99 protein-coding genes and 6 tRNA genes (2 of these 105 running past the window's edge) are annotated in these 112995 nt (G+C 62.0%); 52 read left to right on the top strand and 53 right to left on the bottom strand.

Annotation, left to right across the window (positions count from 1 at the left end; translation table 11 throughout):
- Positions 1 to 1536 carry the 5' portion of a bifunctional aconitate hydratase 2/2-methylisocitrate dehydratase gene (gene acnB / locus AC07VG_RS20090; RefSeq protein ID WP_495002735.1) on the bottom strand. Its footprint begins 1065 nt before the window's first position, so only the first 1536 of its 2601 coding nucleotides appear in the window; the start codon lies at positions 1534 to 1536; its stop codon lies off the left edge, out of view.
- 456 nt (positions 1537 to 1992) lie between these two features.
- On the opposite strand from acnB, the gene AC07VG_RS20085 reads away from it, so the two are divergent.
- A complete protein-coding gene (locus tag AC07VG_RS20085) occupies positions 1993 to 2463 on the top strand; it encodes a DUF1289 domain-containing protein (protein ID WP_495002709.1) in 471 nt (156 codons plus the stop codon).
- Positions 2464 to 2621: 158 nt separating this feature from the next.
- Here the strand turns inward: AC07VG_RS20085 and AC07VG_RS20080 are convergent, their stop codons facing one another.
- Positions 2622 to 3485 carry a universal stress protein gene (locus AC07VG_RS20080; protein ID WP_495021747.1) on the bottom strand — a complete coding sequence of 288 codons (864 nt, stop codon included), beginning with the start codon at positions 3483 to 3485 and terminating at the stop codon, positions 2622 to 2624.
- 224 nt (positions 3486 to 3709) lie between these two features.
- On the opposite strand from AC07VG_RS20080, the gene AC07VG_RS20075 reads away from it, so the two are divergent.
- The gene (locus tag AC07VG_RS20075; protein ID WP_495021746.1) at positions 3710 to 4324 is read left to right on the top strand and encodes a MiaE family protein; all 615 of its coding nucleotides are present in this window, start codon (positions 3710 to 3712) and stop codon (positions 4322 to 4324) included.
- Here AC07VG_RS20075 and AC07VG_RS20070 read toward each other — a convergent pair.
- The gene (locus tag AC07VG_RS20070; RefSeq protein WP_103499481.1) at positions 4321 to 4725 is read right to left on the bottom strand and encodes a type II toxin-antitoxin system HicB family antitoxin; all 405 of its coding nucleotides are present in this window, start codon (positions 4723 to 4725) and stop codon (positions 4321 to 4323) included. The genes AC07VG_RS20075 and AC07VG_RS20070 overlap by 4 nt on opposite strands.
- A 23-nt stretch (positions 4726 to 4748) precedes the next feature.
- The gene (locus AC07VG_RS20065) at positions 4749 to 4904 is read right to left on the bottom strand and encodes a type II toxin-antitoxin system HicA family toxin (protein WP_495021771.1); all 156 of its coding nucleotides are present in this window, start codon (positions 4902 to 4904) and stop codon (positions 4749 to 4751) included.
- 229 nt (positions 4905 to 5133) lie between these two features.
- Between AC07VG_RS20065 and AC07VG_RS20060 the strand changes: the two genes are divergently transcribed.
- Genes AC07VG_RS20060 through AC07VG_RS20045 form a run of 4 tightly spaced genes read left to right on the top strand, consistent with a single transcriptional unit; the run spans position 5134 to position 9877 of the window.
- Entirely contained in the window at positions 5134 to 5616 is a 483-nt protein-coding gene (locus AC07VG_RS20060) for a MarR family winged helix-turn-helix transcriptional regulator (RefSeq protein WP_495002706.1), read from the top strand.
- The gene (locus tag AC07VG_RS20055) at positions 5606 to 7075 is read left to right on the top strand and encodes an efflux transporter outer membrane subunit (RefSeq protein ID WP_495021745.1); all 1470 of its coding nucleotides are present in this window, start codon (positions 5606 to 5608) and stop codon (positions 7073 to 7075) included. Before AC07VG_RS20060 ends, AC07VG_RS20055 begins: the two co-directional genes overlap by 11 nt.
- 15 nt (positions 7076 to 7090) lie before the next feature.
- Entirely contained in the window at positions 7091 to 8287 is a 1197-nt protein-coding gene (locus tag AC07VG_RS20050) for an HlyD family secretion protein (protein ID WP_495021744.1), read from the top strand.
- Between the two features lie 60 nt (positions 8288 to 8347).
- Complete coding sequence (locus AC07VG_RS20045; RefSeq protein WP_495021743.1) at positions 8348 to 9877, top strand: DHA2 family efflux MFS transporter permease subunit; 1530 nt, start codon at positions 8348 to 8350, stop codon at positions 9875 to 9877.
- A 55-nt stretch (positions 9878 to 9932) separates the two neighbouring features.
- On the opposite strand, the gene AC07VG_RS20040 is transcribed toward AC07VG_RS20045, so the two are convergent.
- Positions 9933 to 10664 carry a UDP-2,3-diacylglucosamine diphosphatase gene (locus AC07VG_RS20040; protein ID WP_495002702.1) on the bottom strand — a complete coding sequence of 244 codons (732 nt, stop codon included), beginning with the start codon at positions 10662 to 10664 and terminating at the stop codon, positions 9933 to 9935.
- A complete protein-coding gene (locus AC07VG_RS20035) occupies positions 10661 to 11164 on the bottom strand; it encodes a peptidylprolyl isomerase (protein WP_495002701.1) in 504 nt (167 codons plus the stop codon). Before AC07VG_RS20035 ends, AC07VG_RS20040 begins: the two co-directional genes overlap by 4 nt.
- A 258-nt stretch (positions 11165 to 11422) precedes the next feature.
- Between AC07VG_RS20035 and AC07VG_RS20030 the strand changes: the two genes are divergently transcribed.
- Both AC07VG_RS20030 and cysS read left to right on the top strand, forming a co-directional pair.
- Positions 11423 to 13120: a glutamine--tRNA ligase/YqeY domain fusion protein gene (locus AC07VG_RS20030; protein ID WP_495002700.1), complete on the top strand. Its 1698-nt coding sequence runs from the start codon at positions 11423 to 11425 to the stop codon at positions 13118 to 13120.
- 18 nt (positions 13121 to 13138) lie between these two features.
- Positions 13139 to 14521, top strand: a complete 1383-nt coding sequence (gene cysS, locus AC07VG_RS20025) for a cysteine--tRNA ligase (protein WP_495002699.1) — start codon at positions 13139 to 13141, stop codon at positions 14519 to 14521.
- A gap of 95 nt (positions 14522 to 14616) precedes the next feature.
- Here cysS and folD read toward each other — a convergent pair whose 3' ends face one another.
- Positions 14617 to 15471: a bifunctional methylenetetrahydrofolate dehydrogenase/methenyltetrahydrofolate cyclohydrolase FolD gene (gene folD / locus AC07VG_RS20020; protein WP_495002698.1), complete on the bottom strand. Its 855-nt coding sequence runs from the start codon at positions 15469 to 15471 to the stop codon at positions 14617 to 14619.
- A gap of 279 nt (positions 15472 to 15750) precedes the next feature.
- Here folD and AC07VG_RS20015 point away from each other — a divergent pair.
- The 4 genes from AC07VG_RS20015 (at position 15751) to AC07VG_RS20000 (ending at position 16238) form a co-directional block, all read left to right on the top strand.
- Positions 15751 to 15827 (top strand) — tRNA-Arg (locus AC07VG_RS20015).
- Between the two features lie 32 nt (positions 15828 to 15859).
- Positions 15860 to 15936 (top strand) — tRNA-His (locus tag AC07VG_RS20010).
- A 57-nt stretch (positions 15937 to 15993) separates the two neighbouring features.
- A tRNA-Leu gene (locus AC07VG_RS20005) sits at positions 15994 to 16078 on the top strand.
- Between the two features lie 84 nt (positions 16079 to 16162).
- Positions 16163 to 16238, top strand: a tRNA-His gene (locus tag AC07VG_RS20000).
- 283 nt (positions 16239 to 16521) lie between these two features.
- Here the strand turns inward: AC07VG_RS20000 and AC07VG_RS19995 are convergent.
- Positions 16522 to 18456: an acyltransferase family protein gene (locus AC07VG_RS19995; RefSeq protein WP_495021742.1), complete on the bottom strand. Its 1935-nt coding sequence runs from the start codon at positions 18454 to 18456 to the stop codon at positions 16522 to 16524.
- A gap of 420 nt (positions 18457 to 18876) precedes the next feature.
- Between AC07VG_RS19995 and tig the strand changes: the two genes are divergently transcribed.
- The 6 genes from tig to AC07VG_RS19965 all read left to right on the top strand — a co-directional run bounded on the left by tig (position 18877) and on the right by AC07VG_RS19965 (position 27370).
- Positions 18877 to 20187 (top strand): trigger factor, encoded by a 1311-nt coding sequence (tig, locus tag AC07VG_RS19990; protein ID WP_495002696.1) that lies wholly within the window; start codon positions 18877 to 18879, stop codon positions 20185 to 20187.
- A gap of 93 nt (positions 20188 to 20280) precedes the next feature.
- On the top strand, positions 20281 to 20916 hold the full coding sequence (gene clpP / locus AC07VG_RS19985; RefSeq protein WP_495002695.1) for an ATP-dependent Clp endopeptidase proteolytic subunit ClpP: 636 nt from the start codon (positions 20281 to 20283) through the stop codon (positions 20914 to 20916).
- 113 nt (positions 20917 to 21029) lie between these two features.
- On the top strand, positions 21030 to 22313 hold the full coding sequence (clpX, locus tag AC07VG_RS19980; protein WP_121138383.1) for an ATP-dependent Clp protease ATP-binding subunit ClpX: 1284 nt from the start codon (positions 21030 to 21032) through the stop codon (positions 22311 to 22313).
- 138 nt (positions 22314 to 22451) lie between these two features.
- Entirely contained in the window at positions 22452 to 24848 is a 2397-nt protein-coding gene (gene lon / locus AC07VG_RS19975) for an endopeptidase La (protein WP_495021741.1), read from the top strand.
- 148 nt (positions 24849 to 24996) lie between these two features.
- A complete protein-coding gene (locus AC07VG_RS19970) occupies positions 24997 to 25269 on the top strand; it encodes an HU family DNA-binding protein (RefSeq protein WP_002552737.1) in 273 nt (90 codons plus the stop codon).
- A gap of 241 nt (positions 25270 to 25510) precedes the next feature.
- Entirely contained in the window at positions 25511 to 27370 is a 1860-nt protein-coding gene (locus AC07VG_RS19965; RefSeq protein WP_495002693.1) for a SurA N-terminal domain-containing protein, read from the top strand.
- An 85-nt stretch (positions 27371 to 27455) separates the two neighbouring features.
- Here the strand turns inward: AC07VG_RS19965 and AC07VG_RS19960 are convergent, their stop codons facing one another.
- The 7 genes from AC07VG_RS19960 to gloB form a co-directional block, all read right to left on the bottom strand.
- The gene (locus AC07VG_RS19960) at positions 27456 to 29069 is read right to left on the bottom strand and encodes an ABC transporter ATP-binding protein (protein ID WP_495021740.1); all 1614 of its coding nucleotides are present in this window, start codon (positions 29067 to 29069) and stop codon (positions 27456 to 27458) included.
- Position 29070: 1 nt separating this feature from the next.
- The gene (locus AC07VG_RS19955; protein ID WP_495002691.1) at positions 29071 to 30090 is read right to left on the bottom strand and encodes an ABC transporter permease; all 1020 of its coding nucleotides are present in this window, start codon (positions 30088 to 30090) and stop codon (positions 29071 to 29073) included.
- Between the two features lies 1 nt (position 30091).
- Positions 30092 to 31165, bottom strand: coding sequence for a microcin C ABC transporter permease YejB (locus AC07VG_RS19950; protein WP_495002690.1), 1074 nt, complete (start codon positions 31163 to 31165; stop codon positions 30092 to 30094).
- A gap of 1 nt (position 31166) precedes the next feature.
- Positions 31167 to 33005, bottom strand: a complete 1839-nt coding sequence (locus tag AC07VG_RS19945; protein ID WP_495021770.1) for an extracellular solute-binding protein — start codon at positions 33003 to 33005, stop codon at positions 31167 to 31169.
- The gene (locus AC07VG_RS19940; RefSeq protein WP_495021739.1) at positions 33005 to 34837 is read right to left on the bottom strand and encodes an extracellular solute-binding protein; all 1833 of its coding nucleotides are present in this window, start codon (positions 34835 to 34837) and stop codon (positions 33005 to 33007) included. The genes AC07VG_RS19945 and AC07VG_RS19940 overlap by 1 nt, the downstream gene beginning before the upstream one ends.
- Positions 34838 to 35048: 211 nt before the next feature.
- On the bottom strand, positions 35049 to 36455 hold the full coding sequence (locus AC07VG_RS19935) for a transglycosylase SLT domain-containing protein (protein WP_495002688.1): 1407 nt from the start codon (positions 36453 to 36455) through the stop codon (positions 35049 to 35051).
- 98 nt (positions 36456 to 36553) lie between these two features.
- Positions 36554 to 37333, bottom strand: a complete 780-nt coding sequence (gloB, locus tag AC07VG_RS19930; RefSeq protein WP_495002687.1) for a hydroxyacylglutathione hydrolase — start codon at positions 37331 to 37333, stop codon at positions 36554 to 36556.
- 74 nt (positions 37334 to 37407) lie between these two features.
- Here gloB and AC07VG_RS19925 point away from each other — a divergent pair, with 74 nt between their 5' ends.
- The 4 genes from AC07VG_RS19925 (at position 37408) to AC07VG_RS19910 (ending at position 40197) form a co-directional block, all read left to right on the top strand.
- Positions 37408 to 38166, top strand: a complete 759-nt coding sequence (locus AC07VG_RS19925) for a class I SAM-dependent methyltransferase (RefSeq protein WP_495002686.1) — start codon at positions 37408 to 37410, stop codon at positions 38164 to 38166.
- A 94-nt stretch (positions 38167 to 38260) separates the two neighbouring features.
- Complete coding sequence (gene rnhA / locus AC07VG_RS19920) at positions 38261 to 38713, top strand: ribonuclease HI (protein ID WP_495002685.1); 453 nt, start codon at positions 38261 to 38263, stop codon at positions 38711 to 38713.
- The gene (gene dnaQ / locus AC07VG_RS19915; RefSeq protein ID WP_495002684.1) at positions 38706 to 39461 is read left to right on the top strand and encodes a DNA polymerase III subunit epsilon; all 756 of its coding nucleotides are present in this window, start codon (positions 38706 to 38708) and stop codon (positions 39459 to 39461) included. The genes rnhA and dnaQ overlap by 8 nt, the downstream gene beginning before the upstream one ends.
- Positions 39462 to 39624: 163 nt before the next feature.
- Positions 39625 to 40197, top strand: a complete 573-nt coding sequence (locus AC07VG_RS19910; protein ID WP_495002683.1) for a GNAT family N-acetyltransferase — start codon at positions 39625 to 39627, stop codon at positions 40195 to 40197.
- 13 nt (positions 40198 to 40210) lie between these two features.
- On the opposite strand, the gene AC07VG_RS19905 is transcribed toward AC07VG_RS19910, so the two are convergent.
- Together AC07VG_RS19905 and AC07VG_RS19900 are read right to left on the bottom strand one after the other, a co-directional pair.
- Positions 40211 to 41101, bottom strand: coding sequence for a LysR family transcriptional regulator (locus AC07VG_RS19905; protein WP_495021738.1), 891 nt, complete (start codon positions 41099 to 41101; stop codon positions 40211 to 40213).
- 100 nt (positions 41102 to 41201) lie between these two features.
- Entirely contained in the window at positions 41202 to 41441 is a 240-nt protein-coding gene (locus AC07VG_RS19900) for a hypothetical protein (RefSeq protein ID WP_495002681.1), read from the bottom strand.
- 217 nt (positions 41442 to 41658) lie between these two features.
- Between AC07VG_RS19900 and AC07VG_RS19895 the strand changes: the two genes are divergently transcribed.
- Positions 41659 to 42219, top strand: coding sequence for an NADPH-dependent FMN reductase (locus tag AC07VG_RS19895; protein ID WP_495021737.1), 561 nt, complete (start codon positions 41659 to 41661; stop codon positions 42217 to 42219).
- Here the strand turns inward: AC07VG_RS19895 and AC07VG_RS19890 are convergent.
- Positions 42216 to 42878: a TetR/AcrR family transcriptional regulator gene (locus tag AC07VG_RS19890; RefSeq protein ID WP_495021736.1), complete on the bottom strand. Its 663-nt coding sequence runs from the start codon at positions 42876 to 42878 to the stop codon at positions 42216 to 42218. The two genes, AC07VG_RS19895 and AC07VG_RS19890, sit on opposite strands and share 4 nt — an antisense overlap.
- 53 nt (positions 42879 to 42931) lie before the next feature.
- On the opposite strand from AC07VG_RS19890, the gene AC07VG_RS19885 reads away from it, so the two are divergent.
- Entirely contained in the window at positions 42932 to 44035 is a 1104-nt protein-coding gene (locus tag AC07VG_RS19885) for a DUF2855 family protein (protein WP_495021735.1), read from the top strand.
- A 179-nt stretch (positions 44036 to 44214) separates the two neighbouring features.
- On the opposite strand, the gene phnX is transcribed toward AC07VG_RS19885, so the two are convergent.
- Entirely contained in the window at positions 44215 to 45042 is an 828-nt protein-coding gene (gene phnX, locus AC07VG_RS19880) for a phosphonoacetaldehyde hydrolase (RefSeq protein ID WP_495021734.1), read from the bottom strand.
- A 157-nt stretch (positions 45043 to 45199) separates the two neighbouring features.
- Positions 45200 to 46309 (bottom strand): 2-aminoethylphosphonate--pyruvate transaminase, encoded by a 1110-nt coding sequence (locus tag AC07VG_RS19875; protein WP_495021733.1) that lies wholly within the window; start codon positions 46307 to 46309, stop codon positions 45200 to 45202.
- A 113-nt stretch (positions 46310 to 46422) separates the two neighbouring features.
- On the opposite strand from AC07VG_RS19875, the gene AC07VG_RS19870 reads away from it, so the two are divergent.
- Positions 46423 to 47307: a LysR substrate-binding domain-containing protein gene (locus AC07VG_RS19870; protein ID WP_495002675.1), complete on the top strand. Its 885-nt coding sequence runs from the start codon at positions 46423 to 46425 to the stop codon at positions 47305 to 47307.
- On the opposite strand, the gene AC07VG_RS19865 is transcribed toward AC07VG_RS19870, so the two are convergent.
- Complete coding sequence (locus tag AC07VG_RS19865) at positions 47253 to 49088, bottom strand: type VI secretion system Vgr family protein (protein WP_495021732.1); 1836 nt, start codon at positions 49086 to 49088, stop codon at positions 47253 to 47255. The genes AC07VG_RS19870 and AC07VG_RS19865 overlap by 55 nt on opposite strands.
- Before the next feature lie 215 nt (positions 49089 to 49303).
- On the opposite strand from AC07VG_RS19865, the gene AC07VG_RS19860 reads away from it, so the two are divergent.
- Entirely contained in the window at positions 49304 to 50008 is a 705-nt protein-coding gene (locus tag AC07VG_RS19860) for a YebC/PmpR family DNA-binding transcriptional regulator (protein WP_495002673.1), read from the top strand.
- A 132-nt stretch (positions 50009 to 50140) separates the two neighbouring features.
- Here AC07VG_RS19860 and AC07VG_RS19855 read toward each other — a convergent pair whose 3' ends face one another.
- The 9 genes from AC07VG_RS19855 to AC07VG_RS19815 all read right to left on the bottom strand — a co-directional run bounded on the left by AC07VG_RS19855 (position 50141) and on the right by AC07VG_RS19815 (position 59833).
- The gene (locus AC07VG_RS19855) at positions 50141 to 51451 is read right to left on the bottom strand and encodes a leucine-rich repeat-containing protein kinase family protein (protein ID WP_495002672.1); all 1311 of its coding nucleotides are present in this window, start codon (positions 51449 to 51451) and stop codon (positions 50141 to 50143) included.
- A gap of 99 nt (positions 51452 to 51550) precedes the next feature.
- Positions 51551 to 52696, bottom strand: coding sequence for a cell division protein ZapE (zapE, locus tag AC07VG_RS19850; protein ID WP_495021731.1), 1146 nt, complete (start codon positions 52694 to 52696; stop codon positions 51551 to 51553).
- A gap of 445 nt (positions 52697 to 53141) precedes the next feature.
- Complete coding sequence (locus AC07VG_RS19845) at positions 53142 to 54194, bottom strand: ABC transporter substrate-binding protein (protein WP_495002670.1); 1053 nt, start codon at positions 54192 to 54194, stop codon at positions 53142 to 53144.
- Between the two features lie 33 nt (positions 54195 to 54227).
- Positions 54228 to 55343: an NAD(P)/FAD-dependent oxidoreductase gene (locus AC07VG_RS19840; protein ID WP_495021730.1), complete on the bottom strand. Its 1116-nt coding sequence runs from the start codon at positions 55341 to 55343 to the stop codon at positions 54228 to 54230.
- On the bottom strand, positions 55340 to 56695 hold the full coding sequence (locus AC07VG_RS19835) for an FAD/NAD(P)-dependent oxidoreductase (protein WP_495021729.1): 1356 nt from the start codon (positions 56693 to 56695) through the stop codon (positions 55340 to 55342). Before AC07VG_RS19835 ends, AC07VG_RS19840 begins: the two co-directional genes overlap by 4 nt.
- 144 nt (positions 56696 to 56839) lie before the next feature.
- Entirely contained in the window at positions 56840 to 57130 is a 291-nt protein-coding gene (locus tag AC07VG_RS19830; protein ID WP_495002667.1) for a (2Fe-2S)-binding protein, read from the bottom strand.
- 7 nt (positions 57131 to 57137) lie between these two features.
- Complete coding sequence (locus AC07VG_RS19825; RefSeq protein WP_248797520.1) at positions 57138 to 57932, bottom strand: ABC transporter permease; 795 nt, start codon at positions 57930 to 57932, stop codon at positions 57138 to 57140.
- On the bottom strand, positions 57933 to 58808 hold the full coding sequence (locus AC07VG_RS19820; protein WP_495002666.1) for an ABC transporter permease: 876 nt from the start codon (positions 58806 to 58808) through the stop codon (positions 57933 to 57935).
- The gene (locus AC07VG_RS19815; RefSeq protein ID WP_495002665.1) at positions 58805 to 59833 is read right to left on the bottom strand and encodes an ABC transporter ATP-binding protein; all 1029 of its coding nucleotides are present in this window, start codon (positions 59831 to 59833) and stop codon (positions 58805 to 58807) included. Before AC07VG_RS19815 ends, AC07VG_RS19820 begins: the two co-directional genes overlap by 4 nt.
- 246 nt (positions 59834 to 60079) lie before the next feature.
- Here AC07VG_RS19815 and AC07VG_RS19810 point away from each other — a divergent pair, with 246 nt between their 5' ends.
- Entirely contained in the window at positions 60080 to 60916 is an 837-nt protein-coding gene (locus AC07VG_RS19810; protein ID WP_495021728.1) for an IclR family transcriptional regulator, read from the top strand.
- 164 nt (positions 60917 to 61080) lie between these two features.
- On the opposite strand, the gene AC07VG_RS19805 is transcribed toward AC07VG_RS19810, so the two are convergent.
- Positions 61081 to 61830, bottom strand: coding sequence for an anti-sigma factor family protein (locus tag AC07VG_RS19805; protein WP_495002663.1), 750 nt, complete (start codon positions 61828 to 61830; stop codon positions 61081 to 61083).
- Positions 61827 to 62333, bottom strand: a complete 507-nt coding sequence (locus tag AC07VG_RS19800; protein WP_495021727.1) for an RNA polymerase sigma factor — start codon at positions 62331 to 62333, stop codon at positions 61827 to 61829. The genes AC07VG_RS19805 and AC07VG_RS19800 overlap by 4 nt, the downstream gene beginning before the upstream one ends.
- Positions 62334 to 62519: 186 nt before the next feature.
- Here AC07VG_RS19800 and AC07VG_RS19795 point away from each other — a divergent pair, with 186 nt between their 5' ends.
- Positions 62520 to 63599 (top strand): catalase family peroxidase, encoded by a 1080-nt coding sequence (locus AC07VG_RS19795; protein ID WP_495021726.1) that lies wholly within the window; start codon positions 62520 to 62522, stop codon positions 63597 to 63599.
- Positions 63596 to 64135: a cytochrome b gene (locus tag AC07VG_RS19790; protein ID WP_495002660.1), complete on the top strand. Its 540-nt coding sequence runs from the start codon at positions 63596 to 63598 to the stop codon at positions 64133 to 64135. The genes AC07VG_RS19795 and AC07VG_RS19790 overlap by 4 nt, the downstream gene beginning before the upstream one ends.
- A gap of 126 nt (positions 64136 to 64261) precedes the next feature.
- On the opposite strand, the gene AC07VG_RS19785 is transcribed toward AC07VG_RS19790, so the two are convergent.
- Positions 64262 to 64978, bottom strand: a complete 717-nt coding sequence (locus tag AC07VG_RS19785) for a FadR/GntR family transcriptional regulator (RefSeq protein ID WP_495002659.1) — start codon at positions 64976 to 64978, stop codon at positions 64262 to 64264.
- 352 nt (positions 64979 to 65330) lie between these two features.
- Here AC07VG_RS19785 and AC07VG_RS19780 point away from each other — a divergent pair, with 352 nt between their 5' ends.
- From AC07VG_RS19780 to AC07VG_RS19765, 4 genes are all read left to right on the top strand, one after another.
- Entirely contained in the window at positions 65331 to 66686 is a 1356-nt protein-coding gene (locus AC07VG_RS19780; protein WP_495002658.1) for an MFS transporter, read from the top strand.
- Positions 66687 to 66714: 28 nt separating this feature from the next.
- Positions 66715 to 68067 (top strand): glucarate dehydratase, encoded by a 1353-nt coding sequence (gene gudD / locus AC07VG_RS19775; protein ID WP_495002657.1) that lies wholly within the window; start codon positions 66715 to 66717, stop codon positions 68065 to 68067.
- Between the two features lie 127 nt (positions 68068 to 68194).
- On the top strand, positions 68195 to 69187 hold the full coding sequence (locus tag AC07VG_RS19770; protein ID WP_495002656.1) for a diaminopimelate epimerase: 993 nt from the start codon (positions 68195 to 68197) through the stop codon (positions 69185 to 69187).
- Between the two features lie 186 nt (positions 69188 to 69373).
- Entirely contained in the window at positions 69374 to 69964 is a 591-nt protein-coding gene (locus AC07VG_RS19765; protein ID WP_495002655.1) for a hypothetical protein, read from the top strand.
- Positions 69965 to 69970: 6 nt separating this feature from the next.
- Here AC07VG_RS19765 and AC07VG_RS19760 read toward each other — a convergent pair whose 3' ends face one another.
- Genes AC07VG_RS19760 through AC07VG_RS19750 form a run of 3 tightly spaced genes read right to left on the bottom strand, consistent with a single transcriptional unit; the run spans position 69971 to position 72998 of the window.
- Entirely contained in the window at positions 69971 to 70954 is a 984-nt protein-coding gene (locus tag AC07VG_RS19760; protein WP_495021725.1) for a hypothetical protein, read from the bottom strand.
- Positions 70951 to 72195 carry a cytosine deaminase gene (codA, locus tag AC07VG_RS19755; protein WP_495002653.1) on the bottom strand — a complete coding sequence of 415 codons (1245 nt, stop codon included), beginning with the start codon at positions 72193 to 72195 and terminating at the stop codon, positions 70951 to 70953. The genes AC07VG_RS19760 and codA overlap by 4 nt, the downstream gene beginning before the upstream one ends.
- 26 nt (positions 72196 to 72221) lie before the next feature.
- A complete protein-coding gene (locus tag AC07VG_RS19750) occupies positions 72222 to 72998 on the bottom strand; it encodes an AraC family transcriptional regulator (RefSeq protein WP_495002652.1) in 777 nt (258 codons plus the stop codon).
- A 110-nt stretch (positions 72999 to 73108) separates the two neighbouring features.
- Here AC07VG_RS19750 and AC07VG_RS19745 point away from each other — a divergent pair, with 110 nt between their 5' ends.
- On the top strand, positions 73109 to 73918 hold the full coding sequence (locus tag AC07VG_RS19745) for a sulfite exporter TauE/SafE family protein (protein WP_495002651.1): 810 nt from the start codon (positions 73109 to 73111) through the stop codon (positions 73916 to 73918).
- 122 nt (positions 73919 to 74040) lie between these two features.
- On the opposite strand, the gene uvrB is transcribed toward AC07VG_RS19745, so the two are convergent.
- A complete protein-coding gene (uvrB, locus tag AC07VG_RS19740) occupies positions 74041 to 76056 on the bottom strand; it encodes an excinuclease ABC subunit UvrB (protein ID WP_495002650.1) in 2016 nt (671 codons plus the stop codon).
- A 325-nt stretch (positions 76057 to 76381) separates the two neighbouring features.
- Between uvrB and AC07VG_RS19735 the strand changes: the two genes are divergently transcribed.
- Both AC07VG_RS19735 and AC07VG_RS19730 read left to right on the top strand, forming a co-directional pair.
- Positions 76382 to 77578, top strand: coding sequence for an amino acid aminotransferase (locus AC07VG_RS19735; protein WP_495021724.1), 1197 nt, complete (start codon positions 76382 to 76384; stop codon positions 77576 to 77578).
- Between the two features lie 468 nt (positions 77579 to 78046).
- Entirely contained in the window at positions 78047 to 79375 is a 1329-nt protein-coding gene (locus AC07VG_RS19730; RefSeq protein ID WP_495021723.1) for an OprD family porin, read from the top strand.
- Here the strand turns inward: AC07VG_RS19730 and AC07VG_RS19725 are convergent, their stop codons facing one another.
- Genes AC07VG_RS19725 through AC07VG_RS19710 form a run of 4 tightly spaced genes read right to left on the bottom strand, consistent with a single transcriptional unit; the run spans position 79376 to position 82408 of the window.
- Positions 79376 to 80191: a GGDEF domain-containing protein gene (locus AC07VG_RS19725; protein WP_495002647.1), complete on the bottom strand. Its 816-nt coding sequence runs from the start codon at positions 80189 to 80191 to the stop codon at positions 79376 to 79378.
- A 22-nt stretch (positions 80192 to 80213) separates the two neighbouring features.
- Positions 80214 to 80603, bottom strand: a complete 390-nt coding sequence (locus AC07VG_RS19720; protein WP_495002646.1) for a DUF1987 domain-containing protein — start codon at positions 80601 to 80603, stop codon at positions 80214 to 80216.
- 19 nt (positions 80604 to 80622) lie between these two features.
- Complete coding sequence (locus AC07VG_RS19715; protein ID WP_495002645.1) at positions 80623 to 81192, bottom strand: SiaB family protein kinase; 570 nt, start codon at positions 81190 to 81192, stop codon at positions 80623 to 80625.
- Positions 81185 to 82408, bottom strand: a complete 1224-nt coding sequence (locus tag AC07VG_RS19710; RefSeq protein WP_495002733.1) for a SpoIIE family protein phosphatase — start codon at positions 82406 to 82408, stop codon at positions 81185 to 81187. The genes AC07VG_RS19715 and AC07VG_RS19710 overlap by 8 nt, the downstream gene beginning before the upstream one ends.
- Positions 82409 to 82656: 248 nt before the next feature.
- Here AC07VG_RS19710 and AC07VG_RS19705 point away from each other — a divergent pair.
- A tRNA-Asn gene (locus tag AC07VG_RS19705) sits at positions 82657 to 82732 on the top strand.
- Between the two features lie 104 nt (positions 82733 to 82836).
- Here the strand turns inward: AC07VG_RS19705 and AC07VG_RS19700 are convergent.
- On the bottom strand, positions 82837 to 84228 hold the full coding sequence (locus AC07VG_RS19700; protein WP_495002644.1) for an aldehyde dehydrogenase family protein: 1392 nt from the start codon (positions 84226 to 84228) through the stop codon (positions 82837 to 82839).
- Between the two features lie 100 nt (positions 84229 to 84328).
- Between AC07VG_RS19700 and ptrR the strand changes: the two genes are divergently transcribed.
- From ptrR to AC07VG_RS19665, 7 genes are all read left to right on the top strand, one after another.
- Positions 84329 to 85207, top strand: coding sequence for a putrescine utilization regulator PtrR (gene ptrR, locus AC07VG_RS19695; RefSeq protein ID WP_495002643.1), 879 nt, complete (start codon positions 84329 to 84331; stop codon positions 85205 to 85207).
- A gap of 118 nt (positions 85208 to 85325) precedes the next feature.
- A complete protein-coding gene (locus tag AC07VG_RS19690) occupies positions 85326 to 85748 on the top strand; it encodes a hypothetical protein (protein ID WP_495021722.1) in 423 nt (140 codons plus the stop codon).
- A gap of 100 nt (positions 85749 to 85848) precedes the next feature.
- A complete protein-coding gene (locus tag AC07VG_RS19685; RefSeq protein ID WP_495002641.1) occupies positions 85849 to 86190 on the top strand; it encodes a hypothetical protein in 342 nt (113 codons plus the stop codon).
- Positions 86191 to 86291: 101 nt separating this feature from the next.
- Positions 86292 to 87557 carry a TolC family protein gene (locus AC07VG_RS19680; protein WP_495021721.1) on the top strand — a complete coding sequence of 422 codons (1266 nt, stop codon included), beginning with the start codon at positions 86292 to 86294 and terminating at the stop codon, positions 87555 to 87557.
- On the top strand, positions 87554 to 88786 hold the full coding sequence (locus AC07VG_RS19675) for an efflux RND transporter periplasmic adaptor subunit (protein ID WP_495021720.1): 1233 nt from the start codon (positions 87554 to 87556) through the stop codon (positions 88784 to 88786). The genes AC07VG_RS19680 and AC07VG_RS19675 overlap by 4 nt, the downstream gene beginning before the upstream one ends.
- Complete coding sequence (locus AC07VG_RS19670) at positions 88783 to 91902, top strand: efflux RND transporter permease subunit (protein ID WP_495021719.1); 3120 nt, start codon at positions 88783 to 88785, stop codon at positions 91900 to 91902. Before AC07VG_RS19675 ends, AC07VG_RS19670 begins: the two co-directional genes overlap by 4 nt.
- Before the next feature lie 191 nt (positions 91903 to 92093).
- Positions 92094 to 93014: a LysR family transcriptional regulator gene (locus AC07VG_RS19665; RefSeq protein WP_495002637.1), complete on the top strand. Its 921-nt coding sequence runs from the start codon at positions 92094 to 92096 to the stop codon at positions 93012 to 93014.
- Between the two features lie 6 nt (positions 93015 to 93020).
- Here the strand turns inward: AC07VG_RS19665 and AC07VG_RS19660 are convergent, their stop codons facing one another.
- From AC07VG_RS19660 to AC07VG_RS19650, 3 genes are all read right to left on the bottom strand, one after another.
- Positions 93021 to 93962 carry a cupin gene (locus tag AC07VG_RS19660; RefSeq protein WP_495021718.1) on the bottom strand — a complete coding sequence of 314 codons (942 nt, stop codon included), beginning with the start codon at positions 93960 to 93962 and terminating at the stop codon, positions 93021 to 93023.
- Positions 93963 to 94114: 152 nt separating this feature from the next.
- On the bottom strand, positions 94115 to 94429 hold the full coding sequence (locus AC07VG_RS19655) for a helix-turn-helix domain-containing protein (protein ID WP_495002635.1): 315 nt from the start codon (positions 94427 to 94429) through the stop codon (positions 94115 to 94117).
- Complete coding sequence (locus tag AC07VG_RS19650; protein WP_495021717.1) at positions 94419 to 94769, bottom strand: toxin; 351 nt, start codon at positions 94767 to 94769, stop codon at positions 94419 to 94421. The genes AC07VG_RS19655 and AC07VG_RS19650 overlap by 11 nt, the downstream gene beginning before the upstream one ends.
- Positions 94770 to 95041: 272 nt before the next feature.
- Here AC07VG_RS19650 and AC07VG_RS19645 point away from each other — a divergent pair, with 272 nt between their 5' ends.
- The 3 genes from AC07VG_RS19645 (at position 95042) to AC07VG_RS19635 (ending at position 99161) form a co-directional block, all read left to right on the top strand.
- Positions 95042 to 96211, top strand: coding sequence for an aromatic ring-hydroxylating oxygenase subunit alpha (locus AC07VG_RS19645; protein ID WP_495002633.1), 1170 nt, complete (start codon positions 95042 to 95044; stop codon positions 96209 to 96211).
- A 61-nt stretch (positions 96212 to 96272) separates the two neighbouring features.
- Positions 96273 to 97934: a choline dehydrogenase gene (locus AC07VG_RS19640; RefSeq protein ID WP_495002632.1), complete on the top strand. Its 1662-nt coding sequence runs from the start codon at positions 96273 to 96275 to the stop codon at positions 97932 to 97934.
- 180 nt (positions 97935 to 98114) lie between these two features.
- The gene (locus tag AC07VG_RS19635) at positions 98115 to 99161 is read left to right on the top strand and encodes a GlxA family transcriptional regulator (protein ID WP_495002631.1); all 1047 of its coding nucleotides are present in this window, start codon (positions 98115 to 98117) and stop codon (positions 99159 to 99161) included.
- 119 nt (positions 99162 to 99280) lie between these two features.
- Here AC07VG_RS19635 and AC07VG_RS19630 read toward each other — a convergent pair whose 3' ends face one another.
- The 5 genes from AC07VG_RS19630 to AC07VG_RS19610 form a co-directional block, all read right to left on the bottom strand.
- Positions 99281 to 100042 (bottom strand): class II aldolase and adducin N-terminal domain-containing protein, encoded by a 762-nt coding sequence (locus tag AC07VG_RS19630; RefSeq protein ID WP_495021716.1) that lies wholly within the window; start codon positions 100040 to 100042, stop codon positions 99281 to 99283.
- A gap of 94 nt (positions 100043 to 100136) precedes the next feature.
- Positions 100137 to 101462 carry an Nramp family divalent metal transporter gene (locus AC07VG_RS19625; RefSeq protein WP_495021715.1) on the bottom strand — a complete coding sequence of 442 codons (1326 nt, stop codon included), beginning with the start codon at positions 101460 to 101462 and terminating at the stop codon, positions 100137 to 100139.
- 129 nt (positions 101463 to 101591) lie between these two features.
- On the bottom strand, positions 101592 to 101987 hold the full coding sequence (locus AC07VG_RS19620; protein ID WP_495021714.1) for a hypothetical protein: 396 nt from the start codon (positions 101985 to 101987) through the stop codon (positions 101592 to 101594).
- 62 nt (positions 101988 to 102049) lie between these two features.
- Entirely contained in the window at positions 102050 to 102994 is a 945-nt protein-coding gene (locus AC07VG_RS19615) for a 2-hydroxyacid dehydrogenase (RefSeq protein ID WP_495002627.1), read from the bottom strand.
- 63 nt (positions 102995 to 103057) lie between these two features.
- A complete protein-coding gene (locus AC07VG_RS19610; RefSeq protein WP_495002626.1) occupies positions 103058 to 104080 on the bottom strand; it encodes a GlxA family transcriptional regulator in 1023 nt (340 codons plus the stop codon).
- Between the two features lie 120 nt (positions 104081 to 104200).
- On the opposite strand from AC07VG_RS19610, the gene AC07VG_RS19605 reads away from it, so the two are divergent.
- A complete protein-coding gene (locus AC07VG_RS19605) occupies positions 104201 to 104749 on the top strand; it encodes a cysteine hydrolase family protein (protein ID WP_495002625.1) in 549 nt (182 codons plus the stop codon).
- A 61-nt stretch (positions 104750 to 104810) separates the two neighbouring features.
- Here the strand turns inward: AC07VG_RS19605 and AC07VG_RS19600 are convergent, their stop codons facing one another.
- Positions 104811 to 106241, bottom strand: coding sequence for an aldehyde dehydrogenase family protein (locus tag AC07VG_RS19600; RefSeq protein ID WP_495021713.1), 1431 nt, complete (start codon positions 106239 to 106241; stop codon positions 104811 to 104813).
- Positions 106242 to 106344: 103 nt separating this feature from the next.
- Here AC07VG_RS19600 and AC07VG_RS19595 point away from each other — a divergent pair, with 103 nt between their 5' ends.
- On the top strand, positions 106345 to 107244 hold the full coding sequence (locus tag AC07VG_RS19595; protein ID WP_495002623.1) for a LysR family transcriptional regulator: 900 nt from the start codon (positions 106345 to 106347) through the stop codon (positions 107242 to 107244).
- Between the two features lie 376 nt (positions 107245 to 107620).
- Positions 107621 to 108079 (top strand): REP-associated tyrosine transposase, encoded by a 459-nt coding sequence (locus AC07VG_RS19590; RefSeq protein ID WP_495021712.1) that lies wholly within the window; start codon positions 107621 to 107623, stop codon positions 108077 to 108079.
- 331 nt (positions 108080 to 108410) lie between these two features.
- Here the strand turns inward: AC07VG_RS19590 and AC07VG_RS19585 are convergent, their stop codons facing one another.
- Positions 108411 to 109961 (bottom strand): MDR family MFS transporter, encoded by a 1551-nt coding sequence (locus AC07VG_RS19585; RefSeq protein WP_495002621.1) that lies wholly within the window; start codon positions 109959 to 109961, stop codon positions 108411 to 108413.
- On the bottom strand, positions 109951 to 110997 hold the full coding sequence (locus tag AC07VG_RS19580; RefSeq protein WP_495002620.1) for an HlyD family secretion protein: 1047 nt from the start codon (positions 110995 to 110997) through the stop codon (positions 109951 to 109953). The genes AC07VG_RS19585 and AC07VG_RS19580 overlap by 11 nt, the downstream gene beginning before the upstream one ends.
- Before the next feature lie 228 nt (positions 110998 to 111225).
- Here AC07VG_RS19580 and gltX point away from each other — a divergent pair, with 228 nt between their 5' ends.
- Together gltX and AC07VG_RS19570 are read left to right on the top strand one after the other, a co-directional pair.
- Positions 111226 to 112707 carry a glutamate--tRNA ligase gene (gene gltX / locus AC07VG_RS19575; protein WP_495002619.1) on the top strand — a complete coding sequence of 494 codons (1482 nt, stop codon included), beginning with the start codon at positions 111226 to 111228 and terminating at the stop codon, positions 112705 to 112707.
- 273 nt (positions 112708 to 112980) lie between these two features.
- Positions 112981 to 112995 (top strand) — tRNA-Ala (locus AC07VG_RS19570) (it continues 161 nt past the right edge of the window).

The following is a 112995-nucleotide window of genomic DNA, read 5'->3' as shown; positions in this document are numbered from 1 at the left end:
GGAACCGGCCGGGAACGAGATGCCGATCGGGAAACGGGTGTGGGAGTCACCACCGGTACCGACGGTGTCCGGCAGCAGCATGCGGTTCAGCCAGCTGTGGATGATGCCGTCGCCCGGGCGCAGGGAAACACCGCCACGGGTCATGATGAAGTCGGGCAGGGTGTGGTGCGTGGTGACGTCGATCGGCTTCGGGTAGGCCGCGGTGTGGCAGAACGACTGCATGACCAGGTCGGTGGAGAAACCCAGGCAGGCCAGGTCTTTCAGCTCGTCGCGGGTCATCGGGCCAGTGGTGTCCTGGGAACCGACGGTGGTCATCTTCGGCTCGCAGTAGGTGCCAGGACGAACGCCTGTCACGCCGCAGGCCTTGCCGACCATTTTCTGCGCCAGGGTGTAACCCTTGGTGCTTTCAGCCGGGGCTTCCGGCAGCTTGAACAGGGTCGAAGGTGGCAGGCCCAGTTCGGTGCGTGCCTTCTCGGTCAGGCCACGGCCGATGATCAGCGGAATACGACCGCCGGCACGGACTTCGTCGAGCAGGACCGGGGTCTTCATTTCGAAGGTGGTCAGGACTTCATCGCTGTTGTGCTTGGTGACTTTGCCAGCATGTGGGTACAGGTCGATCACGTCGCCCATGTTCATGTTGGTAACGTCGAACTCGATCGGCAGTGCGCCGGCATCTTCCATGGTGTTGTAGAAGATCGGGGCGATCTTGCTGCCGAAGCAGAAGCCGCCTGCGCGCTTGTTCGGCACGTAAGGGACGTCGTCGCCGAAGAACCACAGCACCGAGTTGGTTGCCGATTTGCGCGACGAACCGGTACCGACCACGTCACCGACGTAGGCGATCGGGAAGCCGTCGTTGCGCATCTGCTCGATCTGTTTCATCGGGCCGATGGCGCCTTGCTGGTCCGGGACGATACCGTCACGGGCCATTTTCAGCATGGCCAGGGCGTGCAGCGGGATATCCGGACGCGACCAGGCGTCTGGTGCCGGCGACAGGTCGTCGGTGTTGGTTTCGCCGGTGACCTTGAACACGCGCAGGCTGATCTTGTCGGCCAGTACCGGGCGGTTCTTGAACCACTCGCCGTCGGCCCAGGACTGGATCACTTCCTTGGCGTGAGCGTTGCCGTTCTTGGCTTTTTCCGCGACGTCGTGGAAGGCATCGAACATCAGCAGGGTGTGCTTGAGTTGCGCGGCGGCAACGGCGGCCAGCTCAGCGTCGTCCAGCAGCTCGACCAGGGTCACGATGTTGTAGCCGCCCTGCATGGTGCCGAGCAGTTCTACCGCGCGCTTCTTGTCGATCAGGGGGGATTTGACTTCGCCCTTGGCCAGGGCGGAAAGGAAACCGGCCTTGACGTAGGCCGCTTCGTCCACGCCAGGCGGAACGCGGTTGGTGATCAAGTCAACGAGGAAAGCTTCTTCGCCAGCCGGGGGATTCTTCAGCAGCTCGACCAGGCCTGCGGTTTGTTCGGCGTTAAGCGGCTGGGGCACGATACCCAGTGCTGCACGCTCTTCGATATGTTTGCGGTAGGCTTCAAGCACAGTTATTACCCTCATCAGTGGTCCCAAATGGGTGTCCGGGACGCTCATCCAGAAATGCACGGCACTCATGCGCTGCGGGGCTTTTTGAGCCGCTTAGCCAGAGTTTCCAAGCTTTCCAACAGAAGCTGTTTTCAAAGTTTTACGCCTGCGGAACGGGAGCTGATGAGGGTCGGCGCAGGGGGTTCCGGGGGGAATTCCTGCGCCAACGCCGTTCTTTAGGATCGAGGGCGATTTACGCCCGATGGGTGAAGCGTCATCGGACGTAATTTCACCCTACACTGTGCTCGTGACGCTTTGAAAACAGCTTCCAACGGACATTGGCGCCTAAAAAGGCAGGCTGATTCTACGGTATATTCCAAAGAAAGGTAAGTTAAGCCCTACAGGTTCGGGGGTGACCCTTGTTAGACAAAGGGCTAACATGCGGACCTGTTTTGCTTTTCCGCGTGCCCCCTGCCCATGTCCAATCAGACCATCAAGACTCCCTGCGTCGGCCTCTGCTCCACTGTTTACGGCGATCTGGTGTGCCGCGGCTGTAAGCGCTTCCATCATGAAGTCATCCATTGGAACGGCTACAACGAGGAAGAGAAGCGTGCGGTGTGGTTGCGCCTGGAGCAATTGCTGGTCCAGGTCATGGTCGCCAAAATCGAGGTGTTCGATCCGCCCAAGCTGCGCCAGCAATTGGAGGCCCGCAAGATTCGCTTCGTGCCGCATCAATCGGAATATTGCTGGGCGTACCAGTTGATTGCCCGTGGCGCGCGGGTGATCAGCCAGTTGGAGGCCTACGGCATGGTGCTGTTACCGGAGTTTCGCGACTGGGGCCTGCCGGAGCTGCGCGATGCCATCGACCGGGAGTTTTTCCTGCTGTCCGAGGCGCATTACCAGCGCTATATCGCCCCGGGTTTTCTCAAGGATGCGTTCGGCGCCTGAAGCTGTTGCGCCTATTCTGGCCTCTTCGCAGCGGTGCGGCGTCCCGACAAGCTCCGCCCCCGCCGTGTTTTTGAGTCAGGTCTGAATTTTGTGTACGGCACGGGACCTGTGGGAGCGGAGCTTGCCCGCGAAGGCGATCAAAAGGTCGCTAGATACCTTCAGGGCCGCGGTGCGGTCTCCACCAGGTGATCGATGATTTCCTGGGGTTTCAGCACCAGCACATCGCTTTCCAGTACATCGAGCACCACTTCCGCAGTATTGCCGATCAGTGCCCCTGAAATCCCGGTGCGTGCCACCGTGCCGATCACCGTCACCGCGGCCCCGAGTGTACGGGCCATATGGGGAATCAGCACGTCGGCGGGGCCTTCCTTGATGTGCAGGTGCTCGTCATCGACATCGAATTGCGTCTGGAAGTCTCGGCATTGATCGCGATAACGGCCTTCGATGGTTTCCCTGAGCTGATACACCGGATCGGCGGCCGACAACATGGGCGAGGGGTGAGCGCTGATCACGTGCAGATGGCCCTTAGCCAGGCTGGCGATGTCATAGCCGTGATCGATGATGCTGGCGTGCAGATGGCGGTGTTCGTCATCGGTGTTGCCCACGTCCACCGCCGCGAGAATCACCCCGCCTGACCAGGGCGTCTCGGTCTTGACCATCAAGACGGCGGAGGGGCAGTAACGCAGCAGTTTCCAGTCGGAAGGGGTCAGCAGGGCTTTTTTCAGCGGGCTGTCGGGGCGATGCTGCTTGATCACCAGGCCGCAGCCTTCGGCCTGTTGCACACCGATGATGGTGTCGTGCAGGGTCTGGTCCCAGGCCTGCTCGGCCGTGGCGCTGTAGCCGTCGTCATGCAATTGGCTCTTGAGCAGGCTGAGCAGGGCGCTGTGATCGTGCTTGGGGTCGCACATCAACAGGTGCAGGTGCGCATCCGTGACCCCGGCGATCAGCTTGGCGCGGTTGAGGGCCAGGCTGTGGGCGTGGTCGGGGTCGAGTATCACCAGGATGCTGCGGATGGCTTGCATGGTCGGGGTGCTCCAAGGAAGGTTGAAGGCGACTGCTTACAACTATAGTTGCAGTCTGCCGACTGCAACCTTGATGCATATCAAGTGCGGTGGCTGGCGATCTGCCCCGGGCCCCGTATAATCGGCGGCCTTGTCCTGCCTGCCCCCCCGGTTTTTGTGAGTCCCATGTCGACTATTCCCGTGCTGCACCCCTGCCAAGCCTTTCCTGTGACGGGAGTTTTCCTGTGACTCTGCCGGAAATCCACGAGTTCCTCGGTTGCCCGACCCCGCAAGGCTGGGTGCAGGCGGCGTTGGCGGATCAGGAAACGCTACTGATCGACCACAAGAACTGCGAGTTCAAGGCGGCCAGCACCGCGTTGAGCCTGATCGCCAAGTACCATTCCCATGTCGACCTGATCAACCTGATGTCGCGCCTGGCCCGGGAAGAGCTGGTGCACCATGAACAGGTCATGCGCCTGATGAAGCGACGCAAGATCGAGTTGCGGCAGTTGTCCGCCGGTCGTTATGCCTCGGGGCTGCGCAAGGCGGTCCGTAGCCACGAACCGGTCAAGCTGGTGGACACCCTGGTGGTCGGTGCCTTTATCGAGGCGCGCAGCTGCGAGCGCTTCGAAGCCCTGGTGCCGCACCTGGACGAAGAATTGGGCAAATTCTATTTCGGCCTGCTCAAGAGCGAGGCCCGGCATTTCCAGGGCTACCTGAAACTGGCCTACCAGTACGGCGACGCCGAGGATATTGGCCGGGTCATCGAGCGGGTGCGGGCGGTCGAGCAGGAACTGATCGAGTCGCCCGACGACGAATTCCGCTTCCACAGCGGTGTCCCGGCCCTTGCCGGTGCTTAAGTGCGGACCAGCTTTTCCAGCGCCGCGTCCGCGAGGAACGATGAACGGCTCTTGATCCGGTGGTCGCGCACGTAACGGTCGATGCGCTGGATCACAAAGCCGGGAAGCGTCACGTTGACCTTCTCGGTCTTGCCCAGATAGGGCGAGATATCGATTTCCAGCATGCCCCAGCCCATATCCGCGAACTCGGGATTTTTCCGATGGGTGAAGGAGGGCGATGGCGTCGGCACGGGCTGGCCGTTCGAAACGATCTCCTCGAGCATGATATGGGCGATTTCCAGGGCGGCGTTATACGCCTCCTCGAACGTATCGCCGGCGGTCACGGCACCCGGAATATCCGGAATCTGGATGCCGATGGCGGTGTGTTCATCACCCCATTCGATGGCGATGGGATATTGCATGATGGTCTCCTGACTGAACGGGTTCATAACAAGCCCGCCCGTTTTCTGATGCTTCTGATGGTCCCGAGCGGCAGATCCTTCTTCGGATGTGGCACGGGGATCGAGTGGGGGCTGCTGGGGTGGACGAAAACATGATGACTGCCCCTGATTCGTTGCAGCATCCAGCCAGCGGCCTCCAGTTAGGCGATCAAATCCCTGCTTTTCACCTGTGACTCCTTGTCAGGTATGTCAGGGAACCCTAGCCGTCCTGCTATCAAACATCGAATTCAAAGGTGTGTCTAGAGTTATCTATTCGCGACCTGGCCTTCTATCGGGTAAATAAAAAGCCTGCTAACTAATGCTTTGACATTAGCTGCCTAAGCAGTAATATCTGAGCAACTCTCTGCCTAAGCAGCTTTTGGTGGCCTTATGAAGCATTTCACCCCGGACGACTTTCACAACTGCCATCTCGGCTTGCTCCTGGGCCGTGCCGCGTTGCTCAAGGACCGGATCATCGACACCCACATGGTGCCGTACGGCATCACGGCCGCGCAGTTCAAGGTGTTGATCATCATGGCCCAGTTCGGGGTGGATACCCCGGCCGAACTGTGCCGCCATCTGTCCCTGGACAGCGGTTCCATGACTCGCATGCTCGATCGCCTGGAACAGAAGGATCTGCTCGCCCGTCGGCGTTCGGAGGGTGATCGGCGTCAGGTCCAACTGGTGCTCACGGCACAGGGGCAGGTTCTCGCCGACCGTCTGCCGGAAATCGGTGCCGATGCGATGAACGAACTGGCGGGGGCTGTCACCGAGCAAGAGTTGCGGACTCTGGAAGACATCCTGAAGAAAATTTTGCTGGCGGCCGGGGACTCGATCACCCTGCTGCGGGTGGGTGAAAAAAATGAGCAGTAAAACCCTGCGTAGCGGTTTCAGCCTGGTGTTCCTGTCGATGCTCCTGGCCGGTTGCGCCAGCTATAGCGGCCTGCACACCGAAGGCGTCAGCCTCGAGGCGAAAAACCTCAAGGCCGCACAATCCCTCAAGGGCGTGACCCTGTCACCCGCGGCCTGGCCGAAAAACGACTGGTGGAAAAGCCTCGGCGACCCGCAACTCGATGGTCTGATCCGCGAAGCCTTGCATGACAGCCCTGACATGCAGGTCGCCAGTGCGCGGGCGCACCAGGCCAGCGCGGGGGCCTCTGCCGCCGATGCGGCGCGGATGCCGACCCTGGATGCCAGCGGCAGTGTCAGCCGTTCGCGCCTGGCGCGAGACCAGGACCCCAGCGGTCGCGGCGGGGTCTATGACACTGTGCGCAAGCTGGGCGTCAGCTTCAACTACAGCTTCGATCTCTGGGGTGGTCAGCGGGATGCCTGGGAAGCCGCGTTGGGTCAGGCGCGTGCCGCCGAAGTCGATCGTCAGGCCGCGCAATTGACCCTTGCCGCCGACGTGGCACGGGCCTACAGCAACCTGGGGCAGGCGCATATCGTCTATGACCTGGCCAACGATGATCTGCAGCGCACTCACAAGCTGCTGGACCTGGGCAAGCGCCGCCTGAGCTCCGGCATCGACAGCCACTACCAGTACCAACAGACCGAAAGCCTCGCCGCCAGCGCCGAAGAGCAAGTGATCGACGCCGGGAAAAAGCTGCAAAGTGCCAAGGTCGCCCTGGCCGTCCTGCTGGGCAAGGGGCCGGATCGTGGTAATGAGATCGCCCGGCCGAAGATTCTCCAGCCGAGTGCCGTGGCTCTGCCGTCGGTGCTCCCGGCGGAACTGCTGGGACGGCGCCCGGACCTGGTGGCCGCACGCTGGCGCGTCGAGGCCGCGAGCAAGGACATTGCCGCTGGCAAGACCCGCTTCTACCCCAACCTCAACCTGAGTGCCACCGCCGGTGGTGAATCGCTGCTGGGCGACGCCCTGTTCGGTTCCGCCAGTCGCTTCTTCAGCATTGCCCCGACTGTCTCGCTGCCGATTTTCGACGGTGGTCGCCTGCGCGCCGGCCTTGATGCCAAGGACGCCGACTACGATCTGGCGGTGGCGCAGTACAACAAGAGCCTGGTCCAGGCGCTGGGCGATGTCAGCGACACCCTCCAGCAGTTGCGCGCCCTCGGCCAGCAGATCGTGGCCCAGCAACATGCGGCGGATATCGCCCAGGACTCCTATAACACCGTGTTGCAGCGCTATGGCGCCGGCATCGGCAACTACCTGGACGTGCTCACCATCGAGCAGACCCTGTTGCAGGCCCAGCGTCAACTGGCGGACCTGAATGCCCAGCAGATCGATTTTTCCATCCAGCTGATGCAGGCCTTGGGCGGTGGTTTTCAGGCCGACAACATCGCCGCAAACGCCACCCGCCCCTCGGCTCAGACTTATTAATTCAAGGTACCTGCCATGGCCACTGCAACCAACACTACTGAAACAACCCAGGACGCTGGCAATTCACGCAAGCGCAAAGTCATGCTGACCGGTCTCACCCTGCTGGTGATCCTCGGCGGCCTCGGCGTCTGGGGCTGGCATGAAGTCTACGGGCGCTGGAGCGAAAGCACCGACGACGCCTACGTCAATGGCAACGTGGTGGAAATCACGCCGCTGGTGACCGGCACCGTGGTCAGCATCGGCGCCGACGACGGCGACCTGGTGCACGAAGGCCAGGTGCTGCTGAACTTCGACCCGAGCGATGCCGAGGTCGGCCTGCAAAGCGCCGAGGCCAACCTGGCCAAGACCGTGCGTCAGGTGCGCGGCCTCTACAGCAATGTCGACGGTATGAAGGCCCAGGTCGCGGAGCAGAAGACCGCGGTACAGAAAGCCCAGGATAACTTCACTCGCCGCAAGAACCTGGCGGCCGGTGGTGCGATTTCCCAGGAGGAACTGTCCCACGCCCGTGACGACCTGACCTCCGCCCAGAGCGCCCTGAACAACGCCCAGCATCAACTCAACACCAGCAGCGCCCTGGTGGACGACACCGTGGTTTCCAATCACCCGGATGTCAAAGCCGCGGCCGCGCAACTGCGCCAGGCTTATCTGGCCAACGCCCGGACCACCCTGATTGCGCCGGTCACCGGTTATGTCGCCAAACGCACCGTGCAACTGGGTCAGCGGGTTCAGCCGGGTACCGCGCTGATGGCGGTGATTCCCCTGGACCAGCTGTGGGTCGATGCCAACTTCAAGGAAACCCAACTGCGTGACATGCGTATCGGCCAGCCGGTGGACATCGAGGCTGACCTGTATGGCAGTTCGGTGAAATACAGCGGCACCATCGACAGTCTCGGTGCTGGCACCGGCAGCGCCTTTGCCTTGCTGCCGGCGCAGAACGCCACCGGCAACTGGATCAAGATCGTCCAGCGGGTCCCCGTGCGTATTCATATCAACGCCGAAGAGCTGGCCAAACACCCGCTGCGGGTCGGCCTGTCGACCCAGGTCGAAGTCAATCTGCATGACCAGAGCGGTCCGGTGCTGGCCCAGCAGCCGCCACAAAAAGCTTCGTTCAGCACCAACGTGTACACCCAGCAACTGGCCGATGCCGATGCGGTGATTACCCGTCTGATCCATGAAAACAGCGCCACCGCGGCGAAAACCGCGCAACGCTGAGTCGCCAATCCTGCCGCGACCCGAACGTCGCGGCAGCTGCCTCGTTTCCAAGGATTCGCGATGAGCTCGAACGCATCTTTCACTCCGCCCAGCCTGTTGCTCAGTACCATCGGCCTGTCGCTGGCGACTTTCATGCAGGTGCTCGACACCACCATCGCCAACGTGGCCTTGCCGACCATTTCCGGCAACCTGGGCGTGAGTTCGGAGCAGGGCACCTGGGTCATCACCTCTTTTGCCGTGAGCAACGCCATCGCCTTGCCGTTGACCGGTTGGCTGAGCCGGCGGTTTGGCGAGGTGAAGCTGTTTATCTGGGCGACGATCCTGTTTGTAATGGCTTCGTTTCTCTGTGGTATTTCCACCTCGATGCCCGAGCTGGTGGGCTTTCGCGTGCTGCAAGGGCTGGTGGCCGGGCCGCTGTACCCGATGACCCAGACGCTGTTGATCGCGGTCTATCCGCCGGCCAAGCGCGGCATGGCCCTGGCGCTGCTGGCGATGGTCACGGTGGTCGCGCCGATTGCCGGACCGATTCTCGGTGGCTGGATTACCGACAGCTACAGCTGGCCGTGGATCTTCTTTATCAACGTACCCATCGGCGTATTCGCCGCCATGGTGGTGCGCCAGCAACTCAAGAGCCGACCGGTGGAGATCAGTCGCCAGCCAATGGACTATGTCGGCTTGTTGACCTTGATCATCGGTGTGGGGGCCTTGCAGGTGATTCTCGACAAAGGCAATGATCTGGACTGGTTCGAGTCGAACTTCATCGTGATCGGTGCAGTTATCTCGGCGATTGCCCTGTCAGTGTTCGTGATCTGGGAGATGACCGACCAACATCCGGTGGTCAATCTGCGCCTGTTCGCCCATCGCAACTTCCGGATCGGGACCATTGTGCTGGTCCTTGGCTACGCCGGATTCTTCGGCATCAACCTGATCCTGCCGCAGTGGCTGCAGACCCAGATGGGTTACACCGCCACCTGGGCGGGGTTGGCGGTGGCGCCGATCGGAATCCTGCCGGTGCTGATGTCGCCTTTCGTCGGTAAATATGCCAACAAGGTCGACCTGCGCTTGCTCGCCGGCCTGGCGTTCCTGGCGATCGGCCTGAGCTGCTTCATGCGCGCCGGGTTCACCAACGAGGTGGACTTCCAGCATGTCGCCATGGTGCAGCTGTTCATGGGGATCGGCGTGGCGCTGTTCTTCATGCCGACCTTGAGCATCCTGATGTCGGACCTGCCACCGAGCCAGATCGCCGATGGTGCCGGTCTGGCCACCTTCCTGCGTACGCTGGGGGGGAGCTTCGCGGCCTCGCTGACGACCTGGATCTGGATTCGCCGGGCCGACCAGCACCATGCTTACCTGAGTGAAAGCATCACCCCCTTCGACCCGGCGACCCGTGATGTCCTGGGCAATCTCGGCGGGGCGGGCAGCCGGGCTTATGCTCAGTTGGAACAGGTGCTCACCAGCCAGTCCTACATGCTCTCGACCGTGGATTACTTCACGCTGCTGGGCTGGGGCTTCATGGCCTTGATGCTGTTGGTATGGCTGGCCAAGCCACCGTTCGCGGCGAAGGCCGGGCCGGCGGCGGCCGGACACTGACGGCGAGGTGCTGATGTGGAGGGGGCAAGCCCCCTCGCCACAAGGGATTCTGTGTTCAGGCTGGCGGCGTGAAATCAAACGCCGCCAGCTGGAAACCCTGCTCATCCACCTGCAAGGCCCAGCCCTGGCGATCCCAATCGCCCAGCACAATCCGTTTCGCCGCTTGCGCGCCGAGTTGCAACTTGTGAATGGCTGGTCGATGGGTATGGCCATGGATCAGGGTCTGCACGCCATGCTGCTGCATGACCCGCACGACCTCCGGCGGCGTCACATCAACAATGTCATTGGCTTTCATCCGTGTCTGCGTGCGACTTTCGCTGCGCAGTTTGCGCGCTAGCTTGTGGCGGCTGCGCAGTGGCAGGTGCCGGAGGATGAACAGGGTGATGGGGTTGCGTAGATAACGACGCAGGCGCATATAAGCCTCGTCCCGCGTGCACAGGCTGTCGCCGTGCATCAGCAGCACGGGCTCGTCATTCATCCGCACCACGCTCGGGTCCTTGAGCAGGGTGGCGCCGGCCGCTTTGCAGAAGGCCTTGCCGAGCAGGAAGTCGCGATTGCCGTGCATCAGGAAAACCTGCGTGCCACTGTCGCTCAACGTGCGCAAGGCGGCGCAGATCGAGCTTTGAAAGGGGGTCATGGCATCGTCGCCGATCCAGACTTCGAAAAAATCGCCCAGGATATACAGCGCTTGTGCCGAACGGGCGCGTCCGGCGAGGAAATCCAGAAACGCCCGGGTGATGTCCGGGCGCTCCTCTTCCAGATGCAAATCTGAAATCAGCAGTATCACTCAACGATCTCGGCTTTCTCGATGATCACGTCTTCTGCGGGTACGTCCTGGTGGCCGGCCTTCATGGTGGTGGCCACGCCCTTGATCTTGTCGACCACGTCAGTGCCGGCAACCACTTTGGCGAATACCGCGTAGCCCCAGCCCTGGACGGTCTTGGCGCTGTGGTTGAGGAAGCTGTTGTCGGTGACGTTGATGAAGAACTGCGCGGAGGCCGAATGCGGCTCCATGGTACGGGCCATGGCGACGCTGTACTTCTCGTTCGGCAGGCCGTTGTCGGCTTCGTTCTGGATGCTCGGGCGCTTGTCTTTCTTTTCTTTCATGCCCGGCTCGAAACCGCCGCCCTGGATCATGAAGTTGCCGATCACACGGTGGAACACCGTGTTTTCGTAGTGGCCGGCGTTGACGTACTCAATGAAGTTGGCCACGGTGATCGGGGCTTTCTCGGCATTCAGTTCCAGGACGATTTCGCCGTGGTTGGTGGTCAGTTTGACTTGGGTCATCTTGGCTACTCTTTGAAGGAATTCGTGGGTTTCGGAGTGCGGGTAGCGCCCGCGGGTCCGAACCGATCTGGCATCAATCCACCAGGTTGCGCAGTTTAGCGTGCGGCGCGGGAATTTCGAGGCGGTTTTTTCATCCAGTCGCTATTAATAGGCCCCGTTTTCGGCGCGCCACTGTCAGGGGCTTGATCGCATCGGCTATGATATCCGTTTTGATTGATCAGGCCGACCCGGCCGCGCACCCGCAAGCCCAAGGATCCTATGAGCAAGCCCACTGTCGACCCTACCTCGAACGCCAAGACCGGACCGGCTGTCCCGGTCAACTTCCTGCGCCCGATCATTCAGGCCGACCTGGACTCGGGCAAGCACACTCAGATCGTGACGCGCTTCCCGCCCGAGCCTAACGGCTACCTGCACATTGGCCACGCCAAGTCGATCTGCGTGAACTTCGGCCTGGCCCAGGAGTTCGGTGGCGTCACGCACCTGCGTTTCGACGACACCAACCCGGCCAAGGAAGACCAGGAATACATCGATGCCATCGAAAGCGACGTCAAGTGGCTGGGTTTCGAGTGGTCCGGTGAAGTGCGCTACGCCTCGCAGTATTTCGACCAGTTGCACGACTGGGCGGTGGAACTGATCAAGGCCGGCAAGGCCTATGTCGACGACCTGACCCCGGAGCAGGCCAAGGAATACCGTGGCAGCCTGACCGAACCGGGCAAGAACAGCCCGTTCCGCGAGCGTTCGGTGGAAGAGAACCTCGACTGGTTTGCGCGCATGCGCGCTGGTGAGTTTCCGGACGGTGCACGCGTGCTGCGGGCCAAGATCGACATGGCTTCGCCGAACATGAACCTGCGCGACCCGATCATGTATCGCATCCGCCATGCACATCACCACCAGACCGGCGACAAGTGGTGCATCTACCCGAACTACGACTTCACCCACGGTCAATCGGATGCTATCGAAGGCATTACCCACTCGATCTGCACCCTGGAGTTCGAAAGCCACCGTCCGCTGTATGAGTGGTTCCTGGACAGCCTGCCAGTGCCGGCGCACCCGCGCCAGTACGAGTTCAGCCGTTTGAACCTGAATTACACCATCACCAGCAAGCGCAAGCTCAAGCAGCTTGTCGACGAGGGATACGTCAACGGTTGGGACGACCCGCGCATGTCGACGCTGTCGGGCTTCCGTCGTCGTGGCTATACGCCGAAATCGATCCGCAATTTCTGCGAAATGATCGGTACCAACCGTTCCGATGGCGTGGTGGATTTCGGCATGCTGGAATTCAGTATCCGTGACGACCTCGACCACAGTGCCCCGCGCGCCATGTGCGTGCTGCGCCCGCTGAAAGTCGTGATCACCAACTACCCGGAAGGCCAGGTCGAGAACCTCGAACTGCCGCGCCACCCGAAAGAAGACATGGGCGTGCGCGCATTGCCATTCGCCCGTGAGATCTACATTGATCGCGAAGACTTCATGGAAGAGCCGCCCAAGGGCTACAAGCGCCTGGAACCGAGCGGTGAAGTGCGCCTGCGCGGCAGCTATGTGATCCGTGCCGATGAGGCGATCAAGGATGCCGACGGCAATATCGTCGAGCTGCGCTGTTCCTATGACCCGCAGACCCTGGGCAAGAACCCCGAGGGCCGCAAGGTCAAGGGCGTGATCCACTGGGTGCCGGCGGCGGCCAGCGTCGAGTGCGAAGTGCGCCTGTACGATCGTCTGTTCCGTTCGGCCAACCCCGAGAAGGCCGAAGACAGCGCCAGTTTCCTGGACAACATCAACCCTGACTCCCTGCAAGTGCTCACTGGTTGTCGTGCTGAACCCTCGCTGGGCAATGCACAGCCGGAAGACCGTTTCCAGTTCGAGCGCGAAGGTTACTTCTGCGCGGATATCAAGGACTCGAAACCCGGTGCTCCGGTCTTCAACCGTACCGTGACCTTGCGTGATTCGTGGGGCCAGTGATTCTTTAAGGAAAGCGTTGTGCTAACGATCTACAACACGCTCACCAAGAGCAAAGAAGTCTTCAAGCCGCTGGATGGCAACAAGGTGCGCATGTATGTCTGCGGGATGACCGTGTATGACTACTGCCACCTGGGCCATGGTCGCAGCATGGTTGCCTTCGACCTGGTGACCCGCTGGTTGCGTTTCAGCGGGTACGACCTGACGTATGTGCGCAATATCACTGACATCGACGACAAGATCATCAATCGGGCCAACGAGAACGGCGAATCGTTCGGGGCGCTGACCGAGCGCATGATCACCGCGATGCACGAGGACGAGGCGCGCCTGAACATCCGCAAGCCGGACATGGAGCCGCGCGCCACGGATCATATCCCGGGCATGCTGAGCATGATCCAGACCTTGATCGACAAGGGTTACGCCTACGCTCCGGGCAATGGCGACGTGTACTATCGCGTCGCCAAGTTCATGGGCTACGGCAAGCTGTCGCGCAAGAAAATCGAAGACCTGCGCATCGGTGCGCGGATCGAAGTCGACGAAGCCAAGCAGGACCCGCTGGACTTCGTCCTGTGGAAAGGCGCCAAGCCCGGCGAGCCGAGCTGGGAATCGCCATGGGGTGCCGGGCGTCCGGGCTGGCATATCGAGTGCTCGGTGATGTCCACCTGCTGTCTGGGTGAGACCTTCGATATTCATGGCGGCGGCAGCGACCTCGAGTTTCCGCACCATGAAAACGAAATCGCCCAGAGCGAGGCGGCCACCGGCAAGACCTACGCCAATGCCTGGATGCACTGCGGCATGATTCGCATCAATGGCGAGAAGATGTCCAAGTCCTTGAACAACTTCTTCACCATTCGCGACGTGCTGGACAAGTATCACCCGGAAGTCGTGCGTTACCTGCTGGTATCGAGCCACTACCGCAGCGCCATCAACTATTCGGAAGACAACCTCAAAGACGCCAAGGGTGCCCTGGAGCGTTTTTACCATGCGTTGAAAGGCCTGCCGAAGGTGCCGGCAGCCGGTGGCGAGGCTTTTGTCGAGCGTTTCACCCAGGTGATGAACGACGACTTCGGCACGCCGGAAGCTTGTGCGGTGTTGTTCGAAATGGTGCGCGAGATCAACCGTCTGCGCGAGAGCGATCCGGCGGCTGCGGCCGGTCTGGCCGCGCGTCTGAAAGAACTGGCCAGCGTGCTCGGTGTCTTGCAGCTGGAAGCCGATGATTTCCTGCGGGCGGGCGCCGAAGGGCGGGTCGACGCGGCTGAAGTCGAAGCGTTGATCCAGGCGCGCCTGACGGCGCGGGCCAACAAGGACTGGGCGGAATCCGACCGGATCCGCGACCAGATCACCGCGATGGGCGTGGTGCTGGAAGACGGCAAGGGCGGCACCACCTGGCGTCTGGCTGACTGAGTCGGACCTGGGTAAAAACAAAAAACCGCCATTCGGCGGTTTTTTGTTGGCTGAAGGTCTCTCAGCGGCGTGGCACCGCGGGAGGCCTCCTGGCTTCAGGCATGCAGCGTTTCAGCGGCATACAAGGTGTTTTCCAGCAGGCAGGCGCGGGTCATCGGGCCTACGCCGCCCGGGACCGGAGTGATCCAGCCGGCGCGGGGCAGGGCGGTTTCGTAGATCACGTCGCCCACCAGCTTGCCGTCTGCCTGGCGGTTGATGCCGACGTCGATGACGATGGCGCCTTCCTTGATCCACTCACCCTTGACCAGGCCCGGCTTGCCAGCGGCCACCACGACCAGGTCGGCGCGGCCGACATGGCCGGCCAGATCACGGGTAAAGCGGTGGGTGACGGTCACGGTGCAGCCGGCCAGTAGCAGCTCCATGGCCATCGGGCGACCGACGATATTGGAGGCGCCGACAATCACCGCATCCATCCCGTAAAGATCGACCCCGGTGCTTTCCAGCAGGGCCATGATGCCTTTCGGAGTGCACGGACGCAGCAGTGGGATGCGCTGGGCCAGGCGGCCGACGTTATAAGGATGGAAGCCGTCGACGTCCTTGTCCGGGCGAATGCGCTCCAGCAGTTTGGAGGCGTCCAGATGTTCCGGCAGCGGCAATTGCAGCAGCACGCCGTCGATCTGCGGATCGTCATTGAGGCGATCGATCAGCTCGGTGAGCGCCTGTTGCGTAGTGTCGCTGGGCAAGTCATAGGCTTGTGAAATGAAGCCGACCTCTTCGCAGTCTTTACGCTTGTGCGAAACATAAACCTGAGAGGCAGGATCGCTGCCGACCAGAATCACCGCGAGGCCTGGCGTGCGCAGGCCCTGCTGGCGACGCTCGGCGACACGTTGGGCGATCTGCTTGCGCAGATGGGCGGCGATCGCTTTGCCGTCGATTAGTTGTGCAGTCATGACGCGTGATTAACCATCGAGAGGGGTTGAAAAAGAGTGCGCATTCTCGCATGTCGTGGCGCGAGGGCAAAGGCGCTTGGTCCGGATATTCCCCTAAGCCCTTTATATTTCTGAGTTTTTTTCAAAAAGGAGTTGACGACCTTTCGACTCGTCTATAACATCTGTCGCGCTTGTCGGGCATAGCCTAGCACTGGTTGAGAAGGTCGAGCAGAGTTGATGTCTGGCTCAGCAAGATTGAAGCACTTGGTTTGTAGTCGTCAGCGAATACAGATTAATAAGGCGCCCGTAGCTCAGCTGGATAGAGCATCCGCCTTCTAAGCGGATGGTCGCAGGTTCGAGTCCTGCCGGGTGCGCCATTAGGCAGCTTTGGCACAAGTAACGCAATATGGTGGGGCGTAGCTCAGTTGGTAGAGCACAGGATTGTGACTCCTGTTGTCGTGGGTTCGATCCCCATCGTCCACCCCATATTTCGAAAAGGCGCCAGATGAACAGTCTGGCGCCTTTGCTTTAAAAGTTTCATGCGCGGATGTGGTGGAATTGGTAGACACACTGGATTTAGGTTCCAGCGCCGCGAGGCGTAAGAGTTCGAGTCTCTTCATCCGCACCAAATAAAGTTTCATCAGGGCCGATTGGCGTTGGTGGGACTGAGCAAAGAGGTCGATCTGATCGATTTTTTTGAACAGGCAATATGGTGGGCGTAGCTCAGTTGGTAGAGCACAGGATTGTGACTCCTGTTGTCGTGGGTTCGATCCCCATCGTCCACCCCATATTCGAATAAAGACGCCAGATTAATCATCTGGCGTTTTTTTTGTCAGGTTTCGCCAAGGTCCGCTGACTTTTGCAAAAGCGAGTAAAGAGGCCGCCTCGAGCGGTTTTTTTATTGCCTCGAGTTTCGCCATTCTTCGTTGTCTTGCGCCAATTTCCAGCTTGTTCGTGAGGGTGTCTGCCTCGATCGGAATTTACTTGGCTGCTGCCTTCCAGTGCTCCTTCCTCCGCCCGCTTTTTATCGGCTGGAGAGGGTTGTCAGGTGGCGCGGTCGAACTTGCCGGGTCAAAGCGTCTTGTCCTGTAGAAGCCTACGTGCCAGGTATTCCGATCCAGATATCGTGAGATGGTTGCTGTCGCGATAGAGCAGCGAACCGTCCTGGGTCATGCTGCAGGATTTTTCGGTGCAGAAATATTTGTAGGTTTGAATGAGTGTTGGATAACCGCTCGCCGTGACCGCTGATTGGAGCATGTCGTAGTAGTATTTTCGCCGGTTGAGATGCTCGGCAAGCGCCGATGAGCAGGTCTGGCCGCTGCCACTGAAACGTCTTCCGTACTTGCATTTCGCGGAGTCGAACAGGAATGACGGTATGTCATCCAATACGTAGAGTTTCTTTCCTGAATGCTTGAAGGCGTCAAAGGTGTTTTTCAGGCGGGTCGGCAAGTTATCAAGCGTAGGTACTATTTTTCCTTCCCAGGCAGCGGAAATGATCACCGTCTTGATGTTTTTGTCGGCGAGGGCGATCTCAAAGGCGTCTTTGAATTTTTCACTGTCAATAACGGGGAGGTCGACATGAATGAAAGAGGCTACGTTCAAGTCCTTGAACTGTTCTGACAGTCCGGGCAGCAAGTGCTCTGCGTGACTATCGCCAATCAGCAGCATATCGACCGGGCTGGACGGTTTCGACTGAAAGCAGCGGTAGCCGTTGGCGCCGGGATCATAGGCCGAGAAACTTTTGAGCTTTTCGTCCGAGCACCGGGAGAAGTGTTTGTTCAGGTAGGCAATATAGGGGTCGCGGCCGAGATCGTCCGGGTAGATGCTCACCGGGTTGGCGCCTGCCCTGGACGGGAATCCATTATTGGCCTGGATGGTCAGTGCCGTGATCGCGACGAGGATCATCGTCGCGGCGAGGAGTCCTACTGCCGCCGGGTTCTTGAAGCGGCCAAGACGGATGGGGCTTTCAATGAATCGGTAGGTCGCCCAGGCCAGCGCAAGCGCGAGGATGACCAGGGCGATTCTGGTCTCCAGGGATGGAGTGGCGCTCTCGATGATTCGGTCGAACGACAGCAGGGGCCAGTGCCACAGGTAAAGCGGATAGCTGATAAGTCCGATACCGACCAGCAGCCTGCTGGACAGGATTGTGCGGTTGATCAGTCCCTGGGGGCCTGCGGCAATGAGCAGTGTCGAGCCAATGACGGGTAGCAGTGCAAGGCTTCCGGGGAACACGCTGGAGCGGGTAATAGTGGCAAGGCCGCTGACAATCAGCAGGGTTCCGGCGAGAGATAGGGTGTTGCTGATGCCGATGGCGGGTTTCCATTTGCCAGCCGCGCACGCAAGCAGCGCACCGACCAGTAACTCCCAGAGACGGCTGAGCGGCGAGTAAAAATCGGCCGTGGGGTTGTGGGTTGCCTGGTGGATATTCAGGGCAAATGACAGGGTGGCGAGGGCGGCAATGGCCAAGCCCGGGTTGGCGCGGGTTCGCCAGAGCAACAGCAGAATCAATGGCCATGCCAGATAGAACTGCTCTTCAATGCCGAGGCTCCATAAGTGCAGGAGTGGTTTGGCTTCTGCCGCGACATCGAAGTAACTTGTCTCGCTCCAGAACATCAGGTTCGAGATAAAGGCAGCGCCTGCCAGCGTATGCTTTCCCAGCAAGGTGTATTCGTCTGCGAGCAGTGCCAGCCAGCCGAACGCCAGGCAGAACATCAGTACGGCAATGAGTGCGGGGAATATTCGTATTATTCGCCTGGCATAGAAGTGTCCGAGGCTAAAGGTGTCGCTCTGCAGGTTCTTGAAAAGGATGGATGAAATCAGGAAGCCGGAAATAACAAAGAAAATATCGACGCCAATAAATCCGCCGCCAAGCAGGGTGGGGAAGGCATGGGTAATCACGACGGCGATGACGGCGATGGCGCGAAGGCCATCGATGTCCTGGCGATACGCAATCTGCGAATGACTGGCTGCTTTCCCCAGCGGCTGCTCAAGTTTGAGTGATGTCATCGGTACTGGTCGCTCCGGCGCATCGCCTGTTTATAAAGCGCCGTAGCGTAACCGTTAACCGGTTGGCGCAATAGCTGGATTGCCGGTCTGTGGAGGGGTTGTGATAATCCAGGCCGACGCTGCCCCGCAAGGCCCGACGAACCTGGATCTGGAGGTGTTCAGTGGGTTGCCCGATACGGGCGGGGGCTTATGCGCGCTGCCACCGTGACGTATTCCTGCGCGCCTTCTATATAATAGAAAGACGATTGAGTGACCGCCTGTCCGGGGCGCCTGGCTCAAGGGTGGCTCATGTCCGATGATGGCCGGCTGTTTTTACCCGTTTTCAGTAGGGTGACTTCTTGAGTCCGACCCACTAGAATGCTTGCCCTTGCTTCTGAGGTCGGAAACGGCCGGCTAATGTCTGTGCAACGAGGAATATCCATGCAAGTTTCTGTTGAAAATACATCGGCTCTTGAGCGCCGCATGAGCATCACCGTGCCAGCTGAGCGCATCGAGACCCAGGTCAACAAGCGTCTGCAGCAGACTGCCCAAAAGGCCAAGATTGCAGGCTTCCGCCCTGGCAAGGTGCCAATGAGCGTGATTCGCCAGCGTTACGAGGCGGATGCCCGTCAGGAAGCGGTGGGCGATGTGATCCAGTCCTCCTTCTATGAAGCCGTGGTTGAGCAGAAGCTGAACCCGGCCGGTCAGCCTTCTGTCGAGCCGAAAGTGCTGGAGAAGGGCAAGGACCTGGAATACGTTGCGACGTTCGAAGTGTTCCCTGAGTTCACTGTTGCCGGTTTCGACTCCATTGCTGTCGAGCGCCTGAGCGCTGACGTGGCGGACTCGGATCTGGACAACATGCTGGAAATCCTGCGCAAGCAGAACACCCGTTTCGAAGTGGCCGATCGTGCTGCCCAGAACGAAGACCAGCTGAATATCGATTTCGTCGGCAAGGTCGACGGTGAAGCCTTCGCTGGCGGTTCCGCCAAGGGCACCCAGCTGGTGCTGGGCTCCAACCGCATGATCCCGGGCTTCGAAGATGGTCTGGTAGGCGCTAAAGCCGGTGAAGAACGCGTTCTGAACCTGACTTTCCCAGCTGACTACCAGAACCTGGACCTGGCTGGCAAAGCCGCTGAGTTCACCGTTACCGTCAACAGCGTGTCCGCACCGACCCTGCCTGAGCTGAACGAAGTCTTCTTCGCCCAGTTCGGTATCAAGGAAAGCGGTCTGGATGGTTTCCGCACCGAAGTTCGCAAGAACATGGAGCGTGAACTGCGTCAGGCGATCAAATCCAAGGTCAAGAACCAGGTCATGGACGGTCTGCTGGCCGCCAACCCGATCGAAGTGCCGAAGGCCCTGCTGTCCAACGAAGTGGATCGTCTGCGGGTGCAAGCCGTTCAACAGTTCGGCGGCAACATCAAGCCTGACCAACTGCCGGCCGAGCTGTTCGAAGAACAAGCCAAGCGCCGTGTCGTGCTGGGTCTGATCGTGGCTGAAGTGGTCAAGCAGTTCGAGCTCAAGCCTGATGAAACCCGCGTACGTGAGCTGATCCAGGAAATGGCTTCGGCCTACCAGGAGCCAGAGCAGGTTGTGTCGTGGTACTACAAGAACGACCAGCAACTGAACGAAGTCCGTTCGGTTGTGCTGGAAGAACAAGTTGTGGATACTGTTCTGCAGAAGGCGAATGTGACCGATAAATCGGTCTCCTACGAAGAAGCAGTCAAGCCGGTGGAAGCTCCACAAGCCGACTGATTTTCTGACTCGTTGGAAAATACACACCATAAGCCAGCCTCGCGCTGGCTTATGCGTATTCAAGACATGACTATTTGGGAGTGACTGCAGAGCATGTTCCGTAATTCCTATATTCAGCAGAACTCTGATATCCAGGCCGCAGGCGGCTTGGTCCCGATGGTTGTCGAGCAGTCCGCTCGTGGCGAACGCGCCTATGACATCTACTCGCGCCTTCTCAAGGAGCGGGTGATTTTTCTGGTGGGCCCGGTAGAGGACTACATGGCCAACCTGATCTGTGCGCAGCTGCTGTTCCTTGAAGCGGAAAACCCGGACAAGGACATCCATCTCTACATCAACTCCCCGGGCGGTTCGGTGACGGCGGGCATGTCGATTTACGACACCATGCAGTTCATCAAGCCAAACGTGTCGACCACCTGTATTGGTCAGGCGTGCAGCATGGGCGCGTTCCTGCTGACCGCCGGTGCCCAGGGCAAGCGTTTCTGCCTGCCGAACTCGCGTGTGATGATTCACCAGCCACTGGGTGGTTTCCAGGGCCAGGCGTCGGATATCGAAATCCATGCCAAGGAAATCCTCTTCATTCGTGAGCGTCTCAACACGCTGATGGCCAAGCACAGTGGGCGCACCCTTGAAGAAATCGAGCGCGATACCAACCGTGATAATTTCATGAGTGCAGACGCCGCGCGTGACTACGGGTTGATCGACGAAGTGATCGACAAGCGCCCCGCTTAACATTAAGCAGCTCAAAATAAGGTGGGTCGGCTGCTCCGATCACCAGCGGGCTTGAAAAAGCCCGCAATAGCCTTCATCTTGTGTTGCAAGCCTATCGGATTTGGATCGAACGAATGACTGACACCCGCAACGGCGAGGACAACGGCAAGCTGCTTTATTGCTCCTTCTGTGGCAAAAGCCAGCATGAAGTACGCAAATTGATTGCCGGCCCCTCGGTCTTTATCTGCGACGAGTGCGTCGACCTGTGCAACGACATCATCCGTGAGGAGGTGCAGGAAGCACAGGCCGAAAGCAGCGCGCATAAATTGCCTTCGCCTAAAGAAATCAGCGGCATCCTTGATCAGTATGTGATTGGTCAGGAACGTGCGAAAAAGGTTCTGGCGGTAGCGGTCTACAACCACTACAAGCGTCTGAACCAACGTGACAAGAAAAGTGACGACGTCGAGCTCGGCAAAAGCAACATCCTGCTGATCGGCCCGACCGGTTCGGGCAAGACCTTGCTGGCTGAAACACTGGCCCGTCTGCTGAATGTGCCGTTCACCATCGCCGATGCAACCACCCTCACCGAGGCGGGTTATGTAGGTGAGGACGTGGAAAACATTATTCAGAAGCTGTTGCAGAAGTGCGATTACGATGTGGAAAAGGCTCAGATGGGCATTGTCTACATCGACGAAATCGACAAGATTTCCCGCAAGTCCGATAACCCTTCGATTACCCGGGACGTTTCCGGTGAAGGCGTGCAACAGGCCTTGCTGAAGTTGATCGAAGGCACGGTGGCCTCCGTTCCGCCCCAGGGCGGTCGCAAGCACCCGCAGCAGGAATTCCTGCAGGTAGACACCCGCAATATCCTGTTTATCTGTGGTGGTGCGTTCTCCGGTTTGGAAAAGGTTATTCAGAGCCGTTCCACCCGTGGCGGCATCGGTTTCAGCGCTGAAGTGCGTAGCAAGGAAGAAGGTAAGAAGGTCGGTGAGTCCCTGCGTGAAGTCGAGCCTGACGATCTGGTCAAGTTCGGTCTGATCCCGGAATTCGTCGGTCGCCTGCCGGTCCTGGCGACGCTGGACGAGCTGGATGAGGCTGCGTTGATGCAGATTCTCACCGAGCCGAAGAACGCCTTGACCAAGCAGTATGCCAAACTGTTCGAAATGGAAGGGGTTGACCTGGAGTTCCGTGCCGATGCACTGAAATCCGTCGCCAAGCGTGCTCTGGAGCGTAAAACCGGTGCTCGCGGCCTTCGTTCGATCCTCGAAGGCGTCCTACTCGACACCATGTATGAAATCCCCTCGCAGTCCGAGGTGAGCAAAGTGGTGATCGATGAAAGCGTGATCGAGGGTAAATCCAAGCCGCTGTACATCTACGAGAACAGCGAGCCGCAGGCCAAGGCCGCGCCTGACGCCTGAGTGCGGCAGACTGTGACCTGACAAGGGGCCTTCGGGCCCCTTTTCTTTTGGCGCTTGTTTTTTTCCGAACAAGCCCCCATCTTGGTTTCAAGCTTATCCACCTGTTTCCGGCCGTACGGCCGCCGTAGAGGCGAAATCATGAAGACAACCATAGAATTGCCTCTCCTGCCATTGCGTGATGTCGTGGTGTATCCGCACATGGTTATCCCGCTGTTTGTGGGGCGCGAGAAATCTATCGAAGCCCTCGAGGCCGCGATGACGGGCGACAAGCAGATCCTGCTGTTGGCCCAACGTAATCCTGCCGATGATGACCCGGGCGAAGATGCGCTGTATCGCGTAGGTACAGTCGCTACCGTATTGCAATTGCTGAAGTTGCCTGACGGCACCGTCAAGGTGCTGGTCGAGGGTGAGCAGCGCGGCACCGTCGAACGTTTCAGCGAGGTCGACGGTTACTGCCGCGCCGAAGTGGCGCTGATCGAAGAGGCCGATGCACCGGACCGTGAGTCCGAAGTTTTTGTCCGTAGCCTGCTGGCACAGTTCGAGCAATACGTGCAGTTGGGCAAGAAAGTCCCGGCTGAAGTGCTGTCGTCGTTGAACAGCATCGATGAGCCGAGCCGCCTGGTCGACACCATGGCCGCGCATATGGCCCTGAAGATCGAGCAGAAGCAGGAAATTCTCGAAATTGTCGACCTGTCGACTCGTGTCGAACATGTGCTGGCCTTGCTCGACGCTGAAATCGACCTGTTGCAGGTCGAGAAACGCATTCGGGGTCGCGTCAAGAAGCAGATGGAGCGCAGCCAGCGCGAGTACTACCTGAATGAGCAAATGAAAGCCATTCAGAAGGAATTGGGCGACAGCGATGAAGGCCATAACGAAGTCGAGGAGCTGAAAAAGCGCATCGACGCCGCTGGTCTGCCGAAAGATGCCCTGACCAAGGCGCTGGCCGAGCTGAACAAGCTCAAGCAGATGTCGCCGATGTCCGCCGAGGCGACCGTGGTGCGCTCCTATCTCGACTGGCTGGTGCAGGTGCCGTGGAAGGCCCAGAGCAAAGTGCGCCTGGACCTGGCGCGGGCCGAAGACATTCTCGATGCGGACCATTATGGTCTGGACGAAGTCAAGGAACGGATCCTCGAATACCTCGCCGTACAGAAGCGCGTGAAGAAAATTCGCGGCCCTGTACTGTGCCTGGTCGGACCTCCTGGCGTGGGTAAAACCTCCCTGGCTGAGTCGATTGCTCACGCGACAAACCGAAAATTCGTACGCATGGCCCTCGGTGGCGTGCGTGACGAAGCGGAAATTCGTGGTCATCGGCGGACTTACATCGGTTCGATGCCAGGAAGATTGATACAAAAGATGACAAAGGTTGGCGTGCGCAACCCGCTGTTCCTGCTTGATGAAATCGACAAGATGGGCAGCGACATGCGTGGCGATCCGGCTTCGGCGTTGCTGGAGGTGCTGGACCCGGAACAGAACCACAATTTCAACGACCACTACCTGGAAGTTGACTACGACCTGTCCGATGTCATGTTCCTCTGTACCTCCAACTCGATGAACATCCCGCCAGCGCTGCTGGACCGGATGGAAGTGATCCGCCTGCCGGGTTACACCGAGGACGAGAAGATCAACATCGCCACCAAGTACCTGTCGCCCAAGCAGATCCAGGCCAATGGCCTGAAAAAGGGCGAACTGGAATTCGAGGTCGAAGCGATTCGCGATATCATCCGCTACTACACCCGCGAAGCCGGTGTGCGTGGGTTGGAGCGGCAAATCGCCAAGGTCTGCCGCAAGGCGGTGAAAGAACATGCGATGGAAAAACGCTTCTCGGTCAGGGTCACGGCCGAGCTGCTGGAGCATTTCCTCGGGGTGCGCAAATTCCGTTACGGCCTGGCCGAGCAACAGGATCAGATCGGTCAGGTCACGGGCCTGGCCTGGACCCAGGTCGGTGGCGAGTTGTTGACCATCGAAGCCGCCGTGGTGCCGGGCAAGGGGCAGTTGATCAAGACCGGTTCCCTGGGCGATGTCATGGTTGAGTCCATCACCGCCGCACTGACCGTGGTGCGCAGCCGCGCCAAGAGCCTGGGCATCCCCCTGGACTTCCATGAGAAGCGCGACACCCATATCCATATGCCGGAAGGGGCGACGCCGAAAGACGGCCCTAGCGCTGGCGTAGGAATGTGTACAGCCTTGGTGTCAGCCTTGACTGGTATTCCTGTGCGTGCCGACGTGGCCATGACCGGTGAAATTACCTTGCGTGGTCAGGTGCTGGCCATTGGCGGTTTGAAGGAAAAATTGCTGGCGGCACATCGCGGTGGGATCAAGACCGTCATCATTCCTGAAGAGAATGTGCGCGATCTGAAGGAAATTCCTGACAATATCAAGCAAGATCTTCAGATTAAACCGGTTAAATGGATTGACGAGGTCCTGCAAATTGCGCTGCAATACGCGCCGGAGCCCTTGCCAGATGTGGTTCCGGAGATCGTCGCGAAAGATGAGAAGCGCGACTCCGATTCTAAGGAAAGAATCAGCACGCATTAAGTTCGGATCAAGCCTGGGTGGCTTCCTTGACAGCTTTTTAGAGCCCTTGTTATAAAGCGGCTCTTAAGTGTCTGTAGGCCATTCAGCACAGGTTTAGCTTTCACCCAAAAACTTAGAAATATACTCAATAGATATAAGGGGACTTAGAGTGAACAAGTCGGAACTGATTGATGCTATCGCTGCATCCGCTGATATCCCGAAAGCTGCTGCTGGCCGTGCGCTGGATGCAGTCATCGAATCCGTCACTGGCGCTCTGAAGGCTGGCGACTCCGTTGTACTGGTAGGTTTCGGCACCTTCTCCGTGACCGATCGTCCTGCTCGCATCGGTCGCAACCCTCAGACCGGTAAGACGCTGGAAATCGCTGCAGCCAAAAAGCCAGGTTTCAAAGCCGGCAAAGCACTGAAAGAAGCTGTCAACTGACATTCGTTCAAGCCTTTGCCTATCCGGGTCGGGTTCTTGCCTGATCTGGCCGCGGAGCGGTGAAGCGGTCGGCCACGGTCCTTTCAGGGCCAGCCTGACACGCCGAGGGACGCGTATTCGAGCCCTCATCCGCTCTGCCAGTTACGAGAAGGCGCATCCTCGGATGCGCCTTTCTTCTATCCGGATTCTACCCACGCTCCACGGTTGCCCACATTGAAGTTCAACCGTTTCTGGGGGACGCATGCTGCAAAATATCAGGGACAATTCACAAGGCTGGATTGCCAAGACCATCATCGGGGTCATCGTCGCATTGATGGCGCTGACCGGTTTCGATGCCATTTTCAGGGCCACCTCCACCAGCCAGGACGCGGCCAAGGTCAACGGTGACGAGATCACCCAGACCGAGCTGAGCCAGGCGGTCGACATGCAACGTCGCCAACTCATGCAGCAGCTGGGCAAGGATTTCGATGCCTCGTTGTTGGATGAGAAAATGCTCCGCGAATCCGCCCTCAAGGGGCTGATCGACCGCAAGCTGCTGCTTCAGGGGGCCGAGAAGTCGAAGTTCGCTTTCTCCGAGGGCGCTCTGGACCAGGTCATCCTGCAAACGCCTGAATTCCAGGTCGACGGCAAGTTCAGTTCCGATCGTTTCGACCAGGTGATTCGTCAGCTGGGTTACGGTCGCCTGCAATTCCGCCAGATGCTGGCCCAGGAAATGCTGATCGGCCAGATCCGTGCCGGTCTGGCGGGCAGCGGTTTCGTCACCGATGCCCAGGTGTTGGCGTTTGCCCGTCTGGAAAAGCAGACCCGTGATTTCGCCTCGCTGAACGTCCCGGTCGACCTGTCGGCGGTCAAGCTGACCGATGACGAGGTCAAGGCCTACTACGACAAGCATGCCAAGGAGTTCATGACGCCGGACCAGGTGGTCGTCGATTACCTGGAGCTGAAGAAGTCCTCGTTCTTCGACCAGGTCAGCGTCAAGGACGAAGACCTGCAGGCGCTGTATCAGAAGGAAACCGCGAACCTCGCCGAGCAGCGTCGGGGCGCGCACATTCTGATCGAAGTGAATGACAAGGTGAACGACGCCCAGGCCAAGGCGAAGATCGAAGAGATCCAGCAGCGCCTGGCCAAGGGCGAGCATTTCGATGCCCTGGCCAAGGAGTTCTCCCAGGACCCGGGTTCGGCCAGCCATGGCGGAGACCTTGGTTTCGCCGGCCCGGGCGTCTATGACCCGGCCTTTGAAAAGGCGCTGTATGCCTTGACCAAGGACCAGGTGTCGGGACCGGTGCGCAGTGAGTTCGGTTATCACCTGATCAAGTTGCTGGGCGTCGAGGCACCGCAGGTGCCGACCTTCGCGAGCCTGAAGGACAAACTGACCCGTGAGCTGAAAACCCAGCAAGTGGAGCAGCGTTTCGTCGAAGCGACCAAGCAGCTCGAAGATGCCTCGTTCGAAGCCTCCGACCTGGCCCAACCGGCCCAGGACCTGAACCTGAAGGTGCACACTTCCGCGCCGTTCGGCCGTGAAGGTGGTGAGGGTGTGGCAGCCAACCGTGCCGTGGTTACGGCGGCGTTCAGTCCGGAAGTGCTGAATGAGGGTGCCAACAGCACCGCCATCGAGCTGGACCCGGAGACCATCGTCGTGTTGCGTGCCAAGGAACACCGCAAGCCTGAGCAACTGCCACTGGCCAGCGTGGATGCCGCGATTCGCAAGCAATTGACCAAGGAGCACGCCACGGCGGCGGCCAAGGTCAAGGCTGACGAATTGATCGCCAGCCTGCGTGACGGCAAGGCGCTGCCGGCCGGCCAGGCCTGGAAAACCCAGGAAGCCGTTACCCGTGGCCAGGAAGGGGTCGATCCGGCGGTGCTGCAAGCGCTGTTCCGTATGCCCAAGCCTGAAGGCAAGGACAAGCCAACCTTCAGCACCGTGACCCTGGCCGATGGTAGCCTGGTGCTCGTGCGCTTGAATGGCGTGAACGAAGGCGCGGCGCCAAGCGAAGAAGAGAAGGCGTCCTACCGTCGCTTCCTCGCCTCCCGTGCCGGCCAGCAGGACTTCGCGGCGTACCGCAAGCAGCTGGAAGGCCAGGCGGACATCAAGCGCTTCTGAGGCGATTGATTCAGCTAACGCCCGTTGTATAAAAAAGACCGCTCATCGAGCGGTCTTTTTTTATCCCCAATCAGCAGGATTGTGCCTACAGCGGACTCGTCCCAGGCACCAGGAATGCCGCCTCCAGCAACTGTTTTGTATAAGGATGTTGCGGCGCGGCAAAGATGTCCTTCGCGTCGCCTTGTTCGACGGCCTTGCCATGCTTGACCACCATCAGTTGGTGACTCAGCGCCTTGACCACCGCCAGGTCATGGCTGATGAACAGGTAGGTCAGGTTGTACTTGATCTGCAACGAACGCAGCAGTTCGACAACCTGGCGCTGCACCGTGCGGTCGAGGGCCGAGGTCGGCTCATCCAGCAGGATCAGCGCCGGCTTGAGCACCAGCGCCCGGGCAATGGCAATACGCTGGCGTTGCCCGCCGGAGAACTCGTGGGGGTAGCGGTTGCGGGTCTCCGGGTCCAGGCCCACCTCTTTCAAGGCGGCAATGATCGCCGCTTCCTGTTCCTGCTCGTTGCCGATCTTATGGATGCGCAAGCCTTCACCGACAATCTGGCTGACGCACATGCGCGGGCTGAGGCTGCCGAACGGATCCTGGAACACCACCTGCATTTCCCGGCGCAACGGCCGCACCTGTTTCTGCGACAGGCAACTCAAGGATTGGCCTTCGAAACGGATATCGCCCTGGCTGCCGATCAATCGCAGGATCGCCAGGCCGAGGGTGGATTTGCCCGAGCCGCTTTCGCCGACAATACCCAGGGTCTGGCCCCGGGGCAGGCTGAAGTGAATGCCATCCACGGCCTTCACATGGTCCACGGTGCCGCGCAGCAGGCCTTTCTTGATGGGGAGCCAGACCTTGAGGTTGTCCACCTCCAGCAGCGGCTCACCGACCTGGGTCAGGGCCGGCTCGCCACGTGGTTCGGCGCTGAGCAGCTCACAGGTGTAGGGATGTTGCGGGGCCTGGAACAAGGCTTCGCAGTCGGCCTGCTCGACGATCCGACCGCGCTGCATGACGCATACACGGTGGGCGATCCGACGCACCAGGTTGAGGTCATGGCTGATCAGCAGCAGGGCCATGCCCAGGCGCGCTTGCAACTCCTTGAGCAATTCGAGGATTTTCAGTTGCACCGTCACGTCGAGGGCGGTGGTCGGTTCGTCGGCGATCAGCAGTTCCGGTTCGTTGGCCAGGGCCATGGCGATCATCACACGCTGGCGCTGGCCGCCTGAGAGCTCGTGTGGGAGGGCTTTGAGGCGCTTGTGTGGCTCAGGGATGCCGACCAGCTCCAGCAGCTCCAGGGTGCGTTGGGTGGCCACCTTGCCGGTCAGGCCCTTGTGGATGCCGAGCACTTCGTTGATCTGCTTCTCGATGGAGTGCAGCGGGTTCAGCGAGGTCATCGGCTCCTGGAAGATCATTGCGATGCGGTTGCCACGGATATGGCGGATGGTCTTCTCTTTCAGGGTCAGCAGGTCCCGCCCGGAATACTGGATCGTACCGCTGGGGTGATGGGCCAGGGGGTAGGGCAGCAGGCGCAGGATCGAATGCGCGGTGACCGACTTGCCCGAGCCGCTTTCGCCGACCAGGGCCAGGGTTTCGCCGCGACGGATATCGAAGCTGATGTTTTCCACTACCCGCTGGCGCTGCTCGCCAACCACGAACTCCACCGAGAGGTCGCGCACTTCGATCAGATTGTCCTGATTCATCTTACTTCCTCGGGTCGAAGGCATCGCGAGCGGATTCACCGATAAACACCAGCAGGCTGAGCATCAAGGCCAGCACGGCGAACGCGCTCATGCCCAGCCAGGGCGCCTGCAGATTGGATTTGCCCTGGGCCACCAGTTCGCCCAGGGACGGCGAGCCGGCCGGTAGGCCAAAGCCAAGGAAGTCCAGGGCGGTCAGGGTGCCGATGGCGCCGGTGAGGATGAACGGCATGAAGGTCATGGTCGAGACCATGGCGTTGGGCAGGATATGGCGGAACATGATCGCGCCGTTCTGCATGCCCAGGGCCCGGGCCGCGCGGACATATTCCAGGTTGCGTCCACGGAGGAACTCGGCGCGTACCACGTCCACCAGGCTCATCCAGGAAAACAGCAGCATGATCCCCAGCAGCCACCAGAAGTTCGGCTGGACGAAGCTGGCGAGAATGATCAGCAGGTAGAGCACCGGCAGCCCGGACCAGATCTCCAGGAAGCGCTGGCCGGCCAGGTCGACCCAGCCGCCGTAGAAGCCCTGCAAGGCGCCGGCGATAACGCCGATGACTGAGCTGAGCACGGTCAGGGTCAGGGCAAACAGGACCGAGATGCGGAAACCGTAGATCACCCGCGCGAGCACGTCACGGCCCTGGTCGTCGGTGCCCAGCAGGTTGTCCGCTGAGGGCGGGGCCGGCGCCGGGACGCGCAAGTCGTAGTTGATGCTTTGATAGCTGAACGGAATCGGCGCCCACAGGGTCCAGGCATCCTTGGCCTTGAGCAGTTCGCGGATGTACGGGCTCTTGTAGTTGGCTTCCAGTGGAAACTCGCCGCCGAAGGTGGTTTCCGGATAGCGCTTGAGGGCCGGGAAATACCAGCCGCCGTCGTAGTGCACCAGCAGCGGCTTGTCGTTGGCGATCAGCTCGGCGCCGAGGCTCAGGACGAACAGCAGCAGGAACAGCCAGAGCGACCACCAGCCGCGCTTGTTGGCCTTGAAGCGTAGGAAACGTCGGCGATTGAGGGGGGATAACTGCATCTCAATGCTCCCGATGTTCGAAGTCGATCCGCGGATCGACCAGGGTGTAGGTAATGTCGCCGATCAGTTTCACCACCAGCCCCAGCAGGGTGAAGATGAACAGGGTGCCGAAGACGATCGGGTAATCGCGGTTGATCGCCGCTTCGAAGCTCATCAGGCCCAGGCCGTCGAGGGAGAAGATCACTTCCACCAGCAGGGCGCCGGTGAAGAAGATGCCGATGAAGGCCGAGGGAAAGCCGGCGATGACCAGCAGCATGGCGTTGCGGAACACGTGGCCATAGAGCACGCGGCGCTGGGTCAGGCCCTTGGCCTTGGCGGTGACCACGTACTGCTTGTTGATTTCATCGAGGAAGCTGTTCTTGGTCAGCAGGGTCATGGTGGCGAAGTTGCCGATGACCAGGGCGGTGACCGGCAGCGCCAGGTGCCAGAAGTAGTCGAGGACCTTGCCGCCGAGGCTCAACTGCTCGAAGTTGTTCGAGGTCAGGCCGCGCAAGGGGAACCAGTTCAGGTAGCTGCCGCCGGCGAACACCACGATCAGCAGGATCGCGAACAGGAACGCTGGAATCGCGTAGCCGACAATGATCGCCGAACTGGTCCAGACATCGAAATGACTACCGTGGCGGGTGGCCTTGGCGATACCCAGGGGGATGGACACCAGGTACATGATCAGGGTGCTCCAGAGCCCGAGGGAAATCGACACCGGCATCTTCTCCTTGATCAGGTCGACGACCTTGGCATCGCGAAAGAAGCTGTTGCCGAAGTCCAGGGTCGCGTAGTTCTTGATCATGATCCACAAGCGTTCCGGTGCCGACTTGTCGAAGCCGTACATGTGCTCGATTTCCTTGATCAGGGCCGGGTCCAGGCCCTGGGCGCCGCGATAGCTGGAGCCGGCCACCGAAACCTCCGAGCCGCCGCCGGCGATCCGACTGGTGGCGCCTTCGAACCCCTCGATCTTGGCGATCATCTGTTCCACCGGGCCGCCGGGGGCAGCCTGGATGATCACGAAGTTGATCAGCAGGATGCCGAACAGGGTCGGGATGATCAGTAGCAGTCGGCGAAAAATATAGGCCAGCATCTTATTGCTCCGCGCTCGTGCTGTCGGTTTGCGCCGATACCGCCGGCTTGGCGTCCGGCTTGATCCACCAGGTGTAGACACCGACATCGTAGGCCGGTGAAACCCGCGGGTGGCCGATATGGTCCCAGTAGGCCACGCGCCAGGTCTTGATGTGCCAGTTGGGAATCACGTAGTAGCCCCATTGCAGCACCCGATCCAGGGCGCGCGCGTGTTCCACCAGGTTCTGCCGGGAGTCGGAGTCGATCAGCGCTTCCACCAGCTCATCCACCGCCGGGTCCTTGAGGCCCATGAGGTTGCGGCTGCCGGGTTTGTCGGCACTGGACGACTTCCAGAATTCCCGCTGCTCGTTACCCGGCGAGCTGGACTGCGGGAAGCTGCCGACGACCATGTCAAAGTCTCGCGAGCGCAGGCGGTTGATGTACTGGGAGACATCGACCCGGCGAATCACCAGGTCGATGCCGAGGTCCGCGAGGTTGCGCTTGAACGGCAGCAGCACCCGTTCGAAATCGCTTTGGGCCAGCAGGAACTCGATACTCACCGGTTTGCCCTGGGCGTCGACCATCTTGTCATCGACGATACGCCAGCCGGCCTCTTGCAGGAGTTGGTAGGCGCGGCGTTGTTGCGGGCGAATCATGCCGCTGGCGTCGCACACCGAGGGTTCGAAGGCCTGGTTGAAGACCTGCTCGGGAATCCTGCCGCGCAGTGGCTCGAGGATCGCCAGCTGGGCGGCATCCGGCAGGCCGGTGGCGGCCATTTCCGAGTTTTCGAAATAGCTGCGGGTACGCTGATAGGCGCCGTTGAACAACTGCTTGTTGGTCCATTCGAAATCGAACAGCAGGCTCAGCGCCTCGCGCACGCGGATATCCTGGAACATGGGTTTGCGCAGGTTGTAGATAAAGCCCTGCATGCCGGTCGGATTGCGATTGGGGATCTGCTCCTTGATCAGTCGGCCCTGGGCGACGGCCGGGGTGTTGTAGGCGTTGGCCCAGTTCTTCGCGCTATTCTCCAACCAGTAGTCGAACTGCCCGGCCTTGAGGGCTTCCAGGGCCACGGTGCCGTCACGGTAGTAGTCCATGACCATGGCATCGAAGTTGTAGAAGCCACGGTTGATCGGCAGGTCTTTGGCCCAGTAGTCCTTGACCCGCTCGTAACGTACCGAGCGGCCGGCCTTGACCTCGGCCAACTGGTACGGCCCGCTGCCGAGAGGGAATTCCAGGTTGCCCTTGTTGAAGTCGCGATTGGCCCACCAGTGCTTGGGCAGCACCGGCAACTGGCCGAGAATCAGCGGCAGTTCACGGTTGGTGGTGCGCTTGAACTTGAACAGTACTCGCAACGGATCTTCGGCGACGGCTTCGTCGACGTCGGCGTAGTAGGTCCGGTACAGCGGTGCGCCGTCCTTCATCAGGGTCTGGAAGCTGAACACCACGTCTTCGGCGCGCATGGGCTGGCCATCGTGGAAGCGTGCCGCGGGGCGCAGGTAAAAGCGCACCCAGCTGTTATCCGGGGCTCTTTCGATTTTTTCCGCCACCAGGCCGTATTCGCTGAAGGGTTCGTCCAGGCCATGGCGCATCAGCGTGTCGTAGATCAGGTCGAGACCGTCGGCCGGCACGCCCTTGGTGATAAAGGGGTTGAGGCTGTCGAAACCGCCCATGGCCGACTGGCGGAAAGTGCCACCCTTGGGCGCGTCGGGGTTGACGAAGTCGACGTGCTGGAAATCGGCTGGGTATTTCGGCGGTTCGTTATAGAGCGTCAGGGCATGTTGTGGGGCGGCGACCGTGAGGCCGGCCAGGGCGCTGAACAGCAGGCCGCTGACGGGCAGGAACAGGACACGCGAAAACATCATTGGGCTTTCTCCGAAGCTTTCATCCACCAGGCGCTCAGGCCCAGGGTGTACGGCGGCGTAGTGACAAAGGCGAACCGGTTGCGGTAGGCCAGGCGATGATAGGCAAGGTACCAGTTGGGAATCATGATGTGCTGCCACAGCAGGACCCGGTCGAGGGCGCGACCGGCAGCCAGTTGCTCGTCCCGGGTGCGGGCCGCCAGCAAGGCTTCGAGCAGGTGGTCGACCACCGGGCTGGCGACTCCCGTGTAATTCTTGCTGCCCTTGACGCCGGCCTGGCTGGAATGAAAGTACTGCCACTGCTCGAGTCCCGGGCTGAGGGTCTGGTCCAGGGTCATCAGGATCATGTCGAAATCGAACTGGTCGAGACGTTGTTTGTACTGGGCACGATCCACTGTTCGCAAGCGGGCGTCTACACCTATGCTCGCGAGGTTTTCGACGTAGGGCTGGAGGATCCGTTCCAGGCTCGGATTGACCAGCAGTATTTCAAAGCGCAGCGGTCGGCCGTTCTTGTTCAGCAGGCGCTGGCCATCGAGTTTCCAGCCGGCTTCGCCGAGCAGGGCGAGGGCGCGGCGCAGGGTCTCGCGGGGAATGCCGCGGCCATCGGTGCGCGGCAGGCTGAACGGCTCGCTGAACAGCCGGGCGGGCAGTTGTTCGCGGTAGGGCGCGAGCAGTAACCATTCCTGGCCGGCCGGAACCCCCGTGGCGGCAAACGCGCTGTTGGGATAGAAACTCATGGCCCGCTGGTAGGCCCCGCCGAACAGGGTGCGGTTGGTCCATTCGAAGTCGAACATCAAGCCCATGGCTTCGCGCACTCCGTCTTGGGCAAAGCTGGCGCGGCGGCTGTTCATGAACAGGCCCTGGGTCTGGGTCGGGATCTGGTGGGCGATCTGGGCCTTGATCACCTCACCCCGATCAACGGCGGGGAAACTGTAGCCATTGGCCCAGTTCTTGGCCTGGTGTTCGATATAGATATCGAACTCACCGGCCTTGAACGCTTCAAAAGCAACGTCGCTGTCGCGATAGAACTCCACTTCGACGCGGTCGAAATTGTATTTGCCGCGATTGACCGGCAGGTTTTCGCCCCACCAGTTCCTGACCCGCTCAAAGACCAACTGACGGCCCGGTTGCACCTTGCTGATGCGATAGGGGCCACTGCCCAGCGGCGGGTCGAAGGTGGTGGCGGTGAAGTCGCGACCTTGCCAATAGTGTTGCGCCAGCACCGGCAGTTCACCCAGGCGCAGGATCAGCAGCGGATTGCCCGAGCGCTTGAAGACGAAGCGGATCCGCTGGGGCGTGAGCACATCGACCCGTGAGACTTCCTGCAGACTGGTGCGGTATTGCGGATGACCTTCCTTGAGCAGCAGGCGGTAGGAAAAGGCCACGTCGTAGGCGGTAATCGGTGTGCCGTCGTGGAAGCGCGCCTCGGGCCGCAGGTTGAACACCACCCAGCTGCGGTCTTCGCTGTACTCCAGCGACTGGGCGATCAGGCCGTAGCTGGCGTTTGGTTCATCTCCCGAGGGCGCGTACTGACCGGTGCCAGCCATCAGGGTGGCGTTGAGCTCATTGACACCGTACTGCAGGAAATTGGCCGTGGTGACCGGGCTGGTACCCTTGAAGGTGTAGGGGTTGAGGGTGTCGAAGGTGCCGAACGCCATCACCCGCAAGGTGCCGCCTTTGGGCGCGTCGGGGTTGACCCAGTCGAAGTGGGTGAACCTGGCGGGGTACTTGAGCGTGCCGAACTGCGCATAACCATGGCTTTCGCTGATCGTCGCGCTTGCGGGAGAGCTCAAGGCCAGGCTGAAGAACAGCAGGAGGAGGGGATGCGTCAAGGCAGAGATCCGATCCAGGCGGCTTGGGCTATAGGGCCAGTACCTTAACAGCTTGTATCGGGAGGAAAAAGGCGTTGCTGAGTACGCTCGGCCCCCGGTAGGCGCCGGCTTGCCGGCGATGAGGCCCGCCAGTCTTGTAGTGACTGTCTGGCCGCCGTCGCCAGCAAGCCGGCTCCTACCGGGGACGCGGTGTTTTTGAGGTTGTCGATTATCAGCGTGGTGCGGAAACCGTGATGATCTGCCCGGGCTTGAGGGCCTGGCCGGTGCGCGGGTTGAGACGCTTGAGGTGCTGCATCTCGACGTTGAAGCGCTTGGCGACGATATACAGCGAATCGCCTTTCTGCACCTTGTAGGTGGTGGCGGCCTTCTTGCTTGCCGTGGCCCGGGTATTGTCCTGCATGACCAGGGTCTGGCCGACCTTGAGATGGTGCCCCGAGAGCTTGTTCCAGTGCTGCAGGTCCTTGACGTCGACCCGGTTGGCCTTGGCAATCGAGATCAGGTTGTCGCCAGTCCTGACCTTGTAGCGGCGGGTCAGGCGTGCCGGTGGGTTGCCGGCAAGGGATTCGAACACCGGTTTCTTCGGTCGCAGGCCGATCAGCTCTTCGGGTTTCATCCGCGACAGGCTGGCGGTCAGCAGCTGTGCCTTGGAACTGGGTACCAGCAGGTGCTGCGGGCCGTCCATCGTGGCCTTCTGCTTGAACGCCGGGTTGAGTTGGATCATCTCGTCTTCGTCGATCTCGGCCAGAGCCGCGACCCGACTCAGGTCCATCGGTTGGTTGACTTCGACGGTGGCGAAATAGGGTTCGTTGGCAATCGGGTTCAGGTTCACGCCGTACGCTTCGGGGGCCATGACCACCTGGGACAGGGCCAGCAGCTTGGGCACGTAGTCGCGGGTTTCCTGGGGCAGCGGCAGGTTCCAGTAGTCAGTGGGTAGGCCGAGCTTTTCATTGCGCTCGATGGCCCGGCTGACCGTGCCTTCGCCGGCATTGTAGGCCGCCAGGGCCAGTAGCCAGTCGCCGTTGAACATGTCGTGCAGGCGGGTCAGGTAGCTCATGGCCGCCAAGGTGGACGCGGTGATGTCCTTGCGCCCGTCGTAGAAACGGTCCTGGCGCAGGTTGAAAGAGCGTCCGGTGGACGGAATGAACTGCCACAGGCCGACGGCATCGGCTCGTGAATAGGCCATCGGGTTGTAGGCGCTTTCGATCACCGGCAGCAACGCCAGCTCCAGCGGCATGTTGCGTTCTTCCAGGCGCTCGACGATGTAATGAATGTAGAGGCTGCCGCGCGAGCTGGCGTTCTCCAGGAACGCGGGGTTACTGGCGAACCACAGGCGCTGTTGTTCGATACGCGGGTTCACCCCCAGGCCGTCCTGCAACTGGAAGCCCTGGCGCATGCGCTCCCAGACGTCCTGGGGCGGGGTGGGCTTGGACTTTTCGCTGAGCCAGATCGGTTTCTGCTTGATCCGGGCACTGAGGTTCGGGGTCGGTTCGTTGTTGCTGTCCGAGGGGTGATGAAAGCCTGAGCAGCCCGCCAGGGTGGCGGACACAGCCACGGCGATAGCTTGAGCCAATCGCGTCAATGCGTCTGAATTGATGGGTTTTCGGTTGGATGACGACATTGGCTGGAAGTGAGTTCCGGGCGAAAATGTCGGGCGATTCTAGAAAGCGCTCAGGGTGCGGTCAACCATTCAGATTTTTAACCTTGGCCGCACCACTCTCAGAAGCTGTCTTTCCAACGGCGCAGGGCCGCAAAAACCTCACTCGGCGAGGTGTTATCGAGGCCGTTCCGTTCGTCTGCTTTTTCTTTAACAGATGTTTCACCGACCCGCAGGAACGGGTTGGTCTTCAACTCCAGGGCCAGGCTCGACGGCAAGCTGATGCGTCCCTCGGACCGCCAGTGGCTGACCTGCGCCAGGCGTTCGGCAATGTCCGGGTTACGCGGCTCGACCGCCTGGGCGAAACGCAGGTTGCTCAGGGTGTATTCGTGGGTGCAGTAGACGGAGGTATCGGCCGGCAGTGCGGCCAGTCGGCTCAAGGAGTGGTGCATCTGTTCCGGCGTACCCTCGAACAGGCGGCCGCAACCGGCGGCGAACAGCGTGTCGCCGCAGAACAGCAGCGGGCGCGCGGCATCCCCGTGGTAGAAGGCGATATGTCCCAGGGTATGGCCGGGTACGGCGAACACCTGGAACTCGAGGCCGAGTACCGTGACGCTGTCGTTGTCGTGCAGAGCCAGGTCGCGGGCCGGGATGTTTTCACTGGCCGGACCCAGTACACGGGCACCGCTGGCCTGCTTCAGGCGTTCGACACCGCCGACATGATCGTGGTGGTGATGGGTGACCAGGATGTCCGCGAGCTGCCAGCCCGGATGCTGTTCCAGCCAGGCCAGCACCGGCGCGGCATCGCCCGGGTCGACCACGGCGCAGCGGCGTCGGGTGGTATCCTGTAACAACCAGATGTAGTTGTCGGTGAAGGCGGGCAGCGCGTCGATCTGTATCATGGTGCAATTCCCAAGCGCAAAACAATGGCGCATCTTAGTGCTTGTGAAGCACTTGTGGCGAGTTGGAGAAGGCAATGACCGATAAAGCGTTCGCTCAGGCTGATCCTGACTGGCTGGCTCTGATCAGCGCGGCCCGCGACTGGCTGTCCGGCCCCCTGGGGCAACTGCTGCTCGACGAGGAGCGGCGTATGCTCGAGGACGAGCTGGGACGTTATTTTGGCGGCTACCTGGTGCATTACGGCCCGTCGGCCGAGCCCCCGCCGCTGGCCGAGCAGGTGCGCCGCAACGTGCGCCTTGGCGCGCCGCTGCCGGGGGTGGAAATCGTCTGCGAGGAGCAAGCCTGGCCGCTGAGCGAGCATGCCGCCGACGTGGTGGTGCTGCAGCACGGTCTGGATTTCTGTCTGTCACCCCATGGCCTGCTGCGCGAGGCCGCCGCCGCCGTGCGCCCCGGTGGGCACCTGCTGATCATCGGCATCAATCCCTGGAGCACCTGGGGGCTGCGCCGGGTGTTCGCCCACGACGCGCTGCGCAAGGCCCGTTGCATTTCACCCTCGCGGGTCGCCGACTGGCTCAACCTGCTGGGCTTTGCGCTGGAGAAACGCCGCTTCGGGTGCTATCGTCCGCCGCTGGCGTCGGCGGCCTGGCAAGCGCGGCTGGCGGGCTGGGAGCGGGTCGCCGGCGGATGGCAGCTGGCGGGCGGCGGCTTCTATCTATTGGTCGCGCGCAAGATCGTGGTTGGCCTGCGGCCCGTGCGCCAGGTGCGTCGCGAACCGGTCGGCAAGCTGGTACCGCTGCCGATGGCCAAGGTCAACCGGCGGCAAAGCGAACAGTAACTATTTTCTTCCTTGAGGGTCGAGCGTGCTCGGCCCGGGATGCGTCGGTCAGTTACCGGCGTGCCATGGGGTCATTTTCGATGGAAAGGTTGTAATGAGCGATACTGTTGAACTCTTCACCGACGGTGCCTGCAAGGGCAATCCCGGCCCGGGCGGCTGGGGCGCCTTGCTGGTCTGCAAGGGCGTCGAGAAGGAACTCTGGGGCGGCGCGGCCAACACCACCAACAATCGCATGGAGCTGATGGGGGCGATTCGTGGCCTCGAAGAACTCAAGCGTCCCTGCGAAGTCTTGCTGGTGACCGACTCGCAGTACGTGATGAAAGGCATCACCGAGTGGATGGTCAACTGGAAGAAACGCGGTTGGAAGACCGCGGCCAAGGAACCGGTGAAAAACGCCGACCTGTGGCAACTGCTCGACGAGCAGGTCAGTCGTCACACGGTGAAGTGGAAGTGGGTGCGCGGGCATATCGGCCATCACGGCAACGAGCGGGCCGACCAACTGGCCAACCGTGGCGTGGACGAAGTGCGGGGGATCAAGCATGCGTAGTGTGGTACTCGATACCGAAACCACCGGCATGCCGGTCACCGACGGCCACCGGATCATCGAGATCGGTTGCGTCGAGCTGATGGGGCGCCGCCTTACCGGTCGACATTTCCACGTTTACCTGCAGCCGGACCGTGAAAGTGATGAAGGCGCCATCGGCGTACACGGCATCACCAACGAATTCCTGGTGGGCAAGCCGCGTTTCGCCGAGGTCGCCGATGAGTTCTTCGAATTCATCAAGGGCGCCCAGCTGATCATCCACAACGCGGCGTTCGACGTGGGCTTCATCAACAACGAATTCGCCTTGATGGGCCAGCAGGACCGAGCCGACATCACCCGCCACTGCAGCATCCTCGACACCCTGATGATGGCCCGGGAACGGCATCCGGGGCAGCGCAACAGCCTCGATGCCCTGTGCAAGCGCTATGGCGTCGACAACTCCGGCCGCGAACTGCACGGCGCCTTGCTCGACTCGGAGATTCTCGCCGACGTCTACCTGACCATGACCGGTGGTCAGACCAGCCTGTCCCTGGCCGGCAACGCCACCGATGGCAACGGTTCCGGTGAAGGTTCGGGCAACCAGGCCAGCGAAATCCGCCGCCTGCCGGCCGATCGCCAGCCAGCGCGGATCATTCGCGCCAGTGACAGCGACCTGGCCGAACACCTCGCGCGCCTTGAGGCCATCGCCAAATCCGCCGGTGCGCCGGCGCTCTGGACCCAACTGGCCGAGGCCGACGCGCAGCGCCACTGAGGCCTGCGGATGATCTTTTGTGCAGCGGCGATTGTCCTTCTAAGCTGAAGGAGCCGGTGCAGCGAGCTTCACCTTCCGGGGACCGGATGTCCCCGGACAGGAAGTCGAGGTTTCCCTTCCTGATCGTGCACCGTGACATCAAGGCTTGAGGATGGTTGGCCCAATGCATTTAGTCACGAACCAGAAGTATCCCGAAGTATCGGTCCGTGTAGCTGACGCTGGTTTCTCCGAGTACATCTGGGGCAGCGATTTCAGCTTTCAGGTCAAGGCCCATGGCCTGGCCGAAATCGGCAAGCGGGTCGATCAATGGCCGCTGGTCCCGGTGGCGCCCTATCGCAAGTGCTATGGCATCGACCCCGAGGAGTTCGCCAGTTATCGAGCGGCGGTGGACAGCGAAATCTTCATGGCCTATCTGGACGGCCGCGCGGTGGGCCATGTGGTGGTCAGTACCAACTGGAACGGTTTTGCCCATGTCGACGAACTGGCGGTCGATGCCTCGGCACGACGCCATGGGGTGGCCCGGGCGCTGCTGGATGTGGTGCGTTTCTGGAGCCACAAGAAGAACCTGCCGGGGATCATGCTGGAAACCCAGAACAACAACCTGGGCGCCTGTCGCCTGTACGAACGTTGCGGCTATGTGCTGGGCGGGATCGATCATTTGCGTTATCGCGGAATCGATGCGCAGACCGCGGAGGTGGCGGTCTTCTGGTATCTGTTGTTTGCCGGGCAACCGTGAGCGGCGGCCGGCTCTAGAGCAGCATCGCCGTGGCTTTTTCGCCGATGATTTCCAGCAGGGCCTTCAAGGCGGCGCTCGGCTCGCGGTCTTTCAAGGTCAGGGCATAGAGCGTGACGCCGATGGCCGGTGACAACGGGCAGACATCCAGCCCGCCGGCCCTGGCCCCGACGGCCGTGAACGGATCGACAATCGCCAGACCCTCACCGGCTTCGACCATGCTGCGCATCATCTGGTAGGTCTGCACCCGGGTCTGTACCTGCGGCGCCGGCCGCAAGGCTTGCAGCTTGCCGTCGAGCATAAGGCTCAGGGTGTCCTGTTCCTCCAGGCCGACCATGGATTGCCCAGCCAATTCCTGCAGGGCGATGTACTTCTGCTTGGGTTGCAGCCAGCCATGGGGCGCCAGCAATTGCAGTTTGCCTTCGGCCAGGGGCTGGGCTTGGATCTGTGGATGGTCGGGGTTGTGCAGGCTCAGGCCCAGCTCAACTTCCCGAAGCAACAGGCCGCGGACGATCTCGCGGGTGTGCTGGCTGGCGAGGGTGCAGGGGGTTTCGCGAAAGCGTCGGCGCAAGGCCGCCAGGCTCTGGGGCAGCAGTTGCTGGGCCAGGGTCGGTGTGCAGACCACTCGCAATGCGGGGTCCTGATGCTGGCGCAGGCTGCCGGCCAGGCGCCGCAGCGGTTCTATATCCGCATACAGGCGGTGCAGCAGGGGTTGCAGCTCACGGGTTTCCCGGGTTGCCTGCATCCGTCCGCGCACGCTGGCGAACAGCAGGAAGCCCAGTTGTTGCTCGGCGTCTTGCAGGGTCGCGCTGACGGTGGCCGTTGGCAGTTGCAGCAACTCGGCGGCGGCGCCGAGGTTGCCGGTCTGCAGGAGGGCCTGGATTACTTCGATATGGCGTAAACGCATGCTTGAAGTCCGTGTCCAGCCGGGAGGGGGTCAGTGGACTGATCCTAACTCAAGTCTGCTCACATGACTTCAGGTGGCTGCCTGCGCCTGTTGTCCCCGATCAGGAAGCAGCGGTCGAGGGCTCGGGTTCGCGGATGAGCGTGACCCCGGATTGAACCAGTTGGAAGGAGTTGTCGTCGATTTTGTTAATGCGATCGCCAATGGCCAGTTTGTAGGTGGTGACAGGCTCCGTGCCGGCCAGGCCTTCGGTCGAAGGCGTGGATTCCTGGAACTCATGCACGGAATAGACGCGACCTTCCGCATCTCTGGCATGAAATTGTCCAACGAGTACTGCGGCCATCTGTTTAGAACCTCTGGAAATGAACACCCGATTTGCGGTTCAGTAGACCGTGGTTTGGCGGGGGAAGTTTTGCGCTGGGGAAAAAATAGTCGCTCTACTCTACAGGCTCTGGGCCGAAGAGGGGGAAAGCAGTGGACTGACGGGGCAAAAATCGTCGGAACAGTGGCACCTGATCATCTATAACTACTGTTCCTTTGCCAGTTAGTCGGGAGTTCTTATGAGCAACGTCTACACGGTCGCTGTCCTGGTCGGCAGCTTGAGAAAACAATCCATCAATCGCAAGGTTGCGCTGGCCCTGGCCGGGTTGGCACCGGCGAACCTGAAGCTGGTGATCGTCGAGATCGGCGATCTGCCGCTTTACAGTGAGGACATCGATACCGACGCGCCGCCGGCGGCCTACCAGGTTTTTCGCGCACAGGTCCGGGCCGCCGACGCGGTGCTGTTTGTCACCCCGGAATACAACCGCTCGGTGCCTGGAGTCCTGAAAAATGCCATCGACGTCGGTTCCCGGCCCTATGGCAAAAGTGCCTGGAGCGGCAAGCCGGGCGCGGTGATCAGCGCCTCGCCGGGAGCCATTGGTGGTTTTGGCGCCAATCACCATCTGCGCCAATCCCTGGTGTTCCTCGACGTGCCCTGCATGCAACAGCCGGAAGCTTATCTGAGCGGTGCGGGCAGTGCGTTCGACGAGGCCGGCCAGCCGTCGGAGTCGATAAAACCCTTCCTGCAAGGTTTTATCAATGCCTATGGACAATGGGTTGAGCGCTACAAGAAGGCCTAGAGCGGATTTTCCAGGCGCTGACGGATCAGCCCCTGGGTTTCCTTCAACCAGGCATCGATCTGTGCCGCCGATAATTGCGCGGTGATGCAATACCGCCGTCCACCCCAGATCAGCACCAGCCAGGCATCGATCGCTTCCTGCGAGGGTTGGGAAGCCAGGTCGGTGCAGGCGTCGAAGGCTTCCCGCCATTTCTGCGACAGCTCCTGGAACACCCGTTGGTGGTGCTTGGGCTCGGCGATCTGGTGTTCGAGCATCAGCAGCGGGTAGTCGAACAACGGTTGATTCGGACTTGCCGGATGCCCGCTGAGCTGCACCAGCCGCTCGACGCGCGCCTGCCAGCCCAGGCCCTCGGCCTGGATCACCTGGTCATCGAGTTGGCGCAGCAAACGTTCGATGCTATGACGCACATAACCGGACAACAGCGCGGCCTTGCTCGGGAAATAGTCGTACAGGGTACCGATGGCGACACCGGCTTCCAGGGCCACCGCACGGGTGGTCAGGGCGGGCCAGCCGCTACGCTGCCAAATCCGAACAAAGGCCTCGTAAATGGCCTCGACAGTGAATATCGCCCGTGCCTGGCTGGGCCGCTTGAGCGGCTTGGCGCGGGGCTTGAGGCTGTGTGCAGCCGGCTTGCCGGCGTTTCCGAACCCGTTCTTCATGGTCTGCCATTAAGCTGGTTGCACCCGCAATCGTTGCAGATAGGAGTCTGATTATGCCAAGTGCCAGCACGGTAACACGACTGATCACCCGCAAGAACGGTCTCGACCAGAGCCGCATCGAAGTACAGGAACGGGCCCTGGTGGCCGGTCCTGGAGAGGCGCTCCTCAAGATCGAACGCTGTGCCCTGACCACCAACAACATCACCTACGCCGCCTATGGCGACTCGATGAACTACTGGGGATTTTTTCCTACCGGGCAGTCGGAGTGGGGCCAGATACCGGTATGGGGCTTTGCCGATGTACTGGTGTCGAATGTCGACGGGGTGGCGGTGGGGGAGCGGTTCTACGGTTACTTTCCGATTGCCAGCCATCTTTGGATGAAGCCGGAGCGAGTGACCGAGCGGGGTTTTTATGACGGCGCAGAGCACCGCAGGGACCTGACCTCGGCCTATAACCAGTATACGCGCTGCAGTTGGGACCCTTACTACAGCCCAGACACCGAGGACCTGCAGATACTGCTCAAGCCGTTGTTCCTGACCTCGACGATGCTCGCCGACTTCCTCCAGGACAACCAGTTCTTCGGCGCCACGCGCCTGGTGTTTTCCAGCGCGTCGAGCAAGACCGCCTTTGGCACGGCGGTGTGCCTGGAGGGCCGGCCCGAACTGACCCGTGTCGCCCTGACGTCCGCCTCCAACCGCGAGTTTGTCGCCGGCCTGGGCTGTTATGAACAGACCCTGGCCTACGATCAACTGGACCGCTTGGAAGCCGATCAGCCGACGCTCTATGTGGATTTTTCCGGTGACCTGGCGCTGCGTGATCGGGTGCATCAGCGCCTGGGCCGACAGTTGCTCTACAGCTGCTTCGCCGGTTCCGCGCAAACCACGGGTGAGGCGCAACTCACGGCGATCGAAGGGCCGCAGCCAGTGTTCTTCTTTGCGCCGATCCAGATCCGCAAGCGTAACGCCGAATGGGGGCCGGAACAGGTAAGCCGATATATCGGCGAGGGGCTGCAGCGTTTCTACCAGACGGTGAGCGCAGGGCCGACGCCGTTGCTGGAGGTTGTCGTGGATGAAGGCTACGCCGCCGCCCAGCAACTGATCTCACGGCTCTATCACGGGCAGGTGCCGCCGGCCCAGGGCAATATTATCAAGCTCTGAAATCCCGGTGCTGGTGCGCTGCGGTGAACACATAGCCTGTGGGAGCGGAGCTTGCCCGCGAAGCTTTTGGCGTCCTTGAGGGCGCCTTCGCGGGCAAGCTCCGCTCCCACACAAGCTCCGCTCCCACACAAGCTCCGCTCCCACACAAGCTCCGCTCCCACACAAGCTCCGCTCCCACATCAGTTGCCTTGCGGCATTTCACCTTTCGTCAGGCGCTGGTTGATATCAACGATCACTTGCGGCAGATCGTTGAGGGTGTCGATCAGGTAGTGCGGCCGGGAGCCGGCGAACACCATGTGAATACGCTGGCGCTCAGTGTCCAGGCTCGCCCGGTCGAGGCCGCGGTATTGCTCGTAGGTCAGCCCCAGCGCATTGCCCGAACACACCAGGGCGACGGTCCACATACCGGCCCGGCGACCTTCGAGGATCCCCGGGACGGTATCGTCGACCTTGACGCAGGCGGCAACGTCGTCGATGCCCAGCGCGATCACGTTGGCCAGGGCCTGGGCTGGCCAGGGGCGACCGTTCGGTACTTCGTCGGTGGCTACCACATGGTCGGCGACATAGCCGTTGCTGGCCGCCAGGGCCACGACCTTCTCCATGACCCGGGCCGGATAACCCGAGCACGAACCGATCTTCAGTCCCTGCCGGCGCAGTGTGGCGATGGTCTCCAGGGCTCCGGGAACCAGCGCCGAGTGTTCGGCGATTTTCTCGATCTGCAGGGGCATGAAGCGCTCGTAGATGGCCGTGACGTCGTCATCGCTCGGGGCGCGGCCGAACACCTTGCGGTAGCGCTCGCTGATCGCCGGTTGGTCGCATAGCGTGCGGATATGGTCCCATTTGCCCATGCCCATGGGGCCGCGGGCTTCCTCGATGGACACCGACACGTCGAATTCGGCAAAGGCCTCGACGAAGATCTGGGTCGGGGCGAATGAACCGAAATCGACGACGGTGCCGGCCCAGTCGAGGATGGCGGCTTGCAGTTGGGTGGGATTGCGGTAGTTCATGTCGGTCAGCCTTGAATACAATAATAGAAAATTGGAATACAGACCTGTAGGAACCGGCTCGCTGGTGATGCGATCTGGTCGTCGCCATCGTCGTTGCCTGGAAAAACGCTATCGCCAGCAAGCCGGCTCCTACAGGGGGTGTGTTCAGTCTTGGGTTCTAGATATCCAGCACTTCCATTTCCCGCAGGACCTCTGCGATAGCCGCCACTGCTGCCCGCATCTCACTGCGCCCGACCTGGCCGATACAGCCCACGCGGAAGGTCTCGACCCGGGTCAGCTTGCCCGGATAAAGAATGAAACCCTTGGCCTTGACCCGTTCGTAGAACGCCTTGAACTGGTAACGCGGATCTTTCGGGGCATGGAAGGTGACGATGATCGGCGCCTGGATCGACGCCGGCAGGAAGCTGCGCAAGCCGAGCCGGGCCATTTCCTCCAGCAACACCTGGCAGTTGTCGGCATAACGCCCGAGGCGGGCGGGCCGGCCGCCTTCCTCGTTGTACTGCAACAGCGCCTCGTGCAGCGCCGCGACCACATGGGTCGGTGGGGTGAAACGCCATTGGCCGGTCCTGGCCATATAGGCGTGCTGATCGTGCAGATCCAACGCCAGTGAAGGCGAGTTGCCGGCGGCGGTGGCCAGTGCTTGCTTGCGGGCCAAGACGAAGCCCATTCCGGGCGCGCCTTCCAGGCATTTGCCGGAAGCGCCGATCAACGCATCGAACGGCACCTCGCGGGCGTCGATGGGCAAGGCGCCGAACGAACTCATGGCGTCGATGATCAGGCGCTTGCCGTGACGCGCGACTACCTCGGCGATGTCCGCCAGTGGATTGAGGATGCCGGTGCTGGTTTCGCAGTGGATCAGCGCGACATGGCTGAGGGTTGGCTCGGCAAGCAGCAAGCGCTCGACATCAGCGGCGGTGGTGGGCTGGTCCTCGGCGGTTTCGAAGGTGCTGAACGAACGGCCCAGGACTTCGCAGATCTTCGCCAGGCGCTGGCCGTAGGCGCCGTTGATCAGCACCAATACTTTGCCATCCCGGGGCACCAGAGTGCCGATGGCCGCCTCCACGGCGAAGGTGCCGCTGCCTTGCAAGGGGACGCAGTGATGGCTGTCGGCAGCATTGACGATCGCCAGCAGTTGTTCGCACAGACGGGCCGTCAGTTGGTTGAACCCTTCATCCCAGGAGCCCCAGTCCTGGCTCATCGCCTGGCGAGTGCGGGCCGAAGTGGTCAGTGGACCTGGGGTGAGCAGGACGGGATCGGCAGTACGCATGCGGGTTTCTCGCGGCAGGGATCGTTGACGGGATACAGGACATAAATTGCCGTTTGGCTTGTCATCAATCAAATTGTTTGTTGTTATGCGAGCTATCAGTGAGGCCGATAGCAATGAACCTGTTCCAACTGCGCGCATTCGATGCCGTGGCCCGCGAGGGCAGCTTTACCCGGGCCGCGGCCCGGCTGTTCATCAGCCAGCCGGCCGTGACCGGGCATATCAAGGCCCTGGAAGAGCACTACCAGATCACCTTGCTCAGGCGCACCGCGCGGCGTGTGGAACTGACCGCCGAGGGCACCCGGCTGGCGGCGATTACCCGGGCCATGTTCGGCCTGGCCGAGGAGGCCCAGGTCATGCTCGAAGCCAATCGGCAATTGTTGACCGGGCGCCTGGAAATCGCCGCGGACGGGCCGCATAGGGTCATGCCAATGCTCGCCCGGCTACGGGCGCGCTATCCGGGAATCACCGTCAACCTGAGACTGGGCAATGCCCAGGAAACCCTGGCGGCGCTGTTGTCCGAGCATGCCGATGTGGCGGTGCTGACCGAGGTCGAGCCGCGTAAGGGCCTGTACCTGCAATCCCTGAGCGAGTCGCGGATCTGTGCGCTGGTGCCGCAGGGGCATCCATGGCTGGCCGAGCCACAGGGTATTGCCCTGGAGCAATTGGACCAGGTGATCATGGTGCTGCGCGAGCCGAGTTCGATCACCCGACGCACCTTCGACCAGGCCTGTACCCAGGCCGCTGTGAATCCGCGGGTACTGCTGGAACTGGACAGCCGCGAGGCGGTGACCGAAGCGGTGGCCGCGGAGTTGGGCGTGGGTATCGTCTCATCGCTGGAGGTCAGTCATGACCTCCGGGTGCGGGCGCTGCCGATCAGGGGTGACGGCCTGAGCAACCGGCACCAGATCGGCTGCCTGGAGCGGCGCAAGGAGCTGCGGCTGATTCAGGCGTTTCTCGGGCTGGCGCCGGAAACTGTTGCGTTGTTCAGCCCGGCCTGAAAAAAGGCCTGGCGCTGGTGCAGGCTCCAATGCTGCTGGATGTACTCATGCAGGGCCACGCATTGTCCGGGGTAAAGCAGCCAGAGCTGTTCCGGCGTGGCGGCCAGTTCCAGGGCCAGTCGCCGTCTGCCGGCGGGGCCCAGCAGGGCCGCGCCGCGGCTGTCACTGCGGCCTTCCAGGAGGATGTCATCGCGGCTCAGGCGCGCCAGTTCCTTGAGTCCGGGGCGGGGCATTCGCACGATGTACCAGATGTTTTCGCACAGGCAGCGTGTGGCGGCTGCTGGCGGTTTATCGGGGTGTTCATACAGATAGAACTCCCCGGGGTCCTCGTCCGTCGCATTGACGCTGTCCTGCTGTTCCCACGGCGCGGCACCGCCGAGTGGCAGATCGGCCAGCAGCGGCGGGTCGACGGCAGCGTAGCGGTCCCGGTCAGAGAGGAAACCACAGATCACCGGCTGGTCGGGCTCGTTCTCGACAAAATCGATCAGCACCTGGCTACCGACCCGCAGGGCCTGACCTTGCGCGGCCCCCGGCGCTACCCAGCAGCCTGGCGCGCGGTCCTCGGGCTGGACGCTGTTCGACAACTGCACCCGCAGGCGTCCCAGTGCATCCGGGCGGGCGGTGCCTGCATGTGCCCCCAGCACGGTGCCGATCTGATAACCCTGCGCGGCCGCGCGTTTGTGCCGCAAGGAGGGGCGAAATGGCGTTGCCCAGGGGATGGCCCGGAAGTGGTTGCTGTAGCCGTTGGCGCTGAAACACCCATCATGCAGGCCGTCGTCGTCCTCGACACTGAACGCGTCGATGGGGCCTTGGTCCAGGCACTGTTCGCCTCGATGCTGAACTTCGGTGATCAGCCATTGATCGTTGAGCGCTTGCCGTGGATGGCCGCCGATCCGTCGGACTTCGCCGCTGCGCAGGCTGTCCAGGTTGCTATAGCCCTGGATCTGGCGTTGTTCGCAACGCAGCCGCTCAAGGATACGCTGGCTGCGTTGCTGTTCGTGTCGCTGGCGCGGCGTGGGGCTGGCGATGTGCAGGCCATAGGCGTGTGCCTGGTTGGCGGCGCTGTCGCCGGGTACCTGTGGTGGCCAGGCGGGGGGATGTCCGGGCAGTCGGCTGTCATGGCTGGCGAACATCTGGTGACGTTCGTAGAGTTGGCTGATAAAGGGCTGCCCGAGTCCCGAGGCACTGTCGTGACAGGGCACCACGCCGGACCGTTCGGGAAAACTCTGGGGGTCTTCGGCGAACACCAGGACATGCCGTTGCGGCGCCTGTTCGAAGTGATAGTGGATACCCTCTTCCTCGCAGAGCCGGTTCAGCAACTGCAGGTCGTTTTCATCCTGCTGCAGGCACAGGGTTCGGCGCGGGTACCGGCCGTGCTCGAGCTCGAAGCGGTAATCGGCGGCCTCCAGGTCGTGGGCCTGCAGCAGCCGCAGGAGAATCGCCGGAACACTCAGGTCGCAGAATGCCCGCCGTCGCGGGTAACGCGCCAGGGCTTGCAGGCGCGGTACCAACACCACCTGGTAATGACAGAGCCGGGGCTCCAGGTAGCGGCTGCTGATTTGCTCAATGACCCCATGCCAACTGGCCTGTCCGCGGCCCAGGCTCAGCCGGGCCGGACGATGCAGCAGGGGCTCCAGGTCCAGGGCGGTGTCGCCGAGCAATTCCATCTCGAAACGAAAGGGCTCGTTCAAGGCCTCACGGCCCTTGAAACGGATGACCGGCAAGGGGTCAGGGAGCAGGCCGATGGTCAGTGAGATCTGTCGTTCCTTGTCCTGAGGCATTTCGTCGCTTCTCCACGGATTTTGCGGCAGAGGGTACGAAAAGCCGATGGCACCTGGACACCGCAAAACGATGTTTGGGAAATTGCCTACGATCATCAGGGTAGAGTCGTAATCTTCGTCAGGTTTTGGTCGATTGGCGGGTTGTGGCCGTATAAACTGGGCGGCAAAGCGTCGGCCAATAAATGTCACGACGCCTCTGATCGAGAGAGTGAGTAATGGGCGCACAGTGGAAGGTTAAACACAAAGAAGCGGCGGCCAACGCCAAGGGCAAGATCTTTGGCAAGCTGGTCAAGGAAATCACCATTGCCGCCCGTAACGGTGCGGACATCGCCACCAACGCACACCTGCGTCTGGTGGTCGAGCAGGCGAAAAAGGCCTCGATGCCCCGTGAGACCCTGGAACGCGCCATCAAGAAAGGCTCGGGCCAGTTGGGCGAAACCGTGCAGTATCACCGCGTGACCTACGAAGGCTTCGCCCCGCACCAGGTGCCGTTGATCGTTGAGTGTGTCACCGACAACATCAACCGTACCGTGGCGGAAATCCGCGTGGCGTTCCGCAAGGGCCAACTGGGCGCGTCGGGTTCGGTGTCCTGGGACTTCAACCATGTCGGCCTGATCGAAGCGGCCCCGGACAGCCCGGAGGCGGATCCGGAAATGGCCGCTATCGAAGCCGGCGCCCAGGATTTCGAACCGGGCGAGGAGGGCGCGACCCTGTTCCTCACCGAGCCGACCGACCTCGACGCGGTGCAGAAAGCCCTGCCGGAGCAAGGCTTCACCGTGTTGTCGGCCAAGTTGGGTTACCAGGCGAAGAATCCGGTCAGCGGCCTGAGCGACGAGCAGATGGCCGAAGTCGAAGCCTTCCTCGAAGGCCTGGACAACCATGACGACGTGCAGGACATGTTTGTCGGCCTGGCGGGCTGATCCTGTAGGAGCGAGCTTGCTCGCGATGGTGGTCAGGACACCGAGGGGTATCAGGTGCCCGGCGTTATCGTTGACGTCCATCGCGAGCAAGCTCGCTCCTACAATGGCATTAGGGCTCGCCACCTGATCGTTTTATGCCAGTGTTGCGCAGATCGCCTCGAATCCCGGCCGGGCCAGCACATCCGGCTGGACGCAGCGCAACTGCAAGGCCTGCAGCGACTCAAGCGCAGGCTGATCCATCGCCCCGTCGATCCGCTCCAGCAACTCCCCCAGGAAAATCCCGAACGCGCGCACCTCGATACGTTGCAGGGCGCGGGTCTCCAGGCTGTCGGTCGGCGCATGGAACGACGCGGCGCCAAAATCCCCGAGCAGACAGTCCCCGGCTTCGTTGTAGAGAATATTGTGTGCGTACAGGTCGCCATGGCACAGCCCCAGGCGATGCAGATGCGCACCCACCGAGGCGATCCCGCGTGCCATGCGCAAGGCTTGACCGGCACTGAAGCGGGTCTCGCTCGGGTACACATCACGGCTGCACGAATCGAGGCTCGGCAACGCCGCGAGATTGGCGAATTGCCGATCGATCAGCTCCATCACCAGGCCGGCCTGGCCATCGGGATGGCCGGCGATGCGCCCTTCGACCTTGATCAGGCTCGGATGCAGGCCCGCTGCGATGCAGGCATTCATTTCATTCTGCGGCGAACCGTCGCTGGTCATGCTGCCTTTGTACAGTTTGACCGCCACCGATAAGGCTGGCGCTGCCGGACGGCTCCAGCGTGCCTGGCTGATCACCCCCGAGGCGCCTTCGCCCAGGCGCTGTTCAAGCTGCAACTGGTTCCAGTCGATGCTCGGCGTGCTGTCGCCGACCAGCACTTCGCCGGTGTGATCAAGCTTCGGGTTACCGGCGTAGGCGATCCAGGCCAGGCTCGGCAGGGTCAACAGCCACTGCGGCAACTCGTCCAACTGGTTGGCGGCGATGCGGATCAGTTCCAGCCTATGGCAGTCCGCCAGGCTGGCGGGCAGGGTGCGCAGGCGATTGCCGGCCAGCATGAGCTTCTGCAACAAGGGCCGGCGGCCCAGTTCTTCCGGCAGTTCGGTGATACGGTTGTCGGTCAGGATCAGCCAGCGCAAAAGAGGCGGCAGGCCGGCGGCCGGCACCTGCTCGATGCGGTTGGCCTTGAAGGCGACCATGCTCAGCTTGGCGCACTGGCCCAGGCAAACCGGCAACTCGGTGAACAGATTGTCCGAGCAGAACAGGATACGCAGATGCGGCAGCCGGTGCAGGTCGTCCGGCAAACTGCTCAGCGCGTTGCCGCTCAGATTGAGGATTTCCAGGGAGTCGGCCAGCTGGAAAATTTCCCGGGGGAACTCGCTCAGCCCGCAGGACAGGTCGAGTCGCTTGATACCGGTCAGTTGGCCGGCGCGCAGTTGGGCAAGGGTATCCATAAGCAGGCGTGAGTACTCGTCGCGATCATCGAAAAAAGACCGCCATGATAGCAATGTTGTTCAGTGATGGTGTTGTGATGAGCCAGTGCGGGGCGGGTGTCAGTCTTGGCTGACGGCCTCAGGCCCGACTTCGAGCAACTGTCCCAGCCGACTGCGGGTCCGCGCCAGGTCGATGGCGTTGCCGCCGAGGCTGTCACGCAGCGACCGCTCGCCGATCAACAGCAGGCGCTTGTCCTGGTCGTACAGCACGTCGATCAGGTTGATGAAACGCTGCTGGGCCGCGATCGAGCAGTCCTCCAGATTGGGCAGTTCATCAATGATCCAGGTGTCGAAGCGTCGGCACAGCTCCAGGTAATCCATCACGGCCGTGGGTTGGTCGCACAGGTCGGCGAACTCGAAACGCACGGTGCGCTCGGCACACAGGCGCACGTTAAGTTGCCGGGCACCCACCCGTAGGCCAAAGGCCGGAGCCTGGCGTTGCGGCAACCGCAGGGCCTGGCGTTGTGCCGGGCTGCCCGGCCAGACGTACTGGCCCTGGGTGAATTGCTGTTGGGTATGGCCGCGTGGCTGGCTGCGGTAGTCATGCGGGCCGCCGACCTCCATGACCTCCATGCGGGCGTTGATCAGGTCGATCACCGGCTTGAAGCGGGCGTGGTAGAGCGGATTGGGCAGCAGGCCCTCGGGTGGGTAATTGGAGGTGACCAACAACAGCACGCCGCGCTGGAACAGGGCCTTGAACAACCGACTGATGAGCATGGCATCGCCGATGTCATGGACATGGAATTCGTCGAAGCACAGCAGCCGGCAATCCTGGAGCAGTTCGTCGAGGGTCCGGCCCAAGGCATCCGGTGTTTCCCGATGACGGAACATGCCCTGGTGCAGGTGGGTAAAGAAGTCGTGGAAGTGCATTCGCTGTTTCTCGGCAATCGGCACGGCCTGGAAAAAGCCGTCCAGCAACCAGCTCTTGCCGCGTCCGACCGCTCCGTGCAGGTACAGGCTGCGTTGGCGGCCCTGGGGCGCGCTGTGCAGCAGCGCGCTGGCCTGCTGCGCCATGCGTTCGATGACCCGCTGCTGACTCAGGCTCAGGGTGTAACCCTGGTGGTTGGCCTTGCGTCGGAAATACTCATGCACGTCGTGGGCCGGCGCTATGACACTGGCCTTGCCAGCGAAAGCCTTGCCGAAGAAGCGGCGCAAGGCTGGCCAACGGGATTTCAGGCCAGGGCGATGGGGGGGCGGAGCGGCCAACGGAAAAGATCCCCTTGCGTAAAAATCCAGAGCGTCTGGGTCGTGATAGTGTGACAAACATCATGCCTCGGGAGGCACAATGCTATGGAAAAAGGATCAAGGCATATCGCTATATTGATTAATCTTTAACCACTTTCCAAGTTTTACCGTGACGTCTCAATCAAGGCAACCTCTATTCAGAAGGAGTTGGATCTTGAAATGACCTATGGCTTTGGCATTGTCCCATGTTCCGGGGCCGGTCAACCTGTTGCCTGTCGCAGGCGGATCTCAGGCTCATGCTTGAACAGGGGCCTGAACCCAGTGGAACAATCAGCCACCGCGTTCTACCTGATCCGCCGCGATCACTGGGTTTAGGGACGCTTCGCCCCTCTGCGCGGCGGTGCGGCGTTCCGACAAGCCGGCCCGCCACGGGGTAGTGTGTCTTTCAAGTGGATAACGCTGGCTACTAGCGCTCGATACTGCGGTTCCAGCGGGCGTTCCACTCAGGCCGCAGCAGGTTGACCTGATCCCAGTCGATGGCCACCGCTGTGTCCAGGTATTGCTTCATGGCCTCGACCTGGCCACGGGTCTTGTCGGTGGTCGGGGTGTTGGGGTTGGACGGGATCTGGTCGCCATCTTCCAGTGCCGCCGCCTGGGCCTCGGGGGTCAAGAGGAACTCGGCGAGTTTCTGCGCCAACGCGGGCTCGGTGTTGTTGGCAATCGCGCACTCGGCGACGTTCAGCACCACCGCGCCTTCCTTGGGTTGTGCGTACTCCACCGGGATGCCCTTGAGCTTGAGCGCGGTGACCTGGGTCGGGGTCAGCGGAAACAGCGCCGCTTCGTCGGTCTGGACCATCTCCGAAAGCTTGGCCGAACTCGGGATGTACTCCAGCACATTACGCCCCACGCTGCCCGGCCAGGCCTTGAAACCCGGCTCGACGTTGGTCTCGCTGCCGCCCTGGAGCCGATTGAACATCAGGAAACCATGCAGGCCGAAGGTCGAGGACGACATCGACTGGAACACCAGTTTGTCCTTGTATTTGCTGTCCGCCATGTCCATCCACGAGGTCGGCGCGGCCCAGCCTTTTGCCTTGAACAGCCGCGTGTTGTAGGCCAGCCCGGTGACCCCCAGGCTGACGGCCACCGCCTGCTCCTTGATCCGGCCCTTGGCCGGGATCTGTGCCAGGGTCGGGCTGTCTTCGAGTTTGCTGCACAGGCCCATGGAGATCGCCCGGTACATGATTCCGTCATCGAGGAAGATCACATGCAGCTGCGGGTTGTCCTTGCTCGCCTGGACCTTGGCGAGAATGTCGGCGGAAGTGCCGGGCACAATGACCACCTTGACGTGATTGGCCTTTTCGAAGGGCGGCAGCACCTTGTCGGTGTACAAGCGCTCCATGGTCCCGCCGTTCATGCCCAGGTACAGCGTGGGCTCGGCTAGGGCCGGCGCGGCGCCCAGCAGGGTCATGAGAGGCAGGCAGGACAAACCGATCAGGGCATTGCGTTGAGCATTTTTCATGGCGCGATCTTCCTCTGGGTTCTGACGGCCCGCTCAAACAGCGGGGGTGGCGTGGAAACGGGTAATGGAAAAGGCTTCGATCGGCGTCGACGATTGGCCCTGGCACACCAGCTCGGCAAGGACTTCACCCACCGCCGGGCCGATCTGGAAGCCCGCGCCGGCAAAGCCGAATGCGTGCAGCAGACCGGGTTGGGTGCTGCTCGGGCCGATCACCGGCTGGCGGTCGGGCAGGTAGCCTTCGGTGCCGCTCCAAGTGCGAATCGCCTGGGCACCTTCAAGAAACGGATAGAGCTCGACGGCCTGGCGGAGAATCTCCAGCACGGCGCTCTGTCCCGGTCGGGCACGGGCGTGGTCGAGGGCAAAGCCCTGGCCGCCGCCCAGCACGCAGTTGCCGCGGGCGACCTGGCGGGCATAGATGCCACCGCCCTCGACACCGGTGCTGGCGTCCATCACCAGGGGCAAGGGTTCGGTCACCAACATCGCCGGATGGCCGGAATACATCGGCACTGCTTCACCGAACTGCGCGGCCAGGCTGCCAGCCCAGGCGCCAGCGCAATTGAGCAGCCAGGGCGCGTGAACCTCGAGGCCTTTCCGGGTCCGCAGGACAAAACCTCGGCCGTCGTGCTCGACCTGGCTCACCTCGCTCTGTTCCAGCACCGTCGCGCCGAGCTGGCGGGCAGCCCGGGCAAACGCCGGAGAGACCAGCCGGGGATTGGCGTGGCCGTCGTCGGGGCAGAAGGAGGCGCCTTCGGCGACCTGGCCGACCCACGGAAAACGCTGGCGCAACTGGTCACGGTCAAGCACTTGCAGGTCGAGCCCGAAGCCCTGGCTGCTGTCGGCATAGGCTTGCAGGGCGGCCAGGTCGTCGAGGCTACGGGCCAGCTTGAGATGCCCCGAGCGCTGGTATTCGCCATCGATACCGATCAGTTCTGGCAGGCGGGACCAGATCCCGTGGGCACGCTGGGACAGCGGCAGTTGCGACAATGGCCGACCCTGGCGGCGCACACCGCCGTAGTTCACGCCGCTGGAATGCGAGCCGCAGAAGTCCCGCTCCAGCAGTGCCACGCTACGGCCTTGACGGCTCAAGGCGAGGGCCGCCGAAGCACCGACAATGCCGCCGCCGAGAATCACCACGTCGACCTCGATCATGGCGCGACCTCCACGCCAAAGGGCAGTGGCTTGATTGGCGCCTGGGCCCGTAGACGGCCAATGCTGTCCAGGGCCAGGCCGCTTTCGCAGGCGATAATTTCCGCCGTCGCCGCACCACAGATCCGGCCCTGGCAGCGGCCCATGCCGACCCGGCAATGGGCCTTGACCCGATTGATCTCCCAATGGCCTTCGCGGACTACCGCGCGTACCTCGCCGACGCTGACTTCCTCGCAGCGACACAACATCAGCCTGTCCGGGGCTTCTTGCGCCCAGCGCAGGGGAAAAGGGAAGGCCTGTTCCAACCCCTGGCGGAACGCATCGATACGCTGCAGGCGAGTCTCCAGAAACGCTGTCCGCTGCGGATCAACGGCGCGTCCCAGGTCTTCCAGCAGCGCCAGCGCAGCTCGCTCGCCAGCCATTTCCGCCGCATCGGCGCCCATGATTCCGGCGCCATCGCCGGCCAGATACACGCCCGCCATGCTGCTGCGGCCGGTGCTGTCGCGCTCCGGCAGCCAGGCGCGATTCAAGGGGTTCCAGTTGAAGCGGCAACCCAGTAGATCAGCCAATTGGGTTTCGCTGCGCAACCCGTGGGCGAAGGCCAGCGCATCGCAGTCGAGCGCGCGCACGAAGCCGCCCTGGCGCCAGCGCAACGACTGCACGCGCTGTTCGCCGTCGACCTGTTGCAGATGGGCGTCCTGATGCACCGGGATGCCGTGGGCCATCAGCCAACTGCGGTAATACAGGCCCTTGGCGAGGGTCAGCGGTTGCCTGAGCAAACCGGGCAGGGCGCGGCACTGGGCATTGAAGGGCGCGCTGTCGAGCACCGCCACTACCTTCGCCCCGGCCTTGGCGTATTGGTAGGCCACCAGATACAGCAGCGGTCCGCTGCCGGCGAACACCACCCGTTGGCCGATGGCACAGCCCTGGTACTTCAGGGCAATCTGCGCGGCACCGAGACTGTAGACCCCGGGCAAGGTCCAGCCGGGGATCGGCAGCACCCGGTCGGTGGCGCCGGTGGCGACGATCACCTTCGAGTAGGCCAGGCGCCCGGCACGACCTTGTTGCAGTGTGTCGAGGGCAGAGTCCTCGGCATTCCACACCAGGGTCTCGGGCCGGTAGTCGAGTTGTTCGCGCAGACGCTCCAGGGTCTGGTGGATCGCGACGGCCTTGCGGGCTTCGAAACCGTAGAGCTTCACCGGCGAACGACGGAAGTTCTCCGGCTGGCGTCGATAGATCTGTCCGCCGCCGTGCGCGGCTTCATCCAGCAGGCAGGGGCGCAGGCCATGGGCTACCAGGGTTTGCGCGGCCCGGATACCGGCCGGTCCGGCCCCGACGATCACTATCTCAGACATGGGCAGCCCGCCGGCTCAAATCCCTTGTAGGAGCGAGCTTGCTCGCGATGGGCGTCAACGAAAACGCGGGGGATCCGGATAGTCGCGGTGCCCTTGGGTTCATCGCGAGCAAGCTCGCTCCTACAGGGTTGGATTTTGCGTACGTCATGGCGTGTTTCTCCCTTCTCGACGGACCTGCTGTCCGGCTTCGAGCATCGTCGAGCAGGCGCGCACCCGACGCCCGTCGGCCAGCCTGACCCAGCAATCCTGACAGGCGCCCATCAGGCAGAACCCGGCACGGGGCTCGCCGCCAAAGTCGCTGTGGCGCAGGTATTCCCCGGTGGTCAGCAGCGCGGTGAGCAGGGTATCGCCCTGCAGACCGCTGGCCGGTTCGCCGTCGAGGGTAAAGTCCAGGGCCGGGCGGTCGCCTTCGGCCAGTCGTTTCAGCAGTGCCATGTCGGCCTCATTGTTTGCCTACCAGTACCCGGTCCAGGCCATAGACCCGGTCGAGCAGAATCATCGTCAGCGCGGTCAGCGCGATCACCAGGGCCGAGACCGCCGCCATCATCGGGTCGATGGATTCGGTGGCGTACACGTACATGCGCACCGGCAGGGTCTGGGTCGCGGGGGAGGTGACGAAAATCGACAGCGTCACTTCGTCGAAGCTGTTGATAAACGCCAGCAGCCAACCGCCGGCCACGCCAGGCAGGATCATCGGCAGGGTGATCTGGCGGAACAGGGTGAAGCGCCCGGCACCGAGGGATTCGGCAGCCTGTTCGGCGCTGCGGTCCATGCCAATGGCGGCGGCCAATACCAGCCGCAGCACATAGGGGGTGATCACCAGCACATGGGCGCCGATCAGCCAGGCGAAGCTGCCGTTGACCCCCATCAGGGCGAACAGGCGCAACAACGCAACCCCGAGCACCAGGTGCGGGATGATGATCGGCGAGAGAAACAGGCCATTGAGAAAGTCCCGCCCGGGAAACTGATGACGGGTCATCGCCAGGGCCGCCGGAACCGCGATCAGGGTCGCCAGGCTGGCGGCGCTGAACGCCAGGATCAGGCTGTTGTAGAACGCCTGGACAAAGTCCGCGCGCTCGAACACCGCGCGGAACCAGCGCAATGAGAAGTCCGTGGTCGGCAGGCTCAGGGTGTTTTCCGGGGTGAAGGCCACCAGGCACACCACCACCAGTGGCGCCAGCATGAACACCACGATCAGGCTGTGGAACAGCAGGGCCAACGGGCCGTTTCTGGACATTTACGCGGCCCCCAGGGATTTTTTGTAACGACGTTCGATCATCCGATTCCACGACAGCATGATCAGCAGGTTGAGCAGCAACAGCACCACGGCAATCGCCGCGCCCATCGGCCAGTTGAGTTCCGAGAGGTACTGGTCGTAGACCAGGGTCGCGACCATCTTCAGGCGGCGTCCGCCGAGCAGGCCGGGAATCGCGAAGGAACTGGCGGACAGGCCGAACACGATCAGCGTGCCGGACAGCACTCCGGGCATGACCTGCGGCAACACCACCAGGTGCATCACCTTGGCGTGGCTGGCACCGAGGGACAGTGCGGCCTGTTCGGCGGCCGGGTCGAGTTTTTGCAACGAGGTCCAGACCGGGATGATCATGAACGGCAACATCACGTGGACCAGGGCGACCACTACCGCGAACGGCGTGTAGAGCAGCTTCATCGGTGCCAGGCCAAAGGCTTGCAGGCTTTGGTTGACCAAGCCGTCGGCACCCAGCAGAAGGCTCCAGCCGAAAGCCCGGACCACCACCGAAATCAACAGCGGGGTGAGAATCAGGATCAGGAAGATCGAGCGCCAGGGCGTGCCCATGCGACTGAGGATGTAGGCTTCGGGCACCCCGATCAGCACGCAGAGCAGGGTGGTCAGGCCGCTGATCCAGAAAGTCCGCAGGAAAATTTCATAGAAATACGGATCGCTGAACAGCACGCCGTAGTGTTCCAGGGTGTAGGCGTCGCTTTTGACCCCGGTCTGGTAATCGAAGACGTTGAACGACAGCACCGCGGTCAGGCCCAGCGGCAGGATCAGCAGGCCGAGGTAGAGCAGCAGGGCCGGCGCCGAGAGCAGGTAACCGCGGCGTCCCTGGCGCATCCGCGCGAGCAGGCTCATGCCGGCACCTCGCTGTGCTCCAGCACCCGCAGCAGCTCGGCCGGCCAATCCAGGCCCACTGTCGTGCCTTCGTTCAGTGGCGCCGCACCGTCATTGCGGCGCACCACCGTGAGCTCGCCGACAGCGGTATCGATCCGGTACAGCCACTGGCTACCGAGAAAGAAGCGGCTGAGGATTTTGCCGGGCAAACGACCGCTGCCGGCGGCCAGCAGGTCGATCTTTTCCGGGCGCAGGCTCAGGGTCAATTCCCCGTTGCCCGGCAGTTGACGGACTTGCGGGCAACCGCTGGCATCGCGGTCCCCCGGCAGCAGGTTGGCCTTGCCGACGAAGCCGGAGATGAACCGGGTGCGCGGGTGTTCGTAGAGCTTATAGGGCTCGTCGATCTGGGTGATGCGCCCGGCCTGCATCACCACCACGCGGTCGCTGATGGACAGCGCTTCGGCCTGATCGTGGGTGACCATCAGCGTGGTGATACCGACTTCGCGCTGAATACGGCGAATCTCGAACTGCATCTCTTCGCGCAGATTGGCGTCGAGGTTGGACAGCGGTTCGTCGAGCAACAGCACCGGCGGTTCGATCACCAGGGCGCGGGCGAGGGCGACCCGCTGGCGCTGACCACCGGACAGTTCGCGTGGATAACGTTCGGCGTGCTGGTGCAGACGCACCAGTTGCAGCACTGTCGCCACCCGTTTGCGCACTTCGGCGGCCGGCACCTTGCGCATGCGCAGGCCGAAAGCGACGTTGTCCTCGACACTCATATGGGGAAACAGTGCGTAGCTCTGGAACACCACGCCGAGGCCGCGACTGCTGGGCTTGGCGTGGGTGATATCGCGGTTGTCGAGAATAATCGCGCCGGCGCTGACTTCGACGAAACCCGCGATCATTTGCAGGGTCGTGGTCTTGCCGCAACCGGAGGGGCCGAGCAGCGAGACGAACTCGCCCTTGTCCACCGAGAGATGCGTGGCGACCACGGCATCGATCTCGCCATACCGCTTGCACACGCCTTCAAGTCGTAGAAAAGCCATAACTGCGTTCCACCTGTGTGTTGTTGTGCACGCCGGGGCGCACTTTTTTTGTCATGGGCAGAGACGAAAGGGTATTGCCGGGGTACGTGGTGCTCGACTTGTGTCGGCTACCGATGTTGTTCGAATCGCCCCTTGTGGACGCAGAGTAGGACGAAGCCTAGGATGTGCGAAAGGGTGAATTTCACTGGTGGAATGATTATTTTCATTTTCATTCATTGAATAAATTTCTAGATGAGAAAAGCATCAATGGATTCCACTGAGCGGAATGACAAGAAAAATGAAGTCGGTGTCAGTGCGGTGTCGCGGCTGTTTGCCGTGTTGCGCAGCCTGGGGGAGACACCGGAGGGCGGCGAACGGGTGACCCAGTTGGCCGAGCGGGTCGGTTTGTCCCAGCCGACCACGCATCGGCTGCTGCGCAGCCTGGTGGACGAGGGCATGGTCGAGCAGGACGGGCGCAGCAAACGCTATCGCCTGAGCCTGGATTTTTTTGCCCTCGCGGCCCGGGCCGGGCAGACCGGTAATCTGCGCGAACTGGTGCGCCCGGCGTTGTTGCGCTTGTCGGCGTCATTGGGGGATTCGCTGTTCCTCCTGGCTCGCAGCGGTTTCGATGCGATCTGCCTGGACCGTAGCGAAGGGCCGTTTCCGATTCGCACCTTTACCGGCGATATCGGTGGCCGCGTGGCCCTGGGCGTGGGGCAGGGCAGCCTGGCGATCCTCGCCTTCCTGCCGGAAGAGGAGCGGGAAACGGTGATTCGTTACAACCTGCCGCGGCTGCGGGATTTCCATCTGTATGACGAAGTGCTGCTGCGTTCGGAAGTGGAGAATGTACGCAAGCTCGGCTATGCCGGTCGTAACACTGGGGTGTTGCAGGGCATGGCCGGGGTCGCGGTACCGATTCTGGATCGCGAGGGGCGGGCGGTGGCGGCGTTGAGTGTTGCCACCATCAGCGACCGCCTGGGGCCGGATCGCTTGCCGACGGTGGTGGAGTTGCTCAAGCGCGAGGCCGCGGCGGTCGGGCCGCGGATCAATCCGTTTGATCCGTTGTTGCGGCGGCCGTCGCAGATATTTGGTGCTGCACCGTAGGGGGCTCTGCTTGGTAGTTCTTGGGTGAACTCAAGGGCCTCTTCGCGGGCAAGCTCCGCTCCCACAATATCGGAGTCGTACTCAAAATCCGTGTACAACGGAGATCCTGTGGGAGCGGAGCTTGCCCGCGAAGAGGCCCTCAAGAACAGCGAAAGCCTCAGCCCCTAGAACCGCGTGGTCTGCCGCAGCAACTGCGCCGCCGGACTGTCCGCTGGGGTCACCATCGCGTAGTTGTAGCCGCTGCCGGACCAGTACTCGGCCTGCAACTCGCCATCACGCCGCCCACCGCGTTCCAGCAGATGGTTCTGCGGCCCCGGCGGCCGTACGTAGTAGCTGATCCGCTGCCCTTGCGGGTTCTCATACAAAACCATCGCCGCCGCGCCCTGCTCGGTGCTCAGCAAGCGCGCGCTGACCGGCTTGAATCCGGCATCCTGCAAGTTCGGCAGGCGGTTGGCCTGGGTAAAGTAACGGTCGAGCCAGCCTTGCAGGTCGCCACTCTGCTCGACCTTGAAGTCCGCCGGCAGGCTGTCCTGGGTGGCGAACATGCGATAGGCCTGCACCGCATCGGCCATCGGCGCGGGCAGCGGGAGGGTCATTTGCCGAGCCTGCCAGCCGCTGACACCGCCGAGGCTCACGGCAATCAGCAACATCGCGGCACTGGCCAGGTGGCGACGGGACTGACCGCGCAGGCGTCGGCGAATCACGCTCGGGTCCAGCGCCGGGTTCGCCGGTATCTGCAAGGCGCCGCCCAGGGCCGCTCGCAGGTGCTGGGCATCACGCTGCCAGTCGCGGACCTGCTCGGCCAGCTCCGGGTGGGTCGCCAGGTACGTCTCCAGCAGCTGCCGGTCGGCGTCGCTGAGCTGATGATCGACGTAGGCGTGCAGGTCGCGTTCGCTTGGGGGAATAGTGATCATTTCAATATCCGCAGGGAGGGGCTGGTGATTTCGCCTTCGCTGAGCTGGCGCAGGGCCTGTCGGGCGCGGGACAGACGCGACATCACGGTGCCGGTGGGGACGTCGAGAATCTCGGCGACTTCCTTATAACTCAAACCTTCCACCGAGACCCAGAGCAACAACGCCCGTTGTTCGGTGGGCAGCCGCTCGAAGGCTTCCAGGGTCGACTGGGCCACCACCGTGCGTTCCACCGAGGGCTGGGCGTCGTCGCGGCCGGTAAAAAACTCGAGCATCCGCGCATAGCGTTTGCCGCGACGGTGGGCGTCGATGAATTGGCGATACAGGATCGAGAACAGCCAGGCCCGCAGGTCGCTTTCCGCACGCTTGTTGCCCCAACTGGACAGAGCCCGCTCCAGGCTGGCTTGGACCAGGTCGTCGGCGCTGCTGGGATTGCGTGTCAGCGACACGGCGAAGCGCCGCATCCGGGGGATCAGTTCACGTAACTGCTCATCGAGATCGTTCATGGAATCCTGCGGGCTCTTAACCAGTCACTACGCCTGGACTAGCAAGACGCCTGGCCTCGAAGGTTATTCCAGCGGTCGGAAAATAAACATTCGAAAAAATAAATCGGAGCGTCTGGAATAAACCGGACCGGCCTTCGTCTTATAGCTCCTTCACCCTGTGGCCGCCTGAGGCCCTGGAGTTTTTTCATGGTAGATCACACACCACCGCCCCTCAGTGGGTCGAGCAAGGTCTTGCGCCTGGCCGGCATTGCCGCCGTGGTCGCCGCCCTGGTCGGGGCTTTTGCCTATGTCAGCGGTCGGCTCGATCCGGGGCGTCTGACGCCCGGGCGCATCGTCAATACCTTCGAGAAAAACAACGGCCTGCATGCCGGTTTCAGGCGCAATCATGCCAAGGGCGTGTGCGTGGCCGGGTATTTTGAAAGCAGCGATGCCGCGCGTGCCTATTCCACCGCCCAGGTCTTTCGCGAAGGCAGCGTGCCGGTGGAAGGACGCTTCGCCTTGCCCAGCGGAAATCCCTATGCGCCGGACAGCAGCGTACCGATTCGCAGTCTCGGCTTGCGTTTCACCCAGGCCAACGGCCAGCAATGGCGTACCGGGATGAACAGCATGCCGGTGTTTCCGGTGGGTACGCCCGAGGCGTTCTTCCAGCAGCTCAAGGCGGCTTCCCCCGACCCGAGCACCGGCAAGCCGAACCCGGCGGCCATGGCGGCGTTCTTCGCCAGCCATCCGGAAACCGCGCCGTTCCTGCAATGGGTCAAGACCGCCAAGCCGTCGGCCAGCTATGCCACCGAAAGCTACAACGGCCTGAATGCCTTCTACCTGGTCGATGCGGCCGGTCAGCGCCAGGCCGTGCGTTGGGGGTTGGTGCCGCTGAGCCAGGATGCTGCGGGGGGGACGGCGCCGGACGGTGCCGACTTCCTGGCCCAGGACCTGGCCCAGCGCCTGGCGGCCGGGCCGTTGAAATGGCAGCTGCGCCTGACCCTGGCCAACCCGGGTGATCCGACGGACGATGCCAGCCGGCAATGGACCGGCGAACACAAGGTGCTCAACGCCGGTACGCTGGTGCTGGAAAGCACCCAGCCCCAGGACGATGGCGATTGCCGTGATATCAATTACGACCCGCTGGTCCTGCCGAGCGGCCTCGAGGCCTCGGCCGATCCCCTGCTGGCGGCGCGTTCGGCGGCTTATGCCAGTTCCTATCTGCGTCGCACCAGCGAAGTCGGCGCCTTGCCCGCTGCCCATTCGTCACAGGAGACCCGTCCATGAGCGCCTCTTCGAATCACTTTGCGCCCTTGGCGCGCCTGCTGCATTGGTTGATGGCGCTGATGATCCTGGCGATGCTGTTTATCGGTGCCGGTATGGTGGCCTCGGTGTCCGAGCGGCATGAGTGGTTGCTGCACCTGCACAAGCCGCTGGGGATGGCGATCCTGCTGTTGGTGGTGGTGCGTCTGGTGGTGCGTTTCAGTACCCGCCAGCCGCCGCTGCCGAATAACTTGCCGGGTTGGCAGGTGCTGGCGGCTAAGCTCTCCCATGTGCTGCTGTATGCCTTGATGTTGGCGTTGCCGCTGCTGGGTTGGGCGATGATTTCGGCCGCGGGGGATCCGGTGATGTTGAGTCGTTCGCTGCAGTTGCCGGCGATCGTCTCGGCCAATCCGACGACCTTTGCCTTGTTGCGCAAGGCTCATGGGTACCTGGCGTATCTGCTGTTCCTGACGGTATTGATGCACCTGGCGGCGGCGTTGTTCCATGGCTGGATTCGCCGGGATGGGGTGTTGCAAAGCATGGTGCGTGGTAAGGATTGAGGACTGTCGTGCACGACCGAAACCTGTAGGAGCCAGCTTGCTGGCGATGGCGATCTTCGCGGCACCGCCAAAATCCCAGCCTGTCGGCTGATCGCCAGCAAGCTGGCTCCTACAGAACTCGGCGTGTTATTCGCGGGAAAACCGCTCGCGGCTATTGCTCAGGTGCGTCCACATCGCCGCCCGCGCTGCATCCGGGTCCTGGCGGCGGATGGCGTTGAGGATCGCCTCGTGCTCCAGGCTGGCTAACTGGCCCAGTTGCGCCAGGTCGGCATCACCGCGCTCCGCACCCGGCACCCGGGTACGCGGAATCATCGAGCTGCCCAGGTGCAGCAAGATCTCGGAAAAGTAGGCATTGCCGGTGGCTTCGGCGATCAGCAGATGAAAACGCTGGTCGGCCGCCACGCAACTGTCGTTGTTGGCCAACAGGCTTCGATATTCGTCCAGCGCCGCGCGCATCTGCTTGAGATGCTCGTCGCTGCGCCGTCGCGCCGCCAGCGCCGCCGCCTGGGTTTCCAGGCCCAGGCGCAGTTCCAGCAGGTCGCGCACGCTCAGCGCGGTTTCCACATTCAGGCGCAAGCCGTGGGGCTCCTGGCGCTCCAGCACGAAGCTGCCGACCCCATGGTGGGTTTCCACCCAACCCGCCGCCTGCAATTTGGAAATCGCTTCGCGCACCACCGTGCGGCTGACCTTGTGCTCGCTGACGATGGCGCTTTCCGACGGCAGCTTGTCGCCCGGTTTCAAATGCCCCAGGCGAATCTGCTGGGTCAGGTGATCGACCAGGTCGTGGGCCAGGTTGGGGCTGCGTTTGCGCCGTGGCGCGGAGGGGGCGGTTTCAGTGTTCATGGGCGTGTCACGCAGGGGCGAGGGGACAGCTTAACACTCGTCTGACAAGTGGCGTAGCGATGACCGTCATCATGTATGACAACTTGAAGTCAGAAGCCGCTCCTTCTAAAGAATGGCGGTGCCCAAGCCTTTTTGTGTGTTTCTACTGGGTACTTTTTTAATTTAATAAAATACTTATAAATCAAATAGATATAAATTTACTGCGAAGGTTTTTTGTTCGCCGTCGATGATTTCTGCCTATAAAACGCGGCTGTGGCACTTGTTGCGTTATTTTTCTACTTGTATGATGACTGTTGACTGGGTCGGCTGATCCAGCACCCCGCACACAAAAATAACCCGTGGGAGACCTGTCGTGAACAACACCCTAGATCCGTCCGCAGTAGCGGCGCGCGATTCCCTGCTGGCCGTCGCCGTAGCGAAGGTCAAGCGGCATGTGCTGCCGCTGTTCGTCATCATGTTTATCGTCAACTACATCGACCGGGTGAACATCGGCTTTGTGCGCACGCATCTGGAACATGACCTGGGCATCGGCGCCGCGGCCTACGGTTTCGGTGCCGGGTTGTTCTTTATCGGTTATGCACTGTTCGAAGTGCCCTCCAACATCCTCTTGCAGAAGGTCGGCGCACGGCTCTGGCTGACCCGCATCATGTTCACCTGGGGGCTGGTGGCCACGGCCATGGCTTTTGCCCAGAACGAAACCCACTTCTATATCCTGCGTTTCCTGCTGGGGGTGGCCGAGGCCGGCTTCTTTCCCGGGGTGATCTACTACTTCACCCGCTGGCTGCCAGGGGTTGAGCGTGGCAAGGCAATTGCCATCTTCCTCAGCGGCTCGGCCGTGGCCTCGCTGATTTCCGGCCCGTTGTCCGGGGCCCTGTTGCAGATCGAAGGCTTCGGCTGGCACGGCTGGCAGTGGATGTTCATCATTGAGGGCCTGGCGTCGGTGGTGCTCTGCGGGTTCACCTGGTTCTGGCTTGACTCCACGCCCAGGGATGCGAAGTGGTTGAGCGTCGCCGAGCAACAGTTGCTGGTACAGGTCATCGAAGACGAACAGCAGCTGCGTGATGCCTCGATGCCGGTCAAACCGTCGATCTGGAGTTTGCTCAAGGACCGCCAGATCCTGTTGTTCTGCGTGCTGTATTTCTGCATCCAGCTGACCATCTATGCCGCCACCTTCTGGCTACCGAGCATCATCAAGAAGATGGGTACGCTCAGCGACCTGCAGGTGGGTTTCTTCAACTCGATTCCCTGGCTGATTTCGATCATCGCCATGTACACCTTCGCGGCCGCCTCGGGCAAGTGGAAACACCAGCAGGCCTGGGTCGCCTCAGCACTGCTGATCGCGGCGTTGGGGATGTTCATGTCCACCACCGGCGGGCCGATCTTCGCCTTTGTCGCGGTGTGCTTCGCGGCCATCGGTTTCAAGTCCGCGTCGTCGCTGTTCTGGCCGATTCCCCAGGCCTACCTGGATGCGCGTATCGCGGCGGCGGTGATCGCCCTGATCAACTCCACGGGCAACCTCGGCGGCTTCGTCGCCCCGGCCACCTTCGGCTTGCTGGAGGAACGCACCGGTTCGATCCAGGGCGGCTTGTACGGCCTGGCGGCGGCCTCGGTGATCGCCGCGATCCTGGTGTTCTTTGCCCGCACCCAGCCCAAATCGACCCACACATTGCCAGGATCGGTCCGCCCGGCTCTGAACAAATCCCATTGAATACTGCGGTTGAACACAGGTACGAATCATGACGACAAACACTTTGCACGCGGCCGGCCAGGCCCCTGTCATCACCCGCTTGCAGGTCATTCCGGTGGCCGGCCACGACAGCATGCTGCTGAACCTGAGCGGTGCCCATGGCCCGTTTTTCACCCGCAATATTGTGATCATCACTGACAGCAGCGGTCACACCGGCGTTGGTGAAGTGCCCGGCGGCGAGCGTATCCGCGCCACCCTGGAAGATGCCGGTTCGTTGCTGCTGGGGCAGTCCATCGGCAACTACCAAAAGCTGCTCAACGCGGTGCGCCGCACTTTCGCCGAGCGCGATGCCGGCGGTCGCGGCCAGCAGACCTTTGATCTGCGGATCACCATTCATGCGGTGACGGCACTGGAAGCCGCGTTGCTGGACCTGCTCGGCCAGTTCCTCGGGGTGCCCGTGGCGGCCCTGCTGGGTGAGGGGCAGCAGCGCGAGGCGGTGAAGGTGCTGGGTTATCTGTTCTATATCGGTGATCGTGGCAAGACCGACCTGGCCTATCGTCATGAAGCCGATGCCGATGACGCCTGGTTCCGCCTGCGTCATGAAGAGGCAATGACCCCCGAGGCCATCGTCAAGCTGGCCGAAGCCGCCCAGGCGCGTTACGGCTTCAATGACTTCAAGCTCAAGGGCGGCGTGCTCAGTGGCGCCGCGGAAATCGAGGCGGTGACGGCGCTGGCCGAGCGCTTTCCCCTGGCGCGGATCACCCTCGATCCCAACGGCGCCTGGTCGCTGAAAGAGGCCATCGCCCTGTGCCGTGATCAGCACCATGTATTGGCCTACGCCGAGGACCCTTGCGGTGCCGAGCATGGCTACTCCGGTCGTGAAGTCATGGCCGAGTTCCGCCGGGCCACCGGCCTGCCGACGGCAACCAATATGATCGCTACCGATTGGCGGGAAATGGGCCACGCGATTCAATTGCACGCCGTCGACATTCCCTTGGCCGATCCGCATTTCTGGACCATGCAGGGTTCGGTGCGGGTTGCGCAGATGTGCCATGAATGGGGCCTGACCTGGGGTTCGCATTCCAACAACCACTTCGATATTTCCCTGGCGATGTTCACCCATGTGGCCGCTGCCGCGCCGGGTGAAATCACCGCCATCGACACCCATTGGATCTGGCAGGACGGCCAGGGCCTGACCAAGGACCCGTTGCAGATTGTCGACGGTTTTATCCAGGTACCGCAAAAGCCGGGGTTGGGCATCGAGCTGGATATGGATGCGCTGGCCAAGGCCCATGAGTGCTACAAGAACATGGGCCTCGGCGCCCGCGACGATGCCGTGGCGATGCAGTTCCTGGTTCCCGGCTGGTCGTTTAACAACAAGCGGCCGTGCCTGGTGCGTTGAGACCTGTTCAATCCGCTGAAAAAACCTTCAGGAAAAGGCCGAACACGGTCTACTGTAGGAGCAGCCGGTCAATGTTGGTTTAGGTGAACAACATGCCTGGGATAGAGTGTTGGGCTTGAGAGGGTGTATGCCGACGTTTTACGACGCACGCGGGAATATGTATGCCGTGGCGAGTCCCGCCGAAGTGCGCGGACTGGGCCTGGAGGTGCCGGCGAATGCCGCGCAGGCAGCGTTGCGGCGCCAGGACTGGGCGCCCGAGGCGGTGGAGGCACTCTGTGGTTGGGGAGCACAGGCGCCGGCGCGAGGTGGCAAACAGCATCGCTCCGACGGCTTGCTGGTCGGGCCGTTCCAGGGCGAAGCGCCATTCGACCTGTTGATCATCAATACCGATGGCACCCTGGCCGAGCGCAGTGGCAACGGTTTGACGATTTTCGCCCAGGCGTTGACCGAGCAAGGCTTGATGCCGGCCCAGGGCGGCTGTCTGCTGAGGGTCCATCACGATCAGCCGGGCGGCCTCTCTCCGCTCGTCACCTCGGTCGAGCCAGCGCAGCTCGAGGGTCAGCCGGGTTTCTGGCTGGACCTGGGAAAACCGGCGTTCGGTCCGGCGGCGGTGGCGGCCCAGGGTGTCGGCGAGGCTGAATTGAACGGCCGTCCGTTGAGCCATGTCGCGGCCTTGTCGAGCCTGAATGCGGCCTGGCAGCGCAGCCAGTTCGTGCGCATCGGCAATCCGCATTGTGTGACCCTGGTCGACGAGGTGGCGTTGCTGCCGAGCAATGCGCAGATGGACGAACCGGCATTGGCGCCGGGCTTGACGCGCCTTGCTTTCGCTCCACCGGTCGGTACTGGCGAGCCTTGTGCGGCGGGGCTGAATCTGCAATGGGCGACCCGGGTGGCGCCGGGGTACTTGCAGGCCCGGGTGTTCGAACGCGGTGAAGGGCCGACGGCGTCTTCCGGCACCAGCGCCAGCGCAGTGGCCTGTGCCGCCTGGCGGGTCGGTTGGGTCGAGGCCGGCGAAGTCCGGGTCAGCATGCCGGGCGGTACGGCACCGATTCGCCTGGTGGGGCTGGAGGGTGAGCTGCAGAGCGTCCATCTGTTTGGCGCGGCCCAGCGTCAATCCTGAAGGTCGGCGCTCGCTGCCGACACCATGAGCAGAAAAAACACCCTCTCCACAGGCCTGTTTTGCCCTTGTCCGGCCTTGGCGGTTTTGGCTTGATGGGTTGGCAGGGTTGAAGGCTGGCGAGCACCTTGCCCTGATCGGTCCGTGACAACGGGGCCGAATTTCCGACTCGTTTAAAGGGAATTTACGATGAGAGCAGTTAAAGGTTTATTCAGTGCGCTGGTGTGTGCCGGGCTGGTTTTCAGCGTCGGCTCGGCTTGTGCTCAAGTGGTGCCTGAGCCGGCCATCAGCGATAAGAAATTGGCGCCCTCCAGCAGTACCGACGCGGTCGAGTCGAGTCCGGCGGAACTGCTGGAGGGCAGTCGCACCGATTATTTTTCATGCTCGGTGGGCCGCTTCCGAGGTGAACTTGAGGCCAGGGTGGTGTTCGCCTCCGCCGGCAGCACGGCTTATTTCGATGTCAGTGCGGTGCGCTACCGGATTGTTCGCAGCAGCGGCCAGAGCGGCGGCAACAAGGCCAATGTGAACTTTCACCTGGATACCTTGAATAAACAGGGCGTGGTCCGGGCCAGTGACCAATACCGCTCGCCGGACGCCATGCGCCAGGATGGCAGTTGGCATCTGCTCGACGTCAACCGGATCGTGCGTACGGATTATCAGGGGGCGGTGACGTTCGAGTTCGTGTTCGATCGCTCCGTGGCCGGGGATACCCGGTGTGCCGCGCATAAGACCTACCAGTGGGCGGGTGCCTCGACCGCGCGTTCCAGCGCGGCCGACTGAGCCGGCTCAAGGGGCATCGAGTCCTGGTGCTTGGCGAATCAGGAAGTGGTCCAGATTGTCGATTTCACAACTGAACACACTGAAGGTCTGGTCGGGGTGTTTCTTGCTCGGCACTTGCTTCAATTGCGGCGTGACGCCGTAGAAGAAGCAATACAGGTCTTCAGCCTGATCGATGACACTGTTGATCTCCTCCAGGAACACCGTACGCTGGCGGTAGTTCTCGATCAGGCTTTTGCTCAGGTAGACATTGATCGAATAGCGCTTCTTGTCGGCCCACACCGGCTTGTCGAAAACCACGCTGAAGCTGGTCTTGTAGTCCTTGATTGCCTTGATCCGGCCCCAGTAGATCAGGCCCGGGCGGTCCTGGCAGTATTCGACTTTCTTGAAGAAGGCGTTGTAGTTCAGGCTCAGTTCGCCAATGGTCAAGGGCATGCGTTTGAGCAGGTCCTTGTTGGCGTGGTTGGAGACGAAGCATTCCACCGGATGAGCGAACACGCTGGTGCGGTTCGGTGGCGCCTTGGCTTCCTCGGCGGCGTGGATGCTGCTGGGCGCTGGCGCTGGCGCTGGCGCCGGGTCCGCTGTCGGCTGCGGCGCACGGCTGTCGCTGGCGGTCGGCGCCTTGCGCGCGTAAGTCCGGCGGGTCAGCAGCAGTTCGACGGGGAAGTTCTGTTCGCCTTCGATCTCGTCCAACGGCTGCTCCCCATCGAGCCCGCTCGCCGCGGTTTCCGGACTCAGGTAAGGGCAGTCCGCCAGGTGCCGGGTACTGGGCATGTTCTTGAAGTGCGGGGTCCGTTTGAAGCGCGGGTTGCTGGCGTTGTAGGTGGTCAGCCGGTTTTTGCTGTCGAAGGCGGCGCGGCAGGCATCGTTCGGGCACTGGAAGCTTTCCCGGCTTGAATCGAACTCCACCGTCTCGTCGAAATTCAGATCGCGGACGTCGTAGATCGTCAGTTTTTCGTCGAGGCTGAGGCAATAGGCCTTGTCGAATTTCATCGCGGGTCCTGCCACTGCAACTGCGCCGGCTCGCGTTTCACCAGGACCTTGCCGTCACGGATCGAATACAGCGGCAAGCCCTGGCTGCGGATCATCTCGTAGTCGCTGTCCGCCGAGAGGATCAGCAGATTGGCCGGGCGCCCGACTTCCAGTCCGTAGCGTTCGCCCAGGGCCATGGCCTTGGCGCTGTTGTCGGTGACCAGGTCCAGCGCGCTCTGCAAGGTGCGATAACCGAGCATATGGCAGATATGCAGCCCGGCTTCCAGCACCCGCAGGATATTGCCGTTGCCCAGCGGATACCACGGGTCGACGATCGAGTCCTGGCCGAAACAGACATTCATCCCGGCTTCCAGCAACTCGTTCACCCGGGTCACGCCCCGGCGTTTCGGAAAGTTATCGAAGCGTCCCTGCAAGTGAATGCTCTCGGTGGGGCAGGATACGAAGCTGATCCCCGAGGCCTTCAGCAAGCGGAACAGCTTGGCGCAATAGGCGTTGTCGTAGGAGCCCATGGCCGTGGTGTGGCTGGCGGTCACCCGCGAACCCATGTCACGACTGCGGGCCTCTTCGGCCAGGACTTCAAGGAAACGCGAGTGCGGATCGTCGGTTTCGTCGCAATGCACATCCACCAGGCAGCCGGTTTTTTCCGCCAGGTCCATCAGGAATTTCACCGAGGACACGCCCTGGTCGCGGGTGTATTCGAAATGCGGAATACCCCCCACCACATCGGCACCGAGATTGATCGCCTCGACCATCAGTTCCCGGCCATTGCGATAGGACTCGATGCCTTCCTGGGGAAACGCGACGATCTGCAGGTCGATCAGCTGCCGGGTTTCTTCGCGGACCTCGAGCATGGCCTTGAGCGCGGTCAGCTCTGGATCGGTAACGTCGACATGGGTTCGTACATGCTGGATGCCATGGGCAGCGAGACTGCGGATGGTTTTTTTCGCGCGGGTCTTGGTGTCTTCATGGGTGATGGTCGCCTTGCGCTCCCCCCAGCACTCGATGCCTTCGAACAGGGTGCCACTCATGTTCCAGCGCGGCTCGCCGGCGGTAAGGGTGGCGTCGAGGTGGATATGCGGCTCGACAAAAGGCGGGACGATCAGGTTGCCCTGGGCGTCGAGGTCGTTCGGGCCGCCGGTCAATGGGCCGGTTTGCGGGGTGATGCTCGCGATCCGTGCATGTTCCAGGTGCAGGTCATACAGGCCTTCGCGGTGACGCAGCTTGGCGTTGAGGATATGCATGGGCGGGGTCCTTGTCGTACGTGTCGTCATAAGGTATCCGAAGTCTGTAGGAAACTGCTCGGAGATCGCCCGAGAACGCGACGGAACATGGTCGAAAACGCTGCCGGGCTCTGGTAGCCGAAGTCCAGGGCAATCCGCGTGACCGACTCGCCTTGGCTCAACCGGGCCAGGGCCAGGACCACGCAGACCCGTTGTCGCCATTGGGAGAAACTCAGGGCGGTCTGGTCCTGGAACAGGCGCCCGAAACTGCGCAGGCTCAGGTACAGGCGATCCGCCCAGGCCTGGGGCGACTGGCGGATATCCGGCTGTTCGACGAAGGCCTGGCACAGCGGCAGCAGGCGCGGGTCCTGGGGCAGCGGGATATGCAGCGGCAAGGTATTGGCGCTGGCCAGTTCATACAGCAACAGGGTGATCAGCGCGCCATCGTGGCCCTGCTCGTCGTAGTCGACCGGCATGTCGACCGCCGCGATCAGCAATTGCCGCAGCAGGGCCGAGACTTCCAGCACCTGGCAGGCCTGGCTCATGTTGCTGACGGCGCTGGGCTCGATGTACAGGCTGCGGGTGCTGACGCCGAGCATCAGCACCTGATGGGGCACACCCGGTGGAATCCACACCGCACGCTGCGGTGGGACGATCCAGTTGCCGCCATCAGTGAGCACATGCATCACGCCCGTGGCGCCATAGAGCAATTGCGCTCGGCGATGCTGGTGGCGAGCCAGCAGGCACCCGTGGGGGTAATCGGTGCCGATGGCGATCACGGCCTGGGGCAGGTGATCGAATAGCGCTAGGGAGGTATTGCGCATGGCAGTGCTGATCTGGCCGAAACGCAAACAGTATTGACGGACTTGCGCAAGCACGCCAAGTGTCAGCTGCTTAAGGTTGGGCTTCTCTCTTCCTGAAAGGACCCGACGTGATGCTTTATGGGCTGTTGGCAGTGTTTGGCGGGCTGGCTGGGGTGACCAGCGTGCTGTTCGGTTTTGGTGGTGGTTTCATGGTGGTGCCGTTGTTGTACTGGACCTTGAGTGGCAGCCCGGACCCGGCGATCAGCGCTGTGGCGATGCAGATCGCCGTGGCGACCTCGACCTGCGTGATGATCGTCAATGCCCTGACCGCCACGGGCAAGCACCGGCGTGCCGGTAATCTGCGGCGCGCCTATATCTGGCCGCTGGCGGGGTTTATCGGGATTGGCTCGGTGCTCGGGGCGGTGCTGGCGAGTCTGGTCAGCAGTGAGGTGGTGCGTTGGGCGTTTATTGCTTATCTGGCGGTGACTGTTGTCGATTGCTGGGTGCGGCGCGGTTTCATGCAGCCAGGCACGACGCTGTCGGCGCAACCGCTCAAGCCCTCCGTCACGGTGGGCGGTGGCCTGCTGATCGGTGCCGTGGCGACCTTTCTCGGTGTCGGTGGCAGCGTCATGACGGTGCCGCTGTTGCGGCGCAGCGGCCTGAGCATGAGCTTGGCGACGGCCATGGCCAATCCATTGAGCGTGCCGGTGGCGGTGGTGGGGACCCTGACTTATGTCGCACTGGCCGGGTTCCGGCCCCTGGGGCTTGGACCCTGGTTTGCCGGCTATGTGGATCTGCTGGCGTTCGCGGTATTGATCCTTGGGTCGCTGGTGGGGATGCGCCTGGCGACACCGTTGATCGGGCGCCTGCCGGATCGTCTGCATGCCAGGATCTACATCGGGTTGCTGGCGCTGGTGCTGTTGGCGATGCTACTGAACTGACCCCGTCGCAATTGCACCGCTCCCCCTTGTAGGAGCGAGCTTGCTCGCGATGGTAGCCCAGGCACCACGGGGTATCAGGTACCCCGCATTATCGTTGACGATTATCGCGAGCAAGCTCGCTCCTACACGGTCAACAAACGCTCGCGCAGCTTGGTGACCTCGTCGCGCATCTGCGCCGCCGCCTCGAACTCCAGGTCGCGGGCCAACTGGTACATCTTCTCTTCCAACTGGCGGATACGCTTGCTGATCTCGCTCGGCGAACGCAGTTCGTTTTCGTAGCGGGCGTTTTCCTCGGCGGCCTTGGCCATGCCCTTGCGTTTCTTGCTGCGCGAACCGGGCACGGTGGCGCCTTCCATGATATCGGCGACATCCTTGAACACGCCCTTGGGCGTGATGCCGTTGGCCAGGTTGTGGGCGATCTGCTTGTCGCGCCGCCGCTCAGTCTCGCCGATCGCCCGCTCCATGGAGCCGGTGATGCGGTCCGCATAGAGGATCGCCCGGCCGTTGAGGTTACGCGCCGCCCGCCCGATGGTCTGGATCAGCGAGCGCTCGGAGCGCAGGAAACCTTCCTTGTCCGCATCGAGGATCGCCACCAGCGACACCTCGGGCATGTCCAGGCCCTCGCGCAGCAGGTTGATCCCCACCAGCACATCGAAGGTGCCCAGACGCAGGTCACGAATGATTTCCACACGCTCCACGGTGTCGATGTCCGAGTGCAGGTAACGCACCCGCACGCCGTGGTCGGCAAGGTAGTCGGTGAGGTCTTCGGCCATGCGCTTGGTCAGGGTGGTGACCAGCACGCGCTCTTCCACGGCCACGCGCTTGCTGATTTCCGAGAGCAGGTCGTCGACCTGGGTCAGCGCCGGACGGATCTCCACCTGCGGGTCCACCAGGCCGGTGGGGCGAACCACCTGCTCGATGACCCGGCCGGCGTGTTCGGCTTCGTAGTTGCCGGGGGTGGCGGAGACGAAAATGGTCTGCGGGCTCACCGCTTCCCATTCGTCGAAGCGCATTGGCCGGTTGTCCAGCGCCGAGGGCAGGCGGAAGCCATATTCCACCAGGGTTTCCTTGCGCGAACGGTCGCCCTTGTACATGGCGCCGACTTGCGGAACGCTGACGTGGGACTCGTCGATCACCAGCAGTGAGTCCGCCGGCAGGTAGTCGTAGAGGGTCGGCGGCGCCTCTCCGGAGGCGCGGCCGGAGAGGTAGCGCGAGTAGTTTTCGATGCCGTTGCAGTAGCCCAGTTCGAGGATCATTTCCAGGTCGAAGCGGGTACGCTGCTCCAGGCGCTGGGCTTCCACCAGCTTGTTGTTGTCGCGCAGGTAGTCCAGGCGCTCCTTGAGTTCCTCCTTGATCCCGTCGATGGCGCCGAGCAGGGTTTCCCGCGGCGTCACGTAGTGGCTTTTCGGGTAGAAGGTGAAGCGCGGCAGCTTGCGGATCACTTCGCCGGTCAGCGGGTCGAAGGCCGAAAGGCTTTCCACTTCGTCGTCGAACAGCTCGATGCGGATCGCCTCCAGGTCGGATTCGGCCGGGTAGACGTCGATCACGTCGCCGCGCACACGGAAGGTGGCGCGGGCGAAGTCCATGTCGTTGCGGGTGTACTGCAGGTCGGCCAGGCGGCGCAGCAGGGCGCGCTGGTCGAGTTTGTCGCCACGGTCCACGTGCAGGACCATCTTCAAGTAGGTTTCCGGGCTGCCCAGGCCATAGATGCAGGACACCGTGGTGACGATGATGGCGTCCTTGCGCTCCAGCAGCGCTTTGGTCGCCGACAGGCGCATCTGTTCGATATGGTCGTTGATCGACGCATCCTTCTCGATAAAGGTATCGGAGGAGGGCACGTAGGCTTCCGGTTGGTAGTAGTCGTAGTAGGAAACGAAATACTCCACGGCGTTGTTCGGGAAAAACGCCTTGAACTCGCCGTACAACTGCGCGGCCAGGGTCTTGTTCGGCGCCAGCACCAGGGTCGGGCGCTGCACCTGGGCGATCACGTTGGCGATGCTGAAGGTCTTGCCCGAGCCAGTCACCCCGAGCAGGGTCTGGTGCGCCAGGCCGGCTTCGATGCCCTCAACCATCTGACGGATGGCTTCGGGCTGGTCGCCGGCGGGCTGGAAGCGGGTGACGAGCTGGAATTCGGACATAACCTACCTCTGGGTTCATTCCCGCCTGACAGGCACGGCGAAAACGAGAAAAGACCTCTTACGACCGATGTCGTAGGGAAAAAACATGATAATGCTGGATATGGTGCCCGGGATGACAGCTTTCAAGGCAAACGTCACGCGGACGGCTTGTTGCAATTGGACGGGCGTCCCGTAAATAAATCAAAAAACTTGTCACATTCCGACAATAGTTGGTCGCCCTGACCGGTGATGGCCTCTATACTAGCTCCCCGTTTGTGCACCGCTCTAGTGCAATCGGCCGGAGCGTTGTCACCCCCTCCACCCCCCATTCAGAGCCGCCGCAATAATGAGCCTGTTCTCCGCTGTCGAAATGGCACCACGCGATCCTATCCTGGGCCTCAACGAAGCATTCAATGCCGATACCCGTACCGACAAGGTCAATCTGGGGGTCGGCGTTTACTGTGACGAAAGTGGGAAAATTCCACTGTTGCGGGCCGTTGTCGAAGCCGAAACCCAGCGCGCGGCTCAGCATGCCTCTCGTGGCTACTTGCCGATCGACGGTATTGCCGCCTACGACAAGGCCGTGCAAACCCTGTTGTTCGGTCAGGATTCGCCGCTGATCGCCGCCGGTCGTGTGCTCACCACCCAAGCAGTGGGCGGTACCGGTGCGCTGAAAATCGGTGCCGACTTCCTCAAGCAACTGCTGCCGAACGCCACCGTGGCCATCAGCGACCCGAGCTGGGAAAATCACCGCGCGCTGTTCGAAGCCGCCGGTTTCCCGGTGCAGAACTATCGCTACTACGATGCCGCAAGCAACGGTGTGAACCGTGCCGGCCTGCTGGAAGACCTCAACGCGCTGCCAGCCAAGTCCATTGTCGTGCTGCACGCCTGCTGCCACAACCCGACCGGTGTCGACCTGACCCCGGCCGACTGGCAGGACGTGCTGAACCTGGTCAAGTCCAAGGACCTGGTACCGTTCCTCGATATGGCGTACCAGGGCTTTGGCGATGGCATCGATGAAGACGCCGCCGCCGTGCGTCTGTTCGCCGAATCGGGCCTGACCTTCTTCGTCTCCAGCTCGTTCTCCAAATCGTTCTCGCTGTATGGCGAGCGTGTCGGTGCACTGTCGATCGTCAGCGAATCGAAAGAAGAGAGCGCCCGCGTCCTGTCCCAGGTCAAGCGGGTGATCCGCACCAACTACTCCAACCCGCCGACCCATGGTGCAACCATCGTTGCGAGCGTATTGAACAGCCCTGAGCTGCGCGCTCAGTGGGAAGCGGAACTGGCCGAAATGCGCCTGCGCATTCGCGGCATGCGCATGCAGATGGTCGAGCTGCTGGCCCAGCACGGTGCCAAGCGTGACTTCAGCTTCGTCGGTCGCCAGCGTGGGATGTTTTCCTACTCCGGCCTGACCGTCGAGCAAGTGGCCCGCCTGAAAAACGAGTTCGGTATCTATGCCCTGGATACCGGTCGTATCTGCGTGGCGTCGTTGAACCAGGGCAATATCGAAGCGGTGGTGAAGGCGATTGTTCAGGTGATCTGATTCCGCCGGTAGTGCCTTGGCCCCCTGAAAAAGGCCTGCAGCGATGCAGGTCTTTTTTTCGTCCGGAGAAACATGAACTGCAACTTAAAACTCGGTGAAGAAATCTTCACCGCTACTTAAATCAGTGTTCATGAAGGCGGCGGGGAAAAAATTATATACAGAAGGTGGCAATCACAATAACAAAAGAGGCCATGGGTTGAGGGTTCAAAACGCGTTGGATCTGATGGGCAAAACCATGAGGAACAACCTGGAAAGCCTTGTTTAAAGGGCTGTGGGGTGCCATCGGCACACCCGGGAATCGTCAATGTTGCACCCGCCACCTCCTTCGCTGATACGAAGATTGTCCTTGCCTTCGGGCACTTTCTGCCCTTTACCGCTTTACGTTTCCAGCCCTTCGCGCGGAGGACGGCGTGTACCGGTCGTTCGCACTAACAAGAGGCTGAAACATTATTAACCAGGGGAATTACAATGATGTCGACCAAACTCAACTTTCTGACGCTGGCGGTCTCGCTGGGCATGGCCCAGGCGGCCATGGCGACCACCGTGACGGATCAAGACGAGACCAAGGGCTTCGTCGAGGACAGCAGCCTCAACCTGCATTTGAAGAACCAGTATTTCGACCGTGACGTGAAAAATGGTCCGGCGGACAAGAAGGACTGGACCCAGGGCATCTTCGGCAACTACAGCTCCGGTTTCACCCAGGGCACCGTCGGTTTCGGCGTGGATGCCTTCGGTTACTGGGGGATCAAGCTCGATGGCGGCGCTGGCACGGCCGGTACCGGTAACCTGCCGGTGGGCCGCAACGGCGAGCCCGAGGACGATTACGCCAAGGCCGGCGGCGCGGTGAAGGTGCGGATTTCCAAGACCGAATTGCTCTATGGCGATATGCAGCCCACTGCACCGGTCTTCGCCGCTGGCGGTACCCGCCTGATTCCGCAAACCGCCACCGGCTTCAACCTGTTGAGCAGCGAGATCAAGGACCTGGACCTGGAAGCCGGGCATTTCACCAGCGGTACCGGGGTAGTCTCCACCAGCAACGATCATTCGCTGTATGCCACCTACGCCAACGTGACCGCCAGCGCCGTCAACTACCTCGGCGGCAAGTACAAGGTCAACGACAACCTGAATTTCACCCTCTACGGTTCCGAGTTCGAAGACGTCTGGCGCCAGTACTACACCAATGGCAACTACACGCTGGGTATCTCGCCAGGTCAGTCGCTGAACTTCGACTTCAACCTGTACAAGACCAATGACGAAGGCGCCGCCAAGGCTGGCCCAATCAACAACACCGCGTTCTCCTTCGCCACGGCCTACACCTTCCTGACCGCGCACACCGTGACCCTGGCGTTCCAGAAGATCCACGGCGACACGCCGTTCGACTATGTCGGCTTCGGCACCAACGGCCCGGGCGACGGTGGCGACTCGATCATGCTGGCCAACTCCGTGCAGTACTCGGACTTCAACGGTCCGGGCGAGAAATCCTGGCAGGCGCGTTATGATCTGAACATGTTGACCTATGGGGTGCCGGGCCTGAGCTTCATGACCCGCTATATCTACGGTGACGATATCAATGGCACCAAGATGGCCGCGGACAGTGCCTACAATCAGCTGCACTACGGTGCCAATGGCACCCACCACGAGACCGATTTCGAAGCCAAGTACGTGGTACAAGGCGGCCCGGCCAAGGATCTGTCGCTGCGCCTGCGCCAGTCGTTCCACCGTGCCAATGCCGATCAGCCTGAAGGCGACAACAATGAGCTGCGCCTGATCGCCGATTACCCTATCTCGATCTTCTGATCACAGGGTGGGAAGAGGAGGGCCCAGGCGCTCTTCTTCCGCTGACTCCAGCGGACAGACGTCAGCTTCTGTCCGCGCGGCCTCCACCCGATTCCTGCCCGAACGTTTGGCCTGGTACAAGGCGGCATCCGCCAAGCCATAGGCGGTGTCGAAACTGGTGCCCATGGGGCTGGCACTGACCCCGAAACTCGCGGTGATCTGCCGGTTTACCGGCTGCCCGAAGACATGCGCGGCAATGCAATCACGCAGGGTCTCGGCAAGACTGAGGCCTTCCTCCAGCGTACCGGCGGGAATCAGCACGGTAAATTCTTCCCCACCCACGCGGCCGATAAATCCCGCATTGCCCACGGCCCGGCGCAAGCAGTTGACGATGCCTTGAATCACCGCGTCGCCCGCGGGATGGCCGAATTCGTCGTTGATCTGCTTGAAGTGGTCGATGTCCAGCACCACCATCACCGCCCCGGTTTTGCGCAGCGCTTGCACGGTCAGGTCAATCACCGCGCCACGGTTCAGCACATCGGTCAGCGCATCGTGGGTGGCCCGGTATTCGAGCTGGCGGGCCAACGTTTGCAACTGGGAATTGAGCGTATTCATTTCGCGCTCGGCACGGTCGCTGCGGCGTATCAGCCGGCGCGTCTCGCGCATGAGCCGCTCGAAGTGCACGGTCAGCTCGCCGAGGGCTTGCTGGTACACCGGGGCGTCAGCTTCAGTCAGGGCCAGAATCGAACGGGCGTGTTCAAGGGCGTCGGTTTCGCTTCTGAACAGGTCGTGTGCTGCATCATCCTGTGCACCGGCGGAAGTGACTGAAGCGGTCATGCTCATCATCCTTCTCCAAGAATCATTGGAGAGTCGTTGCGTGGTCGTTGAAGATGATGGCGGTAAAGTCGGCCTTCAGCTCTTCACCGAATTCGAAGATCGTTTCATCTTCTTCGTCGTGGTACCAGTTCACCTGCATCTCGTTACCCGATTGAACGGCCTTGTCCAGCGCATCGAAAATGCTGAACAGCATCTTGGTGCTGGAGCTGTTGAAGTAAGCCAGCGCAATGTGGGTGGTGATGATGGTGTCCTCGCGGGTGGCGAGGTAGGTGCGCAGTTGCTGGAGGACAGGCGCATAGAAGGCGGCGGCATTTTCCGGGTAGGACTCGCCTTTTATCGTCAGCAGATTCTGATCGAAACGAAAGTCGACTTCCGGTGATGTGGCGGTTGCTTCGATGTAGAAATTATCCATGGCGATTGCGTCACTCTACTTAGATAGTGGCTTTAAGGCAGAACAGCGTGGTTCCCGGCTCGTCCGCTCTTGGGTAGAAATCGAATTCCAACGGGGCGCAGGCATCGCGCGCCATTGTCAGGAAACCCAGGCCGGCCCCCTTGCTGTCCACCGGGGTTTCCGCGCGCAAGGTCACTTTGTAAGCTTGCTTGATCTCTTCAAGCGACATGTTGCGCAGGGGTTCGAGCTTTTCCCGCAGGCGGTCGACGTCGCTGGTGGCGATCGGGTTGGCACAGAGCATCAGGTGACGATCACCCTCGGCGCTGATACACACCGCGCCCTGGCGCAACGACGACTCTTCGCACGGCTCGGTGGGCAACGAGTCGGAGGAATAGTGGATGATGTTTTGCGACAGTTCGACGAAGGAGGAAAACAGCTTGCGTCGCGTCGGCCCGTTCACCCCGGAGATTTCCAATTGCAGCCTGACGACCTCGGCCATGGCGGTAATGATGGTGTGCGAGAAATAACCCATGTGATAGAAAATCACATTGCGCTGCTGGGCCAGGTCGAAGAAGTGGCAATCGGGGTGAGCGGTATTCGAGTTAATCATGAGTGTTTCCAAGACGCGCGCAGAAGAGGGTGAGGTCGTCACGCCGGGTTTGCTCTCCTTGCCAATTGGCCAGCGTGCGTTGCAAGGCTTCGCAGATGACGGTCGCTGGCTGATTGCGGTGTTCCAGTATCGTGTCGAAGGCCTTGCTCTTGCCGAAGGCAATGTTGCGCGGGCCGCCAATCTGGTCGGTCAAGCCGTCGGTGGCAATGAACACCAGGCTGGCCGGTACTATCGTCACGTGGCTCATCGGCCATTGGTAGTCAATGTCGCTGTCCACGTAGCCAACGCCGACCCGCTGGCCGGCGAGGGTTTCCAGCTGTTGGGCATCCGGCGGCAAGAGGTAGAGCGACATGCGCGCGCCGGCAAAACTCAGGGTCTGGCTGGCGCTGTCGAACCAGAAAAACGCCGCATCCAGGCCATCGTCGGACTCGGGGGTTTCATCGACGCCCTGGACCTGTCCCAGCAGTTCCTTGACGCTTTTATTCACCGCCGATAACAGCGCGCCGGGATCCCGTGGCCCGAGCTGGACCAGCGCCTGGGTCAGTGAGGAGGAGGCGATCAGGGTCATGAAGGCGCCGGGAACGCCGTGACCGGTACAGTCGGCAATTGCTCCGAACCAGCCATCGGGGTAGGCGCAGAAATGGTAGAAGTCGCCGCCGACCACATCCCGTGGTTCCCACAACAGGACGGCATCGTCCAGGGTCGACTTCAGGGCGTCCCGCGAGGCGCGCAGCATGGCGCGCTGGATAACGCTCGCGTACTCGATGCTCTGCATGATCTGGCGATTTTTCTCGGCCTGCATGGCCGCGACCACTTCCATCAGTTGCAGGCCACTGCCCAGGCCGGCGAATTGGCCGTTGCGGGTGATGATAAAACCGTCCGCCAGGGTCTTTTCGCCAAACTCCACCGTCTTGAACGTCAACTCTTCAATGCTCATCCCGGCATCGACGATCAACGGTTCCTTGTCCATGAAGGCAATGCAGCTTTTCTTGTCGTACAGTTCGCGGTGAAACGGTTTGCTCATCATTGACAGGAAGATATTGCGGTTGATCAGGCCGATGGGGCGCTCGTCTTCCAGCACCGCCAGGCACACGACCTCCTTGTGCGAGGTGAAGGTTTCCATCACCAGGGCATTGGTGCTGTCGGAATCAATCACCGGCACTTCAATGCACAAGTCACCGGCGCAGCGATGATCTCTAGGCCGCTGTGGACGCATAAAGGGGAAGTTTTCTGCGCGCATGCTGAGGTCGCCGAGCGAGGTGAAGGCACAATGCTATCCCTGCAATATGAAGCTTATATGACGGTCTCCCTGCGGGTCGTCGGCCCGGGCCCGTGGCGCGCTGGCCAGCCGTGCACGGCAGGTCATAGATCACCGGGTGGATGAACTCGCGGCAGATCCAGCTGGCCGCTCATCGCCAGGGTAGGGGTTGACTTCTCTTTTTATATCAGTAACATACGCGGCATTCCGCAATAGCTCAGTTGGTAGAGCAAGTGACTGTTAATCACTGGGTCCCTGGTTCGAGTCCAGGTTGTGGAGCCAGATAGAAGAAAAGCCTGCAGCGATGCAGGCTTTTTTTTTGCGCTTTTTTCAGTCCTGCCGCCGGCAGGCCCCGGGGGCTATAGGCTCCCGGGCCGGGCGATCCCTCAGCGGCGATCCAGCCACACGGTCTGGGCATTGCAGAATTCGCGTACGCCGAAGTGCGACAGTTCGCGACCAAAACCGCTTTTCTTCACGCCACCGAAGCTGACCCGTGGGTCGCTGGCGCTATAGCCGTTGATAAACACACCGCCGGTTTCCAGTTCGTCGGCGAACTTGCCGGCCAGCTCCAGATCCGCCGTGTAAACGGTTGCCGTGAGCCCGAACTCGCTGTCATTGGCCAGCGCCAGGGCATGGGCGGCATCCCGCGCGGTGATGATGGACGCCACCGGGCCGAACAGTTCCTGTTTGAACGAGGTCATCTGGTCGGTGACATTCGCCAATACCGTGGGTTCGTAGAAGTTGCCAGGCCCCTCGGCTTTTTTGCCGCCGAGCAACAATGTCGCGCCTTGCTCCAGGGTGTCCCGAACCTGCTGATCCAGCTCGTCACGCAGATCGAAGCGGGCCATGGGACCGATATAGGTGCCGGTGGCCAGCGGGTCGCCGATGACCAGGCGGCGGGTGGCCTCGACAAACTTGTCGGTGAAGGCTTCTACGACACCTTGCTCGACAATCAGGCGCTTGGCGGCCGCGCAGACTTGCCCGGTGTTCTGGTAGCGGCCGATCACGGCGGCCTTGACCGCTTCCTCGAGGTCGGCGTCATTGAGCACGATAAAGGGGTCTGAACCGCCCAGCTCCAACACGCACTTCTTCAAGGCCGCGCCGGCCTGCGCGCCGATGGCCATGCCGGCGCGTACGCTGCCGGTGAGGGTGACCGCGGCGATGCGCGGGTCGGCAATGGCCCGGGAGACGCCGTCCGGGGTGACATTGATGACTTCGAAGATACCTTCGGCAAAGCCGGCGCGCTTGAAGGCGTCCCGCAGCAGGTAGGCGCTGCCCATGACGTTGGGCGCGTGCTTGAGCACGAAGGTGTTACCGGCCAGCAGCGTCGGCACCGCGCCGCGCAGCACTTGCCAGATCGGAAAGTTCCACGGCATCACGGCGAGAATCGGACCCAGTGGGCGATACTCGATGCGCGCCTTGCCGCCTTCCACCTGGGTCGGCTCGGCGCTGAGCATGGCGGGGCCGTGTTCGGCGTACCACAGGCAGAGTTGCGCACACTTCTCAATTTCGCCGCGGGCCTGGGTCACGGGCTTGCCCATCTCCCGGGTGATCATCTCGGCCATTGCGCTGGCGTTGTCGCGCAGGGCCTGAGCCAGGGCGACCAGCGACTGCGAGCGTTGTTCCAGCGCGGTACGCCGCCAGAGCGAGAACCCGGTCGCGGCACGGGACAGGGCGGCATCCAGGGCCGAATCGGATTCGAAAGGGTAGTGGCCGATCTGTTCGCCGTTGGCGGGGTTGATCGAAAGAGCATGGGTGCGGCTGGAGATCGAAGACATGACACCGTCCTGCTGGGTGGGTATGGCCTCAGATTACGGTGGCGCTAGTTTTCTGGAAACTGAATAATAATGAGCATATCGTTCACGATTGGAGAATGACATGGATCTGGTCCAGTTGGAGATTTTCAAAGCCGTTGCCGAGCACGGCAGCATCAGTGCGGCCGCCCAGCAGATCCATCGGGTGCCGTCGAACCTGACCACGCGGATCAAGCAGTTGGAGCAGGATCTGGGGGTGGATCTGTTTATTCGCGAGAAGAGTCGTCTGCGGCTGTCACCGGCGGGCTGGAGTTTTCTCGACTATGCCCGGCGTATTCTCGACCTGGTCGGTGAGGCGCGGGCCACCGTGGCCGGTGAAGAACCGCAAGGCGCCTTTGCCTTGGGCTCGCTGGAGAGCACGGCGGCGGTGCGTATTCCGCAACTGCTGGCGGCCTATAACCAGCGCTATGCCAAGGTCGATCTGGATCTCTCCACCGGCCCGTCCGGGACCATGATCGATGGGGTCTTGTCCGGGCGCCTGGCCGCTGCCTTTGTCGACGGGCCGCTGCTGCATCCGGCGCTGGAAGGGGTACCGGCGTTCGAGGAAGAGATGGTGCTGATCGCGCCGCTGCAGCACGCGCCTATCCGGCGCGCGCAAGAGGTCAATGGCGAGAGCATTTATGCTTTTCGTGCCAACTGTTCCTATCGGCATCACTTCGAGAGCTGGTTTGGCAAGGACGGCGCGGTACCCGGCAAGATCCATGAGATGGAGTCCTACCATGGCATGCTCGCCTGTGTGAGTGCCGGGGCCGGCCTGGCGCTGATGCCCCGCAGCATGCTCGAGAGCATGCCCGGCTGCAGCACCGTGAGCGTCTGGCCGTTGGCCGAGTCCATGCGCTATCTGCGAACCTGGCTGGTGTGGCGCCGGGGTACAGTGTCGCAAAGCCTGAGCATGTTCGTGCGCCTGCTCGAGGAACAGGGCGTGGTCCGCGAAGAGCGCTGAGGCGCCTGAGGAACCGGTCCGACGCGGCTTTGACATCAGGCAGTCAAGGGATTAACTTCGCGACTTTTTACCCGTCGCTCCAAAGGGGCACGGGCAGTTATGGTTAAGGAAGGGCACGATGATGGAAATGGCACAGCAGGACGATTTGTTTCAGGTCGACAAGCGACTCTCCCTCAAGCCCGTGACGGACTTCAATGCTTTCCTGCTCCAGGCATTTGCCGATGGACCGTGCCAATGCGTGCGCTGCGTGGAAGCGGCGGGCGTCGAAACCGGTTATGCCTTCCAACACAGCTTCGAGCTGGGCAAGGTGGTCAACCGCCAGTTCGCCAGGACCACCCCCAGCGAGGTACTCCTGGCACTGAAGAAAGCCTGGTTGTCGTTCTTCAAGAGTGAACTGGAGACTCCCGGTGCGCTGGACAAGTCTCGCGTGCATGAGTTCGTCAAGCCTGAGCTGCACGTTCGGTTGCGTCCGCTGCTGCTGGCCTGCGGCCTGATCGTGGAACAGGAGGGTGGTTGGGTGTTGCAGGCGGTTTCGGAATAACCCGTGGGCAGGCACCACGGCCACGAACGTTAATGTCTACTTAACCTGTCGCGGTTTAAGTAGCCTATCCTTTACCGCAACCCCTTCATTGGCGTCCTCGATGTTCAGGTTTCAGCTGATCTTGACCCTGGTGCTCAGCCTGATGCTGCCGATCTTCGGCAGCGTGGCCGTGGCCGCGTCTTTTGCTGAACCTTGTCCGATGCCGTCGATGAACCACGCCGGATCGAAAATGACCGGCGCGCCCTGCTGCAATGATAGGGAACATGGTGCCGCCTCCAAGTCGCCCTGCAAGTCCGGTGAGGAGTGCAAGATCGGTGGACTGCTCCAGGTCCTGACGATTGGAACCTTCAGCCCGGTTCCACCGCTCCCGCTTACCCTGCAACCGCCCGCCGTGCTCCAGTCCGAGCCTGCCGATTTGTGGCGCCCTCCGCGTTACGTCTGATGCCTTGATCCGAATCCCCACACGCCCCCACAAAACGGCGTAGGGGCCATCGCGACCGCTATTTGCAGCGGGCGCGTCGATCCTGCATTGGAGACGAAAGCATGTTCGCTTTCCTTCCTTCACACCGCGTCTTGGCCGGTGTGATCGCTGTTGTCCTGGGCGCCAGCCCGCTGGTGGCCGTCAGGGCCGAGCCGCTGAGCTTCGAGCGGGCCCAGCACCTGGCTGAAAACACCGCCCCCGAAAACCTCGCGCGCCTGGCGCAGGTCGAGTCGGCGCAGTCCTCGGTCGGTCCCGCCGATGCGTTGCCCGATCCCAAGCTGATGTTGGGGATCCAGGATCTGCCGATCCAGGGTTCCGGGCGCTATTCGTTCAACGGCGACTCGATGACCGAGCGCCAGATCGGCCTGCGCCAGGAGGTGCCCAACCGCGACAAGCGCCTGGCCCGCAAGCAACTGGCGCTGGCGAGCGTGGACGTCGCCGAAGCCGAGCGCCGGGCTTCGCTGCTGGAGGTCAAGCGGCAAACCGCGTTGGCCTGGCTGAACGTCTATTACGCCGAACTCAGCGTGAAAAGCTTCGATCAACTGGATCATCAGGTCGCGCTGTTGCGCAGCACCACACCCTCGCGTATCGCCGCCGGCACCGCGCAGGCGGGCGATCTGCTCCAGGCTGATCAGGAGGCGCTGGCGCTGGCCGACCGACGTGACGAACTGCTACAGAACATCGCGATGGCCCGGGCCAAGCTGCGGCGCTGGATCGGCGCCGATGCCGATCAACCGCTGGCCGACGGACCACCGAGCTGGGGCCCGATCCTGCCGCATACCCAGCACACCCTGGGGCGCCATCCGGATCTGCAAGCGGCCACGGCCCGGGTCAGCGAAGCCAATGCCGAGCTGGCCGATGCCATCGCGCAGAAGAAGCCCGACTGGGGCGTCGAGCTGGTCTACGGGCACCGTGACCGGCAGTTCGGCGGCGATATGGCGTCGCTGCAATTCACCTTCGATCTGCCGCTGTTCAGCGGTTCCCGCCAAGGGCCGCGGATCAATGCGCGGCAGCATGAGGTCGAACAGCGGGAGGCCGAACAGGAAGTCATGTTGCGTGAGCACAAGGCCGAGCTGGAAAGCGGGCTGGCCGAACTCGAGCGCTTGAATAAGGCTCTGGAACGTTCGCAACAGTCAGCAATTCCCCTGGCCGAGCGCCGCGCCGAGCTTTCGCTGGCGTCGTACAGGGCTGGTAAGAGCCCGTTGAATGAAGTGATCGGCGCCCGTCGTGATCTGATCGAGGCACAGCTGCGCAGCGTCAATCAACAGAGTCAATTCAGCCAACTGTCCGCCAGCCTGTATTACGCCTATGTCGAGGGCCTCAAATGAAGACGCGCACTTACTCCCTGTTGACCCTCGCGCTGGCGGGACTCGGTGTTGCCGGGGGCTACTGGCTTGGCCACGGTGGGAGCGCGATGTCCGCTGCGGCCGATGGCGCGAAGCAAGAGCGCCCGGCCCTGTACTGGTTCGACCCGATGTATCCGACCCAGCACTTCAATGCACCGGGCAAGTCGCCGTTCATGGACATGCAACTGGTGCCCAAGTATGTCGATGGCGCCGAGGACACCTCGTCCGTCAGCGTCTCGCCGCAACTGGCCCAAAACCTTGGTATGCGCACCGCCGTGGTGGTGCGTGAACGCCTGCCCGGTGGGCTCGATGCCGTCGGTTCGCTGGGTTACAACCAGCGCGATATCGCCAACCTGCAAGCCCGTGCGGCGGGCTTTGTAGAGCGCGTCTACGACCGTGCTCCCGGCGATGTGCTGCCGGCCGGCGCGCCGCTGGTGGATCTGTTGATACCCGAGTGGTCGGCCGCGCAACTGGAATTTGTCGCGGTCCTTGCCAGCGGCGACGGCCGCTTGATTCAGGCCTCGCGCCAGCGCCTGCAATTGCTCGGCATGCCCGAGTCGGTGATCGCCGAGGTGGCTAAGACCCGCAAGGTTCGCCCGGTATTGACCCTGTCCACGCCGATGGCCGGTGAACTGCAAAGCCTGGAGGTGCGCGCGGGAATGAGTGTGTCCGCGGGGATGAGCCTGGCGCGGATCAACGGCCTGGGTAGCGTCTGGCTCGACACCGCGATCCCCGAGGCGCAGGCCATCTCGGTCGAGGTGGGCGCCGCGGTGTCCGTGGCCTTGTCCGCTTATCCCGGACAAACGCTGGCGGGGAGGGTGGTGGCGGTATTACCCAGTGTCGATCCGCAGAACCGTACCCTGACGGTGCGCAGCCAGTTGCCCAACCCGGACGGCAAGCTGCGGCCGGGCATGTTCGCCAGCGTGCGCCTCGCCGAGCCCGATTCGACCCCGAGCCTGCTGGTGCCCAGCGAAGCGGTGATCCGTACCGGCAAACGCACCCTGGTGATGCTGGCGCAGGTCGAGGGCCGTTATCAACCGAAAGAGATTCGTATCGGGCGCGAGTCGGACGGGCGTATCGAAGTGCTTGATGGCTTGAGCGAAGGCCAGAAGGTGGTGACCTCCGGGCAGTTCCTGCTCGACTCGGAAGCCAGCCTGCAAGGCATCGCCCCCACCGATGAGCCGATGGACTCGATGGAGGGGATGAAATGATCAAGCGTCTGATCCACTGGTCCATCGGCAATCGGTTCCTGATCCTGCTGGCGACCCTGTTTATCGTTGCCTGGGGCATCTGGTCGGTACGCAATACACCGCTCGATGCACTGCCGGACCTGTCCGACACCCAGGTGATCGTGCGCACCAGCTTTCCCGGGCAGGCGCCGCAGATCGTTGAAAACCAGATCACCTATCCGCTGGCCAGTACCTTGCTGTCGGTCCCCGGGGCGAAGACCGTGCGCGGCTACTCGTTCTTCGGTGACTCTTTTGTCTATGTGATTTTCGAGGACGGCACCGACCTCTACTGGGCCCGTTCGCGGGTCTTGGAATACCTCAACCAGGCCCAGGGCCGCTTGCCCCAGGGCGTCACCAGCACTCTGGGTCCGGATGCCACCGGCGTGGGCTGGATCTATCAGTACGCCCTGGTGGATCGCAGCGGTCAGCATGACCTGGCACAGTTGCGCGGAATCCAGGACTGGTTCCTCAAGTACGAGCTCAAGACCGTGCCCAATGTCGCCGAAGTCGCCACCATCGGTGGCATGGTCAAGGAGTATCAGGTCCTGCTCGATCCGCAGAAGATGGTGGCCTACGGCATCACCCAGCGGCAGGTGAACGAGGCACTGAAGAGCGCCAACCAGGAGGCCGGCGGTTCGGTGCTGGAACTGGCCGAGCGCGAATACATGGTGCGGGCTTCGGGCTATCTGAAGAGCCTGGAGGACTTTCGCAATATCCCGTTGAAAACCTCGGCGCAAGGCGTGCCGGTGTTGCTCGGGCAGGTGGCGACGATCCAGATCGGCCCCGAGATGCGTCGTGGCATTGCCGAGTTGGACGGTGAAGGTGAAGCCGTCGGCGGCGTGGTGATCCTGCGCTCGGGCAAGAACGCCGACGAAACCCTGCAGGCGGTAAAAGCGCGCCTCGACAGCTTGCGCGGCAGCCTGCCGCCCGGGGTCGAGCTGGTCACCACCTACGACCGTTCGCAACTGATCGACCGGGCGGTGCACAACCTGAGCTTCAAACTGCTGGAAGAGTTCGGCGTGGTGGCGCTGGTGTGCCTGTTGTTCCTCTGGCACTGGCGCTCTTCGCTGGTGGCGATCATCACCCTGCCGCTGGGGGTGTTGATGGCTTTTATCGTGATGCGCATCGAGGGGGTCAACGCCAACATCATGTCCCTGGGCGGTATCGCCATTGCCATCGGCGCGATGGTCGATGCGGCGGTGGTGATGATCGAGAACGCGCATAAACATATCGAGGTCTGGCAACTGCGTCATCCTGGCCAGAAGCTGCAAGGCGAAGCCCATTGGCGGGTGATCGGCGAGGCGGCGGCGGAGGTCGGGCCGGCGCTGTTCTTCAGTCTGTTGATCATCACTTTGTCGTTCCTCCCGGTGTTTACCCTGGAGGCCCAGGAGGGGCGGCTGTTCGGTCCGCTGGCGTTTACCAAGTCCTATTCGATGGCGGCGGCGGCGGGGTTGTCGGTGACCCTGGTGCCGGTGCTGATGGGCTACTGGATTCGCGGTCATATTCCCGGCGAGCAGGAGAACCCGCTCAATCGCTGGCTGATCGCGGCCTATCGTCCGCTGCTGGAGGCGGTGCTGAAATGGCCGAAACTGACCCTGACCCTGGCACTGCTGATCTTCCTTTCCAGCCTCTGGCCCTTGAGCCAACTGGGCGGGGAATTCATGCCGGCGCTGGATGAGGGCGATCTGCTGTATATGCCTTCGGCGCTGCCGGGGTTGCCGGCGAGCAAGGCCAGCGAGCTGTTGCAGCAGACCAACCGGATGATCCGTACAGTGCCGGAAGTCGAGCATGTTTTCGGTAAGTCCGGGCGGGCGGAAAGCGCTACCGATCCGGCGCCGCTGGAGATGTTCGAAACCACTATAAAGTTCAAGCCCCGTGAGCAATGGCGCGCCGGTATGACCCCGGAGAAACTGATCGAGGCGCTGGACCAGGCGGTCAAGGTGCCGGGCTTGTCGAACCTCTGGGTGCCGCCAATCCGCAACCGCATCGATATGCTTGCCACGGGTATCAAGAGCCCGATCGGGGTCAAGGTAGCCGGCACGTCTCTGGCGGATATCGATGAGGTCGCCCATCAGGTCGAAGTCGTTGCCAAGCAGGTCCCAGGCGTTAGCTCGGCCCTGGCGGAACGCTTGACCGGGGGCAGCTACCTCGATATCCGGATCAATCGATTGGCGGCGGCTCGCTATGGGCTGAGCATTGCCGATGTGCAAGCGGTGGTGTCCGGTGCCGTGGGCGGCAGCACGGTGGGGGAGACAGTCGAGGGTGTGGCCCGTTACCCGATCAATCTGCGTTATCCACGGGAGTGGCGCGACAGTCCGCAGGCCTTGCAGCAATTGCCGATGCTCACCGCCAGCGGGCAGCAGATCACCCTCGGGGCGGTGGCGGATATCGGCGTGAGCGCGGGGCCGCCGATGCTGCGTAGCGAGAACGGTCGGCTGTCCGGTTGGGTCTATGTGGATGTCCGTGGCCGTGACCTGGCCTCGACCGCCCGCGACCTGCAGCAACAAGTGGCGCAACAGGTGAAGCTCAAGGCCGGGATGACCGTCTCCTATTCCGGGCAGTACGAGTTCCTGGAGCGGGCCAATGCCCGCCTGAAGTGGGTGGTACCGGCCACCTTGCTGATCATTTTCGTGCTGCTCTACCTGACCTTCGGGCGTTTCAGCGAAGCGGGCCTGATCATGCTGACCTTGCCGTTCGCGCTGTCCGGAGGTGTCTGGTTGCTCTACCTGCTGGGCTTCAACCTGTCGGTGGCCACGGGGGTGGGCTTTATCGCCCTGGCCGGGGTCTCGGCGGAGTTCGGCGTGATCATGCTGCTCTATCTGAAGAACGCCTGGACGGCGCGCCAGGATGCCGGGCGAGAGGAGGACGGCGATTTACTCGAGGCGATCGGCGAGGGCGCGGTGTTGCGAGTGCGGCCCAAGGTGATGACGGTGGCGGTGATCATTGCCGGCCTGCTGCCGATTCTCTGGGGCAGCGGCACCGGGTCGGAGGTGATGAAGCGGATTGCCGCACCGATGGTCGGCGGCATGATCACCGCGCCGTTGTTGTCGATGCTGGTGTTGCCGGCGGCGTATTGGTTGATGAAACGTCGGCGTTAGGACGATAGACCGTGTCATCGTTCTTTGCGGCGATCCGACAAGCTCCGCTCCCACAGGTCTGCGGTCGTACGCAGGGTCTGTGCTTGACTCGGACAATGTGGGAGCGGAGCTTGCCCGCGAAGCTTTTCGCTGGCTCAAGGGCGCCTTCGCGAGCAAGCTCTGCTCCTACACGCCCCCGAGTGGATACCCGCATGGATTATTTCGCCGCCCTCACGGCCTTTGTCGAGGCCGCCCAGGCCAATAATTTTTCCCGGGCGGCCGAGAAACTCTCGATCAAGGCCTCGACTGTCTCGCGTTATATCAAGGACCTGGAGCAGGACCTGGGCATCGCCCTGTTCAATCGCTCCACCCGCACCCTGCGCCTGACCGAGGGCGGCGAAACCTTCCTGCACCATGCCTTGCGGGTGCTCGCCGAGCTGGATCAGGCCCGGGCCGCGACCTCGGCTCTCAACCAGCAACCCCGCGGGCTGCTCAAGCTCAACCTGCCACCGGCCTTTGCCCGGCACCATGTATTGCCGCTGCTCGGCGACTTTGCCGAACGTTTTCCGCAAATCCGTCTGGAACTGACCCTGGAGGACAGTCACGTCAATCTGATCAGTGCCGGTGTCGACCTGGCGCTACGGGTCGGGGTGTTGCCGGACTCGTCGCTCAAGGCGCGCCAGCTGGCAGCCGAACGCACGCTGCTGTGTGTCAGCCCCGAGTACGCCCGGCAACATCCGCCACCCCGTTCGCCACAGGAGCTGGCGGAGTGTTCCGCGATACTCAATGGCAACCTGCCTGACGAGGTATTTTTCATTGCGCTGCGGGCCCCCGGCGCCCAGGCCGAGCGCGTTGCAATCAAGGGCCAGCTGCGGATCAACGACCTGGATGCGCAGTTGCTGGCGGTGCGGCAGGGATTGGGCATGGCGTTGTTGCCGGACTGGCTGGTGGCCGATCTGCTCAGGCAGGGCGAGCTGCTGCACTGGCTGCCTGACTGGCAGGCCCAGGCCACGCAGATCGCCGCGTCACTCTGGTTTGTCTATCCACCCAAACGCACCGTCTCCTCGAAGGTACGCAGTTTTATCGACTTCATGCTTGAACGTATCGGCACACCGCCTTATTGGCAGCGTTGAGTCTGCTCAACTGAAGCGAATGTCGAGGGCACGCAGGTAGGTCTGCAGGCCGGCATCCTGGATCGGAATCAGGAAGGCTTCGCGGTCCGATTCGTTGTAGTGTGCGTGCCAGTAGCCCGGCGGTGTGACGAACGCCAGCCCGGGCGCCCAGTCGACCCGGGTCGGGTTGCGGATCTGGCCGTGCTCGTCGACCTCGGTGCCCACCAGGCTGTAGCAACCGGGCGGACAGTCGATGATGAAGTCCAGGGCGATCGACTGGTGACGATGGGGTTTCTGTACCGAGCCCGGCGGCAGAATGCCGTACATTGCCCAGAGCACATGGGTCACGGTACGGGTCTGGGGGAAGTGCCGATTGCCCAGCAGGATGCTGATCCGACTGCGGTCCTGGGCGCGTGGGTCGTCGGCGGCTTCGCGCAGTTTGGCATTGGCGGTTTGCGCCGGGTACAGGGTGGCACTGAAGCGGTCTTCCTGGCTGCGGACACCAAGGTAGCGCAGCAGCGGCTCGTCATGCACGTAGTAGAAGCGGCTGTCCGCGCTGGCGGCCAGTTCGACCGCCTGGCGGCCGGGCAGGGCGATAAAGCAGCCTTTGTCCCACTCGAACCGGGCCTCGCCCTGAACCAGGCGGCCATGCCCTGCAATCACATAAAGCACTTGGGAGGTGGCGTTGGGGTGCAGGGTCAGCGAGTCACCGGCATTCAGCCGGATGAAGTTCGCGCACAGTCCAGGGCCGGTGGCCGGACCTTCGCAGCCCAGAGCCTGGCTCAGGTCCAGCGGTACGAGCCGCGAGGGTCCGCTGTTGTAGAGCGAGGCGGGAAAGCTCTGATAGGGGATGCGCGAGATCAATCCGGCGCTGATCGGGTTGGCGGCCTTGCTGTATTCGAAGTACTCGGCGTCCTGTTCACAGGCGGACAGTTCGGTGCTGGCGATCATTGGCTGTTGACGGTTCATGCTCGGGCCTCTCGACGTTGTGGTTATGGGCGCAGAGCGCTCACTATACGAAGCCCGTCGATGGGGATTAAGGCCTCAATGGGAACAGCAGTTATGCGCAAAAGGGCAGTGGAGCGACGGGACGGTGCCGCACGGCAAGCTCACCCGTCGCCTCAGGCCAGGGACGCCAGGCGCTCCACGGTTTCAGGGTACTTCTCCACCAGCCGGATCAGCGTGGTGGCCTGGGCATTGGGCCGGGCCCGGCCCTGTTCCCAGTTTTCCAGGGTCCGGGTGTTGGTGCGCAGGTACAGGGCGAACACCGCCCGTGACAGCTTCAGCTGGGTCCGGATCGCCACCAGCTCCTCGGCGCTGATCGGTTGCAGCTTGTTCAACTGAACCTTGTGGGTGCGCAGGGTGACCTTGCCCCGGCGGTCATCGGCCAGGGCGTCGAAGCCCTCGACCAGTTCTGCAAAAATGTCACGCTTCATGATGGTTTCTCGCCTCTATCTCTGTGCTCGGGAGCCGCTTCAGGATTCCCTTCTGCGGCGAGCTCAAGTCGTCCTGCTGGTCTTTGTCGTACAGGGTGAACAGCCAGAACTGGGAACCTTGCGGCCACTTGTAATAGATCACCCGGATGCCGCCCCGTTTACCTTTTTGCCGCTTCATGTCCATGCAGCGGACCTTGCGTAGCCCACCGGTACCCTGGATGACCTCACCGGCTTCAGGGTTGCGCAACAAGGCGAGTTGAAAACAGTGAAACGCCTCGTCGCCCAGGTAGGCTCTGCGATGACGCTCGAAGGGCGGTAGTTCGATAAACAAAGCATTCATTATTTGTACGCTACTCACGTATAGATTTAAAGAGGGAATATGTGTCTGCTCTTCACCCTAGTTGAGTCCTGACAGCTGCTTTGTGGGACTTTTCCCGCAAGTTCACCGCTTTTTGTGATGAGGTTTGCCGGAAGGTGGCTGTCGATAGCCATTGATGTTTTTCCTGTGCAACGAGTCGTTTTCCATCAATCCCGGCCTGGGAGGCTGCTCTAGATTAGGTTCCAACGCCGGCAGCCGAACCGAGTGCGCAAACCTGGTCGAGGAGTACCTCCATGCAACCTATTCATATCCAGAAACAACAATCCCGGGTCGAAGGCTGGGATCAGCAGGATCCCGAAGAAGCCTTCACCTTGCCGTCGCGGTATTTTTTCGACGCGGGGCTGTTCCAGGCCGAACGCGACAATATTTTCATGCGCGCCTGGCACGTTGCCGGGCACCAGAACGAGTTCGCCCAGCCCGGGCAGTACGTGGTCTGCGACCTGTTCGACCAGAGCATCGTGGTGGCCTGCAATCGGGAAGGGCAGATCCATGCTTTCCATAATGTCTGCCAGCACCGCGGCAACCGTTTGCTCGAACAGCGTCGTGGCACCACCGGCGGGGTGATGCGTTGTGCCTATCACTCCTGGTGCTACGAGATGGACGGCAGCCTGCGCAGCGCACCGCGTTGCGAGCGCATGAAGAACTTCGAGGTGCGGCAGTTCAATATTCCCAAGGTGCGGACCGAGGCGCTGGGTGGTTTCATCTACTTCAACCTGGATCCCGAGGCAGCGTCGTTGCGCGAGTTGTTTCCCGGGGTCGACGAGGAGATGCGTCGGGTCTTCCCCGACCTGGAGCGCATGCAACTGATCGAGGAACAGGACGTGATCGTGCCGGCCAACTGGAAAGTGATCATGGACAACTCCATCGAGGGCTATCACTTCAAGCTGTCCGGTCCGTGCCATATCGACCTGGCCAAACTGATCGACTTCAAGGGCTACCAGTTGACCCGGCGCGACAACTGGTGGACCTACGCCGCGCCGGCCAATCTTGCCGCCACCGAGGCCTATGGGGTGAAACTGCGCAGCGACCCGAACCCCGAGGAGTGCTTTTTCAATATCGGCCTGTGGCCGAACAACACCTTCTACACCTTCCCGTTTTCCGAGTTCCTCGGCTCGTTCATGATGATTCCGCTGGATGCCGAGCGCTCGCTGCTGCGTTTCGGTTACTACTCCGCCAACGCCAGCACGGCCGAGGTCAGCAGCGCCTGCATGAAGTGGATGAACGAGGACCTGGGCCCCGAGGACATCGCGCTGAATATCTCGGTGCAGAAGGGCCTGCGCTCCCTGGGCTACGACCAGGGGCGCTACATGATCGACGCCCAGCGCAGCAACGAAAGCGAGCACCTGGTGCATCACTTTCATCGGCTGGTGTTCCAGGGTATTCACGGCCGCAACGAACGCTGAAACGCCCCGGGGCGGGCAGCGCCGCTGCTCGCCTGAACCTTGCGACGGAGTACGCCCGGTCATGTCCGAAGACGAATTCGATTACCTGATTGTCGGTGCCGGCTCGGCCGGTTGTGTCCTGGCCCATCGCCTCGGTGAAGACCCGCAGGTGCGCATCCTGCTGCTGGAGGCCGGGCCCGCCGACAACAGCTGGACCATCGACATGCCGTCGGCGGTGGGCATTGTCGTCGGTGGCAACCGCTATAACTGGAGCTACCTGTCCGAGCCCGAACCCGGGCTCGACGGGCGGCGGATCGGCACACCACGCGGGCGCACCCTGGGCGGCTCGTCGTCGATCAATGGCATGGTCTATATCCGTGGTCACGCCCGCGATTACGACCAGTGGGCCGCGCAGGGCTGCGGCGGCTGGAGTTACCAGGAGGTGCTGCCGTACTTTATCCGCGCCCAGGCCCATGCCGAGGGGCCGGATACCTATCGCGGCGCCCAGGGGCATTTGCACGTCACCCCGGGGGATATCGGCACGCCGCTGTGTGCCGCGTTCGTCGAGGCTGGGGTCGAGGCTGGTTATGCGCCGAGCAACGACCTCAATGGCTATCGCCAGGAAGGCTTCGGCCCGGTGGACCGTACCACCCGTGGCGGCAAGCGCTGGAGTACCGCCAAAGGCTATCTGCGCGAGGCCTTGCTGCGCGGCAATGTTCAGGTGGCCACCGGTGCCCTGGCGCTGCGGATCCTGTTCAAGGGCAACCGCGCCTGTGGCCTGGAGTACGAGCAGAACGGCCATGTCTGGCAGGCTCGGGCCCGACGTGAGGTGCTGCTCACAGCGGGGGCGATCAACTCGCCGCAGTTGTTGCTGTTGTCCGGCATCGGCCCGGCTTCGGAGCTGCGCGACCTCGGGCTGACAGTTCGGCATGATCTGCCGGGTGTCGGCAGGCGTCTCAACGATCATCCCGACGCCGTGGTGCAGTACCTGTGCAAGAAGCCGGTGTCGCTTTACCCCTGGACCACCGCGCCGGGCAAATGGTGGATCGGTGCCCGTTGGTTTGTCAGCCACGATGGCCTGGCGGCCAGCAATCACTTCGAGGCCGGGGCGTTTATCCGCTCGCGGGCCGGGGTCGAGCATCCGGACCTGCAACTGACCTTCATGCCCCTGGCGGTCAAGCCCGGCAGCGTCGACCTGGTGCCGGCCCATGCGTTCCAGGTGCATATCGACCTGATGCGCCCCAGCAGCCTGGGCCGGGTCACCCTTGCCAGCCGTGATCCGCGCCGGCCGCCGCGGATCCTGTTCAATTACCTCAGTACCGAACAGGACCGTGCCGATATGCGTGCGGGGGCGCGGTTGGTGCGGGAAATCATCGGGCAACCGGCGATGGCGGCGTTCGCGGGGGAAGAGCTGGTGCCCGGTGCCCAGGCGCAAAGCGATGCGGAACTTGACGCCTGGGCCCGGGGCGTCACGGAAACCGGCTACCATGCCAGCGGTACCTGCAAAATGGGCCCGGGCGACGATCCCGAGGCGGTGGTCGATCCACAGTTGCGGGTCCATGGCGTGGAAGGCTTGCGGGTAGTGGATGCCTCGATCATGCCGGTGATCGTCAGCGGCAACACCAATGCGCCGACGGTGATGATCGCGGAGAAGGCCAGCGACTTGATTCGTGGGCGGGTGCCTTTGCCGACTGCGCGGGTGCCGGTGTGGATACATCCGCACTGGCAAACTGAACAGCGTTGAGGCTGCGGTCCGATATAGTGAAACCACCACGCAACCTTGTAGGAGCCGGCTTGCTGGCCATAGCGTCATTGAGGGCACCGCAACTCAAGGGCCTCATCGCCGGCAAGCCAGCTCCCACAAGGGGGCGTGGGAGATCCCTGCACTGAAAATCAACCGTAGAGCCCACCAAAGAGGCTAGCGATGAACCCGCAAACCAGTACTCAGCCAGCCGACTGGCGCCGTGCCGATGCCGTGCCCTTGCGTGTTGCCGTATTGCTGTTGCCGTCGTTCTCCCACCTGGGTCTGGCGGCGGTCATCGAACCGCTGGCGATTGCCAACTGGCTGACCCAGCGTCCGCTGTTCGAATGGACCCTGCTGTCCCTCGACGCTCAGCCGGTGCCCGCCAGTAACGGTTTGAGCACGATGGTCGCCGGTAGTCCCGACGTCGAACAGGGCTTTGACGCTTGCCTGGTGATCGCCAGTTTCGATGTGCACAAGCACAGCCGCAATCAGTCGCTGAAGAGCTGGCTGCGCAAGCAGGCGCTGTTCGGCGCGGTGTTGATAGGGGTGGAAACCGGCACCGAACTGCTGGCCGCCGCCGGCGTGCTGGACGGCTATGAGGCGGCGGTGCACTGGGACAACTGGCAGGGCTTCCAGGAAAGTTACCCGCGGGTGAAGGCGCGGACCCAGCTCTATACCCTGGAGCGTCAGCGCCTGACCTGTGCCGGTGCCACTTCGACCCTGGACATGATGATCAGTTGGTTGGGGCAGAGCGTGGACAGCGACCTGGCCCGCGAGATTGCCATGCACTTGCTGATGGGGCGCGTGCGCCAACCGCTGGACAATCAGCTCGAGGACGGCCTGGCGAGTACCCGGCTGTCCAGCGCCAAGATGCGCCGTGCGGTGCAGTTGATGGAGCAGGCGCTGGAGGAGCCGCTGGACTGCGAGGCGATTGCGGCCAAGGTCGGCTTGTCCCAGCGCCAACTGGAGCGCCAGTTCAAGCAGCACACCGGCTTGTCACCGCTCAAGTACTATATGAGCCTGCGTCTGGCGCGGGCCCATAACCTGTTGCAGCAGACCCGCCTGAGCGTGGCCCAGGTCGCGGCCTGTTCCGGGTTCGGTTCGCTGGAGCATTTCTCCCGTACCTACCGGGCACGTTTCGGTTGTCCACCAAGCGAGGACCGCAGCCAGGTATTCAGTGCACCGGTGATGCGCCAGCCGCTGAGCCGAGAACCGCTTGAGGAATAATACCTATCCACCCGGTTGCCCCCGATCCGTGTAGGAGCCGGCTTGCTGACGATGAACGATAACGCGGTCTGCCTGCAACACCGCGGCGTGCGCATCGCCAGCAAGCTGGCTCCCACGGTTTAGTGGGCGAACTCCGGCTCCTCCTCCTCGAGAATCTCCAGCAATGCCGCAAAATGCTTCTCGGCAAACCCCGGATAGTCCAGCCATTGCCGCGCGGTCTTGCGCGCCACTTCGTCGTTGGCGATACGCAATGGCCGTCCCGTCGACAAGGCGGTGATATACACCTCGCACGCCCGCTCGAAGTAATACAAATCATCGAAAGCCTGAGCCACGCTGGGGGCGGCCACCAACAGGCCGTGATTACCCATCAACAGGATCGGCTTGTCCGCCAGCAGTCTGCTGACGCGCTCGGCCTCGTCACCCAGGCCCATGCCATCGAACCCTTCATCGATTGCCACGCGCTCGAAAAAGCGCATGGAATTCTGCTCGATAGGCGGCAGGCTTGAATCCGCCAGGCACGCCAGCGCGGTCGCATATTTCGAATGGGTGTGCAGGATGCAACGGGCATGGGGCCGGTTGCGGTGTAGCGCGCCGTGCAAGGCCGAGGCGGTGATATCCGGGGCGTTCGGGCCCGTCAGGCTCGACGGATCGTCGGCATTGACCAGCAACAGTTCGCTGGCCTTGATCCGCGAGAAATGCCGGCCATAGGGGTTGATCAGGAACTCCCGGCCATCCGCCGACACCGCCACGCTGAAGTGGTTGGCAATCGACTCGTGCAGCCCCAACCGTGCGGCCCAGCGAAAGGCGCAAGCCAGCTCCCGGCGCAACCGCGCCGGTGCGGATGACGCCTCGGCGGCGCGGCGTTCGGTGGCGCTATTCATGCTGGACTCCTGATCCCGGCGGATGATGTTCAAGAGTCTAGGGCGGTCAGCCGTGGCCGCTTGACGGGAAGCGACATGGGTTGACGTCATTGCTTCATCCAGCACCGAACAGTTGCACGATCAGCCAGGCATTGGCGCCGCTGATCACCACGAACAAACCCCAGGCCAATGCCTTGGTGTACCAGCGATTGACGAAAGGCCCCATCAAGCGCTCATCGCTGGTCATGCGGATCAACGGGTACAGCGCAAAGGGCAATTGCAGGCTCAGCACCACCTGGCTCAGCACCAGCAATTTACCCACCGCGCCTTCGCCCATCATCCAAACCCCGATAAAGGCTGGGATCAGCGCCAGGCCACGAGTGATCAGTCGGCGCTGCCAGCAGGGAATCTTCAGGTTCAGGTAGCCTTCCATGATCACCTGGCCGGCGATGGTGCCGGTAAACGTCGAACTCTGTCCGGACGCCAGCAGCGCGATGCCGAACAGAGTACTGGCGAAAGCGCCGCCCACCAGCGGATCGAGCAGGTGGTAGGCGTCCTGGATCTCCACCACCGCGGTATGCCCACTCTGATGAAAGGCCGCCGCGGCCAGGATCAGGATCGCCGCATTGACCAGCAAGGCCAGGGCCAGCGAGCCGAGGGTGTCGATTCGCGCCAGTTGCACGGCGTCCCGGCGGCTGGCCAGGTCCGTTCCGATCAGCCGGGTCTGTACCACCGAGGTGTGCAGATAGAGGTTATGGGGCATCACCGTGGCCCCGAGAATGCCGATGGCCAGGTACAGCGGCGCGGCCTCGCCGATGGCCGAGAGAGACGGCTTGAAGCCCTGGAACACGTCTGGCCAGTAAGGTTTGATCAACACCAGTTCAATGAAAAAACACACGCCGATGGTCGCCACCAGCACCAGCATGATGGCTTCCAGGCGCCGGAAACCGCGATTCTGCAGGGCCAGGATCAGCAAGGTGTCGAACGCCGTCAGGACAATGCCGAAGGTCAGCGAGCAGCCCAGCAGCAGATGAAAGGCCAGGGCACAACCGAGGACTTCGGCCAGGTCGGTGGCGATGATCGAGATTTCCGCCAGCAGCCACTGGAGCATGGCCGAGCGCGGGCTGTAGCGCTCGCGACAGAGCTGCGCCAGGTCGCGGCCGGTGGCAATTCCCAGGCGCGAGCAAAGGCACTGCACCGCCATGCCGGCGAGGCTCGCCAACAGCACCACGAATAACAGGCTGTAGCCGTAACGCGAGCCGGCCTCGATCGCCGTGGCCCAGTTGCCCGGGTCCATATAGCCGATGGAAATCAGCAGGCCGGGACCGGTAAAGCGCAGGGCCCGCTTGAAGAATGGCGCGCCGCGATCGACGGCAATCGTGCCGTTTACTTCAGAGGGGCAAAAGGGGGCGGTGGCAACTTTCGGCAGGCTGAATTTCACACGGCGTTCCAGGACAACGGGCGGGAAGTGCCAGCTTAGACGTTTGGCGCACGGGGCCCAAGCTATCGAGGCGATTGAAAAGGACATTCAATCTGAAATGCACCAGAGAACCTGTGGGAACGGAGGGACTTATTGCTCCGGGGTGCCTTCGGGCGCCGGGTCACCGCCGTAGTGCTGGCCCAGTTCGACGCGGTTTTCCTCGACCCAGCCGCTGAAGTCATCACCGCTCTTGGCGATGTACATGACCTGGGCCCAGCCGTCCTCGGTGCTGGCATACACCGTGAGGCCGTCGCCGGGAACGACGAAGACTTTCCTGGTGATACAGGCGCTGTTGGGGGCGCTGTGAAAATAGGCCCGCCCCTGGCCGATGACCTTGCCTTCGACGGGCGGACGGTAGCTGCCGGCTTCGGCATTGGCCTTTTCATCCAGGGCGGCGCAATCCACCGCGGCCTCGGCGGCAAAGGTCAAGGGCGAGAGGCTCAACAGCAAGCAGGCAAAAAGCAGCAGGCGAGCGGTGCGTTCCATGCGGGAGGTGTCCATCAAGGATTGGAGAGGGGGGCGATCATAACTGATGGGTTCGTGGCTTATCAGCGGGGAAGAGCCACCGGCGTGAGCACCGGCTTACCGGAAAAATACGCCAGCAGGTTTTCGGCCACCAGCGTCACCGTGGCTTCGGAGGCTTCCGGCGACAGGCCGGCCACGTGGGGTGTCAGCACCACATTGTCCAGGCCCTTGAGGACATCCGGCACATTCGGCTCGTCATCGAACACGTCCAGCGCCGCGCCGGCGAGGCGGCCTTGCTGGAGCGCGTCCACCAGGTCGTTGGTCACCACCACGCTGGCGCGCGCAATGTTGACCAGGAAGCCTTGCGGGCCGAGGGCTTCAAGGGTCTGCCGGTCGATCAGGGCATGGGTGCCGGCACCGCCCGGCGTGGCGACGATCAGATAGTCCGAGACCAGCGCCAGTTCGGTGGTCGTGGCGCAATAGTGGTAATCGACATCTGTGCGCTGGCGCCGGTTGTGATAACTCACGGTCATGCCAAAGCCCAGGGCCGCGCGCTGGGCAATCGCCAGGCCCACCGCGCCCATGCCGAGGATGCCCAGGCGTTTACCGCCCAGGGACGGGCGCATCAGCTTGCGCCACTCGCCGCGCCGCACCGAGGCATCGGCGCGGGGAATATCGCGCACCAGCGACAGCAGCAGGGCCATGGCGTGGTCGGCCACGGACGAGGCATTGGCGCCAGCGCCATTGGTCACGACGATGCCGCGTTGCGCGGCGGCGTGCAGGTCGACCTGTTCATAGCCGGCACCGATCACGCAGATGATCTCGAGCCTGGGCAGGGCGGCCATTTCATCGGCGAACAACCCCAGCGGGCCGCGGGTCAGCACGGCGTTGATGCGCTCGCCATGGATGGCAATGGCTTGCGCGCGCAGGGCTTGGGTCGGCGCCAGGATCAGTTCGAAGCCGTGCTTCTGGATGATCGGCAGGTAGTCGTCGACGGTTTCCACGAGTACCAGCAGCACGTTGCTCATGTGTTTCTCCGGGCCGTATCAATAAGAGTGACCGACAAGACATCGCCCTGCCGGTGGTTGAGCTCAGGTCGCCCTGACACCGTAGCGACCGCGGTAATCACTGGGAGAAAAACCGGTGATTTTCTTGAAGGTCGAACGGAACGCACCGGGATCCTGGTAACCCACGGTCCAGGCGATATGGTCGACGGTGCCGTTGGTGAATTCAAGCATTTCCCGTGCCTTGCCGACTCGCAGGTGCTGGCAGTACTCCGTCGGGCGCAGGCCGGTGGCGGCGCGAAAGCGGCGCAGGAAGGTTCGTTCTTCCAGGCCGGCCTTGTCGGCCATGGCATTCACGCTCGCCTCCAGCGCGCCGCTGCTTTGCAGCCAGTGCTGGACCTTGAGGATCGCGGCATCGCCGTGTCCCAGGATCGGCGCAAAGTTGCCGGCGCATTCGCTGTTGTCACGGTGTTCGATCAGCAGGTAGCGCGCGGTACGGGTGGCGATGCCCGGTCCCAGCTGCCGTTCGACCAGGCGCATGCCCAGCTCGGCCCAGGCCATCAGCCCGGCGGTGGTGATCAGGTCGCCGTCGTCGATGATCGGTTTGTCGGTGTCGAGCCGTATCTGCGGGTAGCGCGCGGAAAAGGCCTTGGCCGAACTCCAATGGGTGGTGGCGGGACGCTGGTCGAGCAGGCCGGTCTGCGCCAGCACGAAGGCGCCCATGCACACGGAGCCGATGATCGCTCCGTGGCGATGTTGTTCGCGAACCCAGTGGGCACTGAGCTGCAAGGACGCGGGCGAGGGGGTATCGCCCAGCGACGGGGGGATGACCACGGCGACCGGGTGGCCGTCCGTGCCCGGCTGGCTGTCGTAGCTGCGTTCGATCGAATCGCCCGTGGCGCTGGTGGTCCAATGGCTGACGCGCAGTAGCCGAGAAGCATCACCGTGTTCGGCGACCATGCGATTGGCCACGCTGAACAGGTCGGTCAGGCCGTGGATGGCGGCGGTCTGCGCACCGGGATAGAGCAGCAGGCCGATCTCCGCCACGGCGCTGTCGTTGCGCCCTGCGGCTGTGGTGGTGTGGTCGATGGCGGCCGTGGGCGCGTCCATTGTCAGTTTTCCCCTCGAAAGTGTCGGTCCGGCCAATCCCCGGAACCCCGTGGGAACTGGATACTTGATCCGGTAAAGCAAAGCAACCGAACGCTGCACCACTCAATCGAGGAAGATGATATGTCCGTACAAGCGCTGATCCTGGTGGATATCCAGAATGATTATTTTCCAGGTGGAAAATGGACCCTGAACGGCGCCGACGCCGCCGCTGACAAGGCCGCCGCGATTCTGGCCGCCGCGCGTGAGGCGGGCGACCTGGTGGTGCATGTCCGCCATGAGTTTGCCAGCGCCGATGCGCCGTTCTTTGTCCCGGGTTCCGAGGGGGCACGGCTGCACGCCAAAGTCCTCAACCGCGCCGACGAGCCGGTGATACTCAAGCATTTCGTCAATTCATTTCGCGACACCGAACTGAGCGCGGTGCTGGAGCGCAATGAGATCAAGGAATTGGTGGTGGTTGGCAGCATGAGTCACCTGTGCATCGACGCCATCACCCGCGCGGCGGCTGACCAGGGCTACCAGGTCACGCTGATTCATGATGCCTGTGCTTCGCGGGACCTGGAGTTCAATGGCCTGACGGTGCCGGCGGCCCATGTGCACGGGGCGTTCATGGCTGCCCTGGCGTTCGGCTATGCCACGGTGGTTTCCGCCGAGCAGTGGCTGGCGCGCTAAGCCGTCACGGACGGACGCTAGCCCCCGGCAGGCATGGTTCTGCTGGGGGAGGGTGAGCCGGTTATTGAGTATGAGTTCCTCCCAGAATTGATTTCGGCTCGAGGAACGCCTCGAGCCCGAAGGTTCCGTATTCGCGGCCGATGCCCGACTGCTTGAAACCGCCGAAAGGCGCCGCCGGCTCGTGGGCCAGGGTGTTGATCAGCACGCGTCCGGCCTCGAGGCGGTCGGCGACCTGGCGGGCCCGTTCGACATCGGTGGACATCACATAGGCCTGCAGGCCGTAGGGCGTGTCATTGGCGATGCGGATGGCGTCTTCCTGATCTCGGTAGGTGATGATCGACAGCACCGGCCCAAAGATTTCCTCGCGAGCGATGGTCATTTCATTGGTCACGCCACTGAATACGGTGGGACGCACGAACCAGCCCTTGTCCACGCCTTGGGGCAGGCCTTCGCCACCGACCAGCAGGCGGGCGCCGTCGTCGATGCCGATACGGATATAGCGTTGCACCCGTTGCCATTGTTTTTCGCTGACCATCGGCCCGACGGTAGTTTGTGGATCAAGGGGATCACCGGCCTTGACCGCGTCAATGGCCTGGAGCACGGCGGCTTCGACTTCATGCAGGCGTTCCTCCGGTACCAGTATCCGGGTTCCGGCGATGCACGCCTGGCCGCTGTTCATAAAGCCGGCCTGCAAGGCCAGGGGAATGGCCTGGCTTAGATCGGCATCGTCGAGGATCACCACTGGCGATTTACCGCCCAGCTCCAGGGTGACGCGCTTGAGGGTCTCGGCGGCGCTGCGCAGGATGTTTTTGCCCACCAGGGTGGAGCCGGTGAAGGAGATCTTCGCGATATCCGGATGACTGCTGAGGGTGGCGCCGACGGTTTCACCGCGCCCGGTGACGATATTGAACAGTCCTGGCGGCAGGTCGGCTGCGTGCAGGGCCTCGGTGACGATACGGGTCTGGATCGCGCTCATTTCACTGGGCTTGATCACCGCGGTACAACCGGCGGCCAGGGCGGCGGCGAGCTTGCCGCAGATAAATCCGGCGTCGTTGTTCCAGGGAGTGATCAGGCCGGCCACGCCGAGCGGCTGCATGATCACCTCGGCGGTCCCGGCGCGGCGCTTGAAGTCGTAGTTGTCGAGGATCTTCGCTGCTTCCAGTAGCACGCTGGCGGCATGCTGGGCCATCCAGCGCGAGCGCGAGGCGGGGGCGCCGTATTCCTCGATCAGGGCGTCGTTGAGCTGGTCTTCCCGGGCGGCAATGGCCGCGTGCATGCGCTGCAACATGGCCAGACGTTCGGCCTTGGTGGTGCGGGAGAACGCCGGGAACGCGGCCTTGGCGGCGGCAATCGCGGCGTGGGCATCCTGTTCGTCGGCCAGGCGCACCTCGCCGATGACCTGGCCGGTTGCCGGGTTGAACAGGTCGAACAGCTCCTCGCCGTGGGGGGTGACAAAGGCGCCATTGATATAGATATGGTCGATGCGTTGCATGGCTGCTCCGAGGTGGGTGTCTGTGGTGTGAGTCAGGATAAGCGGCTAGGATTGGCCTGATAAGCCGGATGAAACGGCATGGGTTAATGAGTGATCCGGGATAATGCGCACATCAGGCCTGACAGAGTTGGAAGCGGTGCTGGCCGTGGCCCGGCATCGCAGTTTTCGTGCGGCGGCGACCGAACTGGATGTTTCGACCTCCGCGCTGAGCCATGCGGTGTCGGCGCTGGAGGCGCGTATTGGTGCGCGTCTGTTCAATCGCACCACCCGCAGCGTGGCGCTGTCCGAGGCTGGAGCGCAGTTTGTCGAGAGCATTGCGCCAGCGCTGTCGAGCATTCGCGAGGCGATGGAGCAGGCCGGTAACCATGGCGATGTGCCGACGGGTACTTTGCGCATCAACAGCGCGGTGGGTGCGGTGAAGCAGGCGATGCCTTTGTTCCTGGAGTACATGCGGCGTTATCCGGACATGAAGGTGGATATCGTCACTGAGGGCAAGTTGATCGATATTGTCGTCGAGGGTTTCGATGCGGGGATTCGCCTGACCGAAAGCGTGCCCCAGGACATGATCGCGATTCCCCTGGGCTTGCCGTTGCGCCTGTTGGTGCTGGGCAGCCCGGAGTATTTTTCCCGGCATCCGGTGCCGCGGACGCCGGCTGATCTGTTGAACCATCGTTGCATCCGCCTGCGTTTGCCCAGCGGGCGGATCTATCACTGGGAGTTCGAGCGCCGTGGCGAGTCCTGCGAGGTTGATGTACAGGGTGTGCTGACCCTGGACGAGTCGACCCTGGTACTGGAGGCGGCGCGGGCCGGGCTGGGCTTGGCGTATGGCTCGCAGTGGAGTGCCGCCGCCGACCTGGCGGCGGGTACCCTGGTGCCGGTGCTGGAGGAGTGGACACCGCCTTACGGTGGCTTGTCACTGTATTACCCCGGGCGCCGGCATGTGCCGGCGGGGTTGCGGGCTTTGATCGAGTTGATCAGGGAGCGCAGTGGTCAGCCTGTGTAGTTATGGGGTGCCTGTTCCGGCCCCTTCGCGGGCAAGCTCCGCTCCCACTTTGCACCGAGTAAGGCTGGAGAAGTGAGCACCGTGCAGGGCGAGTTTTTATGGAGAACACAGGGGCTGTGTGGGCAGGGCAAGTTTTTGTGGAGAGCCAGGGGCTGTGGGCAGGGCAAGTTTTTGTGGAGAGCACAGGGGCTGTGTAAGCAGGGCGAGTTTTTGTGGACAGCGCAGGACCTGTGGGAGCGGAGCTTGCCCGCGAAGGGGCCAGGACAGGCACCCACGAGTTAACAGACTCACGCGAAATATTCAGTGTCATTGATCCACCCGCTCCCTGACCCGGCTCCTGTATTTTCAAGCTTTTCCAGCTTCAAGAGGGTCAAGGATGACTACTCGTTTCAACTCCTGCTATTTACGTAAGGGCCGCTATTCGGAGTCTGGTGGTATTTATTTACTGACTGCGGTGGTCCGAAAACGTGAACCCATCTTCAGAGACTTCAATCTTGGACGCCTACTGGTCCGTAGTTTCAGATATGCAGAGGAAGAACAGTTGGCACGCTCCCTGGCTTGGGTGGTGATGCCCGATCATTTCCATTGGCTCATCGAGCTTCAAGGGACCTGCCTTGGCGATTTGGTGCGTAGGACCAAGTCCCGGGCAACCAATGCTATCAATCGAAGGTTGCAACGCACGGGCGCACTCTGGCAAAGCAGTTTCCATGATCGGGCGATACGTCGGGAAGAAGATTTGCAGTCTGTGGCGCGTTACATAGTGGCCAATCCACTGCGAGCCGGCCTGGTGACGCGGGTGGGTGACTACCCGTTGTGGGATGCCATCTGGCTTTAGACATGTGTTGACCGCTCTGGCCTCTTCGCGGGCAAGCTCCGCTCCCACAGGTTCTGTGTTGTACATATCACTCCAGCGTTGCTCGGGACAATGTGGGAGCTGAATTCCACAGGTTCTGTGTTGTGCACAAAATCCGGTTTCGCTCCCGCAGACTCTGTGTTGTACATATCACTCCAGTCTTGCTCGGGACAATGTGGGAGCTGAATTCCACAGGTTCTGTGTTGTGCACAAAATCCGGTTTCGCTCCCGCGGACTCTGTGTTGTACATATCACTCCAGTCTTGCTCGGGACAATGTGGGAGCGGAGCTTGCCCGCGAAGAGGCCAGCAGGATCAATGCGCCTCCCCAGCCTTGATTCCCGCCGGCAGCGCCTTGGTCAACAGCACCGCCAACATGCTGATCCCCAGCGCGATCCCGACAAAATGGAAGGCGTCGTTATAGGCCATGATCGATGCCTGCTGATGGGTGATTTCGCTCAGCTTGCCCAGCGCCGCGCTGTCGCTGCCGAGCCTCTCCGAAAGCAGCGTCAGACGTTCGGCCACCTGCGGATTACCCGGCACGATCGCCTCGCGCAGATAGTCGAAATAGATCTTGGTCCGCGCATCCAGCAAGGTCGCGAGCAGGGCTATGCCGATGGCCCCGCCGAGGTTGCGCAGGATGTTGAACAGGCTCGACGCCGACCCCGCGTCCTGGGGCAGGATATAGGCGGTGGCGATCAGCGAGATGGTCACCATGATCAGCGGCTGGCCCAGCGCGCGGATGATCTGGATCTGGTTGAACTGCTGGCCGGCAAAGTCCGGGTTGAGCACTCCGGAAGAAAAACTCGCCAGGCCGAACAGGCCAAAACCCAGGGTGCAGAGCAGCTTCGGTGAGATGAATTTCATCAGCTTGGGCACCAGCGGAATCAGGAACAGCTGCGGCACCCCCATCCACATGATCACTTCGCCGATCTGCAGGGCGTTGTAGTTCTGGATCTGCGCCAGGTACAGCGGTAGCAGGTAGATCGAGCCATACAGACCCACGCCCATGCCCAGGCTGGCAATGCTGGACAGGCCGAAGTTGCGGTTCTGCAGGATACGCAGGTTGATCAGCGGGTTGGCCTTGGATAGTTGCAGGATCACGAAGGTGATCAGGCTCAGCAGGGCGATACTGCCCAGCGTCACGATCAGGTTTGACTCCAGCCAATCCTTGCGGTGGCCTTCCTCGAGGAACACTTGCAGGCAACCCAGGCCGATGCCGAGGCTGACGATCCCGGCGTAGTCGGTGCTCTTGAGCAGTTCCCAATGGGCCTCTTTCTTTTCCAGGCCATAGAGCAGGCCGCCGATCATGATCAGGCCGGGCGGGATATTGATATAGAAGATGTACTGCCAGCCCCAGTTTTCCGTCAGCCAACCGCCAATGGTCGGACCGATGGACGGGGCGAAGGTGGCGGTCATGGCGAACATGGCCATGCCCTTGGCGCGGTGGTGATCCGGCAGCTTGATCAGGGTCAGGGTGAACGCCAGGGGGATCAGCGCGCCGCCGGTGAAGCCCTGCATGGCGCGGAACACGATCATGCTTTCCAGGCTCCAGGCCATGGAACAGAGCAGCGACGAGCCGAGGAAACCCAGCGAAACCCAGACCGCCAGGCGTCGCGCCGAGAGCAATTGCACCAGCCAGGCGGTAAGGGGAATCATGATGATTTCCGCCACCAGGTAGGAGGTTGAAATCCACGAGCCTTCTTCCAGGGTCGCCGACAGGGCGCCCTGGATATCCTTGAGCGAAGAGTTGGTGATCTGGATATCGAGCACCGCCATAAAGGCGCCGAGCATCACGCTCATCACCGCGATCCAGTCCCGGCGGGTCGGCTCGCCCACCGGTCGGATCAGTTGATCACCGGCCATGCTGGGCGTCGCGTAGATCGACCTTGACGGTGACCGACATGCCCGGACGGATTCTGCCCTGCAACGGATTATCGGCGGCAAAGGTCAGCTTGACCGGGATGCGCTGCACCACCTTGGTGAAATTGCCGGTGGCGTTGTCCGGCGGCAACAGGCTGAACTGCGCGCCGGAAGCGGCGAACAGGCTTTCGACCTGACCCTGGATCGGCGTGTCCTCATAAGCATCGAAGGTCAGGGTCGCGCTCTGGCCCGGCTGCATATGACCGATCTGGGTTTCCTTGAAGTTGGCCTGGACCCAGATGTCCTGGTCCGGGACGATGGACAGTAGATAGGCTCCGGCCTGTATGTACTGGCCGGTGCGTGCCGCGCGCTGGCCGACCAGGCCGCTGATGGGCGCGTGGATTTCGCAGCGGGTCAGGTTCAGTTCGGCCTGGGCCAGGTCGGCGCGGGCATTGGCGATCTGGGCGTCGAGGCGCTTGAGCTCGGCACTCAGGGCCGTAACCTGCTGGCGCTGGCCTTGCAGATCAGCCTGGGCCTTGGCCACTTGCGAACGGGCGATATGGTTGTCGGCGGAGAGTGTGGTGACCCGTTCTTCCGAAACGTAGCCGGGTTTGCGCAGGGTCTGCGCGCGGTTCAGATCGAGCTGCGAACGACCGAGGCTGGCCTGGCTGGAGGCGACCTGGGCATCGGCGGCGGCGATCAGGCTGGCTTGTTGGGTCAGCTTGCTCTGGGCCTGCAAGCGTTCGGCTTCGCGGGTGGCGAGGGTGGCGTTGGCACGGTCGACGGCGAGCTGGAAGTCGGCGCCTTCGAGGCGCACCAGCAACTGGCCTTTCTCCACATGCTGGTTGTCCGCCACCAGTACCTGGTCGATGCGTGCGCCCAACTGGCTGGAGACCCGGGTGATTTCGCCCTGGACATAGGCGTTATCGGTGCTTTCATAAAAGCGCCCCTTGAAGAACCACTGGGCAAAAAAGCCCAGGGCGATCAACAGGACCAAGAACAGGAAAATAGACAGTCGACGCTTGAGTTGGGAGGGCATGGGCAGCAACACATCAATGTGTAAGTGAATTTTACGGTAGACGAATCTGGCACAGCAGTCCCAATGGGTAAATGCCAGTCGCGGAGAAAGCCCGGTTTTCGGGGCCTGGCGCCTTTTTTAGACCGAAGCTTGGCTTATATGCCCTCTGCCAGATGCCCTGCGCTGGAGCCCGGACGGCTGTGCCTGTTACCATTCGCCCTTTGTTTTATCTCCACTTCGAGACCGCCCATGACCACCGTTCGCACGCGCATCGCGCCATCGCCCACCGGCGATCCCCACGTCGGCACCGCCTATATCGCTTTGTTCAACTATTGCTTTGCCAAGCAGCACGGCGGTGAGTTCATCCTGCGGATCGAAGACACCGATCAGTTACGCTCGACCCGCGAGTCCGAACAGCAGATTTTCGATGCTCTCAACTGGCTGGGTATCACCTGGGCCGAAGGCCCGGATGTCGGCGGTCCCCACGGTCCGTACCGGCAGAGCGAGCGTAGCGAGATCTACAAGAAATACACCCAGCAGTTGGTCGATATGGGCCACGCTTTCCCGTGCTTCTGTACCGCCGAAGAGCTGGACCAGATGCGCGCCGAGCAGATGGCCCGCGGCGAGACCCCGCGCTACGACGGCCGTGCGCTGTTGCTGTCGAAGGAAGAAGTGGCCCAGCGGCTGGCCGCCGGCGAGCCCCATGTGATTCGCATGAAAGTGCCGAGCGAAGGCGTCTGCGTGGTGCCGGACATGCTCCGTGGCGACGTCGAGATCCCGTGGGACCGCATGGACATGCAGGTGCTGATGAAGACCGATGGCCTGCCGACCTACTTCCTGGCCAACGTGGTCGACGACCACCTGATGGGCATCACCCACGTGTTGCGTGGCGAAGAGTGGCTGCCGTCGGCGCCGAAGCTGATCCTGCTCTACGAATACTTCGGCTGGGAACAGCCGCAGCTGTGCTACATGCCGCTGCTGCGCAACCCGGACAAGAGCAAGCTGTCCAAACGCAAGAACCCGACCTCGGTGACCTTCTACGAGCGCATGGGCTTTATGCCTGAAGCCATGCTCAACTACCTGGGCCGCATGGGCTGGTCGATGCCCGACGAGCGCGAGAAGTTCTCCCTGGCGGAAATGGTCGAGCACTTCGACCTGTCCCGCGTTTCCCTGGGTGGGCCGATCTTCGATATCGAGAAACTGTCCTGGCTCAACGGCCAGTGGCTGCGCGACCTGCCGCTGGAAGAGTTCGCCAGCCGCGTGCAGAACTGGGCGCTGAATCCCGAGTACCTGATGAAGATCGCGCCGCTGGTCCAGGGCCGGGTCGAGACCTTCAGCCAGGTCGCGCCGCTGGCGAACTTCTTCTTCGCCGGCAGCCTGCCGCTGGATGCCAAGCTGTTCGAGCACAAGAAGCTCGCGGCTGACGACGTGCGCAAGCTGATGCAGTTGATCCTGTGGAAGCTGGAGAGCCTGCGCCAGTGGGAAAAGGACAGCATCACCGCGACCATCCAGGCGGTGGTCGACGCCCTGGAGTTGAAGTTGCGCGATGCCATGCCGCTGATGTTTGCCGCGATTACCGGGCAGGCCAGTTCGGTGTCGGTGCTCGATGCCATGGAAATCCTTGGCCCGGACCTCACGCGCTTCCGTCTGCGCCAGGCCCTGGATCTGCTGGGCGGGGTGTCGAAGAAAGAAAACAAGGAATGGGAAAAGCTGCTGGGCGCGATTGCCTGAGACCGCCCTGTTTCTGTGGAACCATGTGGGAGCGGAGCTTGCCCGCGAAGGGGGCCTCAAGGCTGCCAAGAGCTTCGCGGGCAAGCTCCGCTCCCACAAGACCGCGTGCTCTGTGGATCTGTTGTTTGTGCAGGGATGGCGTTTTACCCCCCGGTTTTACCGGGGCAGGGCGGTAAGTGGTTGTTATGCCGACAAAAAATTTTCAAAAAGTTTGAAAATAAGTTTGACAGCTCCCCGATACGCCCTTAAGATTCGCCCCGTCCTCACCGATGAGGGGCTATAGCTCAG

The organism is Pseudomonas sp. GW821-FHT03C07 (genome assembly GCF_059420925.1).
The sequence above is the reverse complement of the archived record's forward strand: the minus strand, read 5'-3'. Positions and strand labels throughout refer to the sequence as shown.

Bases quoted from the DNA above. Each gene is read 5' to 3' on its own strand.
- AC07VG_RS20085 (WP_495002709.1), top strand. From the start codon at position 1,993: ATGTCCAATCAGACCATCAAGACTCCCTGCGTCGGCCTCTGCTCCACT.
- AC07VG_RS20080 (WP_495021747.1), bottom strand. From the start codon at position 3,485: ATGCAAGCCATCCGCAGCATCCTGGTGATACTCGACCCCGACCACGCC.
- AC07VG_RS20070 (WP_103499481.1), bottom strand. From the start codon at position 4,725: ATGCAATATCCCATCGCCATCGAATGGGGTGATGAACACACCGCCATC.
- AC07VG_RS20060 (WP_495002706.1), top strand. From the start codon at position 5,134: ATGAAGCATTTCACCCCGGACGACTTTCACAACTGCCATCTCGGCTTG.
- AC07VG_RS20055 (WP_495021745.1), top strand. From the start codon at position 5,606: ATGAGCAGTAAAACCCTGCGTAGCGGTTTCAGCCTGGTGTTCCTGTCG.
- AC07VG_RS20050 (WP_495021744.1), top strand. From the start codon at position 7,091: ATGGCCACTGCAACCAACACTACTGAAACAACCCAGGACGCTGGCAAT.
- AC07VG_RS20045 (WP_495021743.1), top strand. From the start codon at position 8,348: ATGAGCTCGAACGCATCTTTCACTCCGCCCAGCCTGTTGCTCAGTACC.
- AC07VG_RS20035 (WP_495002701.1), bottom strand. From the start codon at position 11,164: ATGACCCAAGTCAAACTGACCACCAACCACGGCGAAATCGTCCTGGAA.
- AC07VG_RS20030 (WP_495002700.1), top strand. From the start codon at position 11,423: ATGAGCAAGCCCACTGTCGACCCTACCTCGAACGCCAAGACCGGACCG.
- folD (WP_495002698.1), bottom strand. From the start codon at position 15,471: ATGACTGCACAACTAATCGACGGCAAAGCGATCGCCGCCCATCTGCGC.
- AC07VG_RS19995 (WP_495021742.1), bottom strand. From the start codon at position 18,456: ATGACATCACTCAAACTTGAGCAGCCGCTGGGGAAAGCAGCCAGTCAT.
- tig (WP_495002696.1), top strand. From the start codon at position 18,877: ATGCAAGTTTCTGTTGAAAATACATCGGCTCTTGAGCGCCGCATGAGC.
- clpP (WP_495002695.1), top strand. From the start codon at position 20,281: ATGTTCCGTAATTCCTATATTCAGCAGAACTCTGATATCCAGGCCGCA.
- clpX (WP_121138383.1), top strand. From the start codon at position 21,030: ATGACTGACACCCGCAACGGCGAGGACAACGGCAAGCTGCTTTATTGC.
- lon (WP_495021741.1), top strand. From the start codon at position 22,452: ATGAAGACAACCATAGAATTGCCTCTCCTGCCATTGCGTGATGTCGTG.
- AC07VG_RS19965 (WP_495002693.1), top strand. From the start codon at position 25,511: ATGCTGCAAAATATCAGGGACAATTCACAAGGCTGGATTGCCAAGACC.
- AC07VG_RS19960 (WP_495021740.1), bottom strand. From the start codon at position 29,069: ATGAATCAGGACAATCTGATCGAAGTGCGCGACCTCTCGGTGGAGTTC.
- AC07VG_RS19955 (WP_495002691.1), bottom strand. From the start codon at position 30,090: ATGCAGTTATCCCCCCTCAATCGCCGACGTTTCCTACGCTTCAAGGCC.
- AC07VG_RS19950 (WP_495002690.1), bottom strand. From the start codon at position 31,165: ATGCTGGCCTATATTTTTCGCCGACTGCTACTGATCATCCCGACCCTG.
- AC07VG_RS19945 (WP_495021770.1), bottom strand. From the start codon at position 33,005: ATGTTTTCGCGTGTCCTGTTCCTGCCCGTCAGCGGCCTGCTGTTCAGC.
- AC07VG_RS19935 (WP_495002688.1), bottom strand. From the start codon at position 36,455: ATGTCGTCATCCAACCGAAAACCCATCAATTCAGACGCATTGACGCGA.
- gloB (WP_495002687.1), bottom strand. From the start codon at position 37,333: ATGATACAGATCGACGCGCTGCCCGCCTTCACCGACAACTACATCTGG.
- AC07VG_RS19925 (WP_495002686.1), top strand. From the start codon at position 37,408: ATGACCGATAAAGCGTTCGCTCAGGCTGATCCTGACTGGCTGGCTCTG.
- rnhA (WP_495002685.1), top strand. From the start codon at position 38,261: ATGAGCGATACTGTTGAACTCTTCACCGACGGTGCCTGCAAGGGCAAT.
- dnaQ (WP_495002684.1), top strand. From the start codon at position 38,706: ATGCGTAGTGTGGTACTCGATACCGAAACCACCGGCATGCCGGTCACC.
- AC07VG_RS19910 (WP_495002683.1), top strand. From the start codon at position 39,625: ATGCATTTAGTCACGAACCAGAAGTATCCCGAAGTATCGGTCCGTGTA.
- AC07VG_RS19905 (WP_495021738.1), bottom strand. From the start codon at position 41,101: ATGCGTTTACGCCATATCGAAGTAATCCAGGCCCTCCTGCAGACCGGC.
- AC07VG_RS19900 (WP_495002681.1), bottom strand. From the start codon at position 41,441: ATGGCCGCAGTACTCGTTGGACAATTTCATGCCAGAGATGCGGAAGGT.
- AC07VG_RS19895 (WP_495021737.1), top strand. From the start codon at position 41,659: ATGAGCAACGTCTACACGGTCGCTGTCCTGGTCGGCAGCTTGAGAAAA.
- AC07VG_RS19890 (WP_495021736.1), bottom strand. From the start codon at position 42,878: ATGAAGAACGGGTTCGGAAACGCCGGCAAGCCGGCTGCACACAGCCTC.
- AC07VG_RS19885 (WP_495021735.1), top strand. From the start codon at position 42,932: ATGCCAAGTGCCAGCACGGTAACACGACTGATCACCCGCAAGAACGGT.
- phnX (WP_495021734.1), bottom strand. From the start codon at position 45,042: ATGAACTACCGCAATCCCACCCAACTGCAAGCCGCCATCCTCGACTGG.
- AC07VG_RS19875 (WP_495021733.1), bottom strand. From the start codon at position 46,309: ATGCGTACTGCCGATCCCGTCCTGCTCACCCCAGGTCCACTGACCACT.
- AC07VG_RS19870 (WP_495002675.1), top strand. From the start codon at position 46,423: ATGAACCTGTTCCAACTGCGCGCATTCGATGCCGTGGCCCGCGAGGGC.
- AC07VG_RS19865 (WP_495021732.1), bottom strand. From the start codon at position 49,088: ATGCCTCAGGACAAGGAACGACAGATCTCACTGACCATCGGCCTGCTC.
- AC07VG_RS19860 (WP_495002673.1), top strand. From the start codon at position 49,304: ATGGGCGCACAGTGGAAGGTTAAACACAAAGAAGCGGCGGCCAACGCC.
- AC07VG_RS19855 (WP_495002672.1), bottom strand. From the start codon at position 51,451: ATGGATACCCTTGCCCAACTGCGCGCCGGCCAACTGACCGGTATCAAG.
- AC07VG_RS19845 (WP_495002670.1), bottom strand. From the start codon at position 54,194: ATGAAAAATGCTCAACGCAATGCCCTGATCGGTTTGTCCTGCCTGCCT.
- AC07VG_RS19840 (WP_495021730.1), bottom strand. From the start codon at position 55,343: ATGATCGAGGTCGACGTGGTGATTCTCGGCGGCGGCATTGTCGGTGCT.
- AC07VG_RS19835 (WP_495021729.1), bottom strand. From the start codon at position 56,695: ATGTCTGAGATAGTGATCGTCGGGGCCGGACCGGCCGGTATCCGGGCC.
- AC07VG_RS19830 (WP_495002667.1), bottom strand. From the start codon at position 57,130: ATGGCACTGCTGAAACGACTGGCCGAAGGCGACCGCCCGGCCCTGGAC.
- AC07VG_RS19825 (WP_248797520.1), bottom strand. From the start codon at position 57,932: ATGTCCAGAAACGGCCCGTTGGCCCTGCTGTTCCACAGCCTGATCGTG.
- AC07VG_RS19820 (WP_495002666.1), bottom strand. From the start codon at position 58,808: ATGAGCCTGCTCGCGCGGATGCGCCAGGGACGCCGCGGTTACCTGCTC.
- AC07VG_RS19815 (WP_495002665.1), bottom strand. From the start codon at position 59,833: ATGGCTTTTCTACGACTTGAAGGCGTGTGCAAGCGGTATGGCGAGATC.
- AC07VG_RS19810 (WP_495021728.1), top strand. From the start codon at position 60,080: ATGGATTCCACTGAGCGGAATGACAAGAAAAATGAAGTCGGTGTCAGT.
- AC07VG_RS19805 (WP_495002663.1), bottom strand. From the start codon at position 61,830: ATGATCACTATTCCCCCAAGCGAACGCGACCTGCACGCCTACGTCGAT.
- AC07VG_RS19800 (WP_495021727.1), bottom strand. From the start codon at position 62,333: ATGAACGATCTCGATGAGCAGTTACGTGAACTGATCCCCCGGATGCGG.
- AC07VG_RS19795 (WP_495021726.1), top strand. From the start codon at position 62,520: ATGGTAGATCACACACCACCGCCCCTCAGTGGGTCGAGCAAGGTCTTG.
- AC07VG_RS19790 (WP_495002660.1), top strand. From the start codon at position 63,596: ATGAGCGCCTCTTCGAATCACTTTGCGCCCTTGGCGCGCCTGCTGCAT.
- AC07VG_RS19785 (WP_495002659.1), bottom strand. From the start codon at position 64,978: ATGAACACTGAAACCGCCCCCTCCGCGCCACGGCGCAAACGCAGCCCC.
- gudD (WP_495002657.1), top strand. From the start codon at position 66,715: ATGACGACAAACACTTTGCACGCGGCCGGCCAGGCCCCTGTCATCACC.
- AC07VG_RS19770 (WP_495002656.1), top strand. From the start codon at position 68,195: ATGCCGACGTTTTACGACGCACGCGGGAATATGTATGCCGTGGCGAGT.
- AC07VG_RS19765 (WP_495002655.1), top strand. From the start codon at position 69,374: ATGAGAGCAGTTAAAGGTTTATTCAGTGCGCTGGTGTGTGCCGGGCTG.
- AC07VG_RS19760 (WP_495021725.1), bottom strand. From the start codon at position 70,954: ATGAAATTCGACAAGGCCTATTGCCTCAGCCTCGACGAAAAACTGACG.
- codA (WP_495002653.1), bottom strand. From the start codon at position 72,195: ATGCATATCCTCAACGCCAAGCTGCGTCACCGCGAAGGCCTGTATGAC.
- AC07VG_RS19750 (WP_495002652.1), bottom strand. From the start codon at position 72,998: ATGCGCAATACCTCCCTAGCGCTATTCGATCACCTGCCCCAGGCCGTG.
- AC07VG_RS19745 (WP_495002651.1), top strand. From the start codon at position 73,109: ATGCTTTATGGGCTGTTGGCAGTGTTTGGCGGGCTGGCTGGGGTGACC.
- uvrB (WP_495002650.1), bottom strand. From the start codon at position 76,056: ATGTCCGAATTCCAGCTCGTCACCCGCTTCCAGCCCGCCGGCGACCAG.
- AC07VG_RS19735 (WP_495021724.1), top strand. From the start codon at position 76,382: ATGAGCCTGTTCTCCGCTGTCGAAATGGCACCACGCGATCCTATCCTG.
- AC07VG_RS19730 (WP_495021723.1), top strand. From the start codon at position 78,047: ATGATGTCGACCAAACTCAACTTTCTGACGCTGGCGGTCTCGCTGGGC.
- AC07VG_RS19725 (WP_495002647.1), bottom strand. From the start codon at position 80,191: ATGACCGCTTCAGTCACTTCCGCCGGTGCACAGGATGATGCAGCACAC.
- AC07VG_RS19720 (WP_495002646.1), bottom strand. From the start codon at position 80,603: ATGGATAATTTCTACATCGAAGCAACCGCCACATCACCGGAAGTCGAC.
- AC07VG_RS19715 (WP_495002645.1), bottom strand. From the start codon at position 81,192: ATGATTAACTCGAATACCGCTCACCCCGATTGCCACTTCTTCGACCTG.
- AC07VG_RS19710 (WP_495002733.1), bottom strand. From the start codon at position 82,408: ATGCGTCCACAGCGGCCTAGAGATCATCGCTGCGCCGGTGACTTGTGC.
- AC07VG_RS19700 (WP_495002644.1), bottom strand. From the start codon at position 84,228: ATGTCTTCGATCTCCAGCCGCACCCATGCTCTTTCGATCAACCCCGCC.
- ptrR (WP_495002643.1), top strand. From the start codon at position 84,329: ATGGATCTGGTCCAGTTGGAGATTTTCAAAGCCGTTGCCGAGCACGGC.
- AC07VG_RS19690 (WP_495021722.1), top strand. From the start codon at position 85,326: ATGATGGAAATGGCACAGCAGGACGATTTGTTTCAGGTCGACAAGCGA.
- AC07VG_RS19685 (WP_495002641.1), top strand. From the start codon at position 85,849: ATGTTCAGGTTTCAGCTGATCTTGACCCTGGTGCTCAGCCTGATGCTG.
- AC07VG_RS19680 (WP_495021721.1), top strand. From the start codon at position 86,292: ATGTTCGCTTTCCTTCCTTCACACCGCGTCTTGGCCGGTGTGATCGCT.
- AC07VG_RS19675 (WP_495021720.1), top strand. From the start codon at position 87,554: ATGAAGACGCGCACTTACTCCCTGTTGACCCTCGCGCTGGCGGGACTC.
- AC07VG_RS19670 (WP_495021719.1), top strand. From the start codon at position 88,783: ATGATCAAGCGTCTGATCCACTGGTCCATCGGCAATCGGTTCCTGATC.
- AC07VG_RS19665 (WP_495002637.1), top strand. From the start codon at position 92,094: ATGGATTATTTCGCCGCCCTCACGGCCTTTGTCGAGGCCGCCCAGGCC.
- AC07VG_RS19660 (WP_495021718.1), bottom strand. From the start codon at position 93,962: ATGAACCGTCAACAGCCAATGATCGCCAGCACCGAACTGTCCGCCTGT.
- AC07VG_RS19655 (WP_495002635.1), bottom strand. From the start codon at position 94,429: ATGAAGCGTGACATTTTTGCAGAACTGGTCGAGGGCTTCGACGCCCTG.
- AC07VG_RS19650 (WP_495021717.1), bottom strand. From the start codon at position 94,769: ATGAATGCTTTGTTTATCGAACTACCGCCCTTCGAGCGTCATCGCAGA.
- AC07VG_RS19645 (WP_495002633.1), top strand. From the start codon at position 95,042: ATGCAACCTATTCATATCCAGAAACAACAATCCCGGGTCGAAGGCTGG.
- AC07VG_RS19640 (WP_495002632.1), top strand. From the start codon at position 96,273: ATGTCCGAAGACGAATTCGATTACCTGATTGTCGGTGCCGGCTCGGCC.
- AC07VG_RS19635 (WP_495002631.1), top strand. From the start codon at position 98,115: ATGAACCCGCAAACCAGTACTCAGCCAGCCGACTGGCGCCGTGCCGAT.
- AC07VG_RS19630 (WP_495021716.1), bottom strand. From the start codon at position 100,042: ATGAATAGCGCCACCGAACGCCGCGCCGCCGAGGCGTCATCCGCACCG.
- AC07VG_RS19620 (WP_495021714.1), bottom strand. From the start codon at position 101,987: ATGGAACGCACCGCTCGCCTGCTGCTTTTTGCCTGCTTGCTGTTGAGC.
- AC07VG_RS19615 (WP_495002627.1), bottom strand. From the start codon at position 102,994: ATGAGCAACGTGCTGCTGGTACTCGTGGAAACCGTCGACGACTACCTG.
- AC07VG_RS19610 (WP_495002626.1), bottom strand. From the start codon at position 104,080: ATGGACGCGCCCACGGCCGCCATCGACCACACCACCACAGCCGCAGGG.
- AC07VG_RS19605 (WP_495002625.1), top strand. From the start codon at position 104,201: ATGTCCGTACAAGCGCTGATCCTGGTGGATATCCAGAATGATTATTTT.
- AC07VG_RS19600 (WP_495021713.1), bottom strand. From the start codon at position 106,241: ATGCAACGCATCGACCATATCTATATCAATGGCGCCTTTGTCACCCCC.
- AC07VG_RS19595 (WP_495002623.1), top strand. From the start codon at position 106,345: ATGCGCACATCAGGCCTGACAGAGTTGGAAGCGGTGCTGGCCGTGGCC.
- AC07VG_RS19590 (WP_495021712.1), top strand. From the start codon at position 107,621: ATGACTACTCGTTTCAACTCCTGCTATTTACGTAAGGGCCGCTATTCG.
- AC07VG_RS19585 (WP_495002621.1), bottom strand. From the start codon at position 109,961: ATGGCCGGTGATCAACTGATCCGACCGGTGGGCGAGCCGACCCGCCGG.
- AC07VG_RS19580 (WP_495002620.1), bottom strand. From the start codon at position 110,997: ATGCCCTCCCAACTCAAGCGTCGACTGTCTATTTTCCTGTTCTTGGTC.
- gltX (WP_495002619.1), top strand. From the start codon at position 111,226: ATGACCACCGTTCGCACGCGCATCGCGCCATCGCCCACCGGCGATCCC.